At 73.4% G+C, this 113,552-nt stretch carries 97 protein-coding genes, 1 tRNA gene and 4 pseudogenes (2 of these 102 running past the window's edge); 49 read left to right on the top strand and 53 right to left on the bottom strand.

The genetic code is table 11. The annotated features are described in order from the left end of the window. Positions 1-305 carry the 5' end (the start) of a hypothetical protein gene (locus AB0953_RS11275; RefSeq protein WP_366859143.1) on the bottom strand. It extends 1,072 nt beyond the left edge of the window, so 305 of the gene's 1,377 nt are visible here — the first part of the coding sequence; it begins with the start codon at positions 303-305; its stop codon lies beyond the left edge, outside the window. A 12-nt stretch (positions 306-317) separates the two neighbouring features. Next, a complete protein-coding gene (locus tag AB0953_RS11270) occupies positions 318-674 on the bottom strand; it encodes a hypothetical protein (protein WP_366859221.1) in 357 nt (118 codons plus the stop codon). Between the two features lie 267 nt (positions 675-941). Between AB0953_RS11270 and AB0953_RS11265 the strand changes: the two genes are divergently transcribed. Then, positions 942-1,391 carry a hypothetical protein gene (locus tag AB0953_RS11265; RefSeq protein ID WP_366859142.1) on the top strand — a complete coding sequence of 150 codons (450 nt, stop codon included), beginning with the start codon at positions 942-944 and terminating at the stop codon, positions 1,389-1,391. Between the two features lie 39 nt (positions 1,392-1,430). Here the strand turns inward: AB0953_RS11265 and AB0953_RS11260 are convergent, their stop codons facing one another. The 3 genes from AB0953_RS11260 to AB0953_RS11250 are packed head-to-tail and all read right to left on the bottom strand — an operon-like array spanning position 1,431 to position 3,833. Continuing rightward, on the bottom strand, positions 1,431-2,207 hold the full coding sequence (locus AB0953_RS11260) for an enoyl-CoA hydratase/isomerase family protein (protein ID WP_366859141.1): 777 nt from the start codon (positions 2,205-2,207) through the stop codon (positions 1,431-1,433). Then, positions 2,204-2,668, bottom strand: a complete 465-nt coding sequence (locus AB0953_RS11255) for an OB-fold domain-containing protein (protein ID WP_366859140.1) — start codon at positions 2,666-2,668, stop codon at positions 2,204-2,206. The genes AB0953_RS11260 and AB0953_RS11255 overlap by 4 nt, the downstream gene beginning before the upstream one ends. Before the next feature lie 13 nt (positions 2,669-2,681). After that, positions 2,682-3,833, bottom strand: coding sequence for a lipid-transfer protein (locus tag AB0953_RS11250; RefSeq protein ID WP_366859139.1), 1,152 nt, complete (start codon positions 3,831-3,833; stop codon positions 2,682-2,684). A gap of 93 nt (positions 3,834-3,926) precedes the next feature. On the opposite strand from AB0953_RS11250, the gene AB0953_RS11245 reads away from it, so the two are divergent. After that, positions 3,927-5,636, top strand: coding sequence for a fatty acid--CoA ligase family protein (locus tag AB0953_RS11245; RefSeq protein ID WP_366859138.1), 1,710 nt, complete (start codon positions 3,927-3,929; stop codon positions 5,634-5,636). Between the two features lie 83 nt (positions 5,637-5,719). On the opposite strand, the gene AB0953_RS11240 is transcribed toward AB0953_RS11245, so the two are convergent. After that, the gene (locus tag AB0953_RS11240; RefSeq protein WP_366859137.1) at positions 5,720-6,637 is read right to left on the bottom strand and encodes a MerR family transcriptional regulator; all 918 of its coding nucleotides are present in this window, start codon (positions 6,635-6,637) and stop codon (positions 5,720-5,722) included. Positions 6,638-6,866: 229 nt separating this feature from the next. Between AB0953_RS11240 and AB0953_RS11235 the strand changes: the two genes are divergently transcribed. After that, positions 6,867-8,507: a carboxylesterase family protein gene (locus AB0953_RS11235; RefSeq protein ID WP_366859136.1), complete on the top strand. Its 1,641-nt coding sequence runs from the start codon at positions 6,867-6,869 to the stop codon at positions 8,505-8,507. Positions 8,508-8,586: 79 nt separating this feature from the next. On the opposite strand, the pseudogene AB0953_RS11230 reads toward AB0953_RS11235, so the two are convergent. The 4 genes and pseudogenes from AB0953_RS11230 to AB0953_RS11215 all read right to left on the bottom strand — a co-directional run. Next, positions 8,587-8,784: pseudogene (locus AB0953_RS11230) on the bottom strand (hypothetical protein); the annotation flags it as partial. 74 nt (positions 8,785-8,858) lie between these two features. Further along, positions 8,859-9,635 carry a class I SAM-dependent methyltransferase gene (locus AB0953_RS11225; protein WP_366859135.1) on the bottom strand — a complete coding sequence of 259 codons (777 nt, stop codon included), beginning with the start codon at positions 9,633-9,635 and terminating at the stop codon, positions 8,859-8,861. A 332-nt stretch (positions 9,636-9,967) separates the two neighbouring features. After that, positions 9,968-10,192, bottom strand: coding sequence for a hypothetical protein (locus tag AB0953_RS11220; RefSeq protein WP_366859134.1), 225 nt, complete (start codon positions 10,190-10,192; stop codon positions 9,968-9,970). 193 nt (positions 10,193-10,385) lie between these two features. Next, positions 10,386-13,535, bottom strand: coding sequence for a BTAD domain-containing putative transcriptional regulator (locus AB0953_RS11215; RefSeq protein ID WP_366859133.1), 3,150 nt, complete (start codon positions 13,533-13,535; stop codon positions 10,386-10,388). Between the two features lie 132 nt (positions 13,536-13,667). Here AB0953_RS11215 and AB0953_RS11210 point away from each other — a divergent pair, with 132 nt between their 5' ends. Next, positions 13,668-14,888 (top strand): amidohydrolase family protein, encoded by a 1,221-nt coding sequence (locus tag AB0953_RS11210; protein WP_366859220.1) that lies wholly within the window; start codon positions 13,668-13,670, stop codon positions 14,886-14,888. 213 nt (positions 14,889-15,101) lie between these two features. After that, entirely contained in the window at positions 15,102-15,932 is an 831-nt protein-coding gene (locus tag AB0953_RS11205; RefSeq protein WP_366859131.1) for a trypsin-like serine protease, read from the top strand. 34 nt (positions 15,933-15,966) lie between these two features. Here the strand turns inward: AB0953_RS11205 and AB0953_RS11200 are convergent, their stop codons facing one another. The 13 genes from AB0953_RS11200 to AB0953_RS11140 form a co-directional block, all read right to left on the bottom strand. Continuing rightward, a complete protein-coding gene (locus tag AB0953_RS11200; RefSeq protein ID WP_366859130.1) occupies positions 15,967-16,404 on the bottom strand; it encodes an NUDIX domain-containing protein in 438 nt (145 codons plus the stop codon). A gap of 685 nt (positions 16,405-17,089) precedes the next feature. Further along, positions 17,090-18,310, bottom strand: coding sequence for a glycosyltransferase (locus AB0953_RS11195; protein ID WP_366859129.1), 1,221 nt, complete (start codon positions 18,308-18,310; stop codon positions 17,090-17,092). Positions 18,311-18,468: 158 nt separating this feature from the next. Beyond that, complete coding sequence (locus AB0953_RS11190) at positions 18,469-19,257, bottom strand: DUF4239 domain-containing protein (protein WP_366859128.1); 789 nt, start codon at positions 19,255-19,257, stop codon at positions 18,469-18,471. A gap of 75 nt (positions 19,258-19,332) precedes the next feature. Continuing rightward, complete coding sequence (locus AB0953_RS11185; RefSeq protein ID WP_366859127.1) at positions 19,333-19,650, bottom strand: hypothetical protein; 318 nt, start codon at positions 19,648-19,650, stop codon at positions 19,333-19,335. An 87-nt stretch (positions 19,651-19,737) separates the two neighbouring features. Next, positions 19,738-21,306 (bottom strand): APC family permease, encoded by a 1,569-nt coding sequence (locus AB0953_RS11180; RefSeq protein ID WP_366859126.1) that lies wholly within the window; start codon positions 21,304-21,306, stop codon positions 19,738-19,740. 227 nt (positions 21,307-21,533) lie between these two features. After that, complete coding sequence (locus AB0953_RS11175) at positions 21,534-23,033, bottom strand: aldehyde dehydrogenase family protein (RefSeq protein ID WP_366859125.1); 1,500 nt, start codon at positions 23,031-23,033, stop codon at positions 21,534-21,536. Then, positions 23,030-24,769 carry a D-aminoacylase gene (locus tag AB0953_RS11170; RefSeq protein WP_366859124.1) on the bottom strand — a complete coding sequence of 580 codons (1,740 nt, stop codon included), beginning with the start codon at positions 24,767-24,769 and terminating at the stop codon, positions 23,030-23,032. The genes AB0953_RS11175 and AB0953_RS11170 overlap by 4 nt, the downstream gene beginning before the upstream one ends. Positions 24,770-24,979: 210 nt before the next feature. Next, entirely contained in the window at positions 24,980-26,101 is a 1,122-nt protein-coding gene (locus AB0953_RS11165; protein WP_366859123.1) for an LLM class flavin-dependent oxidoreductase, read from the bottom strand. A gap of 122 nt (positions 26,102-26,223) precedes the next feature. Next, positions 26,224-27,009, bottom strand: a complete 786-nt coding sequence (locus AB0953_RS11160) for an SDR family NAD(P)-dependent oxidoreductase (protein ID WP_366859121.1) — start codon at positions 27,007-27,009, stop codon at positions 26,224-26,226. A gap of 128 nt (positions 27,010-27,137) precedes the next feature. After that, entirely contained in the window at positions 27,138-28,100 is a 963-nt protein-coding gene (locus AB0953_RS11155) for an LLM class F420-dependent oxidoreductase (protein WP_366859119.1), read from the bottom strand. A gap of 1,651 nt (positions 28,101-29,751) precedes the next feature. Then, complete coding sequence (locus tag AB0953_RS11150) at positions 29,752-30,015, bottom strand: hypothetical protein (RefSeq protein ID WP_366859118.1); 264 nt, start codon at positions 30,013-30,015, stop codon at positions 29,752-29,754. Between the two features lie 15 nt (positions 30,016-30,030). Continuing rightward, positions 30,031-30,891: an LLM class F420-dependent oxidoreductase gene (locus AB0953_RS11145; RefSeq protein ID WP_366859117.1), complete on the bottom strand. Its 861-nt coding sequence runs from the start codon at positions 30,889-30,891 to the stop codon at positions 30,031-30,033. Between the two features lie 94 nt (positions 30,892-30,985). Beyond that, positions 30,986-32,158, bottom strand: a complete 1,173-nt coding sequence (locus tag AB0953_RS11140) for an ADP-ribosylglycohydrolase family protein (protein ID WP_366859219.1) — start codon at positions 32,156-32,158, stop codon at positions 30,986-30,988. A 545-nt stretch (positions 32,159-32,703) separates the two neighbouring features. On the opposite strand from AB0953_RS11140, the gene AB0953_RS11135 reads away from it, so the two are divergent. Then, on the top strand, positions 32,704-33,801 hold the full coding sequence (locus AB0953_RS11135; RefSeq protein WP_366859116.1) for a tyrosine-protein phosphatase: 1,098 nt from the start codon (positions 32,704-32,706) through the stop codon (positions 33,799-33,801). Between the two features lie 567 nt (positions 33,802-34,368). On the opposite strand, the gene AB0953_RS11130 is transcribed toward AB0953_RS11135, so the two are convergent. After that, entirely contained in the window at positions 34,369-37,023 is a 2,655-nt protein-coding gene (locus AB0953_RS11130) for a bifunctional FO biosynthesis protein CofGH (protein WP_366859115.1), read from the bottom strand. A 49-nt stretch (positions 37,024-37,072) separates the two neighbouring features. Then, entirely contained in the window at positions 37,073-37,870 is a 798-nt protein-coding gene (locus AB0953_RS11125) for an SDR family oxidoreductase (RefSeq protein ID WP_366859114.1), read from the bottom strand. A 499-nt stretch (positions 37,871-38,369) separates the two neighbouring features. Here AB0953_RS11125 and AB0953_RS11120 point away from each other — a divergent pair, with 499 nt between their 5' ends. The 3 genes from AB0953_RS11120 (at position 38,370) to AB0953_RS11110 (ending at position 43,281) form a co-directional block, all read left to right on the top strand. Continuing rightward, positions 38,370-39,782 carry a family 2B encapsulin nanocompartment shell protein gene (locus tag AB0953_RS11120; protein WP_366859113.1) on the top strand — a complete coding sequence of 471 codons (1,413 nt, stop codon included), beginning with the start codon at positions 38,370-38,372 and terminating at the stop codon, positions 39,780-39,782. A gap of 1,328 nt (positions 39,783-41,110) precedes the next feature. Continuing rightward, positions 41,111-42,397: a family 2 encapsulin nanocompartment cargo protein terpene cyclase gene (locus tag AB0953_RS11115; RefSeq protein WP_366859218.1), complete on the top strand. Its 1,287-nt coding sequence runs from the start codon at positions 41,111-41,113 to the stop codon at positions 42,395-42,397. A gap of 2 nt (positions 42,398-42,399) precedes the next feature. After that, positions 42,400-43,281 carry a geranyl diphosphate 2-C-methyltransferase gene (locus tag AB0953_RS11110; protein ID WP_366859112.1) on the top strand — a complete coding sequence of 294 codons (882 nt, stop codon included), beginning with the start codon at positions 42,400-42,402 and terminating at the stop codon, positions 43,279-43,281. A 417-nt stretch (positions 43,282-43,698) separates the two neighbouring features. Here the strand turns inward: AB0953_RS11110 and AB0953_RS11105 are convergent, their stop codons facing one another. Beyond that, positions 43,699-43,893, bottom strand: a complete 195-nt coding sequence (locus tag AB0953_RS11105) for a DUF397 domain-containing protein (RefSeq protein ID WP_366859111.1) — start codon at positions 43,891-43,893, stop codon at positions 43,699-43,701. Continuing rightward, positions 43,890-44,558 (bottom strand): annotated as a pseudogene (locus AB0953_RS11100) (DUF5753 domain-containing protein); the annotation flags it as partial. The pseudogene AB0953_RS11100 and the gene AB0953_RS11105, both read right to left, overlap by 4 nt. Positions 44,559-44,715: 157 nt before the next feature. Between AB0953_RS11100 and AB0953_RS11095 the strand changes: the two are divergent. Continuing rightward, positions 44,716-45,108 (top strand): ATP-binding protein, encoded by a 393-nt coding sequence (locus AB0953_RS11095; protein ID WP_366859110.1) that lies wholly within the window; start codon positions 44,716-44,718, stop codon positions 45,106-45,108. 2 nt (positions 45,109-45,110) lie between these two features. Here AB0953_RS11095 and AB0953_RS11090 read toward each other — a convergent pair whose 3' ends face one another. Together AB0953_RS11090 and AB0953_RS11085 are read right to left on the bottom strand one after the other, a co-directional pair. Next, on the bottom strand, positions 45,111-45,887 hold the full coding sequence (locus AB0953_RS11090) for a maleylpyruvate isomerase family mycothiol-dependent enzyme (RefSeq protein WP_366859109.1): 777 nt from the start codon (positions 45,885-45,887) through the stop codon (positions 45,111-45,113). A gap of 71 nt (positions 45,888-45,958) precedes the next feature. Then, on the bottom strand, positions 45,959-47,146 hold the full coding sequence (locus AB0953_RS11085) for a PLP-dependent aminotransferase family protein (RefSeq protein ID WP_366859108.1): 1,188 nt from the start codon (positions 47,144-47,146) through the stop codon (positions 45,959-45,961). A 129-nt stretch (positions 47,147-47,275) separates the two neighbouring features. On the opposite strand from AB0953_RS11085, the gene AB0953_RS11080 reads away from it, so the two are divergent. Next, entirely contained in the window at positions 47,276-48,115 is an 840-nt protein-coding gene (locus tag AB0953_RS11080; protein ID WP_366859107.1) for a hypothetical protein, read from the top strand. A gap of 132 nt (positions 48,116-48,247) precedes the next feature. On the opposite strand, the gene AB0953_RS11075 is transcribed toward AB0953_RS11080, so the two are convergent. The 3 genes from AB0953_RS11075 to AB0953_RS11065 all read right to left on the bottom strand — a co-directional run bounded on the left by AB0953_RS11075 (position 48,248) and on the right by AB0953_RS11065 (position 50,677). Next, entirely contained in the window at positions 48,248-48,460 is a 213-nt protein-coding gene (locus AB0953_RS11075) for a DUF397 domain-containing protein (protein ID WP_366859106.1), read from the bottom strand. Between the two features lie 214 nt (positions 48,461-48,674). Next, positions 48,675-49,559, bottom strand: coding sequence for a helix-turn-helix transcriptional regulator (locus AB0953_RS11070; protein WP_366859105.1), 885 nt, complete (start codon positions 49,557-49,559; stop codon positions 48,675-48,677). A gap of 380 nt (positions 49,560-49,939) precedes the next feature. After that, positions 49,940-50,677 (bottom strand): GPP34 family phosphoprotein, encoded by a 738-nt coding sequence (locus tag AB0953_RS11065; RefSeq protein ID WP_366859104.1) that lies wholly within the window; start codon positions 50,675-50,677, stop codon positions 49,940-49,942. A 163-nt stretch (positions 50,678-50,840) separates the two neighbouring features. Here AB0953_RS11065 and AB0953_RS11060 point away from each other — a divergent pair, with 163 nt between their 5' ends. The 3 genes from AB0953_RS11060 (at position 50,841) to AB0953_RS11050 (ending at position 56,331) form a co-directional block, all read left to right on the top strand. Further along, the gene (locus AB0953_RS11060; RefSeq protein ID WP_366859103.1) at positions 50,841-54,017 is read left to right on the top strand and encodes a hypothetical protein; all 3,177 of its coding nucleotides are present in this window, start codon (positions 50,841-50,843) and stop codon (positions 54,015-54,017) included. A gap of 128 nt (positions 54,018-54,145) precedes the next feature. Then, a complete protein-coding gene (locus AB0953_RS11055; protein ID WP_366859102.1) occupies positions 54,146-56,038 on the top strand; it encodes an MFS transporter in 1,893 nt (630 codons plus the stop codon). A gap of 104 nt (positions 56,039-56,142) precedes the next feature. Next, positions 56,143-56,331 (top strand): hypothetical protein, encoded by a 189-nt coding sequence (locus tag AB0953_RS11050; protein WP_366859101.1) that lies wholly within the window; start codon positions 56,143-56,145, stop codon positions 56,329-56,331. A 75-nt stretch (positions 56,332-56,406) separates the two neighbouring features. Here AB0953_RS11050 and AB0953_RS11045 read toward each other — a convergent pair. Then, positions 56,407-56,479, bottom strand: a tRNA-Arg gene (locus AB0953_RS11045). Between the two features lie 289 nt (positions 56,480-56,768). Between AB0953_RS11045 and AB0953_RS11040 the strand changes: the two genes are divergently transcribed. Then, complete coding sequence (locus tag AB0953_RS11040) at positions 56,769-57,635, top strand: FAD binding domain-containing protein (RefSeq protein WP_366859217.1); 867 nt, start codon at positions 56,769-56,771, stop codon at positions 57,633-57,635. Here AB0953_RS11040 and AB0953_RS11035 read toward each other — a convergent pair. Next, positions 57,622-58,899, bottom strand: a complete 1,278-nt coding sequence (locus AB0953_RS11035) for a M6 family metalloprotease domain-containing protein (RefSeq protein WP_366859100.1) — start codon at positions 58,897-58,899, stop codon at positions 57,622-57,624. The two genes, AB0953_RS11040 and AB0953_RS11035, sit on opposite strands and share 14 nt — an antisense overlap. Before the next feature lie 239 nt (positions 58,900-59,138). Between AB0953_RS11035 and AB0953_RS11030 the strand changes: the two genes are divergently transcribed. From AB0953_RS11030 to AB0953_RS11015, 4 genes are all read left to right on the top strand, one after another. Further along, a complete protein-coding gene (locus AB0953_RS11030; RefSeq protein WP_366859099.1) occupies positions 59,139-59,831 on the top strand; it encodes a helix-turn-helix domain-containing protein in 693 nt (230 codons plus the stop codon). Between the two features lie 143 nt (positions 59,832-59,974). Next, a complete protein-coding gene (locus tag AB0953_RS11025; RefSeq protein ID WP_366859098.1) occupies positions 59,975-61,519 on the top strand; it encodes an MFS transporter in 1,545 nt (514 codons plus the stop codon). Positions 61,520-61,653: 134 nt separating this feature from the next. Continuing rightward, a complete protein-coding gene (locus AB0953_RS11020; RefSeq protein ID WP_366859216.1) occupies positions 61,654-62,421 on the top strand; it encodes a class III extradiol ring-cleavage dioxygenase in 768 nt (255 codons plus the stop codon). A gap of 305 nt (positions 62,422-62,726) precedes the next feature. Then, positions 62,727-63,704 carry a sigma-70 family RNA polymerase sigma factor gene (locus AB0953_RS11015; RefSeq protein ID WP_366859097.1) on the top strand — a complete coding sequence of 326 codons (978 nt, stop codon included), beginning with the start codon at positions 62,727-62,729 and terminating at the stop codon, positions 63,702-63,704. A 78-nt stretch (positions 63,705-63,782) separates the two neighbouring features. Here AB0953_RS11015 and AB0953_RS11010 read toward each other — a convergent pair whose 3' ends face one another. Next, complete coding sequence (locus AB0953_RS11010; protein ID WP_366859096.1) at positions 63,783-64,745, bottom strand: YafY family protein; 963 nt, start codon at positions 64,743-64,745, stop codon at positions 63,783-63,785. Between the two features lie 63 nt (positions 64,746-64,808). On the opposite strand from AB0953_RS11010, the gene AB0953_RS11005 reads away from it, so the two are divergent. Beyond that, entirely contained in the window at positions 64,809-66,377 is a 1,569-nt protein-coding gene (locus AB0953_RS11005) for an MFS transporter (RefSeq protein WP_366859095.1), read from the top strand. A 108-nt stretch (positions 66,378-66,485) separates the two neighbouring features. Further along, entirely contained in the window at positions 66,486-67,436 is a 951-nt protein-coding gene (pfkB, locus tag AB0953_RS11000; RefSeq protein WP_366859094.1) for a 1-phosphofructokinase, read from the top strand. Between the two features lie 37 nt (positions 67,437-67,473). Here pfkB and AB0953_RS10995 read toward each other — a convergent pair whose 3' ends face one another. Next, positions 67,474-68,256 (bottom strand): DUF6227 family protein, encoded by a 783-nt coding sequence (locus AB0953_RS10995; RefSeq protein WP_366859093.1) that lies wholly within the window; start codon positions 68,254-68,256, stop codon positions 67,474-67,476. Positions 68,257-68,439: 183 nt separating this feature from the next. On the opposite strand from AB0953_RS10995, the gene AB0953_RS10990 reads away from it, so the two are divergent. Then, on the top strand, positions 68,440-69,090 hold the full coding sequence (locus AB0953_RS10990) for a vitamin K epoxide reductase family protein (RefSeq protein WP_366859092.1): 651 nt from the start codon (positions 68,440-68,442) through the stop codon (positions 69,088-69,090). 137 nt (positions 69,091-69,227) lie between these two features. Here the strand turns inward: AB0953_RS10990 and AB0953_RS10985 are convergent, their stop codons facing one another. Continuing rightward, entirely contained in the window at positions 69,228-69,641 is a 414-nt protein-coding gene (locus tag AB0953_RS10985; protein WP_366859091.1) for a rodlin, read from the bottom strand. 280 nt (positions 69,642-69,921) lie between these two features. Between AB0953_RS10985 and AB0953_RS10980 the strand changes: the two genes are divergently transcribed. Continuing rightward, a complete protein-coding gene (locus AB0953_RS10980; RefSeq protein ID WP_366859090.1) occupies positions 69,922-70,359 on the top strand; it encodes a hypothetical protein in 438 nt (145 codons plus the stop codon). A 178-nt stretch (positions 70,360-70,537) separates the two neighbouring features. Continuing rightward, positions 70,538-70,777, top strand: coding sequence for a chaplin (locus AB0953_RS10975; protein WP_366859089.1), 240 nt, complete (start codon positions 70,538-70,540; stop codon positions 70,775-70,777). 81 nt (positions 70,778-70,858) lie between these two features. Here the strand turns inward: AB0953_RS10975 and AB0953_RS10970 are convergent, their stop codons facing one another. The 5 genes from AB0953_RS10970 to AB0953_RS10950 all read right to left on the bottom strand — a co-directional run bounded on the left by AB0953_RS10970 (position 70,859) and on the right by AB0953_RS10950 (position 74,046). Beyond that, a complete protein-coding gene (locus AB0953_RS10970; protein WP_366859088.1) occupies positions 70,859-71,203 on the bottom strand; it encodes a hypothetical protein in 345 nt (114 codons plus the stop codon). Positions 71,204-71,364: 161 nt separating this feature from the next. Beyond that, positions 71,365-72,684 carry a chaplin family protein gene (locus AB0953_RS10965; RefSeq protein WP_366859087.1) on the bottom strand — a complete coding sequence of 440 codons (1,320 nt, stop codon included), beginning with the start codon at positions 72,682-72,684 and terminating at the stop codon, positions 71,365-71,367. Positions 72,685-72,806: 122 nt separating this feature from the next. Beyond that, positions 72,807-73,040, bottom strand: a complete 234-nt coding sequence (locus AB0953_RS10960; protein ID WP_366859086.1) for a chaplin — start codon at positions 73,038-73,040, stop codon at positions 72,807-72,809. A 219-nt stretch (positions 73,041-73,259) separates the two neighbouring features. Beyond that, positions 73,260-73,673, bottom strand: coding sequence for a rodlin (locus AB0953_RS10955; RefSeq protein ID WP_366859085.1), 414 nt, complete (start codon positions 73,671-73,673; stop codon positions 73,260-73,262). A gap of 130 nt (positions 73,674-73,803) precedes the next feature. Next, entirely contained in the window at positions 73,804-74,046 is a 243-nt protein-coding gene (locus AB0953_RS10950; RefSeq protein WP_366859084.1) for a chaplin, read from the bottom strand. 103 nt (positions 74,047-74,149) lie between these two features. Here AB0953_RS10950 and AB0953_RS10945 point away from each other — a divergent pair, with 103 nt between their 5' ends. The 9 genes and pseudogenes from AB0953_RS10945 (at position 74,150) to AB0953_RS10905 (ending at position 85,686) form a co-directional block, all read left to right on the top strand. Next, the gene (locus AB0953_RS10945) at positions 74,150-75,325 is read left to right on the top strand and encodes a DUF3344 domain-containing protein (RefSeq protein ID WP_366859083.1); all 1,176 of its coding nucleotides are present in this window, start codon (positions 74,150-74,152) and stop codon (positions 75,323-75,325) included. Between the two features lie 103 nt (positions 75,326-75,428). After that, positions 75,429-76,559, top strand: coding sequence for a glycosyltransferase (locus AB0953_RS10940; RefSeq protein WP_366859215.1), 1,131 nt, complete (start codon positions 75,429-75,431; stop codon positions 76,557-76,559). A 2-nt stretch (positions 76,560-76,561) separates the two neighbouring features. After that, a complete protein-coding gene (locus AB0953_RS10935) occupies positions 76,562-78,067 on the top strand; it encodes an exopolysaccharide biosynthesis polyprenyl glycosylphosphotransferase (protein WP_366859214.1) in 1,506 nt (501 codons plus the stop codon). 138 nt (positions 78,068-78,205) lie between these two features. Then, positions 78,206-79,513, top strand: a complete 1,308-nt coding sequence (locus AB0953_RS10930) for an O-antigen ligase family protein (RefSeq protein WP_366859213.1) — start codon at positions 78,206-78,208, stop codon at positions 79,511-79,513. After that, entirely contained in the window at positions 79,510-81,390 is a 1,881-nt protein-coding gene (locus tag AB0953_RS10925) for a lipid II flippase MurJ (RefSeq protein ID WP_366859082.1), read from the top strand. The genes AB0953_RS10930 and AB0953_RS10925 overlap by 4 nt, the downstream gene beginning before the upstream one ends. Before the next feature lie 64 nt (positions 81,391-81,454). Continuing rightward, positions 81,455-82,156, top strand: a complete 702-nt coding sequence (locus AB0953_RS10920; protein ID WP_366859212.1) for a polysaccharide deacetylase family protein — start codon at positions 81,455-81,457, stop codon at positions 82,154-82,156. Between the two features lie 53 nt (positions 82,157-82,209). Continuing rightward, positions 82,210-83,331, top strand: a pseudogene (locus AB0953_RS10915) (glycosyltransferase); the annotation flags it as partial. 439 nt (positions 83,332-83,770) lie between these two features. After that, positions 83,771-84,547 carry a lipopolysaccharide biosynthesis protein gene (locus AB0953_RS10910; protein ID WP_366859081.1) on the top strand — a complete coding sequence of 259 codons (777 nt, stop codon included), beginning with the start codon at positions 83,771-83,773 and terminating at the stop codon, positions 84,545-84,547. Beyond that, positions 84,544-85,686 carry a GNAT family N-acetyltransferase gene (locus AB0953_RS10905; RefSeq protein ID WP_366859080.1) on the top strand — a complete coding sequence of 381 codons (1,143 nt, stop codon included), beginning with the start codon at positions 84,544-84,546 and terminating at the stop codon, positions 85,684-85,686. The genes AB0953_RS10910 and AB0953_RS10905 overlap by 4 nt, the downstream gene beginning before the upstream one ends. Positions 85,687-85,691: 5 nt before the next feature. Here the strand turns inward: AB0953_RS10905 and AB0953_RS10900 are convergent, their stop codons facing one another. Beyond that, a complete protein-coding gene (locus tag AB0953_RS10900; RefSeq protein ID WP_366859079.1) occupies positions 85,692-87,242 on the bottom strand; it encodes a glycosyl hydrolase in 1,551 nt (516 codons plus the stop codon). Between the two features lie 151 nt (positions 87,243-87,393). Here AB0953_RS10900 and AB0953_RS10895 point away from each other — a divergent pair, with 151 nt between their 5' ends. The 5 genes from AB0953_RS10895 to AB0953_RS10875 all read left to right on the top strand — a co-directional run bounded on the left by AB0953_RS10895 (position 87,394) and on the right by AB0953_RS10875 (position 93,148). Beyond that, positions 87,394-89,010, top strand: coding sequence for an ATP-grasp domain-containing protein (locus AB0953_RS10895; protein WP_366859078.1), 1,617 nt, complete (start codon positions 87,394-87,396; stop codon positions 89,008-89,010). Positions 89,011-89,178: 168 nt separating this feature from the next. After that, a complete protein-coding gene (locus AB0953_RS10890; protein WP_366859077.1) occupies positions 89,179-90,453 on the top strand; it encodes an NAD(P)-binding domain-containing protein in 1,275 nt (424 codons plus the stop codon). Between the two features lie 17 nt (positions 90,454-90,470). Then, the gene (locus AB0953_RS10885; RefSeq protein ID WP_366859076.1) at positions 90,471-90,734 is read left to right on the top strand and encodes a hypothetical protein; all 264 of its coding nucleotides are present in this window, start codon (positions 90,471-90,473) and stop codon (positions 90,732-90,734) included. A gap of 153 nt (positions 90,735-90,887) precedes the next feature. Next, positions 90,888-92,891: a SpoIIE family protein phosphatase gene (locus tag AB0953_RS10880; protein WP_366859211.1), complete on the top strand. Its 2,004-nt coding sequence runs from the start codon at positions 90,888-90,890 to the stop codon at positions 92,889-92,891. Positions 92,892-92,977: 86 nt separating this feature from the next. Continuing rightward, positions 92,978-93,148 carry a hypothetical protein gene (locus AB0953_RS10875; RefSeq protein WP_366859075.1) on the top strand — a complete coding sequence of 57 codons (171 nt, stop codon included), beginning with the start codon at positions 92,978-92,980 and terminating at the stop codon, positions 93,146-93,148. A gap of 66 nt (positions 93,149-93,214) precedes the next feature. Here the strand turns inward: AB0953_RS10875 and AB0953_RS10870 are convergent, their stop codons facing one another. Next, on the bottom strand, positions 93,215-93,664 hold the full coding sequence (locus AB0953_RS10870; RefSeq protein WP_366859074.1) for a DUF6299 family protein: 450 nt from the start codon (positions 93,662-93,664) through the stop codon (positions 93,215-93,217). A 164-nt stretch (positions 93,665-93,828) separates the two neighbouring features. Between AB0953_RS10870 and AB0953_RS10865 the strand changes: the two genes are divergently transcribed. Continuing rightward, complete coding sequence (locus AB0953_RS10865) at positions 93,829-94,452, top strand: hypothetical protein (RefSeq protein ID WP_366859073.1); 624 nt, start codon at positions 93,829-93,831, stop codon at positions 94,450-94,452. A 57-nt stretch (positions 94,453-94,509) separates the two neighbouring features. Next, positions 94,510-95,001 (top strand): DUF5949 family protein, encoded by a 492-nt coding sequence (locus AB0953_RS10860; protein WP_366859072.1) that lies wholly within the window; start codon positions 94,510-94,512, stop codon positions 94,999-95,001. Between the two features lie 115 nt (positions 95,002-95,116). Here AB0953_RS10860 and AB0953_RS10855 read toward each other — a convergent pair whose 3' ends face one another. Together AB0953_RS10855 and AB0953_RS10850 are read right to left on the bottom strand one after the other, a co-directional pair. Next, positions 95,117-96,385, bottom strand: a complete 1,269-nt coding sequence (locus tag AB0953_RS10855; RefSeq protein WP_366859071.1) for a cytochrome P450 — start codon at positions 96,383-96,385, stop codon at positions 95,117-95,119. Between the two features lie 55 nt (positions 96,386-96,440). After that, positions 96,441-97,595, bottom strand: a complete 1,155-nt coding sequence (locus tag AB0953_RS10850; RefSeq protein WP_366859070.1) for a low temperature requirement protein A — start codon at positions 97,593-97,595, stop codon at positions 96,441-96,443. Positions 97,596-97,762: 167 nt separating this feature from the next. On the opposite strand from AB0953_RS10850, the gene AB0953_RS10845 reads away from it, so the two are divergent. Next, entirely contained in the window at positions 97,763-97,996 is a 234-nt protein-coding gene (locus tag AB0953_RS10845) for a hypothetical protein (protein ID WP_366859069.1), read from the top strand. A 4-nt stretch (positions 97,997-98,000) separates the two neighbouring features. Here AB0953_RS10845 and mscL read toward each other — a convergent pair whose 3' ends face one another. Together mscL and AB0953_RS10835 are read right to left on the bottom strand one after the other, a co-directional pair. Continuing rightward, on the bottom strand, positions 98,001-98,486 hold the full coding sequence (gene mscL, locus AB0953_RS10840; RefSeq protein WP_366859068.1) for a large conductance mechanosensitive channel protein MscL: 486 nt from the start codon (positions 98,484-98,486) through the stop codon (positions 98,001-98,003). Between the two features lie 141 nt (positions 98,487-98,627). Next, the gene (locus AB0953_RS10835) at positions 98,628-99,152 is read right to left on the bottom strand and encodes a hypothetical protein (RefSeq protein ID WP_366859067.1); all 525 of its coding nucleotides are present in this window, start codon (positions 99,150-99,152) and stop codon (positions 98,628-98,630) included. 235 nt (positions 99,153-99,387) lie between these two features. Between AB0953_RS10835 and AB0953_RS10830 the strand changes: the two are divergent. Further along, positions 99,388-100,367: pseudogene (locus tag AB0953_RS10830) on the top strand (zinc-binding dehydrogenase). A gap of 43 nt (positions 100,368-100,410) precedes the next feature. On the opposite strand, the gene AB0953_RS10825 reads toward AB0953_RS10830, so the two are convergent. The 4 genes from AB0953_RS10825 to AB0953_RS10810 all read right to left on the bottom strand — a co-directional run bounded on the left by AB0953_RS10825 (position 100,411) and on the right by AB0953_RS10810 (position 104,956). After that, on the bottom strand, positions 100,411-101,244 hold the full coding sequence (locus AB0953_RS10825) for an S-methyl-5'-thioadenosine phosphorylase (protein ID WP_366859066.1): 834 nt from the start codon (positions 101,242-101,244) through the stop codon (positions 100,411-100,413). An 82-nt stretch (positions 101,245-101,326) separates the two neighbouring features. After that, positions 101,327-101,623: an FmdB family zinc ribbon protein gene (locus AB0953_RS10820; RefSeq protein ID WP_366859065.1), complete on the bottom strand. Its 297-nt coding sequence runs from the start codon at positions 101,621-101,623 to the stop codon at positions 101,327-101,329. A gap of 67 nt (positions 101,624-101,690) precedes the next feature. Then, positions 101,691-102,995 (bottom strand): MFS transporter, encoded by a 1,305-nt coding sequence (locus AB0953_RS10815; protein WP_366859064.1) that lies wholly within the window; start codon positions 102,993-102,995, stop codon positions 101,691-101,693. A gap of 413 nt (positions 102,996-103,408) precedes the next feature. Next, complete coding sequence (locus AB0953_RS10810; protein WP_366859210.1) at positions 103,409-104,956, bottom strand: potassium/proton antiporter; 1,548 nt, start codon at positions 104,954-104,956, stop codon at positions 103,409-103,411. A 215-nt stretch (positions 104,957-105,171) separates the two neighbouring features. Between AB0953_RS10810 and AB0953_RS10805 the strand changes: the two genes are divergently transcribed. Continuing rightward, positions 105,172-108,033, top strand: a complete 2,862-nt coding sequence (locus tag AB0953_RS10805) for a penicillin acylase family protein (protein ID WP_366859063.1) — start codon at positions 105,172-105,174, stop codon at positions 108,031-108,033. Positions 108,034-108,056: 23 nt separating this feature from the next. Here AB0953_RS10805 and AB0953_RS10800 read toward each other — a convergent pair whose 3' ends face one another. Continuing rightward, positions 108,057-108,686: a 5-formyltetrahydrofolate cyclo-ligase gene (locus tag AB0953_RS10800; protein WP_366859062.1), complete on the bottom strand. Its 630-nt coding sequence runs from the start codon at positions 108,684-108,686 to the stop codon at positions 108,057-108,059. A gap of 95 nt (positions 108,687-108,781) precedes the next feature. On the opposite strand from AB0953_RS10800, the gene galU reads away from it, so the two are divergent. The 6 genes from galU to AB0953_RS10770 all read left to right on the top strand — a co-directional run. Next, on the top strand, positions 108,782-109,684 hold the full coding sequence (gene galU / locus AB0953_RS10795) for a UTP--glucose-1-phosphate uridylyltransferase GalU (RefSeq protein WP_366859061.1): 903 nt from the start codon (positions 108,782-108,784) through the stop codon (positions 109,682-109,684). A 4-nt stretch (positions 109,685-109,688) separates the two neighbouring features. Then, positions 109,689-111,026 (top strand): gephyrin-like molybdotransferase Glp, encoded by a 1,338-nt coding sequence (glp, locus tag AB0953_RS10790; RefSeq protein ID WP_366859060.1) that lies wholly within the window; start codon positions 109,689-109,691, stop codon positions 111,024-111,026. A gap of 90 nt (positions 111,027-111,116) precedes the next feature. Beyond that, the gene (moaC, locus tag AB0953_RS10785) at positions 111,117-111,596 is read left to right on the top strand and encodes a cyclic pyranopterin monophosphate synthase MoaC (RefSeq protein ID WP_366859059.1); all 480 of its coding nucleotides are present in this window, start codon (positions 111,117-111,119) and stop codon (positions 111,594-111,596) included. After that, on the top strand, positions 111,593-112,186 hold the full coding sequence (locus tag AB0953_RS10780) for a MogA/MoaB family molybdenum cofactor biosynthesis protein (protein ID WP_366859058.1): 594 nt from the start codon (positions 111,593-111,595) through the stop codon (positions 112,184-112,186). Before moaC ends, AB0953_RS10780 begins: the two co-directional genes overlap by 4 nt. Positions 112,187-112,203: 17 nt before the next feature. Continuing rightward, the gene (locus AB0953_RS10775; protein ID WP_366859057.1) at positions 112,204-112,812 is read left to right on the top strand and encodes a GNAT family protein; all 609 of its coding nucleotides are present in this window, start codon (positions 112,204-112,206) and stop codon (positions 112,810-112,812) included. 160 nt (positions 112,813-112,972) lie between these two features. Then, positions 112,973-113,552: the 5' portion of a hypothetical protein gene (locus AB0953_RS10770; protein WP_366859056.1), read on the top strand. 443 nt of this gene lie beyond the right edge of the window; the window shows 580 of its 1,023 coding nt (coding positions 1-580); its start codon is at positions 112,973-112,975; its stop codon lies off the right edge, out of view.

Below are 113,552 nucleotides of genomic sequence, written 5' to 3'. Positions count from 1 at the left end.
TCGCGGGCGCTCTCGAGCTTCTTCTTCAGGTCGGCGAACTGGGTGTGCGCATCGCGCAGCAGGCTCGCGATCGCCTTGGCCTGGGTCTGCGCGGCGGCGTACTCGTAGCGCGTCGCCTTGAAACCGGCCTCGGCGGTCCCGGCGCTGACGCCGGACCAGGTGTCGCCCATCGTGATCTTCTGGACGGTTTCGCCGTAGCGGGTCTCGACCTTGTTCAACTCGGCGGCCATCGAGTCCCACTTGCCGGCCGCCGTCGTCAGCAGACCGAGGTCCGTGGTCATGACCTCGTGGTAGTTCAGTGCCACAGCTCAGCTCCCCTACAGGCCGTTCAGCTTGGACTTCGAGCCCGGGAACGAGCCGCCGACTCCGTAGTCGTTCTGCACGAACAGCCCCGACGCCCCGCGCAGCGCGCCCTTCTCCGCGGACAGTCGGCCCATCAGCACCTTGACCTGCTTGTCCCAGGTCTCGGCGACCGTCTTCAGGCCGGCGGCCGTCTCCCAGCCCTCGAACCCCTTCTGGGCGGTGCTGGTGGCGTCGTCCGCGTGCTCGGCGGCCTTCTTGGTGTTCGGCTCGAGCTCGGTCTCGATGGTGTTGGCAGCCGACTTCTTCTCGGCGGGCGTGGATGCGAAGTCCGGCTTCCCGCCGCCCGAGCCGCCCGACCCGCCCGGGTCCATCGGCACATGATTGAGCCGCATCTCCACGTGCCGGTCCTGGCCGGATTCAACTGACATGTTGCGTCTCCCCCGTCGGCAGACCCTGATCTTATGCATGACAACCATGCCACTGCGCCGGGCGGCGTCGGCATCGTGTGCGAATGAAGTGAAGGACGGGGGAGGGGTGGTGCACGGTTGCACGACCGGCCTGAAGAATGCGCTGTGACGGGCCTGTCCGCGCCGTTTGGTAGCGTGTCCCGCCGTTGTCCAGGGGGAAGGAATCGCGCCATGGTGGCCGGACGTCGTATCAGATTCAGTGCAGCGCTCGCGGTGGTGGTGCTCTCGCTCACCGGCTTCTCGTCCGGTCACGGCAAGCACGGCAGCGGCGGCCACGGCTGCTCGTCGAGTAAGAGCCACGGCAGCAGCAGCGACAGCAACAGCACCAGCAGCACCAGCGGCAGCAGCAAGAACAAGAAGAGCGACGCCCCCGCCCACGCCACGGTCGTCTCCTGCGCCGCGCCCGGCCGCACCAAGGCCGTGCTCCAGGTCACCTCCGACCTCGACACCCAGCGCACCGTCGACGTGCCGCTCACCTTCGAGGGCAACGCCGGCACCGTCGACCGGACTTCGGTCCGCGTCACCCTCAAGCCGCGCGAGACCCAGACCGTCACCGTCCCGATGGTCAACGCCGGCAAGGTCGGCGACGTGCAGCGCTGCCAGGTCGGCAAGATCACCTGACGGGCCGCGCCCGGCCTCGGCCGGCGCCGGGCCCCGGTGTCAGCGCACCTGGGGCTCCGGCGCCGTCCGCCGGCCGGCGAACAGCTCCGCCTGCCGCTCCGGCGGCAGGTTCCCCAGCGCGATCAGCGCCGGGGCCTGCGCCAGCGCCTGCTGCAGCGCCGCCTGCTTCGCCGACCACAGCGCCCGTACGGTGCCCTGCACCGCCTCCGTCGGGAAGGAGGCCAGCGTCCGCGCCGCCCGCAGGGCCGCCTCCAGCAGCTCCCCGGGCTCGGCCAGCTCCGAGACCAGCCCGATCTCGTACGCCCGCTGCGCCGAGAGCCGCTCCGCCGTCCCCATCAGGGACATCCGGGCCGCCTCCCCGAAGGGCATCCGCTGCGCCATGTACACGGCCTCGTACGCGCTCACCATGCCGTACGAGGTGTGCGGGTCGAAGAACGTCGCGGTCCGCGACGCGATGAGGAACTCCGACTCGCCCAGCAGGTAGAACGCCCCGCCGCAGGCCATCCCGTTGACCGCGGCCACGACCGGCTTCCACAGGTCGGCCGCCTTCGGCCCGATCGCCTGCAGGGGATCGTCCACCGAGTACGGGGACGACGGCTGCGGCACGGAGGCGTCCCGGTCGATGCCCGTGCAGAACGCGGCCCGGCCCGCCCCGGTCAGCACCACCGCCCGTACCGCGTCGTCGTGGCGCAACTCACGCCACACCGCCTTCAGTTCGGCGACCGTCGCGAGGTCGACCGCGTTGTGCCGGCGCTCCCGGTCCAGGGTGACGACCGCGACCCCGCCGGCCCCGTCCCGCTCCACCCGAAGCGTCACGGCCGCTCCAGCACCCAGCGCGGCACGGCGAAGCCGCCGGCCCGCCCGAACACCACCTGCACCCGCGCACCGATCCGCAGCCGGGCCGGATCCACCGAGTTCAGCGGGGCGTCGGCGGCCGTGACCAGGTTCCCGGCCAGCCGGATGTGCGGGGCGTCGGCGAGCTCCACGAGGACCACGTTGTACGGGGCCTGCGCGGCGTACGCGGGCAGCAGCGGCGGGTGCGGCCGCACGTACGACCAGATCCGGCCCCGGCCGCTCATCGGCTGCCACGCGGAGTCGAAGGACTGGCAGTGGGGGCAGCAGGGCCGGGGCGGGAAGCGGAGTCTGCCGCAGGAGGCGCAGGCCTGGATGCGCAGTTCGCCTCGGGCGGCGTACTCCCAGAACGGGGCGCCGTCCTCGTCGGGGACGGGCAGGAGCAGCCCCTCGGCAGCGTCTGCGGCGGTGGTGGTGTTCGTCATGGCTCCTCGCTCCTCACGCGCGCAGCAGGATCGCGGACGTCGGCACGCCCTCGCCCGCGGTCACCAGGCAGGTCGCGGCATCCGGCACCTGGGCGGTGGAGGTGCCCCGCAGCTGCTTGACGCCCTCGTTGATCAGGTTGAAGCCGTGCACGTAGGCCTCCGACAGGCCGCCGCCGCCGGTGTTGATCGGCAGCCGGCCGCCCGTCTCCAGCGCCCCGCCCTCGGTGAAGGCGCCGCCCTCGCCGCGCCCGCAGAAGCCGTAGCCCTCCAGGGAGAGCGGGATCAGCGGGGTGAAGGCGTCGTAGATCTGTGCGACGTCGACGTCCTCGGGCCCGAAGTCGGCCTGCTTCCACAGGTGCCGGGCGGCGGTCCAGGCCGGCCCGGACAGCGGGTCGTCGTTCCAGTAGTTGACCATGCCGTGGTGCTGGGCGGGCAGGCCCTGGGCGGCGGCGTGCACGTACACCGGCTGCTGCCGGCAGTCCCGGGCCCGCTCGGCGGAGACGATGACGCAGGCCAGCGCCCCGTCGGTCTCCAGGCAGTTGTCGAAGAGGCACAGCGGCTCGCTGATCATGCGGGAGGTCATGTACATCTCGCGGGTCAGCGGCCGCTCGTACATGATCGCGGCCGGGTTCTCGTTGGCCCGGTTGCGGCAGGCCATGGCCACGTTGAAGAGGTGCTCGCGGGTGGCTCCGTACTCGTGCATGTAGCGGCGGGCCAGCATCGCGATCTCGTCGGCGGGGCGCAGCAGGCCGAAGGGGCGGGTCCACTGGCCGGGGGTGGGCAGCTGCACCGTGGTGTTCTTCCACGGTCTGGGGCCGGAGCCGCGTTTGCGGGAGCGCCAGGCCACGCCGACGGCGGCCTGGCCGGTGGCGACGGCGGCGGCGAGGTGGCCGACGGTGGCGCAGGAGCCGCCGCCGCCGTAGCCGACCTTGGAGAAGAAGGTGACGTCGCCGGCGCCGATGGCCTTGGCGACCTCGACCTCGTCGGTCTCCTCCATGGTGTACGAGGCGAAGGCGTCGACCTCGGAGGGTGCGATGCCGGCGTCCGCGAGGGCGGCGAGGATCGCCCGGCAGGCCAGTTCCTTCTCGGACTGGGGCAGGTGCCGCGCGAAGGCGGTCTGCCCGATGCCGACTATCGCCGCGGCGTCCTTGAGTGTTGCCGCCATCGCCACCTCCGGGGGCTGCGCCAGTGCTGACAGCCGCGAAGGCTACAGCTAATCTGACGAACAGTCAGCTACTGGTTCGTGGGGAGGCGGACGATGGACGAGGACGCAGGGGCAGCAGCCGGCGCCGCACGCGAGACCACACCGCAGACGCAGGACGCGCGGGGCGATCTGCGCTGGGGCAGCATCGCCGGCCTGGTCCGCGACGCCGCCGCCCGGTACGCCGACCGGGAGGCGGTGGTCGAAGGCCGCACCCGGATCACCTACGCCGACCTCGGCGCCCGGGTCGAACGGGCCGCGGCCGCCGCGATCGCCGCCGGCGTCCAACCGGGCGACCGCGTCGCCGTCTGGGCGCCCAACACCCTCGACTGGATCGTCTGCGCCCTCGGCGCGGTCTCGGCAGGCGCCGTCCTGGTCCCGCTCAACACCCGCTTCAAGGGCACGGAGGCCGCAGACGTCCTGCACCGCAGCCGTGCCCGCCTGCTCTTCGTCACCGGCACCTTCCTCGGCACCTCCTACGTGGCCTCCCTGCGCCGCGCCGCGGGCAGGGCCCCGGCGGGGGAGGGGCCGGCGGCTACCGGCACCGCGGCCGGGACCGCGGCCGGCCGGGGGCCGCTGCCCGGGCTGCCGCACCTGGAGCAGGTCGTCGTCCTGTCCGACGACGCGCCCGCCGACTTCCGGACCTGGAAGGACTTCCTGGCCGGGGGCGACACCGTCCCCGCCGAAGCGGTGCGCCGCCGCCGCGAGGCCATCCGCCCCGAAGCCCCCTCCGACATCATCTACACCTCGGGCACCACCGGCAGCCCGAAGGGCGCCGTCATCACCCACGCCCAGTCCCTGCGCTGCTACGAGGTGTGGAGCGCCCTCGCCGGCCTGCGCGAGGGCGACCGCTACCTGATCGTGAACCCCTTCTTCCACACCTTCGGCTACAAGGCCGGCATCCTCGCCTGCCTCATGCGCGGGGCCACGATGGTCCCCCAGCCCGTCTTCAACGTGGACACCGCCCTCGCCAACATCGCCGCCGAGCGGATCTCCGTGCTCCCCGGCCCGCCCACCCTCCACCAGTCCCTCCTGGACCACCCCCAGCGCGACCACCACGACCTCTCGGCCTTGCGCCTGGTCGTCACCGGCGCCGCCGTCGTCCCGCTCCGGCTCGTCGAGCGGCTGCGCGGCGAACTGCGCATCGCCACCGTCCTCACCGCGTACGGGCTCTCCGAGGCCGGCGGCATCGTCACCATGTGCCGCCGCGGCGACCCGGACGACGTCATCGCCGCCACCTCCGGACGCGCCATCCCCGGCACCCGCATCCGCATCGCCGCCGCCGACGGCACCGCGCTGCCCGCCGGCGAGGCCGGCGAGGTGTGGGTCAGCGGCCACCACGTCATGCAGGGCTACTTCGAGGCGCCGGCCGAGACCGCCGAGGCCATCACCCCGGACGGCTGGCTGCGCACCGGCGACGTCGGCGTCCTCGACGCCGAAGGCAACCTGCGCATCACCGACCGGATCAAGGACATGTTCATCGTCGGCGGCTTCAACGCCTACCCCGCCGAGATCGAGCAGCTCCTCGGCCTGCACCCGGACATCGCCGACGTCGCCGTCGTCGGCATCCCGCACCCCCGCCTCGGCGAGGTCGGCAAGGCCTACGCGGTCCGGCGCCCCGGCTCCACCCTCACCGCGGACGACCTGATCGCCTGGTCGCGGCGCGAGATGGCCAACTACAAGGTGCCGCGCGCCGTGGAATTCGTCCCCGAACTCCCCCGCAACGCGAGCGGCAAGGTCCTCAAACGGGAGCTGCGCACCCGCTGACGGTCACGGCCGGGATGCCGGCCAGGCCGGCGTCCCCACCATGCACGACCTCGCCCTCGCCGGGTGAAACAGCAGGTGACCCTCTAGGCGTTCGGTGCGGCGATCGACATCGACAGGCCGTCGGTGAGCCATCGATGCGCCACGGTCATGTTCAGGACGCGCCCGGCCGTAGCGGTGCCGACCAGGGCCCAGTACCGCTCGAGTCGGGGGTCGAAGCCGGATGACCGTGACACCAGTCCGTGGAGGTGTGCGCGGAAGACGGGGGTGTCCGACTCCCGTCGGGCCCGCGCGTGGGCGGACACGAACGCGTCCACCGCGTCGCCGGCACCGGGCGGCAGACCTTGGGCCAGCGCGGCGGCCGTCAGCGCGGCGGCTTCGTCGATCTCCGCGTAGAAGGCCGGGCCATCCCTCATCTCTTCGTCGTGGTCCTGGGTCCAGCGGGTGAAACCCGGCGTGGAGATGAGCAGGTGCAGCTCGGCGTAGGCCAGGGCCGAGGCGGGGACGGGGTCCTGCGGTGGGGCGGGGGCCAGCATGGCGACCATGATGTCGAGTCGAGGCTTGGGCATGGCCTCGGACAGCTCGCGGTACCAGTGATCAGTGAGCGTACGGTGCGCCTGCGGGAGCCGCTGCACGCGGGAGAGTATCTCCAGGCGCCGAAGCCGTTCCTCGCCCGGGCAGTCGTCCAGTGCCTTGAGCGTGGCCTCGCGCCACCGCAGTTCGGTCAGTCGTTCCTGCACCGCTTCGAGCTCGGTTGCCACCAGTTCGCCGAGTGTGCGCTCCCCCGTGACCACCTGCGTGATCGTTGCGATCGGGGTGTCCAGCGCCCGCAGGCGTCTGATGAGCCCGATGCGCTCCCACGCCTCGGGGCCGTAGCGCCGATGACCGCCGGTGCTGCGAGCGGCCACCGGCAGCAGACCGCTGTCGGAGTAGTAGCGGAGCGTTTTGACGGGAAGGCCCGTTGCGGCCGCGAGTTCACCGATGCTCCACGTGTCTTGTGTCACAGCCCCTTGAACCTCCAGTGCGCGGGAGGTTCTAGCGTATTGATCACCGAAGGATCGGTCCTCGCCGTTCTCGCAGCTCAGATTTCGTGCCGGCCTGCCTGGGCCGGTGTGGCCGCGTGCCACGAAGGTCCCCTGACGTCCCGGTCCCGTCCCGTCCCGACCAAGAACGGTGGTACCCATGCCCCCGACCATGTCAGCACCGCGTCCGTACCGAAAGGCCGGACTCCGCGTGGCGCTCCTCCCCCTGCTGTGCGCGGTGGCGCTGATGGCGGCCACCGCCGCACCCGCGGCCGGCGCAGGCCCCGGGGCCCCTGACTTCCCGAGACAGGACCGTACGGTCGTACGCACGGAGCAGGGCCTGGTACGCGGCGTGTCGCACGGCTCGTACACCACCTTCGACGGCATTCCATACGCCGCGCCGCCGACCGGAGCGCTGCGCTGGCGTGCCCCCGTGCCCGCCGCTGCGTGGCAGGGTGTCCGGGACGCGACGAGGCCGGCTGAACGGTGTGTGCAGATGCCGCCGCCAGGTGCGAGCGGGGTCATCGGCTCGGAGGACTGCCTCTACCTCAACGTCACGGTGCCGGCGGCCGGGCCGGCTGCGAGGAAGCGGCCCGTGATGGTGTGGATGCACGGCGGTGCGTTCCTGGGCGGTTCCGGCAGTGACTACAGCGCCGAACGGCTCGCGGTCCAGGGTGACGCCGTCGTCGTCACAGTCAATTACCGGTTGGGGATCTTCGGCTACTTCGGCCACTCCGGGTTGGGCGCCGCCCCGCCGTTCGGCCTGGCGGACCAGCAGGCCGCCCTGCGCTGGGTGCGGGCGAACGCCGTGCGTTTCGGCGGCGATCCGCGCAGTGTCACGCTGTTCGGTGAGTCCGCGGGCGCCCTCAGCATCTGTGCCCACCTCACCTCGCCGACAGCCGCCGGACTCTTCGAGCGGGCCGTCCTCCAGAGCGGTTCCTGCCTCACGTCCTTCCCGCGCGGCGCGCTCGCCCCCGGAACACCGGCGTACGAGCCGTTTGCGTCCCAGGCCGATGTCCAGACGGCCGGTGCGGAGGCCGCCCGGCAACTGGGCTGCACGGCGGGCGGCGGGGACGAGGTTCTGGCGTGCCTGCGCGGGCAGAGCACGGATCGTCTCGCGACCGCGCAGCTGATGCAGTCCTTCAACCGGCCCGCCTTCGGCAACGGGCTGCTGCCCGTGGCACCCGCCCAGGCGTTGGCGTCGGGACGCTTCCACCGCCTGCCGGTCATCCTGGGCACCAACCACGACGAGATGCGGATGTTCGTCGGCCTGTCGCTCGCCGCAGTCCCGATCCGCACCGAGGACGACTACCGAGCCCGTCTGGCGGAGGCCTTCGGGGCCGCTGCCCCGGCCGTCGAGGCGCGGTATCCGGCAGCACACCATCCCTCACCCGCGCTGGCCTGGGCGACGGTGCTGACCGATCGGTCGTTCACCTGCACCACGCTGGCATCCGGCCGGGCCATCTCGGCGCACGCCCCCGGCCTCCCCCTCTACGGCTACGAGTTCAACGATCCGCACGCTCCCGTCCTCGCCGGCCTGCCGACGAACCCCGGCTTCCCCTACGGCGCGGCGCACGGCTTCGAGATGCCGTTCCTGTTCGCCCCGTTCCCCACCGAACGACCGCTGAACGAAGGCCAGCGCGCCCTGTCGGACCGGATGGTCGGCTACTGGACGAACTTCGCCCGCACCGGAAACCCGAACACCACCGACGCCCCGCTCTGGCCCGCCCTCCGCGCTTCGTCACCTCACGCGCCGTCGGTGCAGTCACTGTCTCCGGAACCGGGCGGGATCCACCCTGTCGACGCGTATGCCGCACACCAATGCTCGTTCTGGGACCGCCTGTCACGGTGAGCCGCCCGCGCGGCGGTCCGTCTCCACATCGATGCTGCTCTGCGCAATATCAATGGGGAGACATCACGAACGGCCCCGGCTACCGGCCGAACCAGCGTCCCAAGAACCCCGTCGACAAGTCACCGACCACCTGGCGATCCGGCTCGGCCACGTTCCACTCCCGAGGCAGGTCCTCGCCGCAGAAGACGCAGACGAAGTCCTCCTCCCGCACGATGTTGAGCTCCCGGCAGGAGCCACAGCGGCGGAAGACCACCTCATGCGTGAAGCCGGACGGGTGGGGATCCCGATCCGGCCCAGGGTCTCGGCCAGATACAGCCGCCCCCGCGTCGTCACGCTCGCCCACCCAGCCCCTCACACGGCCGGGGCGGCAGCGCCCTTGCGGGCCAGCACCAGCCGCCACCGCGGGCTGCCGTCCGGCCGCCGGCCGAACTGCTCCAGCGGGACGGTCTCCACCGTGAACCCGGCCGCCCGCAGGTCCTCCCGCACCCCGCCCAGCGGGAAGGTCCGGTAGTACATGACGAACGGCGGCCGCCACACCGCGTTCCGCACCCGCATCGCCGCGTCGAAGCCGGCCACCGCCCACCACAGCGGCGACGCCGGCGCGAGCGGCGCCCCGATCGGGAAGGCGAACACCCCGCCCGCGCGCAGAGCCCGGTGGACCCCGCGGAACAGGGCGGGCCGCTCGGCCGGCAGGAAGTGGCCGAACGCCCCGAAGCTGACCGCCAGGTCGTACGCGTCGTCCAACACGGCCGGCAGCGCCCGCGCATCGGCCCGTACGAAGTCCACCCGGCCGGCGGCGCCGTCGCCGCGGCCCGCGCCCCCGCCGTCCCCGTGCACCCGCTCGGCCTCGGCCAGCATCCCCGCGCTCAGGTCGACGCCGGTGACCCGCCCCCGGCACAGCCGGCGCAGCATGCCGATGGCCGCACCGGTGCCGCAGCACAGGTCCAGGCCGGAGCCGAAGGTGCCCCCGTACCGGGCGAGGGCCTCCTCCACGGCGTCGAGCATGCGGTCCGGGGTCCGGAACGGCGTGTGGTCGAACTTCGGCGCGAGCAGGTCGTAGCCCCGCTCGACCGAAGAGAGGGCCTGCACGGCGAGCTCGCGCAGGCTCGGACCCTTTGAGGTGAACACACCCCCAGCGTAGAGGCGCACACAGCGCGGCGGCCGCGGTGGCTCCCCCTCCGGGCCACCGCGGCCGCCGTTCCCTGCGTTGTGCTCCCCCGTGGATCTGTTCCCCCGTGCTCCCCCGTGGACGGTTGTCGCTCCCCCGTGTCCCCGTGGGCCGTGCTCCCCCGTACTCCCCCCAGGTCCCCCGTGTCCCCCGTGTCCCCCCGGAGGAGCTCCACCTGATTCCCCCGTGAATCCCCCGTGGTGGAGCTCCCGCGTGCGTCCCCCCGTATCCCCCGTGGGACGTCGTACGGACCTACGGCCTTACCGTCGTCCCGGCTTACGGTCTCCCGGACTTACGGACGCGGACCGGACGCGTGGTTGTCCAGCGACACGATCTCGTCGTCCGCGGTCGGCTGGTCGAGCGGCTTGATCTCGATGCCGGAGGCGTGGTTGTCCATCGGCGTGATGTCGGCGTTCCCCGCGTGGCTGTCGAGCGGCTTGATCTCGATGCCCGAAGCGTGGTTGTCGAGCGGGATGATGTCGGCGTCGGCCGGCAGGGTGTTCTCGTTCGTCGTCATCGGATCTCCTGATGGATGGGTCGGGCCCGTTCGGCGATTCCCCCGCGGACCGCCGAACGGGTGGTCCTCCAGCGGACTCCCGCGCCCCCCGACGCGGTGAGTCGATGCATCCATGGTGGCGTGCGGCGATAAACGAACGATGAATGCCTCGTTCAGCTCACCGTCCGCCCAGGTCAGCGGGTAACCCGGCCCCTCAGGCCGCGATTTCCGACGCCAGCAGCGCCTGCACCTCGGCCAGTTCCGCCGACCCCAGCTGCGCGAAGATCGACTCCGCGTCCCGCCAGCACACCCGCGCCCGGTCCCGCTGACCGAGCCGGCGCAGCGCCTTGCCCAGGACGGTCAGCACCGTGGCCCGCCGCCACTCCCCGCCGATGCCGCGCAGCGCGATGGCCTGCTCCGCGTGCGCGGCGGCCAGCGTGGGGCGGTGCGCCGCCAGGTGGGCCACCGCCAGCCGGAAGTGCGTGACACCCTCCCACAGCGGCTGGCGGTTGTCGTGGAAGAGCGACAGCGCCTCGGTCAGCTGCGCCTGCGCCTCGCCCAGCCGGCCCGCCTCGGTCAGGGCGATGCCGAGGGCGTAGCGGCCGTTGGCGAGCCGCAGCGTCAGGCCCATCCGGTCGTATATGGCGATGCCCTGCTCGGCGAGGTCGATCGCGCTGCCGAGCCGGCCCAGCTCCACGTGGATGCGGGAGAGGTTGCACAGGGCGCTGGCCTCGCCGATGTGGTTGCCGTCGGCGCGGAAGTTCTCGATGGCCTCCAGCAGGTAGCGCTCGCCGTCGGCGTGCCGGCCCTGGTAGAGGGCGATGATCCCGCGGTCGTTGGGCGCCCAGCAGCTCGGCAGCGGGTCGTCGGCCTCCCGGGCGAGGACCATGGCCTGCCGGGCCTCCTCGTCGGCGTCGGCGAAGCGGCCCGCGACCAGGTGGACGTTGGTCAGGGCCGTGCGGGCGCGGCCCTCGGCGCGGGCGTCCTTCGCGGCGTGCGCGGCGTCGCGCAGGGCCCCGGCCGCGGACTCGTACTGCTTGGAGTTGGCCCCGGACTCGGCGAGGTCCTTGGCCGCCCACAGCAGGTCCACGGAGCGGCGCAACACGTCGACCACGCTGTCCCGCCCGGCGGTGCGCACCGAGGACTGCCGTACGCAGGCCAGCAGCGGGTCGGCCTCCGCGTACAGCCAGTCCAGGGCGGAGCGCGGCTCGGTGAAGCGCAGGCCGGGGTAGCGGGTGGGGGCCAGGTGGGCGGGGAGGCGGTCGCCGGGCCGCTCGACCGCGTACACGGCGGAGGCGGTGGCGAGGTAGAAGTCCAGCAGCCGGTCCAGGGCGGCGTCCCGCTCGCTCGGCGGCTGCTCGTCGCGCTCGGCGCACGCACGCGCGTAGAGGCGTACGAGGTCGTGGAAGCGGTAGCGGCCCGGGGCTGCCGACTCGAGGAGCGAGCAGTCGACCAGGGCTTCCAGCAGGTCCTCGGTGTCGTGCTCGGGCCGGTTGAGTACGGCGGCCGCGGCGGCGAGCGAGATGTCGGGCCCGTCGGCGAGGCCGAGGAGGCGGAACGCGCGCTGCTGGGCGGGTTCGAGCTGGCCGTAGCCGAGCTCGAAGGTGGCCTTGACGGCGAGGTCGCCGGCCTGGAGCTCGTCGAGGCGGCGGCGCTCGTCGGCGAGCTTGGCGGCGAGGACGGAGACGGTCCAGGTGCGGCGGGCGGCGAGCCGGGAGGCGGCGATGCGGATCGCGAGCGGCAGGAACCCGCAGGCGCCGACGACGTCGAGGGCCGCCTGCCGCTCGGCGCCGACCCGCTCGGCGCCGACGATCCGGGTGAACAGCTGGAGGGCCTCCTCGGGGCTCATCACGTCCAGGTCGACGAGATGGGCCCCGGCGAGGCCCGCCATGCGGACCCGGCTCGTGACCAGGGCGGCGCAGCCCGCGGTGCCCGGCAGCAGGGGGCGGACCTGGGCGGCGTCGCGGGCGTTGTCGAGCAGGACCAGCACGCGCCGGCCGTCGAGGGTGGAGCGGTAGAGCGCGGCCCGCTCCTCGGCGGTGTCCGGGATCGCCGTGTCGGGGGTGCCCAGCGCCCGCAGGAAGGAGCCGAGGACGGCGACGGGCTCGGCGGGGCGGGGCTCGGTGCCCTGGAGGTCGACGTAGAGCTGGCCGTCGGGGAAGTGCGGCCGGGCGGCGTGCGCGACGTGCACGGCGAGGGTGGTCTTGCCGACGCCGCCGATCCCGGCGAGCGCGGAGACGGCCATGACCTGGCCGTCCGCGGTGGAGAGGATGTCGCCGAGCTCGGAGACGAAGGTGGCCCGGCCGGTGAAGTCCGGCACGGTGGCCGGCAGCTGCGCGGGCCGCAGCAGGACGGGCGCGGCGGCCCGCGCGGGGGCCTCGGCGCAGGCCAGGTCGGCGTCGGCGCGCAGGATGCGCTGCTGCAGCGCGGACAGCTGGGGCCGCGGGTCGACGCCGAGCTCGTCGGCGAGGAGGCGGCGGGTGTCGGCGTACACGGCGAGGGCCTCGGCCTGTCGGCCGCTGCGGTACAGGGCGAGCATGAGCAGCTCGCGCAGCCGCTCGCGCAGCGGATGGGCGGCCGTCAGGGCGGTCAGCTCGGAGACGGCCTCGGCGTGGTGGCCGACCTCCAGGTCCAGGTCCAGGCGGGTCTCGAGGAGCTGCAGGCGCCACTCCGCGAGCCGGGAGCGCTCGGTCTCGGCGGCCGGCCCCGGGACCCCGGCGAGCGGCTCGCCGTCCCACAGGTCCAGGGCGCGGGCGAGCAGCGTACGGGCGAGGGCCCGGTCGCCGGCGGCGCGGGCCTGCTCGGCGTCGGCGGCCAGGGTGCGGGCGACGCCGAGGTCGAGGGTGCCGGTGGGGGTGTGGATGGCGTAGCCGCCGGACTCGGTGACGAGCGTGCCCGGCGCGAGGACCTTGCGCAGGCGGGAGGCGTACGTCCGGATGGTGGCCAGGGCCTGCTGCGGCGGGTCCTCGCCCCAGATGGCGTCGATCAGCTCGGCCGCGGTGGCGGTGCGGCCGTCGCGCAGCAGCAGCGCGGCGAGCAGGGCGCGCTGCTGGGGGGTGCCGGAGGGCAGGGTCTCGCTGCCGCGCCAGGCGCGGATGGGGCCGAGGACGGCGAAGCGGGAGGCGGCGGGGTCGGACGGGGCGGGTGCGGGTGTGGGTGCGGCTGGGGGTGTGGCTGGGGAGCCGGTGGGTGCGGGTGCGGGTGCCGGTGCCGGTGCGGTGGCTTCGGTGGCGGGCATGGCCGCCCCGGCCGGCTCGGGCGCGGGGGAGTGCGCCGCCGGGGCGGGCACGGCCTTCGGCCCCGGGGCGGCCGTGGCGGCCCCGGGGTGGTTCCGCTGGTGCGGGATGGCCGGTATGCCGTCCATCTGTCGTCCCCCCTGCCTTCCGTCGGTGTAAGGGCCAGTCTGCCCTGTCTTGCTCGTACCCGTCAGCCCGTGTCCAACCGATCACTCTCCAAGTAGCTGACGGTACGTCAGATGGACGCTACCGTGGGGTCCATGGAGACCTTCCCGAAGATCATCTCGGTGGACGACCACACGGTTGAGCCCCCCCATGTCTGGCGGGACCGGCTCCCGTCCCGCTACCGCGACACCGGCCCCCGCATCGTCCGCGCCCCCCTCAAGGAAATGACCTTCCTCGGCGGCAAGTTCGCCCCGGTCATGGGTGCCAAGGGCGACGACGGCCCGATCGGCGACTGGTGGGTGTACGAGGACCTCCACCGCCCCCTCACCCGCCTCGACACCGCCGTCGGCTACGACCGCGACGAGATCCGGCTCGAGGTCATCACGTACGAGCAGATGCGCCCGGGCTCCTTCTCCGTGCCCGACCGCCTCGCCGACATGGACGTCAACCACGTGCAGTCCGCGCTCTGCTTCCCCACCTTCCCCCGCTTCTGCGGCCAGACCTTCACCGAGGCCAAGGACCGCGAGCTCGGCCTGCTCGGCGTCCGCGCCTACAACGACTGGATGGTCGAGGAATGGTGCGGCCCCGAGGCCCGCGGCCGGCTCATCCCGCTGACCCTCGTCCCCCTGTGGGACGCCGGACTCGCCGCCGCCGAGGTCCGCCGCAACGCCGCGCGCGGCGTGCGCGCCGTCGCCTTCTCCGAGATACCCCCGCACCTCGGGCTGCCCTCCATCCACACCGACGCCTGGGACCCCTTCCTCGACGCCTGCAACGAGACCGGCACCGTGATCGCCATGCACATCGGCTCGTCCTCGCGCATGCCGTCGACCTCGGCCGACGCCCCGCCCGCCGTCGGCTCCACCATCACCTTCGCCAACTGCTGCTTTTCGATGGTCGATTGGCTGATGAGCGGCAAGTTCGAACGCTTCCCGAACCTGCGGATCATGTACGCCGAGGGCCAGATCGGCTGGATCCCGTACATCCTGGAGCGCGCCAACGTGGTCTGGGAGGAGAACCGCGGCTGGGGCGGCGTCGCCGACAAGGTGCTGCGCCCGCCCGCCGAGCTCTTCGCCGAGCACGTCTTCGGCTGCTTCTTCGACGACGCCTTCGGGCTGCGCAACCTCGACGCCATCGGCGTCGGCAACGTCCTCTACGAGACGGACTACCCCCACTCCGACTCCACCTGGCCGAAATCCCGCGAGGTCGGCGAGAGCCAGATGGGCCACCTCGCGCCGGACGTGGTCGAGCGCATCGTGCGCGGCAACGCCATCGACCTGCTGGGACTGACCCCGGAAGGCCTCTGGGCGGGGGCGTAGCGGGGCGGCGGCGCTGCCGGTGCTGCGGCCGGTGCCGCTCTGGTGCCGCTCTGGTGCTGCGGCCGGTGCCGCGCCGGTGCCGCGCCCGGTGCGGCCCCGGTGCCGCGGCCGACCGGGAGCGGGCGGGGCGACCGCATCTGTCCTGCCCGCCCCTTGCGGCGAACGGAACACCAAGGCATGCTTCGCCAGAGCAAAGCTGAAGGGGCGGCAGTGGTGGACAAGCGGACCTTGGTGACCGGCGTGTTGTGCGCCGCGGCGGCGCTCGGCGCGTCCGCTGCCATGACCTACGTGGTGCCGGACGCCGGCAGCCAGCCGGACACCCGGGTCAAGGCGGCGGCCCCCGTGAAGCCCACAGCCAGCCCGACTTCACGCCCGCAATCGGCGAAGCAGCCCCAGCTGACCACCTCCGGCACCCCGAAGCCGGGCACCTCCGCGGCCTTCACCGGAGCCCTGTTCCAGGGCAGCGTGCAGGGCGACCACTTCTGCACCGCCACCGTCGTGCGCAGCCCGGGCAAGAACCTGATCGTCACCGCCGGGCACTGCCTGCTCGCCGGCAAGGCCGGCGACGGCGGCGCCGTCTTCGCACCCGCGTACGCGAACGGGCAAGCCCCGTACGGCTCCTGGAAGATAGAAGAGGTCTTCGAGGACCCCCGCTGGGCCGACGACACCGACGACGACTACGACCTCGCCTTCGCCCGCCTCGCCCCCGACGACAAGGGCCGCAACATCGAGGACCTGACCGGCGGAGCCCCCCTCGACACCACGGGCCGCACCGGCGAGGAGATCACCGTCACCGGATACCCCGCGGACCGCAAGGTCCCCCGCACCTGCACCGCCCAGGCCGTTCGCGAAACCCCGACCGAGCAGCGCTTCGACTGCGAGGACTTCCCCGGCGGCACCAGCGGCAGCGCCTGGCTCGCCCGCGACGGCCGCATCATCGGCGTCCTGACGGGCGGCGACACCGACGACGTCTCCACGAGCACCATCCTCGGCGACTACGCGGCGGCCCTGTACGCCAAGGCCACGGCGGCCGGCCGCCGCTGAGGGAGCGGGGGCCGGGCGCGACCCGGGCCGCCGCCTACCCCACCAGCCCGAGGTGGACGGGCTGCTGCCCCCGCCCCAGCAGCTCCGCCAGCCGCGGCGGCCACGACGGCTCCCCCAGCGCGGCCAGCGCCTGCGGCGACAGCCACCGCCAGTGCGCATCGGGCGACTCCGGCACGGGATCGCGCCGCGGTCCGGTGGTCACGTAGATGTGCTCGTGCTGGCGCACCGGGACGCCCTCGTGCGTGAAGTCGTGCTCCCAGGTGCACAGCAGCCGCTGCGGCGCGAGATCGGTCCAGCCGGTCTCCTCCCGCAACTCCCGCAGCACGCACTCCTCGGGAGTCTCCCCGGACTCGATCCCCCCGCCGGGCGGCAGCCAGTGGATCCCGACCTCCACGTTGTTCTCCCGGAACAGGAAGACGTCCCCGCCGGGGGAGAGAACAACGATCCGCGCAGCCTGCCTGGGAATCCTCATCATCCCAGCGTACGACGAACCCCGCTGCTGGTCACGGCAGTTGCGGCGCCGAAAAGCGACCCGGGCGGCTGCGGTCAGGCGGAGGCACGGTGCAGTCGGAGCCCGGCTGCCCGACACGGGCCAGCGGGTCGGCAGCCGCGGGGGCCGGGTCGCGGTGGATCGGGGTCGGGGAGTGTCCGGGGGCGTCCCGGCCGCCCATTGTCCTTCCGGTGCGGGCCGGCCTCTCAAGGGCGCTCCTTCGTCGCGTCGCTTCGCGATGGCCTTCGGCCACCCTTGACAGACCGGCCCACCCCGGAATGCCAAAGAGCTGCCGGGAAGCCCCCGAAGGATGGCCAGGGGGTCATGTCCAGCCTCTGCCCTCGTCAGAGACCTCCCTCTCCCGTCCCCGGTGCAGAATCCCTCCTGCGAATGATGATGACCACCGGGGGCGGGGAGCGCCCCCCATCGCTACGCGCTCCTCTTTTCTCGGCGTCCGACGGCCGTCTGTGGCTGGTAGCGCACCAGATCGCTACGTGGCGCGGCACGTCCCGGCGTCCGGCTGCCGTCTGGGGCCGGTGGGCGCAGCCGTATGATCCTCGGCCCCGGTCCAGCCCCGGTCCGGCCCCGGTCCGGCCCCGGTCCGGCCCCGGTCCGGCCCCGGTCCGGCCCCGGTCCACCGTGATGCTGCCTCTTCGAGGCAGCGCCCCTACTTCCCCGTTTCCTCGACCAGCAGCCTTGCCGCCACCGCGGCGCCGTCCGTTCGGAACGCTGCAGAGACCGTGGCGGCGCGGGCGCGGGTTTCCGGGGCCAGGGCCGTCCGCAGTGCGGCCGAGAGGGACTCGGCGGTCGGGGTCGGGCCGTCGTGGGCCGCGCCGATGCCCAGGTAGGCCACGCGGCCCGCGAAGTAGGGCTGGTCGGCGCCCTGGGGCACCACCACCTGGGGAGCGCCGGACCAGGTGGCCGTCGTGGTCGTGCCCGCGCCGCCGTGGTGGATGACGGCGGCCGAGCGGCGGAACAGCGCCTGGTGGTTGACCTCGCCGACGACGAAGCAGTCGTCCTGGTCGTCGATCAGCGCGAGGTCGGCCCAGCCGCGGGAGACGACCACGCGGCGGCCCTGCGCGCGGATCGCTTCGACGGCCACCCGGGCGACGTCCTGCGGGTCCCGCATCGGGATGCTTCCGTACCCCACGTAGACGGGCGGCTCGCCGGCGTCCAGGAACTCCACCAGCTCGGCCGGGAGCGGGCGTTCGTCCGGCAGGACCCATGCGCCGGTCTGCAGGACGTCCAGGTCGGACGGCTGCTGCCACGGGGCGAGGACCGGGTCGGCGGCGAGCCAGGGCCGGTCGGTGAAGACGCGGTCGCGGATGTCGTCCAGCGGTGCGAGGCCGATCGACTCGCGGTAGCTGTTGATCGGCTCGCCGAACACCGCCTGCACGTCCTCGGCGTCCCGCTCCCACAGCGCCTGGTTGTCGGTGACCTCCGGCGGAAGCGGCCGGCCCGGGCGCGGGATCGGCGGGTGGTGCGGCGACGGCAGGCTGACCGGCTGGTAGCTCGCGTACACATACGGAATGCCGAGCTGCTCGGCGGCCGCCTGCACGCCGGCCACGGCGGGTACGAGGCCGGTCGCCACGAGCACGTCGAAGCCCTCGGCCACCGCCGTGACGTTCTGGTGGAAGGCGGCGACGAGCTCGGCGGCGCGCTTGGGCACGCCCCCCGCCGTCGGCGGGACCTTGCCGGTCACCAGGTCGCGCACCGACGTGCCGGTCGGCACCATCTGTACGCCGACCACGGCCAGCCGCTTCTCGAACTCCTCGTCCGGCGGCGCGCACACCAGCACCTGCGCGCCGAGTTCCTGCAGCCGTACGGCGAGCCCCACCAGCGGCTCGACGCCACCGCGCGAGTCATAGGCGGACAACAAAACGCGCATGAAGTGCTCCCGGTGCCGCAGTTTCTGATCGTGATGATCGAGATTCTGCGGGACGGCCCGGGTCTTGCCGCAAGCCCCCCGGTGCGCTATACGTTGAGAGTGGCGGAAGTGGCAACTTCCTTGCACGACGGCCGGATTGAGCCGTTCGTTACCGCCCCCTAGTGCCAGAACTGCGCCAGCGCCGCCTCCTTGTACGGGGCCGGGCTCACGCTCAACTCGCCTGCGAACGGGCGGTCCAGGACCATCACCAGCAGCAGGCTGAAGCCGATCAGCGCCGCCACCGCCGAGACGAACAGCAGTTGCATCCTCAGGCTGCGCAGCCCGAACAGGAACGTGAGCGGGAGGATGACCAGCGCGCCCCCGTACACGAGCACCTGCAGCAGCATCGGCAGGGAGGTGCTGGCCATGTCGATGCGGGCCCGGCGCTGGGCGGCGACGTCGTTGAGGCGGCCCGCGGCCTCGTCGTAGAAGGTCTCGCTGCGGTGACCGGCGGGCTCGTACGCCTGGAGCGCCTTGTACAGGCCGTGCGTCTGCTCGGCGGTGGCGTCGTAGCTGGGGCGGCCCTCGCGCATCAGCGGCCACTGGACCTCGACGACCGAGTGGACGTAGTCGCCGACGGCGCGTTCCACGCGGGCGCGGTCGGCGGGTGGGAAGGCCTCGGCGCTGCGGACGATCAGGGCGAGGTCGGTGGCCTCCGTGGCGACCGTGCTCTGGGTGTTCTCGAGCTGGGTCCAGAGGGTGACCACGACGAACGCGAGGATGATGCCGTAGATCGCGCCGAACATGCCGAGGGCGACGCCGACCATCTCGTTGTGCTCGCCGCCCGCCAGGTGCGGGAAGCGGCGGCGGGCGGCCAGGCTGCCGCCCGCGGCGAGGCCGACGAAGCCGCCCACCAGGAGGACGCCGAGGGTCAGGGTGGAGAAGGTGTTGAGCAACCAGAGGATCATGCGCTGATCAACGACCGACTCCGGCCGAGGGCCCGGTGGAGGGACCGGTCCCGTCCCGGGCCGGGCCCCGGTCCCTCAGCGGACGCCGGGCGCCTGCGGCACGCCCTGGAGGGCCGTGCCCGTGCCGGCGAGCGAGGAGTCGGCGGACTTGGCGGCGGATCCGGCCGCGCCCGCGGTCACGCCCAGGGCCGTGCGGGTGTCCTGCACGGCGTGGCCCGGGTGGTCGACGATGTCGCCGACGCGCTGGGCGAGCGGGGCGATGGACTGGGCGCCCTGGCCGCCGAGGTCGGCGTTGGCACGGGCGTCGGCGTGGGCGGCGCCGGCGGCGAGGGCGAGGGCGCCGGAGGACAGGGCGAGGGCGGCGAGGCTGCGCTTCATGGCGTTGGCGTTCATGCCCTGGTGAACGACCTGCCGGGGGCCGGGGTCACCCCCCGGGTCGGCGTGTCGCGCCCGCCGCCCTCCGTTCGGCCCCGGTTCCGCTCAGTCCTCGACCACCAGTGCCGGCGTCGACTTCGTCAGGACCTCGCCGCGGAAGAAGGCCGGGCTGCGGCGTTCCGTGACGGCCATGACGACCAGGCCGAGGGCCAGCAGGCCCACGCCGATGACGAAGACGCTGCCGACGCCGAGAACGGTGGAGCCGGAGCCGTACGAGGGGTCCCACATGTCGATCAGGGTCTTGAGGAAGACCCCGGCGAGCAGCAGACCGCCCAGGACAGGGAGGACGCCCTTGAGGAACAGGTCGCGGACGCTGCGGCGCAGCTCGCCGCGGAAGTACCAGGCGCAGGCGAAGGCGGTCAGCGAGTAGTAGAAGCAGATCATCAGGCCGAGCGCGAAGATCGTGTCGGTGAGGACGTTCTCGCTGACCAGGGTCATGACGGTGTAGAAGGCGCCGGTGGCGACGCCGGCCGTGACGGTGGCGCGACCGGGGGTCTTGAAGCGCGGGTGGACCTTGGCGTAGGAGGCGGGCAGGGCCTCGTACGTGGACATGGCGAGGACGGTGCGGGCGACCGGGATGAACGTGGTCTGCAGGGAGGCGGCCGCGGAGGCGAGGACGGCGACGAAGAGCAGGATGCCGAGGACGGGGCCCATGACGGGGCCGGCGAGGGCGGCGAAGACGTTGCCGGAGGTCTCCGGGTTGCCGAGGCCGAGGCCCTTGTCGCCGGAGCCGACGGCCATCTGGGCGGCGATGCCGGTGGCCAGGTAGGAGCCGACGAGGACGACCATGGCGATGAGGGAGGCGCGGCCGGGGGTCTTCGCGGAGCCGATGGTCTCCTCGTTCGCGGTGAGGCAGGTGTCCCAGCCCCAGTACATGAAGATCGACAGGGACAGGCCGGCGGTGAAGGCGCCCATGGACGGGACGGCGAAGGGGTTCATCCACTGCCAGGAGAAGTCCGCGCCGGTGTCGAAGACGCCGGCCGCGCCGGCGCCGCCGGACGCCTTGTGGAAGGCCATGGCGACGAAGACGGCGAGGACGGCGAGCTGGAGGCCGACCAGGGTGTACTGCACGCCCTTGGTGGCGGTCATGCCGCGGTAGCTGATGGCGGTGGCGGCGGCGATCAGCGTGAGGCAGGTGGCGATGTGGACGAGCTTGGCGTCGTCCAGGGCGGCGACGGAGGCGTTGCCGGTGATCTCGCCGGCCAGCAGCCAGAAGTAGGAGGTGGCGACGCCCGCCAGGTTGGACAGCACGATGATCGTGGCGATGACCAGGCCCCAGCCGCACATCCAGCCGATGCGGGGGCCGAAGGCCTTCACGGTCCAGGTGAAGGAGGTGCCGCAGTCCGGCACGGCCTTGTTGAGCTCGCGGTAGGCGAAGGCCACGAGCAGCATCGGCAGGAAGCCGGCCAGGAAGACGGCGGGCATCTGGACGCCGACCTCGCCGGCGGTGGAGCCGAGGGTCGAGGTGAGGCAGTAGACGGGGGCGACGGTGGAGATGCCGATGACGGCGCTGCCCACGAGGCCGACGGAGCCCTTGCCGAGGCCCTTGCCGCGTACGTCGGCGGTGCCGCCTGCCGTGTCCTCGGCCGGGGGCCGTACGTCCAGCTGTGTCATGTCAAAGGACGTTAGAGGGTGCGATTTCCACATCCGGAGGGTTTGGATCCGGACCTTGGCTTGCGAAATCGCCTTTGAATAATGAGGCAACAGCTGCTTAATGGTTCGCAATGCCAGGTTACATCGCCGCAATGCCGCCGGTTCGCAGGGCGCGGACATGGCGTTCCGTTATGCGGAAACCGCAGCCATGTCCGTTTCGCCCTGTTCAAAAGTTTCCCGTGTGACTTTCAGCCCGGCCAGACGATCGACTGCACCTCGCTGTACGCGTGCAGCGCGTACGAGCCCACGTCGCGGCCGACCCCCGAGCGCTTGAAGCCGCCGAACGGCGCCTCCATGTTCCGGCCGACCGTGTTCACGCCGACCCCGCCCGCCCGCAGCCGGCGCGCCACCCGGAAGGCGCGCGCCGCGTCCCCGGACCACACGTAGCTCAGCAAGCCGTAGTCGCTGTCGTTGGCCAGCGCGACGGCCTCGTCCTCCCCGCCGTCGAACGGCACGACCACCACCACCGGCCCGAAGATCTCCTCCCGCACCACCCGCATCCCGCTCGTACAGTCCGCCAGCAGCGTCGGCGCCACGTAGAAGCCGCGCCCCCGGCCGGGACCCTCGCCGACCACCGGGCGCTCCCCGCCGTACACCAGGCGCGCCCCCTCCTTCCGCCCGAGCTCGACGTACGACTCCACCCGGTCCCGGTGCGCCGCCGAGATCACCGGGCCGACCACCGTGCCCCGCTCCGCCGGGTCGCCCACCTCCATGTGCGCCAGGTAGCCGGCCAGCTTCTCCAGCAGCTGCCCGTACACCGACCGGTGGACGATCACCCGGGTCGGGGCGGTGCAGATCTGCCCGCTGTAGAAGGAGAAGGTGGTGCCGATGCCGGCGACCGCCGCGTCCAGGTCGGCGTCGTCCAGCACGATCGCCGCGCCCTTGCCGCCGAGCTCCATCAGCTGCCGCTTCATCGTCCGGCCGCAGACCTCGGCGATGCGCTGCCCGACCGCCGTCGACCCGGTGAAGGACACCATGTCCACGTGCGGGGAGGCCACCGCGGCCTCGCCGACCTCCACCGACTGCCCGCCCACCACGTTGACCACGCCCCGCGGGACCCCCGCCTCCGCCAGCGCCTGCGCCATCCGGAACACCGACAGCGGGTCCTGCGGGGCCGGCTTGACCACCACCGTGTTGCCCATGGCCAGCGCCGGGGCCACCTTGCCCGCCGGGTTGGCCCACGGGTTGTTGTACGAGGTGATGCAGGTGACCACGCCGACCGGCTGGCGCACCTCCAGCGCACCCAGGATGCTCGCCCGGCCCATCGGCCCGGCCTCCGTGACCTGCGGCGGCAGTCCCCGCTCCACCGGTTCCAGGGCGCCCTTGGCGTACCGCCGGAACCGGGCCACCCCGACGCCGACCTGCATGCCGCGGGCGGTCGCCGTCGTCGCCCCGGTCTCGGCGCGCGCCAGCTCCGACCACGGCTCGTACTGCCGCTGGATGATGTCCGCGGCGCGGTCCAGGATCGCCGCCCGCTCCTCCGGCCGCGTGCGCGCCCACCCCTCGAAGGCCTCCGCGGCCGCGGCGGCCGCCTCCAGGACCTGGGCGGGGGAGGCCTCGGGGGCCAGACCGACCACCGACTCGTCCGCCGGGTTGACCACCTCGTAGTGGCCGCCGGCCGGCTCCACCCAGTCGCCGCCGATGAAGAGGCGCTGCGGCCCCGCTGCCGCTCCCGTTCCCGTCGTCATCGGGTGCTCACCGTCCGGGTGTCGCGGCCCGAGCGCAGCACGGTGCCCGGGACCGCGCCCGTCACCCGGTCGTCGCGGACCGTCTCCACCCCGTTGACCCGCACCGAAACGATCCCCACGGCCCGCGCGTCCAGCCGCGGGCTGTTGCCCGGCAGGTCGTGCACGAGCGTCGCCGGCCCGGCGTCGATCCGCTCCGGGTCGAACAGCACCAGGTCCGCGTGCCAGCCCTCGGCGATCCGGCCGCGCTCGCGCAGCCCGAACAGCTGCGCCGGGTCGTCGGTGAGCATCCGTACCGCCTGCTCCAGCGGCAGCAGCTTGCGGCCGCGCAGGCAGTCCCCGAGGAAGCGGGTCGTGTACGGGGCCCCGCACATCCGGTCCAGGTGCGCGCCGGCGTCGGAGCCGCCCAACATGACGTCCTCGTGCTGCCAGGTCTCGGCGCGCAGGGCCCAGCTGGCCGGGTCGTTGTCGGTGGGCATGGGCCACAGGACGGTGCGCAGCCCGTCGTTGGCGCATATCTCCACGAGGCACTGGAACGGGTCCTGGTCCCGCTCGGCGGCGATGTCCCGGACCACGCGGCCGCTGAGGCCCTCGTTGTCCTTGCTGTAGGTGTCGCCGATGACGTAGCGCCCGAAGTCGGCCAGGCGGCGGAAGACCCCGGCCTCCTTGCTGTCGGCGCGGCGCAGCATCTCCGCCCGGACGGCGGGGTCGCGCAGCTTCGCGATCCGCTCCGGCACGGGCAGGGCGAGGACCTCGCCCCAGCCGGGGATCAGGTTCAGGGCGCAGAAGCTGCCGAGGGACATGTTCATGGGGGTGAGGATCGGCATCGTCAGCGCGACGATGCGGCCGCCGGCCTTGCGGGCGCGCTCGCTCGGGAGGAGCTGGCGCGGGACGCGTTCGGGGACGGCGGCGTCGATGGTGAGGACGTTCCAGTTGAGGGGGCGGCCGGCGGCGGCGGACATCTCCACGAAGAGGTCGATCTCGGCGTCGGAGAACTGGTCGAGGCAGCCGGCGACGATCGCCTCCAGCTGGGTGCCCTCGTGCTCGCCGACCGCCGCGGCGAGTGCCAGCAGCTCGGCGGGGCCGGCGTGGCGGGAGGCGACGGGGGCGCCGTCGCCGTCGGAGTGGGTGGAGGACTGGGTGGTGGACAGGCCCCAGGCTCCCGCGGCCATGGCCTCGTGGAGCAGGTCGGTCATCTGGCGCAGCTGGTCGGGAGTGGGCCGGCCGCCGACCGCGTCCTCGCCCATCACGTAGCGGCGCAGGGCGCAGTGGCCCACCATGAAGCCGGCGTTGACGGCGATCCGGCCCTCCAGGGCGTCGAGGTACTCGCCGAAGGAGGACCAGGACCAGTCCACGCCCTCCTCGAGGGCGGCCAGCGCCATGCCCTCGACCTTGCTCATCATGCGGCGGGTGTAGTCGGCGTCCTGGGGGCGGGCCGGGTTGAGGGGGGCCAGGGTGAACCCGCAGTTGCCGCCGGCGACGGTGGTCACGCCGTGGTTCATGGAGGGCGTGGCGTACGGGTCCCAGAAGAGCTGGGCGTCGTAGTGGGTGTGCGGGTCGACGAAGCCGGGGCAGAGGACGAGGCCGGTGGCGTCCTCGGTGGTCCGGGCCTCTTCGGTGACGGTGCCGGGGGCGGCGATGACGGCGATGCGGCCGTCGCGCAGGCCGACGTCTGCGGGGCGGGCGGGGGCGCCGGTGCCGTCGACGACGGTCGCGCCCCTGATCAGGTGGTCGAGCATGGCGGTGGCGTCCCTTCGCTTGATGTCCTGTCCCGGCCGCGTGTCCTGCCCCGGCGGCTGATGTCCGGGCCCGGTAGCCGATGTCCGGGCCCGGTGGCCGATGTCCCGCCCCGGCGGCCGCCCGCCGTCGGGTCCGGGTCCGGGGGCCGGGGCCCGCCCGACGCGGGCGGCCCCCTCGGGGCCGGGGGCCCGTTACCCCGCCGGGCGAGGTCAGACCGACTGGCGGAAGCGGGTCGTGCGGTGGACCGGGTCGGTGTCGATCCTCGGGATCACGTGCTCCCCGATCAGCTTGATCGTCGTCATGGTGTCCTCGTACGAGACACCCGTCGGCAGGCCGAACGACAGCTGGTCGGCGCCCGCCTGCTCCCACCGCTTGCACTGGGCCAGGACCTCGGAAGGGTCGCCGCAGATCAGCAGCTCCTCCGCGATCAGCAGCTCGATGATCTCCGCGTTGTACTCCGGCAGGATCTCCGGCCACTGCGGAATCGCCTCGGGCCGCGGGAACGTGTCGTGGTAGCGGAAGACCAGCGACTGGAACCGGTTCATGTGGGCGTTGACGGCGATCTCGACCGCCTTGTCGTGCGTCTCGGCGCATATCGCGGTCGAGGTGACCATGACGTTGTCGTTGACGAAGGCCCCGACCGCCTTCGCCTCCTGGATCGCCGTCTTGTACTGCTCCAGCACCCACTCCATGTCGGAGACCTTCTGCACGCTGAAGCCGAGGACGCCGAGCCCCTTCTTCGCCGCCATCGCGTACGAGGACGGCGACCCGGCGGCGTACCACATGGCCGGGTGGCCCTTGCCGTACGGCTTGGGGAAGATCTTGCGCGGCGGCAGCGACCAGTGCTTGCCCTGGAACCCCTCGTACTCCTCCTGGAGGAACATCTTGGGGAACTCCGCGATGGTCTCCTCCCAGATCTCCTTCGTGTGGTTCATGTCCGTGACGCCGGGCAGGAAGCCGAGGATCTCGTGGCTGCCGGCGCCGCGCCCGGTGCCGAACTCGAACCGGCCCTTGGAGAGGTGGTCGAGCATGGCGACCTTCTCGGCCACCTTCACCGGGTGGTTGACCGGCGCGAGCGGGTTGAAGATGCCCGAGCCGAGGTGGATCCGCTCGGTGGCGTGGGCGAGGTAGGCGAGGAAGACCTCGTTGGCCGACAGGTGGGAGTACTCCTCCAGGAAGTGGTGCTCGGAGGCCCAGGCGTACTTGAAGCCGGACTTGTCGGCCTGGATGACGTATTCGGTCTCCTCGATCAGCGCCTTGTGCTCTGCCTCGGGGTCGACCTTGGACCGCGCCTGGGGGACGTATCCCTGCACGAAGAGCCCGAATTCCAAGGGGGTTCACCGTCCTTTGGTTTCTGACGTCTCGTCAGATTCGATGGGATCGACTGTTCCATCGGGGAGGGCGGAGCGTCAATAGCTGACGCCCCATCAGGAAGGGTTCGGGCTGAGCCCCCTCACAGCACGCTCACACCCGCCATCCAGCCCCCGTCCACCACGAACGGCTGCCCGGTGATGTACGAGGAGTCCTCACTGCTCAGGAACAGCGCCAGCCGCGCGATCTCCTCCGGCCGCCCCGCCCGCCCTATCGGCACGACCCGCCGGTACAGCTCCGCCATCGCGTCCCGCGCCTCGTCGCTCAGGTTCGCCGGGTCCAGCAGCCCCGGATTGGCCATCGGGGTGTCCACCGCGCCCGGGCACATCGCGTTCACCCGGATGTTCCGGCCCGCCAGCTCCAGCGCCGCCACCCGCGTCAGGCCGACGATCGCCGCCTTCGTGGCCGCGTACGCACCCACGTACGCCATGCCCGTCAGGCCCGTGTACGAGGACGTGTTGACGATCGTGCCGCCGCCCGCCGCCGCGATCTCGGGCGCCACCGTCTTGATGCCGAGGAACGCGCCGACCTGGTTGACCTGCACCACCTCCTGGAACTCCGCCAGCGGCGTCGCGGTCAGCTCGTTGAAGCGCAGGATCCCCGCGTTGTTGACCAGCCCGTCGATCGGGCCGAAGGCCTCCTTGGCGGCCGCCGTCGCCGCCGCCCAGTCCTCCTCCCGGCTCACGTCCAGGCGCACGTAGCGCGCCCGGTCCTCGCCTATCTCCTTCGCCACGGCGGCGCCCTGCTCGTCCAGCACGTCGCCGAGGAGCACCCTGGCCCCCTCGGCGGCGAACAGGCGGGCCTCCTGCTCGCCCTGCCCGCGCGCCGCACCGGTGATGATCACGACACGCCCGTCCAACTTGCCCATGTGCCCGCTCCTGCTGCTCGTCTTGGTTTGGCTTGGCTTGGCTTGGCTTGGCTTGGCTTGGCTTGGCTTGGCTCGGGTCGGGTCGGCTCGGGTCGGGTCGTCTTTTCTCGTCTCGACCCTTCTCCTCTTCAGTCGTGGAGGAGGGGGGCCACCTCGGCTCCGAACGCGGTGATCTGGTCGGTCAGCTCGGCGCGGTCGCGGCTGCGGAAGCGGACCTGGATCTGGTCGACGCCGAGCGCCCGGTACGCGCGCAGCGACTCGGCCAGCACCTCCGGCTTGCCGGCCAGGGTCCGGCGGCCGGTGTCCCAGCCGGGCTCGCCGACGTACAGCGCCTCGGTGATCGCGCCGAACTCGAACGGGCCGGTGACCCCCGCCGCCTCGCGCAGCTCCCTGATCCGGGCGATCTGCGCGGGCAGCCGGTCACGCGGGTCGCCCTGCGGGAGCCAGCCGTCACCCCGGACGGCGGCGCGGCGCACCGCCGCGGGGGACGAACCGCCGACCCAGACGGGGATGCGGGCCTGCGCGGGGCGGGGCCGCTGGCCGAGGTCGCTGAACGAGAACCGCTCCCCCTCGAACACCGGGTACTCCTCAGGGCCGAGGGCGGCGCGCAGCGCGTCCACGGCCTCGTCGAGGAGCGCCCCGCGCCCGGCGAAGTCGACTCCGAGGACCTCGAACTCCTCCGCGACGTGTCCCGCCCCGACGCCCAGGATCAGTCGGCCGCCGGAAAGGTGGTCGACGGTGGCGTACTGCTTGGCGGACAGCAGCGGGTGGCGCAGCCCCAGGATCGCGACGTGGCTCAGCAGCCGCACCCGCTCGGTGATCCCGGCCAGGAAGGCCAGTGTGCCCACGGGGTCGTACCAGGTGGTGCCCATGGGGCCGGCGAGGCGTCGCGGGATGGCGACGTGGTCGCAGGTGGCGATGTACCCGAATCCCGCCCGGTCGGCGGCCCGCGCCACCTCGGCCAGGTCGGCGGCGCCGGCCGAAGCCTCCCAGGGCTCGGCGTAGAGGGTGCTCTGCGACTGGATCGGGAGCTGCATCCCGTAGGCCAGCCGGCCCTCGGGAAACGTGCGCGTTGCCGGTATGCCTGCCATGGAACCCCGCCTCGCCTTCGTCGCGCCTGCCGCGTCCCTCGCGTCCGTCGTGCCGGGGCCATGGTGGTAGCTGACGGTTCGTCAGACAAGAGGGGGGTGGGGAGAGGGCGCAGGGAATCCGGAGAGGAAGGCAGCCTGAAGCGGCGGAGGGCGGGGAGGCGGGAGCGGCGGGGGCGGGGTCGACGCGAGCGGCAGGGGACGGTGTCGGCGGGAGTCGGGGGGCCGGGTCACGGTCGACCGGCGTCGGAGGGTGTCCGGGGGCGTCCCGGCCGCCCATTGTCCTTTCGGTTCGCGCCGGCCTATCAAGGGCGCTCCCTGCGGTCGCGTCGCTTCGCGATGGCCTTCGGCCACCCTTGACAGGCCGACACGACCCGAAATGCCAAAGAGCTGCCGGGAAGCCCCCGAAGGATGGCCAGGGGGTCATGTCCAGCCTTCTCCCTCGTCAGAGACCTCCCTCTCCCGCCCCCGGTGCAGAATCCTTCCTTCCCGGATTCCCATCCCTCCCCGGCACCGGGCATGCGGGAAGCTGATCCCCAGACCCGCCAAAGCGGCCATCTGGGGAGCCGAGGGGCTCCAACCCGCACCAGACGTCAATGACAGGACCATCGGGAGCGGGCAGCGCCCTCAGATCGCTACGCGCTCCTCATTTCTCGGCGTCCGACGGCCGTCTGTGGCTGGTAGCGCAACAGATCGCTACGCGCTTCTCTTTTCTCGGCGTCCGACGGCCGTCTGTGGCTGGTAGCGCAACAGATCGCTACGCGCTTCTCTTTTCTCGGCGGCCGACCGCCGTCTGGGGCTGATAGGCGGATCGGCGGATGCGTGGGTGAGGGGGCGGTCGGCCTGCAGAAAGGGTTCTTCGACCGTTTGTGGGGCGCGAATGGCCCTTCGGGTAGCCGAATGACGACCTTTCTGATGCCAGGCTCCGTCTGGCTCCGAGTGGCACCGAATCCGCCTCCATCCCGTCACCAAAGAGGCATGAACGGGGCGCTTGCGCCCTTGTCATCACTCACGACGGCCGCCAGTCGCCGATCCGGCGGCAGCGCGTAGCGGTCTCGGGCGCCCACCCGCCGCAGACGGGCGTCAGCCGCCGAGAAGGATCGGCCACGTAGCGATCTGGTGCGTCATCAGCCCCAGACGGGCGGCGGTCGCCGAGAAAGGAGAAGCGCGTAGCGATCCGTTGCGCTACCAGCCCAGGACGGGCGGCGGTCGCCGGGGAGAGAGGAGCGCGTAGCGATCTGGGGCGTGGGGTGGCGGGGTGGGGATCTGGGCGTTGGCCGGTGGTGTTCTGGTTGCTCGGAGCGGGAGGGGTGGGGCTCCGATGGGGCTTTCCTGTCCTGTCCCCCATGCCGTTCCTTCGGGGGCTTCCCGGCAGTCTTTCGGCGTTCCGGGGCGGGGTGGCCTGTCAAGGGTGGCCGAAGGCCATCGCGAAGCGACGCGACGAAGGAGCGCCCTTGACAGGCCGCCCCGCCCCGGAAGGACGATGGGACTGACGGGCAGCCCCCGACCCCTCTCGTGATGCGGGCGCGCCGGAGCTCCGGCCCCTGTGATCCCCTTGAGGAAGGTGGTCCCGGCTGCGGGCGCCACGGCCGGTTCCGGGCCCGCCTTGAGCTCGGAGGCCCGGCGTGGACGGCTTCTGCGCATGCCGCGTCTTCTATGTCGCCCGGGCCGGTGCGTCCGGGACGTAGATGCTGACCTGGTGGGTCGTCGGGTGGTGCAGGCGGCCGCAGAACATGTCGATGCGGAGCAGACGCGGGTCGGTGACCCTGCCCTCCTCCTGCAGGCGGCGGACGTACGCCCTCAGCTCCGCCTGCTCCTGCGTCGAGAACAGCGGCTCCCAGTGGCCCGGCGGGAGCTCCGCCGGGCGCAGCCCCCGTTCCCTGTCGCGCTTGCGCTTGCGCTTGCGCTGACCCGGCATGTGCGTCGGTTCCCTTCAGAGGTACTGCGCGTAGTCGTCCAAGGTGCGCAGCACCTCGTCCTCCTCCGCGGAGGGGAGTTGGAGGACGACCTCCTCGATGCCCAGTTCGGCGTAGTGCGCCAGCTTGCCCGGGTTGGGGCGGACGGCGTACGGGACCACCTGGAGCGACTTCGGGTCGCGTCCCGCGGCCTCCCAGACGCGGCGCAGCACCGGGAGGGATTCGGTGAGGCCGCCGCCGCCGATGGGGAGCCAGCCGTCGGCCTGGTCGGCGACGGCGGCGAAGAGCTTGGGGCCGGCCGCGCCGCCGAGGAGGGTGCGGGGGCCGTGGAGGGGCTGGCCGGGGCCGAGCTCGCGGGGCGGCTGGGCCGGCTTGGGCCAGGCGGCGCTGGCCTGGACGGAGGCGTACTGGCCGACGTAGGCGGCCGGTTCGGGGGCCCAAAGGGTCCGCATGAGGGCCATGCGGTCGCGGACGAGTTCGCGGCGCGTGCGCCATTCGACGCCGTGGTCGGCGGCCTCCTCGACGTTCCAGCCGTAGCCGACGCCGAGGGTGAAGCGGCCGCCCGACAGGTGGTCGAGGGTGGCGACCTGCTTGGCGAGGACGATGGGGTCGTGCTGGGCGACGAGGGTGATGCCGGTGCCGAGGCCGAGGCGGCTGGTGACGGCGGCGGCCTGGCCGAGGGCGACGAAGGGGTCGAGGGTGCGCCCGTACATCTCGGGCAGCTCGCCGCCCATGGGCGCGGCGGTGTCGCGGGCGACGGGGATGTGGGTGTGCTCGGGCAGGTAGAGCCCGGCGAAGCCGCGTTCCTCGAGGCTGCGGGCGAGGCGGACGGGGGTGACGGAGCGGTCGGTCAGGAAGATGGTCGTGGCGATCCGCATGGGCGAGGCAACCTCCGTGGCGTGGTAGGGCCAAAGCTACGGTGTCCGGGCCGGGAGCGGCAGGGGGCGGCCCCGCGGGCGGCGGGGGTGTCGGTCAGCCGCGCGGGTAGCGGGCCAGCCAGCCCGGGGCGGCGGTGGTCGGGGTGTGGAGGGCGGGGCCCTGGGTCATCTCCAGGGCGAAGTCGTCGGCGAGTTCGAGCAGGGTGGCGCGGCCTTCGAGCTCGGCGAGCCAGGCGGCCGGGAGGGCGGTCTCGCCGTGGAGGGCGCCGAGGAGGGCTCCGCACAGGGCGCCGGTGGCGGTGGAGTTGCCGCCGAGGTTGACGGCGAGGCGCAGGCCGTGCGGGACGTCGTCGGCGGCGAGCGCGCAGTGGACGGCGGCGGCGAGGGTGGCGGCAGCGTCGGGGGCCGCGTCGGGGGCGGGGGCGCAGGCGGCGGTGTCGGGGGCGGCTGCGTCGGGGCCTGCCCCTGCGGGGCCTACGCCCGCTGAGCCCGCGGTGTTGTGGTGCGGGGTTGGGCTGGTGCCTGCGGCGGCGGCTGCGACGGCGTACTGGAGGGCGTCCGTGACGGGCTGGTGGCCGGGGCGGGAGCCGAGGAGGCCGAGGGCGCGCTGGACGGCGGCGTCGGCGGTGTCGCCGCGGGTGAGGCCGTGGACGATGACGGCGAAGGCGCCGGCGGCCAGGTAGGCGGTGGGGTGCCCGTGGCTCTGGGCGGCGCACTCGACGGCGAGTTGCAGGACGAGGGCGGGCTCCCAGCCGATGAGCAGGCCGAACGGGGCGGAGCGGGCGGTGGCTGCGGCGTCTCGGGCGGTGGGGTTCTTGGGGCGGGCGAGGGTGCCGAGGACGGTGTCGGCGAAGCCGGTCAGGGAGTTGCGGTCGGGGTCGCGGCGGGCGTAGAGCCATTCCTCGCGGGCGAGCCAGCCGTTGTCCTTGCGGCGCTCGTCGGGGCCCCAGTCGTGCTGGGTGGCGAACCAGCGCAGGTAGGCGCGGTGGACGTCGGTCGGCGGGTGCCAGGTGCCGGTGTCGCGGCGTACGTGGGCGCGGATGAGGCCGTCGATGGTGAACAGGGTGAGCTGGGTGACGGAGGTGATGGCGCCGCGGCGGCCGTGGGCGGGCGCGGGGCCGGTCAGGCCGTGCGGGCCGTGGGCCTCGCGGATGGCGTCGGGCGTCAGGCCGGCGAGGGGGGCGCCGAGGGCGTCGCCGAGCGCGGCGCCGAGGAGGGTGCCGCGGATCCGGCTGCGGAAGTCCTGCTGCTCGGCGCGGCCCCACAGGCCGGAGGCAAGTGGGGACCGCCCGCCGAGGGTGGCTCCGGGCGGTGCGGCGGCGGTGGTCGCGGGGCGGGGGCGGGGGCCGGGCACGGCCTGCGCCGGCGGGGCGGGGGCGGGCGCCGGCGCGTTCGCCGCCGGGGGAGTCGGGGGAGTCGGGGCCTGCGCGGCCGCTGAGGCGGGGGCTGCACCGGCCGCACGTGCTGCTGCCGTCTCTGCCGTCTGTGCCGTCTCTACCGTCTCTGCCGTCTTTGCCGTCTCTGCTGCGCTCGTCGCCGTGTCCATGGTGCTCCCCCCGACCCCGCTTGCTCTGGCGCGCACTGTAGTGGACATGCCTGATCAAAAGCGGAAGGTGGCGGTCGCGAGCCTCGCGGGGGAAGGGGGAAGGGCCGGATTGTGGCCGGGGTGCCGGAGCCGGGCGGTGGTCCGGACGGCGGTGATCTTCGCAGGTGGAAGCGGAGTGGCACGTTTTGCCACTTGCCTTCGGGGTGGCCGGTTTCGGCCATGTGCTGTTCACGCGGAGTTCCGCGGTCGCCCGGAGCCTGGGCGTCATGAAGAAGGCATTCCTCGCGGCGGCCGTCGTCACCGGCGCGCTCACCGCCTCCCTGGTCGCGGCCCCTGCCGCCACCGCCGCCGCCGCGGCCTCCGCGGGCTGGGACCTGCCCTGGGCCGGGCACCACCACGGCCGCACCGCCATCCCGTTCACGGAGGCCACCGTCACCGCCGGGGCCGACGGGTCGTACGCCCTGCAGTGGAAGGCGCCCGGCGTGCGCCGGGTCGAGGTCAAGGCCGGCGGCAAGGTCGTCGCCGCGGGCGGGGCCGAGGGGCGCGCCGTCGTCACCGGGCTGCCCGCCGCCGACCGCCAGTGGTTCGACTTCACCCCCGCCCGCGGCGGGTCGCTGCACCTCGCCGACCGGCTGATCCGGCTCGAAGGCACCGTCAACTTCCGCGATGCGGGCGGCTATCGGACCGCCGGCGGGCAGTGGGTCAAGATGGGCGAGGTCTACCGCTCCGACGCGCTGGACAAGCTGACCGAGAACGACCTGGCCAAGCTGCGGCGGCTGCGGGTGCGCAATGTCTTCGACCTGCGGATGGAGAGCGAGCGTACGAAGGACCCCGACGAGGTGCCTGCGGGCGCGGCGTACACCGTCGCCGACGTCTTCGCCGGCTCCGGGGCGTTCGCCGCTGCCCCGAGGACGCCCGAGGAGGCGGCCCGGGCCATGGTCGACGCCGAGAAGGCGATGGTCTCCGGGGAGGGCGGGAAGGCCGCGTACGCCGGGGTGTTCCAGGGCATGGAGCGCGACCGCGACCGCGCGGTGCTCTTCCACTGCACGGCGGGCAAGGACCGCACCGGGTGGGGTGCGGCGGCGCTGCTGACGGCGCTGGGGGTGCCGCGGGAGACGGTCATGGCGGACTACCTGGCCAGCAACGACTACCGGCGGGCGGCCAACGAGGCGCTGCTGGCGCGGATGCCGGTGCAGCAGGCGGCCGTGTACAAGCCGATGCTGGATGTGCGGGCGGAGTACCTGGACTCCGGGTACGAGGAGGTGAAGGTGCGGTACGGCACCTTCGACCGCTACCTCAACGACGCTTTGGCGGTCACCCCGCGGGAGTTGACCCAGCTGAAGAAGGACCTCCTGGTGGGCTGACCGTCCGCCCGTCCGCCCGTCCGCCCGGTGCGCGGAGCCGGGGTGGGCGGCCGGGCCGGCGGACCGCCGCTGCGCGGAGCCGTTTCCCCACCCCGCCCCTTCCCGAAACCGGGGCCTGCGGCCCCGGCCCCCGCCGACTGCCCGGGCCCGCTCGGCACGCCCGCCCCGCACCTCGTCCGGTACCCCGCCGGGCTCTGCCGGCGCCCCTGCGCGGGCTCCGCCCGGCATCCGCCCGCTGCCCGGGCCCGCTGGGCACGCCTGCCCCGGACCTCGTCCGGCCTTCCCCCCGGGCTCGACCCGGCGCCCCTGCCCCGGGCTCGACCCGGCGCCCCTGCGCGGGCTCCGCCCGCATCCGCCGGGTGCCGGGCGCCCGGCACCCGTGCCCCGGACTTCGTCCGGCCGGGCTTTGTCCGGTACTACTGCCCGGGCTCGGCTCAGGCGCCGCGCGGGCTGATGCGCCTCCGGCGTTCGAAGCCGAGGGTGCGGTACGTGCAGCCCCGCCGGCGTGTGAGGCGCGGGGTCCGGGGCGGCGCCCCGGGAGCCCGGCGGATCCGCCGCCCGGCGGGTTCAGTCCAGGACGGGGAGGAGCGGCGGGAGGTGGCCGTCCGAGGCGGCCGCGGCGCGCCGGCGCTCCGGCGGGACCTCGCCGTACAGGGTGGTGCGGGGCTTCGCGGGGCGGCCCGCGGCCTCCGCCACCGCCACCAGGTCCCGGACCGACTTGTACGAGCCGTAGCTCGACCCCGCCATGCGGGAGATGGTCTCCTCCATCAGCGTCCCGCCCAGGTCGTTCGCCCCGGAGCGCAGCATCTCCGCCGCGCCCTCCGTGCCCAGCTTCACCCAGCTCGTCTGGATGTTCGTGATGTGCGGGTGCAGGAGCAGCCGGGCCATGGCCGTCACCGCCCGGTTGTCCCGGACCGTCGGCCCGGGCCGGGCGATCCCCGCCAGGTACACCGGCGCGTTCGTGTGGATGAACGGCAGCGTCACGAACTCGGTGAAGCCGCCCGTCCGTTCCTGGATGCGGGCCAGCGTCCGCAGGTGGCCGAGCCAGTGCCGCGGCTGGTCCACGTGCCCGTACATCATCGTCGAGGAGGACCGGATGCCGAGTTCGTGCGCGGTGGTGATCACGTCGATCCAGTCCGCCGTCGGCAGCTTGCCCTTGGTCAGGATCCAGCGGACCTCGTCGTCGAGGATCTCCGCGGCCGTGCCGGGGATGGAGTCCAGCCCGGCCTCCTTGGCGGCGGTCAGCCAGTCCCGTACGGACATGCCCGTCCGCGTCGCGCCGTTGACGACCTCCATCGGGGAGAAGGCGTGCACGTGCATGCCCGGCACCCGCCGCTTCACGGCCCGAGCGATGTCGAAGTACGCCGTCCCCGGCAGGTCCGGGTGGATGCCGCCCTGCATGCACACCTCGACCGCGCCCACCTCCCAGGCCTGCGCGGCCCGCTCGGCGACCTGCTCCAGCGACAGCGTGTACGCGTCGGCGTCGGTGCGCCGCTGCGCGAACGCGCAGAACCGGCAGCCGGTGTAGCAGACGTTGGTGAAGTTGATGTTCCGCGTGACGATGTACGTGACGTCCTCGCCCACCACCGACCGCCGCAGCTCGTCCGCGATCCGGCACAACGCGTCCAGCGCCGGTCCGTCCGCGTGCAGCAGCGCGAGCGCCTGCGCGTCGGTCAGCCGGGTCGGGTCGTCGGCGGCTTGGGCGAGCGCGGCCCGTACGTCGGTGTCGATGCGCTCGGGCCGCATCCCGGGGGCGGCGGCCTCGCGCAGGGCGTCCCAGTCGCCGTAGACGTGGTCGAAGTCCTGGCGCCGGTCGCCGGTGCGGCCCTCGGTGTCGATGGCGGTGTGCAGGTCGGTGCGCCCGGCGGCGGTGAAGACCTCCTCGGGCTCCTGCCACGGGTGCCCCTCGACGGTGGCGTCCGGACGGGCCAGACCGGTGTCCGGATCGGCCAGCGCCCGTACGTGCGGCAGCAGCCGCGGGTCGAGCCACGGCTCGCCGCGCCGAACGAACTCGGGGTACACGCACAGCCGCTCGCGCAGCTCGAACCCGGCCGCGGCGGACTGCTCGGCGAGCAGGTCGATCTGCGGCCAGGGCCGTTCGGGGTTGACGTGGTCGGGGGTGAGCGGGGAGACGCCGCCCCAGTCGTCGATGCCGGCGCCGATGAGGCGGGCGTACTCGCCGTCGACCAGGTTGGGCGGAGCCTGCAGGCAAGCCGAGGGCCCCATGATGTGCCGGGCGACGGCGACGGTCGCGACCAGGTCGTCCAGCTCCGCATCCGGCATGCCGCGCATCGCGGTGTCCGGCTTGGCGCGGAAGTTCTGGATGATCAGCTCCTGGATGCCGTGGTACGCGCGGGCCGTGCGGCGCAGCGCGAACAGCGACTCGGCGCGCTCCTCGTACGTCTCGCCGATGCCGATGAGCAGGCCGGAGGTGAAGGGCACGGAGGAGCGGCCGGCGTCCTCCAGGACGCGCAGCCGTACGGCGGGCTCCTTGTCGGGGGAGCCGAAGTGCGGGCCGCCGGGCTCGGACCACAGGCGGGTGGCGGTGGTCTCCAGCATCATGCCCATGGAGGGGGCGACGGGCTTGAGCCGCTGGAAGTCGGCCCAGGACATCACGCCCGGGTTGAGGTGGGGGAGGAGGCCGGTCTCCTCCAGGATGCGGATGGAGATGGCGCGGACGTAGGAGATGGTGTCGTCGTAGCCGTGCGCCTCCAGCCAGGCGCGGGCCTCGGGCCAGCGGTCCTCGGGCTTGTCGCCGAGGGTGATGAGGGCTTCCTTGCAGCCGAGGGCGGCGCCGCGGCGGGCGATGTCCAGGACCTCGTCCGGGGACATGTACATGTTGTGGCCGGCGCGGCGGAGCTTGCCGGGGACGGTGGCGAAGGTGCAGTAGTGGCACTTGTCGCGGCAGAGGCGGGTGAGCGGGATGAACACGCTCTTCGAGTACGTGATCACGCCGGGGCGGCCGGCGGCGGCCAGGCCGGCGTCGCGGACCCGGGCGGCGGATGCGGTGAGGTCGTCGAGGTCCGCGCCGCGCGCCTGGAGCAGCACGGCCGCCTCGGCGGCGTCGAGCGCCACGCCGTCGCGGGCGCGGCGGAGCGCGCGGCGCATCGCGTTCTCGGTCGGCCCGGGGGGCGGGGCGGCCGGGCCCGGCGCGGGGGCCGGGGCGGCGGCTTCCGGGTCCGGTTCCGGGTCCGGGCTCGGGGCGTCACTCGAAGGGGTCATGCCGTGAGCATACGATCCGGGCTCGCGCCGACAGGGTGCGTCCCGGCCCTCACCGCATCAGCTCCCCGGCGTTGACCAGCAGGGACTGGCCGGTTATCGCCCGGGCCCGGTCGGAGGCGAAGAACACCGCGGCGTCGGCGACGTCCCCGTCGGTGGCCAGGTCGGGCAGCGCCATCCGCCGGGTGAGGCGGCCCCGCACCTCGGCTTCGGGGATGCCCTCGGCGTGCGCGGTGAAGGTGACGAAGGCCTGGACCGGCGGCCCCCACATCCAGCCCGGCAGCACGGTGTTGACCCGGATGCGGTGGGGGCCGAGCTCGCGGGCCATGGAGTACATGGCCGAGGTCAGCGCCCCCTTGGAGGCGGCGTACGCGGCCTGCTGGACCTCGCTCGGCGCGGCCACGGCGGACTGGGTGCCGATGATGACGACGGAGCCGCCGCCGGGGCCGGCGGTTCCGGCCTTGAGGGCGGGGAGGCAGGCCCGCGTCATGCGGAGGGTGCCGAGCAGGTTGACGTCGAGGACCTGCTGCCAGGTGTCGAAGTCGGCGTCCTGGATGCCGCCGAAGCAGGAGTCCAGGGCAGCGACGTGCACGACGGCGTCGATGCCGCCGAACCGCTCGACGGCGAGGGCGGCGAGGGCCGCGCACTGCGCCTCGTCGCAGATGTCGGTGGCGCGGTGGGCGGTGTGGGTGCCGTCCGGGTCGATCTCGGCGGCGGATTTGACGAGATTCGCCTCGGTGCGCGCGCCGAGCACGGCGTTCCCGCCCTCGCGTACGACGGCGGCCGCGACTTGGTGCCCGAGGCCGGCCCCGACGCCGGAGACGACGACCGTCTTCCCTTGCAGCAGCATGTGCGATCGCCTCCCGGAGCGCCGCGGGCGGCGCTGATGCTGTCGCGGTACGAGTGAATTTGACGCGGCGTCAGGTTAGGTGGGGGGCGCCAAGGAGGGAAGGGGTCGGGGCGGGAGTCGCGTGCATGGCTCGTGCGCCGGCGGTTCCGTCTTCTTCTTGGCCGGTGTCGGCGTCGGTGTCGGTGTCGGTGTCGGTGTCGGTATCGGCTTCGGCTTCGGCTTCGGCTTCGGCTTCGGCTTCGGCTTCGGCGCGTTCGATCTGGCTTGAATGTCGCCGATCGCCCGCATAAACGCATCCGGCTTCAAGATCACCGCTTCGAGGTAAACCGGCGCTCTTTCAGGGGGCGGACGGGTGCACCGACGTTACTGTTCCCCGGGATCTGGACGTACATCCAGAATCCCGGGCATTCATCCTCTTTACTCCTCATCCCTCTTTTTCACCCCACCGGTGGCGCGCAGGTGCGCCGGTCGCCGCCCTTGCGAAGGAGAGCTCGCCCGCATGACCGTCGAGACCAGTCCCGAGGCCCGGCCGGAGCTGCCCCCGCAGTCCAGCCTGAGCACAGCGGCTGCGCGCAACCTTGCCAGCACGACCAAGTCCGCCCCGCAGATGCAGGAGATCACCTCCCGCTGGCTGCTGCGGATGCTCCCCTGGGTCGAGACCAAGGGCGGCACCTACCGGGTGAACCGCCGCCTCACCTACACCGTCGGCGACGGACGCATCGAGTTCGTCCAGGACGGCGCGAACGTCCGCGTGATCCCGCGCGAGCTCGGCGAACTCGCCCTGCTGCGCGGCTACGACGACGAGGAGGTGCTGAACGCCCTGGCAGGCCGGTGCGTGCAGCGCGACTTCCGCGCCGGCGAGGTACTGGTCGAGCGCGGCACCCCTGCTGAACGGATTCACCTGATCGCACACGGCCGGATCAGCAAGACCTCGGTGGGCAAGTACGGCGAGGACGTCGCCGTCGCCGTCCTCGCCGACGGCGACCGCTTCGGCGAGCACGCGCTCCTCGACGGCGACGGCACGTGGGACTACACCGCCACCGCCGAGACGCCCGGCACGCTGCTGACCCTGACGCGGTCCGACTTCCACGCCATCCTGGGCACCGCGCCGACCCTCCAGGCGCACATCACGCAGTTCAGCGCGCTGCCGCACCAGCGGCAGAACCGCCACGGCGAGGCCGAGATCGCGCTGTCGGCCGGCCACACGGGCGAGCCGGAGCTGCCGGGCACGTTCGTGGACTACGAGGTCAACCCGCGCGAGTACGAGCTCTCCATCGCGCAGACCGTGCTGCGGGTCCACACGAGGGTCGCGGACCTGTACAACGGACCGCACAACCAGACCGAGGAACAGCTGCGGCTGACCATCGAAGCGCTGCGCGAGCGGCAGGAGCACGAGCTCGTCAACAACCGCGACTTCGGCCTGCTCCACAACGCGGACTTCAAGCAGCGCATCCAGACCCACTCCGGCCCGCCGACCCCCGACGACCTCGACGAGCTGCTGTGCCGGCGGCGCGGCACGAAGCTCTTCCTCGCCCACCCGCGGACCATCGCGGCGATCGGGCGGGAGCTCAACGCCCGCGGGCTGTACCCGGACCACGTCGACGTCGGCGGGCAGTCGGTCCCGGCGTGGCGCGGAGTGCCGATCCTGCCGTGCAACAAGATCCCGATCAGCAAGGAGAACACCAGCTCGGTGATCGCCATGCGTACGGGTGAGGACAACCAGGGCGTCATCGGCCTGCGCCAGACCGGCCTGCCGGAGGAGTACGAGCCGGGGCTGTCGGTGCGGTTCATGGGCATCGACGAGCGGTCGATCATCTCGTACCTGGTCACGACGTACTTCTCGGCCGCGATCCTGGTGCCGGATGCGCTGGGCGTGCTGGAGAACGTGCAGATCGCCCGACGGCACGACTAGGGGGCGGGGGCCGGGCCGGGCGGGCCGGGCGGTGGGGGCGGTCTGACGGGGGCTGGTCGGTGGTCGCTGGTCGGTGGTCGCTGGTCGGTGGTCTCTGCCGGCCGGGCCGGGTGGCCGGGGCAGCCGCGTTGGTCTGGGCGCTCTGCTTGTGTGGCTGTTGTGGTCGCTCCGATTGCTTCGGCTGCCTGGGTGGCTTCGGCTGCTTCGGTCGCTCTGGCCGTGTCGGTCGCTCTGGCTGTGCCGGTCGATGCGGCCGATGGGTCGATGCACTGGTCCGACGGCCAGGCCGGTCGCTACGGCGGGCATGGCCCGACGGGGGTGCCGGGCTGACGGAGCGGCAGCCGAGTGGGCCCCGGGCCTGAGGCCCCGGCGCCCGAGGGGCCGGACCCGGACGGTCTGCAGAGCAGGAAGGGCTCAGGCCGGACGGCTGTAGGGCTTGGCGGCTACCGGTCTCTTGGACCTGGCTTCGGTCCGGTGGACCTGATGGTCCGGGGCCTGGCGGCCTCGTGTCTGGCGGTCCGAGGCATGCCGGTTGCAAGCCCGGCAGGGGTTCGGTGCTGGCGGTCACGGGCCCGGGCCCCGCCTGGTGCCCGAGGGCCTGACGGCCTCGGGGCCGAGGCCCCGTGGCCCGATGGGCCGGGTGTCGCCTCGGTCCGGAGCCTGCGGCTCCGGAGTCCGGCCCGGCCCGACGGCCGCGGGGCCTGGCGGCTCCGGTGGCCCGCAGGTTCCGGGGCGACGGTGCCTGCGCTTGTCGGCCGGAGCCTGACGGTCCTGCGCCCTGGCGGGCGGGGCCCGAGGGTTCGGCGGGCGGCCCCGAGGGTCCCCTCCCGGCCGTCGGCCCACCCGTACGGACTCTTGGTCGCCGCCACGGCGGCTGCGGTAGCCCGGGCAGTCCCGGGTCGGACGAGCGTGCCCGGGATCCGGGTCAGCCCAACCACCTCATCAAGGAGCTACGGATGCCCGTTCCCGGGCCTTCCCCGCTGCAGTCGAGCCTGCCCGGAGCTGCGGCTCGATTCGGGGCCCACGTCCTCGCGGCCGCGGTGCAGTCCGCCGCCGGCGCCGAAGCCGCCGTCGGAGGGCGGCCCAGTCTGCCGGGGCCGCCTTCGCCGGCGGTGCCGAACACCGGGGCCGTTCCGGCCGTACCCGCGGCTGTCGCCGCGGCCCCGGCGGCCCCGTCGACCCCGGCGGCCGTCCCCGCCGGCGTCGTGGCCCAGCCCGGTGCCGCGGCCGGCGCCGAAGCCCCCGGCGGCGGGCGCCCCGGCCTGCCGGGCCCGCCTTCGGTGACGGCACTCGGCTCCGGGGTGCGGGCTGCCGCGGGGGATGCCGCCGTGTCGGCCGTGCCCGTCGGGTGGCCCGGGCCCCCCGCGGGGAGCCCGACCCCGCCCGCCTCGGTCGCGTCCGCCGCGGCCCCTGCCTCGGTCGCGTCCGCCCCCGCCTCGGCGGCGTCCGCCGCCCCCGTGCAGGGGGCCCGGCCCGCCGTGCGCGCGCCCCGCGCCGCGCTGGAGCGGCTCCTGCGGGGGCCCAGCGGGCTCGGCACCGGCGGGCTCTCCCTGGCCCGGCGGGGCGCCGCCCCGCCCTCGGCCGCGGGACCGGGGCTGCCCGCGCCCCCGCCGGAGGCCCCGTCACCCGAACCCGCCGGCCGGCCCATCCCCGGCCTCTACTACCACCCGGTCCCCGAGCCCGACCCCGCCCGCGTGGCCGAGGTCAGCCGCCGGATCAAGGCCTGGGCGGTGGAGGAGGTCCAGCTGTATCCCCCGGAGTGGGAGGACCAGTTCGACGGGTTCTCCGTGGCCCGTTACATGGTCGCCTGCCACCCCGACGCCCCCACCATCGAGCACCTCATGGCCGCCACCCGCCTGATGGTCGCCGAGAACGTGGTGGACGACTGCTACTGCGAGGACCACGGCGGCTCCCCCGTCGGCCTGGGCGGCCGCCTCCTCATGGCGCACACCGCCCTCGATCCCCTCCACACCACCACCGAGTACGCCCCCGGCTGGGCCGAGTCGCTGCACTGCGACGCCCCGCGCCGGGCCTACCGCTCCGCCATGGCGTACTTCGCCGAGCTGGCCACCGCCTCCCAGGCGGACCGTTTCCGTCACGACATGGCCCGCCTGCACATGGGCTACCTCGCCGAGGCCGCCTGGGCCGAGACCGACTACATGCCCGAGGTGTGGGAGTACCTGGCGATGCGCCAGTTCAACAACTTCCGCCCCTGCCCCACGCTCACCGACAGCATCGGCGGGTACGAACTGCCGGCGGACCTGCACGCCCAGCCCGCCATGCAGCGGGTCATCGCGCTCGCCGGCAACGCCACCACCATCTCCAACGACCTGTACTCGTACACCAAGGAACTGGCCAGCCCCGGCAAGCACCTGAACCTGCCCGTGGTGATCTCCGAACGCGAGGGCCTTTCGGATCGGGACGGCTACCTGAAGGCGGTCGAGGTCCACAACGAGCTCATGCACGAGTTCGAGGCCGCGTCCGCCGAACTGGCCGCCGCCTGCCCCGCCCCGAGCGTGCTGCGCTTCCTGCGCGGCGTGGCCGTCTGGGTCGACGGCAACCACTACTGGCACAGCACGAACACCTATCGATACAGCCTGCCCGACTTTTGGTAAGGATGGATTTATCCGTGACCAGCACCGTCAGCACCACCACCTTCATCCCCGCCCCCGCCACGCCCTACCAGGGGGACATCGCCCGTTACTGGAACGCCGAGGCCCGGCCGGTGAACCTGCGCCTTGGTGACGTGGACGGCCTCTACCACCACCACTACGGCATCGGCGACGTCGACCACGCCGCGCTGGGAGACCCCGCGGACGGCGAGTACGAGAAGAAGCTGATCGCCGAGCTGCACAGGCTGGAGTCGGCCCAGACGGATGTCCTCCTGGACCACCTCGGCTCCATCGGCCGCGAGGACACCCTGGTCGACGCCGGCTGCGGCCGCGGCGGGTCGATGGTCATGGCGCACCAGCGGTTCGGCTGCACGGTGGAAGGGGTCACGCTCTCCTCCAAGCAGGCCGATTTCGCCAACGGCCGCGCCCGCGAGCTCGGCATCGAGGAGTCGGTGCGGGCCCGCGTCTGCAACATGCTCGACATGCCGTTCGAGACGGGGCAGGCAGCGGGCTCGTGGAACAACGAGTCCAGCATGTACGTCGACCTGCACGACCTGATGTCGGAGCACAGCCGCATCCTGAAGGTGGGCGGCCGGTACGTGACCATCACCGGGTGCTGGAACCCGCGGTACGGCCAGCCGTCGAAGTGGGTCTCGCAGATCAACGCCCACTTCGAGTGCAACATCCACTCCCGGAGGGAGTACCTGCGCGCCATGGCCGACAACCGGCTTGTGCCGCAGGCCGTGATCGACCTGACGCCGGCGACGCTGCCGTACTGGGAGCTGCGGGCCACGTCCTCGCTGGTCACCGGGATCGAGGAGGCGTTCATCAACTCGTACCGGGACGGGTCGTTCCAGTACGTGCTGATTGCGGCTGACCGGGTCTGACCCGGCTCGGCTGTTGTACGGAGGTGAGGGCCCTGCCCGCGGGGGACTGCGGGTGGGGCCCTTGCTGTGCGAAGGGCTGGGGTGAGGGGTGCGGGGTGAGGGGTGCGGGGTGAGGGGTGGAGGGGGCGGGCGGGTCGGGGGCGGGCGGGGTCGGAGGGGTGCCCGGGGGCTGCCCGCCAGTCCCAGTGTCCTTCCGGGGCGGCCGCCGGCCTCAAGGGCGCTCCTTCGTCGCGTCGCTACGCGATGGCCTGCGGCCACCCTTGACCCCGACGACCGCCCCGGAACGACAAGGACTGTCGGGCGGCCCCCGGGGGAGGGGGAGGGACGGCCCGGGGGGACCTACGGCCGCGCGAGCCGCGTCGGTTGGTGCCCGGCGGCTTTGGGGTGCGCATCAGATCGCTACGCGCTCCTGCCGTCTCAGCGGCTGCTGCGCCTCTTCGCTACGAAGTCGGCCCAAGCGGTGGGGGAGAAGGTGAGGTGGGGGCGGGCGATGTCCTTGGAGTCCCGGACGTGGACGCGCTTGGCGGTGCGGGCGACCTCGACGCAGGAGTCTCCCTCGCTGCCATCGCTGTAGCTGCTCTTGAACCACGCCAGCTCAGGGTTGTGGGTCATGTCTCTCCCAGGACGTGCTCGATGAAGGCCACTGACTCCCTCGGGGTGAGAGCCTGGGCCCGGATCATGCCATAGCGCAGTTCCAAGATCCGGAGCTGCCGCGGGTCGGAAACAGGCCGCCCGCCGAAGGCTCCCTCGGACCGCCCGACTGCCGAGCCGTCGCCAAACTTGAGCACTTCGATCCCGCCGTCCATACCGGCGTGAACTTCGACATCAAGCGGCATCACCTGGAATGCGATGTTGCGCAACTGAACCACCTCCAGCAGATGTTCGAGTTGCCGCCGCCTGACCATTGTGCCCCCGATACGACGCCGTAGGGTCGCCTCTTCCTGGACGAAGCTGAGCGACGGAGCAGGGTCACGCTCAAAGATCGACCTGCGTGCGGAGCGTGCGGCCACGAACCGGTCCACCTCGGACGGTGAGTAGGCAGGCTGCCGCATCTCGAACAGCGCTCGGGCGTACTCCTCGGTCTGCAACAGGCCATGTATGCCGTGGATCCGGTAGGCGCCGATTTCGACCGCACGCGACTCCATTTTGGCCAGATCGCGGACCCGCTTCGGGTAACGGGCCTGCTCCACGTCCCGTTTCATGGCCGCTACGCGGCCCCCGGCGGCGAGTGCCTCGTCGGCCTTGTCCAGGTACTCCGGGCGCGGGATGCGTTTGCCGGCGCACCCACTCCCGACGTGCCCGACATCCTCAACGCCCCGTACCCACACCGTCGCTGCGGACAGGCAGGACAAGGCCGGACAAGCGCCGGACAGTCTCGGTACACAGTGGCGTCGTCGCTGTTCAGGGTAGGCACGACCGGCCACGCTGAGTGACATGAATCTCGAAAGTCGTGAGCTCCTTCGGTTTGGTGTGCAGCTCTCCTCCACGCCGCGTGGAGCGCGTCTCGCCCGTCTGCTGACCGTCGAGCAACTCCGGGGGTGGGGGCTGCCCTTGGAGGCGGGGGCGCAGGTGGTGGCCGAGCTGGCGGTGAACGCCGTTGCCCACGGGCGGGTTGCCGGGCGGGACTTCCGGCTGGAGCTGGCCGTCCGGGGGGACACGCTGCGCGTCGAGGTGGCCGATACGCGGGTGGACCGGTTGCCCGTGGAGGGTGGGGAGGGGCGGGGGCTGCGGATCGTGGCCGCCTACGCGGACCGGTGGGGCGTCACGCTGGGGCCGCCCCCGCGGAAGACGGTGTGGGCAGAACTGTCGGTGTGGGGTCGGTGTTGAGGCTACTCGTCCGGGTCCCAGGCGCTGAGCTGGGCGAAGACGCCTCGGTCGCCGTCGGTCGCCAGGGAGTCGACCGGGATGCGGTCGTACAGGCTGAGGACCAGTTCGTTGGCCGTGCCCCGAAGGGAGAAGAAGACGGTCCCGTCCGGGGCCGGTGCGGTGCCGGGGAGGCGGACCGTTCGTGCGCCGGCCGCGGAGAGCGAGAGGCGCCAGGAGCGGCCCTCGGTGGCGTGGAAGTCGATGACGGCGGGCTTGTGCGGCCAGGCACTTGTCGTGGCGACGCAGGTGGACAGGAACTCGTCGACACCGTCGAGGGCCACCTCGTCCGGCAGCGGCAGCGGGGCGCCTACGGTGATCTCGGCGTCGTACGTGTGCACCGCCATCTGCTGGAGCTGGTGCCGGGCCACGGCACCAGCGGTGTGGGGCGACTGCAGCGTCTCCCACCACGCCCAGCAACCGCGGTCCGGGCCGGCCTCCCGCAAGGCGTCCAGGAGTTGGTCCGTGGACTCCGCCAGCCAGGCCAGCAGGGCCTCGCGCTCCCGGGGGGCGGCCGGGGCGCCCTCCGCTGCGGACTTGGCCGGAGCAGGCCCCGCGGCGACGGTGGCGGCCCAGTCGCGGCGGCCCTCGCCGATGTGCTGCGCCAGGTCGAACAGCGTCCACTCGGGGCAGGTCGGCACCTGTACGTCGAGACTGGGCGCGGAGGCGATCGCGGCGCGGAAGGCGGTCGACCGTTCGTCGATCAGGCGCAGCAGAGCGGGGAACTCGAGTGTCATGGTCACGCTGGATCTCTATCACTGTCTGCCGGTCGCCGGACAGCGGTTTTCGTCGGCGTCGTCTCGTGGGCGGTCCCTCACCACCTCGAAGAACCCGAGGAGGCGGTGGCAAGGCGGTCCAGGCCCGTGGTGATGTCGGGCGGGGTGTGGGTGGTGAAGGAGAGGCGGAGGGTGCGGGGGTCCGGGGTGCCCGTGTGGAAGGGGGCGCCGGGGACGAAGGCCACATCGTGGTGGATGGCTGCCTTGAGCAGGGCCGTGGCGTCGTGGCCTTCCGGGAGGCGGGCCCAGACGAACATGCCCCCCTCGGGGCGGTTCCAGGTCGAGTGCGGTGGGAGGGCCTCGGCCAGGCCCGCGAGCAGGGCGTCGCGGCGGGTGCGGTAGGCCGTGCGGACGCGGGCGATGTGGGCGTCCAGGTCGGCCGTGGCGAGGTAGTGGGCCGCGGCCAGCTGGTCCACCGTGGAGGTGTGGAGGTCGGCCGCCTGTTTGGCGACGGCCGCTGCGCGGCGGAGGGCCGCGGGCGCGCGGAGCCAGCCCAGCCGGAGGCCAGGGGCCAGGATCTTGGAGAAGCTGCCCAGGAGGGCCGTGCGGTCCTCCGCGCCGGGGTGCGCGGCGAGCCAGGGGATGTCCCGTCCTTCGAAGCGGAGGTCGCCGTACGGGTCGTCCTCCACCAGCCAGAGGCCGCGGCGGGCGGCTATGCCCGCCACCTCGCCGCGGCGGGCGCCGGGCAGGGTGCGGCCGGTGGGGTTCTGGAAGGTGGGGATGGTGTAGAGGAGTTTGGGGCGCTCCCGGGCCACGAGCTGCTCCAGGGCGTTGGGGAGGATGCCCTCGTCGTCGCAGGGGACGGGTACGACCCGGGCCCCGGCCATGCCGAAGCTCTGGAGCGCCGCCAGGTAGGTGGGGTTCTCGACCAGGACCGTGTCGCCCGGGTCGACGAGTGCGGAGGTGATCAGGGCGAGGGCCTGCTGGGAGCCGGTGGTGACCAGCAGGTCGTCGGGTGCGGTGGGCAGGCCGCGGGCGGTTGTGCGGGCCGCCACCGCTGCGCGGAGTTCGGGGGCGCCCTCGGTGGTGGAGTACTGCAGGGCCCTGGTGGGCGAGGCGGTGAACGCGGCGTCGTACGCGGCCCGGAGGCCCTCGGTGTCGAAGAGCTCCGGGGCCGGCAGGCCGCCGGCGAAGGAGATGACGCCGGGGCGGGCGGTGAGGGCCAGGATCTCGCGGATCGGGGAGCCGGCGACGGCGGTGGCGCGGGCGGCGAGCGGCGGCAGCATGGCGGCTCCTTCGTGGGTGGCGTGGCGGCATGCTAGTCCGGGAAGGATGTAGGTGGCATCTATGTATCGAGGGGTGGAATCGTGTGATGCCTCTCGCCATCTGAGGGTGTGTCGGCTAGATAGCCGTGCATGACGACAGAGGACACACGGGTCGAGGACTATGCGGTGCTGGCCGGCGTCGGGCCGTACGGGGTCCGGCCCGGCCATGCGCTGATCACGATGGTCGAGCCGCACCCGGGCCACGAGTACGCGTACAACCGCTGGTACGAGGACGACCACTACTACGCCGGGGCCATGGCCATGCCCTGGATGTACGCGGGACGCCGCTGGGTGGCGACGAGGGAGTTGCAGGAGCTGCGCTACCCGGAGAAGTCGGCGGTGGCCCAGCCGGTCACCGCCGGGTGCTACATCTCGACGTACTGGGTCACCGAGGGCCGCTACGACGAGCACATGAGGTGGACCGTCGGCATCAACAAGCGGCTCAACCGCGATGCCCGCGTGTACCGCGAGCGGACCCACGTCTTCACCGCGTTCCACGACCACGAGGCGACCGTGTACCGGGACGGGGCCGCCGGGCCGCGGGACTTCCACGCCCTGGACCATCCGTACGAGGGGCTCGTGGTGCAGGTCGTGGACGCGGAGGGGCCGGAGCAGCGGGAGGAGTTGCTGGAGTGGCTGCGGAGCCGGGCGCTGCCGGCGCGGCTGGCGGGTTCGCCGGCGGCGATGGTGGTGGTGTTCCGGCCGACGCCGCTGCCCGGTGACCGGATGACGTACGTGAAGCAGGTCGAGGGGGTCGACACCCGGCTGACGCTGCTGTGGTTCCTGGAGGCCGACCCGCGCAGCTGCTGGGAGCGGTTCCGGGGGCTGGACGGGGAGGTGGCGCAGGCGGGGCTCGGGCGGGTGGAGCTGGTGGCGCCGTTCGTTCCGACCGTGCCGGGGACCGACCGGTACGTCGATCAGCTGAGGTAGGGCGCTTGTCCGTGCGGGCATGACAGAGCCCCCTCGGCCAGGACGGCGGACCAGTCGAGAGGGCTGCGGTCAATGCTGCATGCGGTGCGGACGGTGGTGCGGGAGGGGCGGATGGGACGTTCCCCGTGGCCTTCAGGCGAGGCGCCCCAGCCCGCCCTCGGTGACGCCGGCGACGAATGAGGTCCAGGAGCCCGGCGCGAAGGTGAGGGACGGACCGTCCTGCGCCTTCGAGTCGCGGACGGCAATGGCCTCCATGACGGGGGACTTGACCTCGACGCAGGCGCCGTTTCCGCCGGAGTAGGAGGACTTGGTCCAGTTTTCCGTCGCGCCCTGACGAATAGCCATGTTTTTCTCCGGTTCTACGAGTGGTGCCAGGAGGGGGTGTCGCTCCGGCCATTCGTTTCTTCCGGGCGACGTGATCGACGCTACCGGCACCGTCCGAGGGGTGAAGAGGTCATTCACCCGACCGGGTGGCATATTCCAGTCAGGAGTTCCGTGGCCGGGGAGTGACGGTGTACCGTACCGGCCCCCCTCGCCACCTGGCCCGTTTCCTCCCCGTTTACTTGTCCTTGCCTGAATACTGGTCGATGACCTCGGCGATGAACTGCCGCGTCTGTTCCACATTGAGTGCCTGGGCGCGCAGGTGCTCGTACATCACGCTGTACTTCTGAACGTCATTGGCCTTCTCCAGGTACAAATCGCTCGTGACGCCCTCGATGTAGACGACCGTCGAGTCGGAGGCGTCCGGGAATTCCAGGATGGCGTACTGGCCGTTCACCCCCGGATGCGCGCCCATCGAGAAGGGCATCACCTGCACCGTGATGTACGGCTGCTCCGACTGCTCTATCAAGTACTCGAGCTGGCGCACCATGACCTGGGCGTCGCCCACGTGCCGGCGCAGCACCGCCTCGTCGATGACCGCCCAGAGTCGCAGGGGCCCGACGTCCGGGTTGTTGTTGTCGGTTTCGGAAAGGCGTTTCTGCCGGTGCATGCGCACCTGGACGCGCTTCTCCACATCGGCCGGCGCGGTCTCGGGTAGCGCGCCGCGGATGAGGGCATGGGCGTACTCCGGGGTCTGGAGCAGGCCCGGGACCATCTGGGGTTCGTACGTGCGCAGGCTGGCCGCATCGGTCTCGAGCCCGATGTAGACGCTGTACGGGATGTCCCCGAAGGCGTGCCACCAGCCCTGCTGCCGGGAGTCCTTGGCCATCTGCATCAGGGAGTCGACGAGCCGGCGGTCCTCGACCTCGTACACGTCGCACAGGTCGCGGACGTCGCGCTGGCTGATGGACCGGCGGCCGTTCTCCAGCCTGCTGATCTTCGACTGGGACACGAGCAGGCGCTCGGCGACCTGTTCGGCCGTCATGCCCTTGTCCTCGCGGAGCTTGCGCAACTCCATGCCCAGTCGGCGGCGTCGGACGGTGGGATTGACATTGGACGCCACGTGAACGGCACCTCCGCCTTCTTCTGGATCTGTCTCTCTGCGTGTCTGATGGTGAGCAGATTGCCACCGAAGGGCGGGGCGGCGCCGGAGAACGGCCCGGAAATGCGTGCGCGCGGGGCGGCGAGACCGGCGGACCGGTCTCGCCACCCCGCGCGCTGGCGGCTCCCGAACCGGGTCTGGAAGGACTCCGGTTGCGGCGATGGCGTTTCGGTGGGGCTGTGGATCTGCGCGTGGTTCTCGGTGGTGCCGCGGTGCGTCGTGCGAGGTGCGGTGTGGTGCGGTGTGGTGCCGGGTGCTGCTGCGTGGTGCCGGTGTGGCTGGTGGCGCCTGCTGGTGCCGGTGTGGCTGCGGTACGGCGCCGCGTGCTCGTGCCGCCGGGATCAGTGCGCGGCGGCGCGCGCCATCGCACCCGTGCGGCGTGCCTGCATCGGAACCCCGTTCGCCGTGGCACGCGCGGCGGCCGGTGTTGCTGCGCGCTCCCGGCGCGGCTGTGCGGCCACGCCGTTCTGGACGTCCATCACGGCGTGCGCCACGAGGCCGCCCATCGGGTCGTGCCGGATCAGGTCCCGCAGCCGGGACCTGGACGACCGCCCCTCGTTGCCCGGGTACAGGTGCTTGCCGAGCCCGACCGCATGGGCCAGCGCGGCGAGCGCCGCGGTCCGCGGGTCCGGCGGCACGCCGGTGCGGATCGCGCTGTCGAGCCGGGCGCGGATCTCCCGGCTGATCGCCGTGTCCGTCGCCTGGTAGCGCGTCGTCGGCAGCACTCCGCACATCTGACCCGCGACGGCATGGACCATGCCGCAGCGCTCCAGGTGCGCGAGGTACACCTGGCGGAGCCCCAGCCGGGGTCCGCCGATCCAGTGGACGGCCCGTACCGGGCTGCCGCGCCTGCGCAGCAGTTCCAGTGCGGAGTCCAGAGTCGGATCTCCTGTCGGCCGTGGCATCACCACGGCGATACGATCCCCGTCAGGGGCTATCCGTCCTGCCAGAGCCAGCTCCACTAGCTGTGCCCCGGCCAGGCCGAGGTCGAGCGACTGCGGCTGCGCCGTGGTACCCGTGGCCGGGTCCAAAGCGAGCAGCAGAAGCTCCTCCGGAATTGTTCTGCGGCTCCTGCCCATCCATGCCTCCCCGCGTGGATGAGTGACAGGGTGACGCCTCTCACATTCATCTGTCGAGAGTGCCTGTTCGCTTTGTGGGGGAACCGGCAACTATGTCGTTCTCGTCTAGCACGAGGGCGATGCCCCCGAGACGGGACACTGTTAGACATTCGGACAGCCGGACGTGGTGGCGATCGAGGAGGAACTGGTGGCGGGCGAGTCCCCCGACAAGTCGGTTGATGAAGGAGTGCCGGGGGCGGCGAAGTCCGCTGCGGAGCGCGACCCGCGGTTGTCGGTGTTCCGGCCGCGGGACGCCCAGTCCGCGGGTGCGTCTGCTGCGTCTGCTGCCTCGGACGGGGAGGGCGACCGGGGTGCGGCCGGGCCGGCCTCGTCGTCGGCGCGGACCGCCACCGCGGATGCGGACACGGGGGATGACGCCGAGACCGGCTCCGCCGGTTCCGCCGGTTCCTCCGTGGATCCGAAGACTTCCCCGTCCTCCGGACGAGTGGACTCCGGAGCGGGTTCGGCCCCCGCGCCGGCGGCCGTCTTCCGCGAGCCGAAGTTCGACTCCGAGTCGGGGGACGACCGGGGCGACAGGGGCGCGGCGGGCGCCGACCCCGCCGAGAGCGAGCGGACCGCCGTCTTCCGCGCGCCGAAGTTCGACTCTGCTTCCGCCGCTGCCCCCAAGCCGGGCCCGGATCCCGAGCGCACCGCGGTCTTCCGCGCCCCGCGCCTCGACTCCGCCCCGGCCCGCCCCGCGGCCACGGAGCGGTCCTCCGCCTCGGACCGCGCCTCCGCTTCCGACAGCGACGGCCCTTCCGCTTCGGCGGACGAGGCCGCGCGGCCGGATGACGTCCAGTCGGCCGGCAGCGGACGTACGTCCGCGCCCCGCCCCGCCGAGGCCTCCGCTTCCGCTTCGTCAGGCAAGGCCGCCGCGCGGTCGGACGAGGCCGAGCCCGGCACCCGCGGTTCCGCCTCTCCCTCCCGCCCCGGCGAGGGCGCCGACAAGCCGTCCCTCTTCCAGCCGAAGAAGGCCGCGGCTTCCGCCGACAGTGAGCGCACCGCGGTCTTCCGTACCGTGAAGCCGGCCGCCGGACGGTCGGACGACGTCGAGTCCGCCGGCAGCGGCCGCACGTCCGCGTCCCGCCCTGCCGAGGCCTCCGCTTCCGCTTCTGCTGGCAAGGCCGCGGAGCGGTCGGGTGACGTCGAGTCCGGTGACAGCGGGCGCGGCTCCCTGTTCCAGCCGAAGAAGGCCGCGGCTTCTGCCGACAGTGAGCGCACCGCGGTCTTCCGTACCGTGAAGCCGGCCGCCGGACGGTCGGACGACGTCGAGTCCGCCGGCAGCGGCCGCACGTCCGCGTCCCGCCCTGCCGAGGCCTCCGCTTCCGCTTCTGCTGGCAAGGCCGCGGAGCGGTCGGGTGACGTCGAGTCCGGTGACAGAGGGCGCGGCTCCCTGTTCCAGCCGAAGAAGGCCGCGGCTCCGGCCAAGCCGGCCGACGACGAGCGCACCGCGGCCTTCCGCCCCGTGAAGCCGGGCGCCGCGGGCGCGGACAAGCCGTCGGCTTCCGCTTCGGCCCCGGGCCGGCCCGCGGGCGGCGCCCCCGCGCCGTCCGGCGACGTCGAGTCCGCCGACAGCGGTCGTGCTTCGGCCTCCCGGCCCGGCCCGGGCCGTCCCGGTGGCGCCGGCTCGGCGGCCGCCGGCTCCGGGTCGAAGGCGGCAGCCGCGGACGAGGCCGACGGCGACAGCGAGCGCACCGCCGTCTTCCGCGCCCCGAAGCCGGGGGCGGGAGCCGCGGACAAGGCCGCCGCCGGACCGGCCGGCGAGGGCAAGGCCGGCGAGGGCAAGGCCGGCGAGGCAAAGGGCGGGAGGCCGGCGGGCGCGGACAAGCCCGTCGCGTCCCGGCCCGTGCCCCCGAAGTCGGTCGGCGGCGAGAAGGCCAGCACCTTCGTGCCGCTGCGCGCGGACGGCGGGCCGGCGAAGCCCGCCGCGGGAGCCGCGCGCCCCGCGGCCGCGTCCGCCCCGGCCCCCTCGGCCGGTCTGGACCCCTCCGAGCGGACCACGCAGCAGCCGCTGCCGCCGAAGCCGCCGCTCGACATGCTGGCGGACCTCACCAACAACCCGCCCCCGCCGCCGACCCCGATGCGGACCGTCGTCCGCCGGTTCAAGATCTACACCCCGCTGGTCGTCCTCCTGCTGATCATCCTGGCCGTCGTGCAGATGGTGCGCCCGCTGCCCGAGCCCGTGCTGAAGATGACCGCGAAGAGCACGTACACCTTCGACGGCGCCGCCCCGAGCCTGCCGTGGCCCAAGGAGGGCCAGGCGTACATGGCGGCGTCCGGCCTCGGCACCGTCGGCACGTTCGGCGAGCAGAAGCCGATCGCGATCGGCAGCGTCGCCAAGACCATGACGGCCTACGTGATCCTGAAGAACCACCCCCTGAAGAAGGGGGAGAAGGGCCCGATGATCGACGTCGACAAGGCGGCGGTCGAGGACGGCAAGAAGGACTCCGAGGGCGAGTCGACGGTCAACACGCTGAAGGAGGGCGACAAGATCACCGAGTACGACGCCCTCGCCGCGATCATGATCCCGTCGGCCAACAACGTCGCGCGACTGCTCGCCCGCTGGGACACCGGCGGCGACCAGGAGGCGTTCGTCAAGAAGATGAACGACACCGCCAAGGAACTCGGCATGACCAACACCACGTACACCGACCCCTCGGGTCTGGACGCGACGACGGTCAGCACCGCCGAGGACCAGGTCAAGCTGGGCCTGAAGGTCGTGGAGATGCCCGAGCTGATCGCGATCACCAAGCTGGTGAGCTGGGTCGACCCCTACGGCAAGTCCTGGCCGAACTGGAACCACCTCATTCCCGGCAACGGCGCCCTCGGCATCAAGACGGGCTCCACCACCAAGGCGGGCGGCAACCTGCTCTTCGCCGCGGAGAAGAAGGTCGGCAAGACCAACCAGCTGATCGTGGGCGCGGTCCTCGGCCAGCACGGCGTGCCGATCCTCGACACCGCCATCGCGGCCAGCAAGTCGCTGATGCTGGCCACGCAGAAGTCGCTGGTCAACGCGACCGTGGTGAAGAAGGGCGACACCGTCGGGTACGTGGACGACGGCCTCGGCGGCCACACCCCGGTCGTGGCCACCGCCGACGTGGAGGCGGTCGGCTGGCCGTCGCTCAGCGTCGCGCTCAAGCTCGGCACCGGCGACGCCAAGCTCCCGCAGACCGCCAAGGCGGGCACCGAGGTCGGCGTGCTGACCGTCGGTGAGGGGGCCAGCCAGGTGAAGGTGCCGGTGGCGCTGAAGAGCGACCTTGCCGCGCCGGGCCTCGGCGCCAAACTGACCCGTGTCGGCTGACGGCCGACACCGGTGACCGTGACCGCGTGATACCGGCGCCCCGGGCAACCCCGGGGCGCCGACGCGCGTCTAGGACCCGGAACGGGACGCAGGTGTTCGAAACGGGGTGGGGAGTAGGGCAGTGAGCAGTGACCACCGCTGAGCAGCAGCAGAGCCGGGGGGCTTCGGCCGCCGCAGGGGGGTCCGCCGTGTCCGGGGGAGCCGCCGGGACCGGGGAAGCCGCCGGGACCGGGCCCGCATCCGGGGTCCTGGGGTGGGCCGGGCGGCATCCGGTGGCGGTCGCCACCGCCGTCGCCGCCGTGCTGCACGTCGTCTGGTTCTTCACCTTCGCCAACAGCGGCGGCGACCTGGCCGCGCAGGACGCCTGGGCCGAGTTCGTCGGCCGGCATCCGGACTCGGCGTACAACCTCGCCTGGTACGGGGGCATGCACCCCGTCTCGTACAGCGTGGTCTCGCCGTACGTGATGTACATGATCGGCGTCCGGACGACCATGATGGCCGCCGGCACCGTCTCGGCGGGCCTGCTCGCCCTGATCCTGACCCGCTGCCGCGGCGCCGTCCGCACACCGCTGTGGCCCGCCCTGGCCGGGGTGTACGGGCTCTTCTGCAACGCGATGTCCGGCCGGGTCACCTTCGGGCTCGGCGCGATGCTCGCCCTCGGCGCGGTCGCCGCCGTCTTCTGCTGGCCCCGCAGGTGGGCGGAGCGCCGCTGGGCCAAGGCCGCCGTGGCGGCCCCGCTCGCCGGGCTCGCCACCGCCGCCAGCCCCGTCGCCGGGCTGTTCCTCGGGGTGGTCGCGGCCGCGCTGTTCCTGAGCCGGCGGCGGCCGGGGGCGTACGCGCTGGGGCTGGCCCCGGTGGCGGTGGTCGGGCTCTCGGCCTGGCTGTTCCCGTTCTCCGGGACGCAGCCGATGAAGCTGGGGTCGGCCTGGCTGCCGTTCGTGTTCGGGCTGGCCATCGCCCTGCTCGTGCCCAAGCGGTGGAAGACGGTCCGGATCGCCGCCGCCGTCTACGTCCTCGGCGTGTTCCTGACGTGGGCCATCGACTCCCAGGTCGGCTCGAACGTCACCCGGCTGGTCATGCTGTTCGGCGGGGCGGTGCTGCTGGCGGCCGTGCCGTACTCGGCGGCGGGCTCCCGGCACCGCCGCGCGGTGATCGCCGCCTTCGTCGGGCTGACCGTGTGGATCACCACCAACAGCATCACCGACATCGTCCGCACCACCCCGGTGGCCGCCTGGAACCGTGAGCTGGCCCCCCTGGTGGACCAGCTGCGCAGGGCGGGCGCCGAGCGGGGCCGCGTCGAGGTGGTCCCCGCCAGCAGCCACCGCGAATCCTCGGCCTTCCCCGCGTACGTGAACCTCGCGCGCGGCTGGAACCGGCAGGCCGACCTGGAGCGCAACCCCCTCTTCTACGACGACACCCTCGACGCCGAGAGCTACCGGGCGTGGCTCGAGCGCTGGGCCGTGCACTACGTGGTGCTGCCCGCCGACAAACCCGACTCGGGAGGGGAGGCCGAGGCGAAGCTGGTGCGCGCGGGGCTCCCGTACCTGCAGCCGGTGTGGGGCGACGAGAACTGGCAGCTGTTCAAGGTCGACCGGCCCACCGACCTGGTGGCCGGCCCGGCCACCGTGGTCCGGGCCGGTGCGGACCAGCTGGTCGTCGACGTGCAGGCGGCCGGGCGGGTGCTGGTGCGGATCCCGCACTCGCCGTGGCTGGGGCTGTTGGACACCGCGGGCAGGGCGGTGCCGCCGCCGCAGGAGACCTTCGCCTCGCGGGCCCGCGGCGGCGGGGGCTCCGGCACGGGCGCGGGCGCGCAGCCGAAGGAGTACGCGAACACGGCCGGCTGCCTGTTCAAGGCGGCCCCCGACGACGCCGGGGACGTGTGGACGGAGCTGCTGGCCCCGGCCCCCGGGGAGTACCGGGTCGCGGCGAAGTACCAGCTCCCGCGGGGCACGCCCTGCCCAGAGGACCTGATCCACGCGGTCCTGGGCCCGGCCCCGCGCCAGGCGGTCCCGCGCCCGTGACGGGCGGACGCCCCGCGGCCCGGGTGCGCCCCTCCCCATCTCTGCATAGGATCCCAAATAGTCCACTAGTCCGATTGGGTGCTTCCCGAGGAGTTGACGACGGGATGAGCAAAGAGCAGAAGGTCGATCTCCGCACGCCCGAGCCGGGCCACGCCCCGCAGCCGAAGGGGCACGGCTTCGACGGCCCGGTGCGGAGCAAGGTCAAGGGCGGGCTGCACACCAAGGCGGCCCTCAAGCGGACCGGCGTCCCGGTGGGCGACCGCATCGGCGAACGCACCAAGGGCCTGAGCTGACCCGTCCGACCCGATCCCCTGAGCCGCACGCAGAAAGCCCCGGACCACGAAGGTCCGAGGCTTTCGACACTGCGGTGCCCCCGGCAGGATTCGAACCTGCGACACCCGCTTTAGGAGAGCGGTGCTCTATCCCCTGAGCTACGAAGGCGTACCGGCGGCCGGGAAGCCCGACCACCGCCGCCAGTGTAGCGGGTGGCGTGCGCAGCGTACGGGGGATATGCGCTCCCCGGGATCTTGCACCGGTCCGCCGGTGGGTGCCCGGTGGTCTGACGGTGCGTGAGCGCGTTTTCCGGGCGGCGCGTTGACGGGCGCAGGGTCCCGGGGCGGCGGGGTTCGTGGGACGGTGGGCAGGGGGCGGAATCCTCCGCCCCCGGTTGCCCTCCCGGTCCTCGGCGGGCAGCCCTGCCCCCGCCCAGATCGAGGAAGGCGAGCACCCCATGGACTTCCTGCGCCCGGCCGCCTGGGAAGAGGCGCTCGCCGCCAAGGCCGAGCACCCCTCCGCCGTCCCCATCGCGGGCGGCACCGACGTGATGGTCGAGATCAACTTCGACCACCGCCGCCCCGAGTACCTCATGGACCTCACCCGCATCGGCCTGCTGCGCGAGTGGGAGGTCGGCGGGGAGACGGTCCGCCTGGGGGCGGGCGTCCCGTACACGGAGATCGTCGAGCGGCTGGCCGTCCCGCTGCCCGGTCTGGCCCTCGCCTCGCACACGGTCGCCTCCCCGCAGATCCGCAACCGCGGCAGCGTCGGCGGCAACCTCGGCACCGCCTCCCCGGCCGGGGACGCCCACCCGGCGCTGCTCGCCGCGGGCGCCGAAGTCGAGGTGGAGTCCGTACGGGGCGCGCGGCGGATCCCGATCGACGGCTTCTTCACCGGGGTCAAGCGCAACGCGCTCGCGCCCGACGAGCTGATCAAGGCGGTCCACATCGCCGTCGCGGACGGCCCCCAGCAGTTCTCCAAGGTCGGCACCCGCAACGCCATGGTCATCGCCGTCTGCGCGTTCGCCCTCGCCCTGCACCCGGCGACCCGCACCGTCCGTACGGGCATCGGCTCGGCCGCCCCGACCCCGATCCGGGCGACGGTCGCCGAGGAGTTCCTCGCGGCCGCGCTCGACGAGGGCGGTTTCTGGGAGTCCCGCTCGCTCCTGACTCCCTCGATCGTGAAGCAGTTCGGCGACCTCGCGGCGGCCTCCTGCAACCCGATCGACGACGTCCGCGGCACGGCCGCCTACCGGCGCCACGCCGTCGGCGTCCTCGCCCGCCGCCAGCTGCTGTGGAGTTGGGAGGAGTTCAGGGCCGGGTGATCCTCACCTGGAAGCTCCCGTCCCGCAGCTCGCCCACCACCGAGATGCTGATGCCCGACTTCGGGTCGGTGAACGTCTCGCCCGGCCGGTACGGCGCGTCCGACAGCTCGCCGTGCACATTGGGCCGCCGGGTGCAGCCGCCGCTGCCGGCCGCGCTGTCCGCGACGGTGACCGGCCCGCGGCCCGTGTCGACCTCGGAGTCCACCTTGTAGATCAGTACGCCGGGTTTGCAGACGGCCTCGTCGTTGCCGGCCCGCGTCCGCACCTCCACCGCGTACCCGGAGCTCGCCGACAGCGGGACGAACGCCAGCTTGGTGCCGCCTTCCAGCGCCAGCGGCGTCAGGACGTGGTCGGTGACGCCCGACGCCGAGGCGCAGCTGATCTGCGAGCCGTCCAGCCAGCCCAGCTTCCACTTGTGCCAGCCCAGCAGGTCGTTGTTGGCGCCCCAGTCCTCGCTCATGATGTCCCAGTGCCCGACCGCGCCGCCGCCGTCGGCGGTGTACAGGTCCGGCAGGCCGAAGACGTGCCCGTTCTCGTGCGGCAGGACCCGGTAGCCGGTCTCCCGGTAGGAGCCCGAGCCGTCGTCCTGGCGGCTGTAGACGAACGAGGTGTTCGCGAGCGGCACGCCGTCGGCCACGGGCGCCTCGCCGTTGCCGGAGAAGGTTACCGACAGCACCGTGTCCAGGGCGGAGGGACCCGCGTTCGGCGTGACGAGGATGTTGACCAGGTCGTACTTGCTGAAGTCCACCTCCCCGTCGGCGGCCTTCACGATGTGCTCGACGAGCTGGCGGTAGCCCGGCTCGTAGGGGGAGCCGCGCTCGATCCCGTACGCGGCGAACGGCATCGGCATCCGCAGCCAGGCCTTGATCGGGGCGTCGGCCCGGTAGGTCAGCCGGCCGTAGGAGCTGGTGCGGAACCAGTCGGCGGTCTGCGGGAAGAACTCCGCCAGCCGGTCCAGCGCCGTGCCCTCGCCCTTGGCGTCGGGGAAATCGATCATCAGGTTCAGGGCCCGGACCTCGCCCGTGGAGCGGGAGTACCCGGGAGGCGTCGGCAGGCCCTCCGACATCTGTACCCCCATCGCGCCGGATATCCGGCAGGGCGCGAGCGCCGCCTCGGCGGTCGTGGCCACGGGGCCGGACGCCGAATGGCCGCGGCCGGACAGACCGGTGCTGGCGGTCGCCGTGACGCCGAGGGCCAGCGCGGTCAGGCCGATGTAGGCCCCGGCGCGGCGGGGCTTGCGTATCCGGTGGCGGGTCTGCGTCATGGAGCTCGCCTTCGGGTCCGCGGCAGCCGGATTCGGGCCCGTGCTGCACTCCGTGCGATCACCCTCCGGCGGCGGCGGCGCGCCCGCGCGCGGGGTGCGGCCGAACGGGAACGCTGCGTGACCCAGCTCACACGAAGGGGTGAAATAACCGGGGACTGGATCCCCGTTTGAACCTGTGTCCCCCGAAGCGGGGACCGGATCCCCGGTTAGGGGGTCCGTGAACCGCCGGGAGGCACCCGATGAAGCGCTCCACCACCGCCGCGGCCACGCGGGTCCCGCGTCCGCGCGCGGACGCCGTGCGCAACCGGGAGCGGATCCTGGCGGCGGCGCGCGAGGTGTTCGTCGAGTTCGGCTCGGGCGCCCCGTTCGACGAGGTCGCCCGCCGGGCCGGCATCGGCAACGCCACGCTCTACCGGCACTTCCCCGACCGCGCCGCCCTCGTCCACCACGTCGTGCTCTTCGTCATGGACCGGGTCACCGCCGAGGCGCGGGAGTCCCTCGCCGCCGCACCGGACGCGTTCGTCGCGCTCTGCCGGTTCACGCACGCCGCGGCGGACGAGCGGATCGGCGCCCTGTGCCCCATGCTGGACGGCGGATTCGACCGCGAGCACCCCGAACTCCTCGCAGCCCGCGAGGACTTGGCCGCCGCGGTCGAGGCCCTGCTGGCGGCCGGGCAGGAAGCCGGCCTGGTCCGCACCGACATCGGCGCGGGCGACCTGATGGTCGCCCTGTCCCAGCTCAGCCGTCCGCTGCCCGGCGTGACCTGCATGGACGTGGACACCTTCGCCCACCGCCATCTCCAGCTGTTCCTCGACGGGTTGAGGGCCCCGGCCCGCTCCGAGCTCCCGGGCTCGGCGGCCACGCTCGAGGACATGCGGCGGCAGGCGCAGCAGGCCCAGCAGGCGCAGCAGGCCGCGAAGAAAACCACGTGACGCGGCCGGGGGCGCCCGATAGCGTCACAAAGCACCGCGCACCATCTTCAAATCTCACCAAGCCGTACTAAGTCTTACCAAGCATCATCAAGCCGAACCGACCCGGCTTTTCCGTCATTCCGCACACCGAAGTGGGTACCCCCATGCCGAAAACCGCCGCGACAGCCGCAGCCCCGGCGGCCGCCGATGCCAACCGCTGGAAGGCGCTGGTCTTCATAGCCCTCGCGCAGCTCATGGTCGTCCTCGACGCGACGATCGTGAACATCGCGCTCCCCTCCGCCCAGACCGACCTCGGCATCTCCGACGGCAACCGCCAGTGGGTCATCACCGCGTACGCGCTCGCCTTCGGCGGACTGCTCCTCTTCGGCGGCCGCATCGCCGACAAGTGGGGCCGCAAGAACGCCTTCACCGTCGGCCTCATCGGCTTCGCCCTGGCCTCGGCGCTGGGCGGCGCCGCCAACGGCCAGGCCATGATGCTGGGGGCCCGCGCCCTCCAGGGCGCGTTCGGCGCGCTGCTCGCCCCGGCCGCCCTGTCCCTGCTGGCCGTCATGTTCACCGACGCCAAGGAGCGGGCCAAGGCCTTCGGCATCTACGGTGCCATCGCGGGCGGCGGCGGCGCCGTCGGCCTGATCCTCGGCGGCTTCCTCACCGAGTACCTCAACTGGCGCTGGACGTTCTTCGTGAACATCCCCTTCGCCGTCGTCGCCGCCGCGGGCGCCTGGCTGGTCATCCGCGAGCCCGCCGGCGGCCGCAACCGCGCCCCGCTGGACGTCCCCGGCGTGATCCTGTCCACGCTCGGCCTGGTCGCGCTCGTGTACGGCTTCACCCGCGCCGAGTCGGCCGGCTGGTCGGACGCGGTGACCGTGGCCATGTTCATCGCCTCGGCCGCCCTGCTGGCGGCGTTCGTGTTCGTCGAGTCCCGGGTGAAGTCGCCGCTGCTGCCGCTGCGCGTCCTGCTGGAGCGCAACCGGGGCGGTGTCTACCTCTCCCTGGGACTGGCCGTCATCGCGATGTTCGGCCTGTTCCTCTTCCTCACCTATTACCTCCAGGTGGTCAAGGGCTTCTCGCCGGTCAAGACCGGCTTCGCCTTCCTGCCGATGATCGCCGGCATGATCACGGGCTCGACGCAGATCGGTGCCCGCCTGATGACCCGGGTCGCGCCGCGGCTGCTGATGGGGCCGGGCTTCCTGGTCGCGGCCACCGGCATGCTGCTGCTGACGCAGCTGGAGGTCGGGTCCTCGTACCCGGCGCTGATCCTGCCGGCGCAGCTGCTGCTCGGCCTCGGCATGGGCACGGCCTTCATGCCCGCCATGTCGATGGCGACGCACGGGGTGGACCCGGCCGACGCCGGTGTCGCCTCCGCCATGGTCAACACCTCCCAGCAGGTCGGCGGCGCGATCGGCACCGCCCTGCTGAACACGATCGCCGCGTCGGCGACCACCGCGTACCTGACCGACCACGCGGCCGGGCTCGCGGCCGGCGGCCCGGCGGCCAAGCTGGTCCAGGCCCAGGCGATGGTGGAGGGCTACTCCACCGCGATCTGGTGGGCGGTCGGCATCCTCGTCGCCAGCGCCGCCGTGGCCCTGACGCTGATCACCACGGGCCGTCCCGGCTCCGCCGGCGCCGTCGCCTCCGGCGGGGGCGAGGCGGCGGAGGCCGAGGTGATGGTCCCGGTGATCGCCCACTGACGGGCGGCGGCGTACCGCGGGAATGACAGCCGACCCCGCGTCGTTCAAATTTGAACGACGCGGGGTCGGTCCTGTTCTCCGGCCCCCTCGCCCCGAACGAGGAGCCTCCCGTGACCCAGCAGCACCCCGCCCGCATGCCGGCGCTCTACCTCAGCCACGGCGCGCCCCCGCTGGCCGACGACCCGGTCTGGCCCGGCGAGCTCTCCGCCTGGTCCGCGGCCCTGCCCCGCCCCCGCGCGATCCTCATGGTCTCCGCCCACTGGGAGGAGGCCCCGCTCGCCCTCGGCGCCACCGGGCCCGCCCCGCTCGTGTACGACTTCTGGGGCTTCCCCGAGCACTACTACCGCGTCCGCTACGAGGCCCCCGGGGCCCCCGGCCTGGCCGCCTCCGTGCGGGCGCTGCTCCAGGCCCCCGGCACCCCGGTCCAGGACATCCCCGACCGCGGCCTCGACCACGGCGCCTACGTCCCGCTGGTGGAGATGTACCCGGACGCCGACATCCCGGTCCTGCAGATCTCCCTGCCGACGCTGGACCCGCGCCGCCTGATGGACCTCGGCCGCAAGCTGGCGCCCCTGCGGGACGAGGGCGTCCTGATCGTCGGCAGCGGCTTCTTCACCCACAACCTCGCCGCCCTGCGCCACACCGGGCCCGGCGTGCCGTCCTGGTCGGCGGAGTTCGACGCCTGGGGGCGCGAGGCCCTGGAGGCCTCCGACGTCGACGGCCTGCTGGACTTCGAGGCCAAGTCGCCGGCCGGCCGCCTCGCCCATCCGCGCACCGAGCACTTCGCCCCGCTGTTCGTCACCCTCGGCGCGGCCGACGCGGCCGGCGACCTCGGCCGCCGCACCGACGCGGTGGTCGGCTTCTGGATGGGCCTGTCGAAGCGCTCCGTCCAGTTCGGGTAGGGCCAGGGGCAACCGCAGAGCGCCGCAGCACGTCTCCAAGGGCAGGAGCGCAGCCGGCGCAGGAGTGGCCGCCGCGACCCCCCTGACCTGCTCCTCTTCGCGTTCGGTAACGGTTCGGAACCCGCCTGAGGGGGTCGGCGGTGCAGGATACTGCAAGATCGCGAAAAAAGTGGACCAACGTGGGAATTCTGCCCCGATTCCAGTCGTTGTCTCCATCGGAAGCGGGCACTCGGGAGAGTGTCCAGGGACGCAGAGCCGCGTTCCAGCAGCCGCACCGCGACCTCACACTTTGCAAGGGAGCACGCATGGCAACCCGCGCCGTCGCCCGCCGTCAGTCCACGGGCAGCGCCCGCGCTGTGGGCGGGGAGATCGCCGACCGCGACCTGGTCGGCATGTACCTGGACGAGATCGCGCGCACCCCGTTGCTCGACGCGGCCAAGGAAGTGGAGCTCTCCCAGATCATCGAGGCGGGCGTGTACGCCAGGGAGATCCTCGACGGCGCGATAGAGCGCGAGGGCGAGGCCCCGGCCCGCGAGGAGCTGGAGGCCCTGGCCGCGGAGGGGGAGCGCGCCAAGGAGGTCTTCATCCGCTCCAACCTGCGCCTGGTCGTGGCCGTCGCCCGGAGGTACCCGCGCAGCGGCCTGCCCCTGCTCGACCTGATCCAGGAGGGCAACGCGGGCCTGGTCCGCGCGGTGGAGAAGTTCGACTACACCAAGGGCTTCAAGTTCTCCACGTACGCCACCTGGTGGATCCGCCAGGCCATCACCCGCTCCATCGCCGACCAGTCGCGCACCATCCGCCTGCCCGTCCACCTCGTCGAGGAGCTCGGCCGGATCCGCCGGATCCAGCGCGAGTTCAACCGGGAGAACGGCCGCGACCCGGAGCACGCGGAGATCGCCGCCGAGCTGGATTCGACCGAGCAGCGCGTCAGCGACGTCCTGGACTGGGCGCGCGACCCGGTCAGCCTGAACATGTCGGTCGACGACGAGGGCGAGACCCAGTTCGGCGACCTCCTCGAGGACACCTCCGCGATCTCCCCCGAGCAGTCCGTCCTCTCCCTGCTGCGCAGCGAGGAGCTGGAGGACCTCCTGGGCAAGCTCGACCAGCGCACCGCGTCGATCATCAAGATGCGGTACGGGATCGAAGACGGCCGGGAGCGGACCCTGACGGAGGTCGGCAAGCAGCACGGCCTGACCCGCGAGCGGATCCGCCAGATCGAGAAGCACGCGCTGCTGGAGCTGAAGCGCATGGCGCGCGACACGGGCTTCGACGCCGTGGCCTGACCGGCCAGGACCCCCGAAGGCCTGACCGGCCAAGACCCCCGAACCGCCCCCGGCACCATCCCCCCCAGGTGCCGGGGGCTACGCCTGCCCGGCTCCGGCCGCGGCCGCGGCGGCCGACAGCCGGGCCGCCAGCTCGCGCGCGGCGGCCGCGAGGAACTCCGGCGCGTGCACGGTGAACGGCAGTCCCGTCAGCGCCAGCCGGGCGGCCTGCCAGTCGGGGGAGTCCCCGCTCTCGAACCGCACCCGGCAGCCGCCGCCCGCCGCCACGGCCCGCTCGCGCAGCCAGCCCGGCAGGGCCTCGGCCGGCGCGTCGAAGGAGACGTCCACCGGGTACGTCTGCCGGCCGGTCAGCCCCCGCCGTACGAACTCCACCGCGTCCATCGGCAGCGCGCGCGGGGCGAAGCGGGCACCGGTGGCGAAGGGCTCCGCCACCCGGTCCACGCGGAAGGTCCGCCAGTCCTCCCGCTCCAGGTCGTAGGCCACCAGGTACCAGCGGCTGCCCGTGCTCACCAGCCGGTACGGCTCCACCAGCCGCCGGGTGCGCACCCCGTCGCGCGCCTCGTACGCGAAGCGCAGCCGCTCCGGCCCGGCCACCGCCGCCGCCATCGTGGTCAGCGTGTGCGGATCCACGGTGGCCCCGTCGCCGCGGACCACCGCGGTCGTGGCCGACTGCAGGGCGCTCACCCGGTGGCGAAGCCGCCCCGGAAGGACCTGCTCCAGCTTGGCCAGCGCCCGTACGGAGGCCTCCTCCACGCCCTCGACGGCATGCCCGGCCCCTGCCCTGAGCCCCACCGCGATCGCGACGGCCTCCTCGTCGTCCAGCAGCAGCGGCGGCATCGCCGCCCCCGCCACCAGCCGGTACCCGCCCTCGGCGCCGAGGGTGGCCTCCACCGGATAGCCCAGCTCGCGCAGCCGGTCGATGTCGCGGCGGATCGTGCGCGTGCTGACCCGGAGCCGTTCGGCCAGCTCGCTCCCGGGCCACTCGCGCGGGGTCTGCAGCAGTGAGAGCAGAGTCAGCAGCCGTGCAGGGGTGTCTGTCATGAAATACAGGCTGCCAGCGAAATAGGACGCAACCTGACCTACATCCCGTCTACGTTTCTCTTCATGAGCAGCGAGACGTCCATGACATCGCCCGAGCGGCAGAGCGGGCCCGCACCGGCAGAGCGCACCACCACCCCCGACGCACCAGCACCCGTCTCACCCGAGGCCGACCGCCGTCGCTGGCTGGCCCTGGCCATCGTGATGGCCGCGTCCTTCATGGACCTGGTCGACGTCACGATCGTCAACATCGCGATACCCCGGATGCGGGGCGACTTCGGCGCGTCCACCAGCGCCATCCAGTGGATCACCGCCGGGTACGCGCTCGCGTTCGCCGCCGGCCTGATCACCGGCGGCCGCCTGGGCGACATCTACGGCCGCAAGCGGCTCTTCCTCATCGGCATCTCCGGCTTCACCGCCGCCTCGCTCCTCTGCGGCATCGCCCCCAACCCCGACGTGCTCGTCGCCTCGCGCCTCCTCCAGGGCGGCATGGCCGCCATGATGGTCCCGCAGGTGCTGGCGATCATCCACGCCACCTTCCCGCCGCACGAGCGCGGCAAGGTCTTCGGCATGTTCGGCGCGATCGTCGGCCTCGGGGCGGTCTCCGGCCCCATGCTCGGTGCGCTGCTCACCGAGTGGAACATCCTGGGCCTCGAGTGGCGCCCGATCTTCCTGATCAACCTGCCCGTCGGCATCCTCGGCATCATCCTGGGCCGCCGGTTCATCAGCGAGTCCAAGGCCCCCAAGGCGCTGAAGCTGGACCTCGTCGGCGTCGTGCTGGCCACCCTCGGCCTCGTCATGCTGATCTTCCCGCTGACCCACGGCCGGGAGAACGGCTGGCCGCTGTGGGGCTTCGTCTCGATGGCCGCGGTGCCGTTCGTGTTCGCCGGCTTCATCGCGTACGAGAAGCACAAGATCCGCAAGGACGGCTCCCCGCTGGTCGAGCTGTCCCTGTTCAAGGTCAAGAGCTTCGCGGGCGGCATTGCCGTGCAGCTCACGTTCGGCGTGGCGACCGGCATGTTCTTCCTGGTCTGGACGCTGTACATGCAGGTGGGCCTGGGCTGGAGCGCCCTGCGCGCCGGCCTCACGGGCATCCCGTTCTCCCTCGCCGTCTCCGTCGCGGCGGGCATGTCGGTGCAGAAGCTCGTCCCGCGCTTCGGCCGCAAGGTGCTCCAGGCGGGCGCGCTCACCATGGCCGCCGGCGTCCTGCTCTACATCTGGGAGTCGCAGCACTACGGGATGGGCATCGCCTCCTGGCAGATGGCCGCCCCGCTGATCGTCATGGGCATCGGCATGGGCCTGATCGTCGCCCCGCTGACCGACACCGTGCTGTCCGAGGTGCCGCGCGAGCACGCCGGATCCGCTTCGGGCCTGATCAACACCACGGGCCAGATGGGCAACGCGCTCGGTCTCGCCCTCACCTCGGTCTCCTTCTTCGGCCTGATCGACGACGACGCCGCCTTCGGCGCGCCGTACGTCGATGGCTTCCGCGGGGCGATGTGGTGGGTCGTCGCCGTCCTGCTCGTGATCTTCGCGGTGATGTTCATGCTGCCGCGCAAGACGCTCCCGGTGGAGCAGCGCGAGGGCGCCCCGGGCGCCGGCGCACCCTCCCCCGAGGCGGTCCCGGCCGGCTAGTCGGCCCGGTGTCCGGCCGGTTGGACGGGCATGTCCGCCTCCCCGGGGGCGGACATGCCCGTTTCGGCTTTTGAACCACGACAAAACGGGCGTACCGTAAGGCCGCATATGATCCTCACCGTCACCCCGAACCCCTCCCTCGACCGGACCTACGAGGTCCCGGCGCTGGAGCGCGGCGCGGTGCTGCGCGCCGCCGCCGACCGGATGGACCCCGGCGGCAAGGGCGTCAACGTCTCCCGCGCCGTCGCCGCCGCGGGCGCCGCGACGACGGCCGTCCTCCCGCTCGGCGGCGCCTGCGGCACCCTCGTCGCCGAACTCCTGGGCCGTCAGGGCGTGGACGTCACCGCGGTCTCGATCGCCGGGCAGACCCGCTCCAACGTCACCCTGGTCGAACCCGACGGCACCCTCACCAAGATCAACGCACCGGGCCCCGAGCTCACCCCGGCCGAATCCGAACTGCTGCTGGACACCGTCCGCGGCTGCGCGGACCGCCCCGACTGGATCGCCGCCTGCGGCAGCCTCGCACCCGGCCTGCCCGACGACTGGTACGCCGGCCTCGTCGCTCGCGGCCACGGGGCCGGGGCCAAGGTCGCCCTCGACACCTCCGGCCCGGCCCTGCGCGCCGCACTGTCGGCCCGCCCGGACCTCCTCAAGCCCAACGCGGCGGAGCTCGCCCGGGCCGTGGGCCGCCCGCTGCACACCCTGGGCGACGCCGCCAAGGCCGCCGAGGAGCTCCGCTCCCTGGGCGCGGCCGCGGTCCTGGCCTCGCTCGGCGCCGACGGCCAACTGCTGGCCTGCGCCGAGGGGATCTTCCACGGCACCGCCCCGGCGGCCGCGGTCCGCAGCAACGTCGGCGCGGGCGACGCCGCCCTGGCCGGCTTCCTCCTCGCCGGCGGCACCGGCCCCGAGGCGCTCGCCGCGGCCCTGGCGTACGGCGCGGCCGCCGTCCAGCTCCCGGGCAGCGCCGTACCGGCCCCCGCCGACCTCCGGCCCGGCGCCGTCCGCGTCACCGCCCGGCCGCCGCTGGACCTGCCGCTCACCGAGCCCGCCGCGCCCTGACGGCGCCGGCCTTCGCCGCTGCCGCCACCTTCAACCGTCACCGCACGCGGGCGCGGACCTCCATCGCGCCGCGGGCGGCCGCCTCCGTCTCGTACACCTCGCACATGTGGCGCCCGTCGGGCGTGGCCGTGTGCTCGACCTCCCACAGGCTGATCTCGCTCCCGTCCAGCAGGACGAACGCGTGCTCGTACAGGCTGAACCCGGCGTCCCGGCCGTCCGCGAGGCACTGCCGGGTGCCGAACGCCTGCGTGATCTGGTGCGCGTAGGCCGATCTCAGCAGCCGGGCCGTCTGCTCGCCCGGCCGGTCCGGGTTCTCCGCGCGCCGCAGCACCCGCCGGGCGTGGTCGGCGGACTGGTCCACCGCGTACTCCCGGTGCCGCCGGTCCGCCGCCGACGCCGCGAACAGGGCGCTCAGCGCGGCCACGTCCTCATCGGGCCCGTCCTCCGCCGCGGCGAGCGCCCGGTCCAGCGCCGGCTCGAACCCCGACTCGCCCGGGCTCTCGCCGAACAGCCGGGAGACGGCGAGGCGGATCTCCGCCCGGCTCGCGAAGACCTCGTGCCGGATCGTCCGGTCCGCCTCGTGCCGGTAGACCAGCTCCCACAGCGACGCGGACGTGCCGTCGGCCAGCAGGTACGTGTGCCGGTGGGTCTCCCGCCACAGCCGCGCCGCCGGACTGTGGCGGGTGGTGTGGAGCGAAGAGCTGTGGGCGAGCGCCGTCCCGAGGCGCTCGACCAACCGGTCCGGCAGGTCGAAGGAGTTGAGGGCGCGGCCCAGGAGTCGCTCGAGGTGCGCCTCGGTTGTCTCGTACGGATCGCTCAAGGTGGGTCTCCAGGCCGTCGCAGCATGTGACTTCGCGGAAGCTCAACGTAGCCCCTGGCTCTGACATCACGTCCGGGGTTCGGTAAAACGTCCGGGAAGCAACGGGGGTTCCCGCCACCCCTTCAGGTCAACTTGCGCCGGGATCCTCATGGTTCGACCCGGTCTGTGCCAGGGCGCGGGACCATGGTCCGCATGGCAACGAAAACAGTGGAAGTCCCCCGCCAGCAGGGACGGCCCCGTACGCGGAACGAGGCCGAACCGGCCGACGCCCCCCGGACTTTGGCCTGGCTGCTCCTGCTCACCGGGGCCGCCGGGGTGCTGGCCTCCTGGGTGATCACCCTCGACAAGTTCCTGCTGCTGGAGGACCCGGACTTCAAGCCCGCCTGCAGCCTGAACCCGGTGGTCTCCTGCGGCAGCGTCATGAAGAGCGAGCAGGCCGCGGCCTTCGGCTTCCCCAACCCCATGCTGGGACTGGTCGCGTTCGGCGTCGTGGTGTGCGTCGGGGCGGGCCTGCTGGCCGGCGCCCGCTACCGCGGCTGGTTCTGGCTGGGACTCAACGCCGGCACCGCCTTCGGCGTGGGCTTCTGCACCTGGCTGATGGTCCAGTCGCTCTACGAGATCAACGCCCTGTGCCTGTGGTGCTGTCTGACCTGGGTGGCCACGCTGGTGATGTTCTGGGCCGTCACCGCGCACACGGTCCGCACGGGCGCCCTGCCGGCTCCCGGCCCGGTGCGCGGCTTCCTCGCCGAGTTCGCCTGGGCGCCGCCGGCCCTGCACACCGGTGTGATCGGGATGCTGATCCTCACGCGGTGGTGGGAGTTCTGGACCGGCTGAGCGGTCGGGCGGTCCCCCTGCGGCGGGCCGCCGGGCATGCGGGGGCCCCGGCAGCCGGATGCTGCCGGGGCCTCGTCGCATCGCTCCACGGGCGCGGGGCCCGCACCGCAGAAAGCAGGGAGGGGGAGGAGCGGAGGTCAGCTGCCGGCGGAGAGGTTGCCGGAGAGGACCGGGATGTTGTCCAGGATGTGCGAGAGGGACTCGTCGCCCTTGGCCTGGGTGGAGTTCTCGGTGCACTGCTGGTTCATCGGGTTGGACAGGATCGGGACGTCCTGGAGGACACCGACCGCGACGACGCCGACCAGGCCCTGCAGGTTGGCCTTGACGGGCAGCGCGATGCAGGGCTTGTTGAGGGTGCCCTGGACCAGGCCGAGCTGCGGGCTCAGGTCTCCGGCGGTCTTCTGGTTGCCGTAGATCTGCTGGGATCCGTTGCCGTTGATGGTGGTGATCCCGTTGTCGTTGCCGATGGCCATGGCCGGGGCGGCAACAGCAGCGCCCGCGCCGACGGCGGCAGCGGTGACCGCGGTGGCAGTCATGATCTTCTTGAGCATCATTGGTCCTTTTGTCGCACGAGTGCCCGCTAGTGGAGCGCCCTGGTCAACTGCCCCGTCGGGGTTTGGTTCCGCGGCTTCACTCAATCGGCCTGCCCCGGCGCGGCTTTTCCCCGCCGCGGGTGAGTCCGCTCCGGACGCGTGCGCGAAGCCCGTACGCAGCCAGCAGCCCGGGTGCGGCCGGCGGGGCTCCGGTTGCGCTCCGTAGAAGGTGTTCGCACGGTGGGCAATGAAGCGGATCACCCGGGTCCGCGTCTGTGCGACCACCGAAGGAACCCCCATGCACCGCTCGAAGCCGTCCCGCCTGCGCGTCCTCGTCCCGTCGACCCTCGCGGCCGTCATACTCGCCGGCGCGGCAGCCCCTGCGGGCGCCGCGGACGGTGACACGGCCGCCGCCCTGCGGAAACGAGTGGAGGCCGTCAAGCAGGACGTCGACCACCGGCAGGCCGCAGCCCCGGCCGGTGCGCTCGACGACCTCCTCGCCTCCGTCTCCGCGACCCTGGACGGCCTCGTCAAGAGCCTCCAGACGCTGCTGCCCGGGGTGAAGCTGCCGCCGATCCAGCTGCCGAAGCTCCCCGACCTGCCGGAGATCCCGGGGCTGCCGATCGAGATCCCCGAGCTGCCGGTCACCCTTCCGCCGGTGGGGGACGTGCCGGAGATTCCCGAGGTCCCCGAGGTGCCGGAGATCCCCGAGATCCCCGAGATCCCGCTGCCGTAGCGGGCGGCGCGGTCCCGTGGGCCGGCCGAACACCCCGTGCGGTGAAGGGGACTTGGGCCGAAAAATTGGGCTGAACAGGTTTGATCCGCCTCAGGCCGTGTCCGTAAGGCAGGTTGGACCGTTCTGTTCGGTGTGAGCCCCGGTCGGGGCAGAACGTCGAACAGAAGGTGCACTTCCCATGAACACTGCCAAGAAGGCAGCCCTGGTCCTGGCCTCTGCCGGTCTCGCCGCGGCGGGTGCCGCCGGTTCCGCCATGGCCGACGCGAGCGCCGACGGTGTGGCCGCCGGCTCCCCCGGTGTCATCTCCGGCAACCTGATCCAGGTCCCGGTCCACGTGCCGATCAACGTCTGCGGCAACACCGTCAACATCATCGCGCTGCTGAACCCGGCGTTCGGCAACGTCTGCGTCAACGACTGACGCAGCGGCACCACGCCCGTGGGCGCCGCCGGCCTCGGCCGGCGGCGCCCACGTCGTATGTCAGGAGCCGTGCGGAAAGGCTCAGTGGCCGCCCCCGTTGAGGCTCACGCCGTGGAGCGGGCCGGAGTTCTGGGTGACGCCGTTCGCCACGCCGAGGACCGCCCCCGGCACGTCGTTGCGGACCTTGTTGACCTGCTGGGCGGTGCCCACGACCTTCCCCACCGTCTCGCCCTGCTCGGCGATGCCGTTGCCCAGGGTCTGCGGGGCGTGCTCGGTGACGGGCGCCAGCGCGTCGAAGGCCTCGGTGGCCCCGCTCGTCAGGCTCATGGGGGGCAGCGCGGCGTTCTCGGCCGCGAAGGCGGAAGCGGAGGCGCCGAGGGCGGCGACGGAGCCGGCGATGACCGCGGCGACCTTCGTGAGCTTCATTGTCGAAATCCTTTTCCAGCGGTGACCGTCGCACCGCTTTCGCCCTGCGTAACGATTCCCTCCCGTCGCGGAAACGCGTGCGGGGCGCGCGCACGGCAGCGGCCGGAGAATCCGACAGGGGATTCTCCGGCCGATATTTCTTCCGATTACCGGTATTGCCCTCAGGCGATACGGGACCTGCGGTACAGGATCGCGCCGCCCAGGACCAGGGCCGAGGCGAGGATCGCCGCGGCGCCCGCCTGGCCGGCACCGGTCTCGGCGAGCACCGGCGCGGCCGCCGGAGCGGGTGCCGGAGCGGCGGGAGCGCCGGGTGCGGGGGCAGGAGCCGCGGCCGGCGGGAGGTGGACGGGGACGTCACCGGCCGGGGCGGAGGGCGGCTGGTCGGCGGGACGGACGACATCCGGCGCGGGAGCCGGAGCCGGGTGCGTCACCGGCATGCTGCCGCGCGGCGGCCGGGGACCGGGGACCTCCCCGACGGGCGCCGGGGCGGGGAGGGTGTGCGGTGCCTCTTCGACCGGGGCGGGGGCCGGGAGGGTGTGCGGTGCCTCTTCGACCGGTGCCGGTGCCGGGAGGGTGTGGGGAGCCTCCTCGACGGGTGCCGGGGCGGGGAGGGTGTGGGGAGCCTCCTCGACGGGTGCCGGGGCGGGGAGGGTGTGGGGTGCCTCGTCGACCGGGGCCGGTGCGGGCTGTGGCGGTGCGGGGACCTCCGCGGGCGGGGCGGGCTGCTGCGCCGGCCTCGGGGCCGGCGCGGGGAGGGGCTGCGGAGCGGGGTGCTCCGCCGCGGGCGGCCCCGGGTGCGGCTGCGGCTGCGGATGCGGCTGGGGGGCCGGGGGCGCGTGGTGGACCGGCGCCGGGGCCGGGAGGGTCTGCGCGTGGTCCTCGCAGTCCTCGTCCCCGGATCCGCCGCGCCCGCCGTAACCGCCCTCGTCGCCGGACTCCTCGTGGCGGGGCACCTCGTGACGGGGGGCCTCGGGCCGGGGGGCCTCGGGCCGGGGGGCGGCGTGGCGCGGCGCCCGCTCCCGGGGCGCCTCCCCGCGGGACTCCCCGTACCCGGAGGCCTCCTCGCGGCGCTGCTCCGGCAGGGCGTGCCGCCCGCGGTGCTCCTGGTGTTCCTCCAGGTAGCGCTCGATGGCAGCCGCCTGCTCGGGGCTCAGGTAGCGGTCGTGGCCGCCGCCGTCGTCTCCGTCCTGCCGGGCATGCCCGGTGTAGGGGGTGCCCGAACCGGTGTCGTTGACGCAGGTGTTGCCGAAGGCGGGGTTGAGCCCCGCTCCGCCGTCCACGCTGTTGCCGCACACGTTCGGCGAGAGGGTGACCGGTACCGAGACGCTGTTGCCGGCCAGCACACCCGGAGAGTGCGAGGCCTCGGACACCGCCCCGTGGTGCGCGTACGCCGCGCCGGTCGCGATCGAAAGCAGGCTCGAGGCGGCCGCGGCCGTGAGTACTCCCCTGCCCAGTACCTGTCGGCTCAGTACCTGTCGCATGGGTCCTTCCCTGTCTACCGGCTCGGGGGCCGGTGCTGAATCGAAGGTGGCCTCGGAGTGCACCGCCGTGCACTCCGAGGCCACCCCGAGGAGGTCTGCCCTTGCGGGCGGGAGACGTTGCGTCAGTCGTTGACGCAGACGTTGCCGAAGGCGGGGTTCAACAGCGCGATGATGTTGACGGTGTTGCCGCAGAGGTTGATCGGCACGTGGACCGGGACCTGCAGGAGGTTGCCGGACAGGACGCCGGGGGAGCCGATGGCCTTGCCGTCGGCGGCCGCGTCGGCCATGGCGGGGGAGGCGGCACCGGCGGCCATCAGAACGCCGGCGGTCAGTACGAGTGCCTTCTTGTACGTCATGTGATTTCGATCCTTCCCGCAGGGCTTGTCCACTGCAGAAATGACAACGATTGGGCCAGGGAAAAGAAACCGCCAATTCCCCGGTCCCGGGCCCGCTGCGGTAATTCTTTCCGCGTTCGGCCGTCGCCCGGAATTGTGGCCGGATTTACGAGCGGTGTCGTTACGCGGCGAGGCCGCCGCGACCCGAAGGTGCGACGGCCTCGGTGGTGCGGGGTGCGATCAGCTGCCGTGGGAGACGTTGCCGGACAGGATCGGGATGTTGTCCAGGATGTGCGAGAGCGGCTCGTCGCCCTTGGCCTGGGTGGAGTTCTCGGTGCACTGCTGGTTCATCGGGTTGGACAGGATCGGGACGTCCTGGAGGACGCCGACCGTGACGAGGCCGACGAGGGACTGGAGGTTGGCCTTGGCGGGCAGGGCGATGCAGGGCTTGTTGAAGGAGCCCTGGATCAGCGCCATCTGCGGGCTCATGTTGCCGTAGGTGGCCTGGTTGCCGTAGATCTGCGCCGCGTTGTTGCCGTTGACGGTGTTGATGCCGTTGTCGTTGCCGATGGCCATCGCCTGCGGCGCCATACCGGCACCGATGCCTGCGACCGAGGCCGCAAAGGCCGCGGCAGCCGTCACCTTCTTGATCATGTTCATCCCTTTTTTGCAGGATTGCCCGGTACCGGAGCACCCGGACCAACGGCCCGGCCGCGGCTCGGGTTGCGTCACTTCACCCGGATGCCGCCGTTTCGGACGGCGCGGTTGACGCTCGGGTGTGCGGTCAGCGGTTGATGCAGACGTTGCCGAACGCCGGGTTCAGGACCCCGACGATGTTCACGGAGTTGCCGCAGATGTTGATCGGGATCGAGATCGGCACCTGGACCGCGTTGCCGGAGATCACGCCGGGGGACCCCACGGCGGCGCCCGACGCGGTGGCGTCGGCGGAGGCCAGGCCCGCGCCGCCCAGCAGGATCGCGGCGCCCGCGGCAGCCGTGGTGGTGGTGCGCATCAGCTTCGTGTTCATCTGCGTATTTCCTTTCGGTTCGAACCGGTGGCGCATCGCATAACGACCCGCCGCCCACGGGGGTGCGTGTTATCGCCCAAAAGGCCGTACGCGCGAGTCCGGCGTGATTTCCCGCCCGATTTCTGACAAGGTTCACTCCTGTTTTGTCCCCTTGATCGAAAATGGAGACGGGGTCATGGGTTCGTCCCGCAGAATCCTCGGCACGCTCGGCCTGCTGTCCTGCCTCGTGCTTTCGGCCCACGTCCCCGCAGCGGGCGCCGAGGCCCCGCCGGGCCCCGGGCAGGCCCCTCGCATTCCGTTCACCCAGCGTTACCAAGCCGTGCAGCACGGCGGGCTGGTCCGCGCCTCGAACTCCTCCATCGGCTGCCGCAAGGAGCTGGCCCCCGGGGCCGAGCCGTGCGCCGAGGTCGACAAGGGGGCGGCGGGGGTCAACGGCGACTTCGAGATGTTCTACAGCGAGGTCGACAAGGATCCCGACACCTACAACTCCACCCGGGCCGAGCTGAAGGTGCCGCAGGGGGCGAAGGTCTCGTACGCCCGGCTGTACTGGGGCGGGAACCTGCGGGTCGGCGAGCAGAAGCCGCCGGAGGACAACGGCAGGGTGCTGGTCGCCGAGCCGGGCGGCTCGTACAAGGAAGTGCTCGCCGACACCGTGATCGGGCACCGGACGGACGAGGGGAGCGACGCCTACCAGGCCTCCGCGGACGTGACCCCGCTGGTGCGCAAGGGCGGCGCCGGGATGTGGACGGTCGCCCAGATCAACATCGCCATGGGCCACTCGCCGGTGGGTGCCTGGGGCGGCTGGACGCTGGTCGTGGCGTACGAGCAGCCGCAGGAGCCCCTGCGTCGGATCTCGGTGTGGGACGGCTTCGAGTCGCTCGCCGCCGGCGCGGGCGAGGAGGCGGGCGAGACGGTCGAGATCGCGGGCGTCAACGCCCCCGCCGGCGCCGCCGGGAAGGCGGGCGTGGTCGCGTACGACGGCGACCGGGGCACCCTCGGGGACTCACTCACGGTGACCTCGGACGGCGGGCGCCGGATGAGCGTCAACGATGCAGAAAATCCTTTTAATGATGTGATGAATTCCACGATCACGGAATTCGGACGTCCCTCGTTCGTGCGACAGCCCGAACACATGAACAATCTCGGATATGACGCGGACGTCTTCGACCTGAGTCCCGCCCTGTCCGGTGGCGCCCGCACCCTGAACTTCAGGTTCTCGGGCGAAAGCCAGGGTCAATTCCTCGGCGTGCTCTTCGTTCAGACAGACGCGCGCCGCTGAACGTAGGAGACCGCTCCGCGTGCCGACACAGCCTCCACCCCATTCACCTTCTTCCTCTCGTTCCCCAGCGGCCCCGCTGACCGTCCTCCACCTCGTGCAACCGGTGGACGGCGGCGTGGCCCGGGTCGTGACCGACCTCGTCCGCGCCCAGTCGGCCGCCGGCCTGCGGCCCGTCGTCGGCTGCCCGCGCGGCGGCCGGCTCGCCGCCGAGGCCCGCGCCGCGGGGGCCGAGGTGCTCCCGTGGCGCGCCGCGCGGGCCCCCGGACCCGACCTGGCCGCCGAGGTGCTCGGCGCCCGGCGGGTCATCCGCCGGGCCCGGCCCGACGTCCTGCACGCGCACAGCGCCAAGGCCGGACTCGCCGGGCGGCTCGCCGCCCGCGGCCGCGTCCCCACCGTCTTCCAGCCGCACGCCTGGTCCTTCGACGCCGTCGGCGGGGCCACCGCCGCGCTGGCCCTGCGCTGGGAGCGCTTCGGGGTCCGTTGGGCCGACCGGGTGCTCTGCGTCAGCGAGGCCGAACGCCGGGTCGGCGAGGCCGAGGGGATCGCCGCCCACTGGTCGGTGATCCGCAACGGGGTCGACCTGGACCACTACCGGCCCGGCGGGCCCGACCGCGCCGCGGACCGGGCCGCGGCGCGCACCGAACTGCCGCTGCCCGCCGCCTTCCTGGGTGACGGCCCGCTGGCCGTCTGCGTGGGCCGGCTGTGCCAGCAGAAGGGCCAGGACATCCTGCTGCGCGCCTGGCGGGAGGTGCTCGGCAACCTGCCCGAGGCCCGCCTCGCCCTCGTCGGGGACGGCCCCGACAGCGAGCGGCTGCGCCGCTCCGCGCCGCCCGGTGTGCTCTTCGCGGGCGGGACCGCCGACATCCGACCGTGGCTTCGGGCCGCCGATCTCGTTGTACTGCCGTCGCGGTGGGAAGGCATGGCGCTCGCCCCGCTGGAAGCCATGGCCTGCGGTCGACCGGTCCTGGTCTCCGACGTCAGCGGTGCCCGGGAGAGCCTGCCGCCCGGCCAGGGACGGCTCTGCCTGGTGCCGCCGGAGGATCCGACGGCCCTGGCCAAGGCCCTGGGACGGCTGCTCGCCGAGCCGCGGCTGCTCGCCGAACTCGGCGAGCAGGCCCAGCAGCACGCCCGGACCGAGTTCGACGTGCGGCGGACCACGGACGCGGTCACCGGTCTGTACCACGAACTGCTGGGCAGGCCCCGGCCCTTGAACCAGGAGCGCATCAGCCGATGACGATGGACAGCGCACCCGCCCGGCACACCGGGCAGGGCGGCACGGGGCGCGCGGGCGGCAGCGCCGGAACCACCGCCGTCCGCCGGGCCGTGACCGCCATCCACCCCCCGCGCCGGCCAGGGGCCGACCAGACCCGCCCCCTGGTACGGCCCGGGCGGGTCCGGCGCCGTGACGGGGCCGTCCCGCTGCTGGCCGCCGATGCGCTGGCCGCCGTACTCACCACGGCGGCCGTGCCCGGGCTGGAGCTCCCGCCCGCGGCGGCCGGGCCGCTCGCCGTGCTGACCTCCCTGCTGCACGCGCAGGCCGGGCTGTACCGGCCGCGGCTCGCGCCGTCCGCCCTCCTCGAACTGCCCGCGCTGGCCGGACGGGTGGCCGCACTGTGGTGCGGGGCCGCGGCCGTCGTGGCCGCCGTGGACCCGCGCCAGGCCCTGGGCTGGTCCGTGCTGCTGGCCGCGGTCTGCCTGCAGACCGCCCTGACCTGCGCGGGCCGCGGGCTGGCCAACCAGCTCCGGCGGCGCGCCGCCCGGCGCCGGCCCGCCTCCGCGCTCGTCGTCGGCCCCGGTGCCGGGGCGAGCGCCGTGGCCGCCGCGCTGCACGGCCGCCCGGAGTACGGGCTGCGGCCCGTCGGCCTCGCCGACACCGGCGCCGGGGCAGAAGGCGGGGACGGGGTGCCGGTGCTCGCCACCCACGAGGACATCCGGCGCGCCGTCATCCAGAACTCCGTGCGCCACGCGGTCTTCACGCGCCCGCCCGAGGCCGACGAGCGCACCGCCGCCCTCGTCCGGCTCTTCCACGACCACGGCTGCCGCCTCTGGCTCGCCGACCCGGCCGGCACCGCCAAGGTCACGGGCATGCGGGTCGCCCAGCCCGCCGACCATCTGTGGGGGTACGCCGTCCAGCCGCTGCTGCCGCGCCCGGCCCGGCGGCCGGAGCGCTGGGTCAAGCGGGCCGTCGACGGTGTGCTCGCCGCGCTCGCGCTGCTCGCCGCCGCTCCGGTCATCGGCCTGTGCGCGCTGGCCGTACGGATCTCCGACGGGCCCGGGGTGATCTTCCGGCAGGAGCGGGTCGGCCTGTACGGGCGCCCCTTCACCCTGCTGAAGTTCCGCACCCTGCGCGCCGACGAGCACGAGTCCGCGACCCGCTGGACGGTCGCCGGCGACAACCGGATGAGCCCCGTCGGCTCCTTCCTGCGCAAGTCCTCCCTGGACGAGCTGCCGCAGCTGTGGAACGTGGTCCGCGGCGACATGAGCCTCGTCGGCCCCCGCCCCGAACGGCCCTTCTTCGTCGCGAAGTTCAGCACCGTCCACCCCGGCTACGAGGCCCGCCACCGGATGCCCGTCGGCATCACCGGGCTCGCGCAGATCAACGGCCTGCGCGGGGACACCTCCATCGAGGACCGGGCCCGCTTCGACAACCACTACATCGACACCTGGTCGCTGTGGCAGGACCTGTGGATCCTCGCCCGCACCGCGGCCTCCTTCTTCCGCTTCCGGCTGGGAGGCAGCTGACCCATGAGTCTCGCCGTAACCCTGGGCGGCCGCGGCCGCCGCAGCGGCCCGGGCAGCAGCAGCCGCGGCCCCGGCCCGGGCCTGCCCCGACTGCTGCGCCGGCACTGGCCGCTGCTGCCGCTCGCCGCGACGGTCCTGATGCTGCTGGTCCCCGTCCCCGCGGGCGACGCCAGCACCTCCGGCAAGGTCGGCCCGGCCGACGCCGCCTCGCTGCTGCTGGTCCTGGTGTGCGGGGTGCAGGCGCTGCGGGGCCGGGTGCAGCGCCCGAGCCCGCTCGCCGTGCTCGTGCTCGGCGTGCCCGCCGTGGGGCTGGCGGTCGCCACCGCGACCGCCGGGGACCCGTATGCGGCGCTGCCCGGCTTCGTGCGCTACCTCCAGGTCTTCGTGCTGGTCCCGGTGGCGGTCGTGCTGCTGGTGCGCGACGGCGGGGAGTTCCGGATCGCCGCCGGGTGCTTCGTCGTGCTGGCGCTGGTGCAGGGCGCCGTCGGCGTGGTGCAGTACGCCACCCACACGGGGGCCTCGTACCAGGGCGAGGACATCCGGGCCGTCGGCACCTTCGGGCCCGGCGACGTCATGGGCATGGCCACGGTGGTGGCGTACGGGCTGGTGGTCGCGACCGCCGCGGCGCTGGCGCCCGGCCTGCCCCGTCGCGTACGCCGCACGGCCGGTGCCAGCGCGGTGCTGCTGGTGCTGCCGCTGGTGCTCTCCTTCAGCCGCGGTTCCTGGATCGCCACGGCCGGGGCCGCCGTGCTCGTCATGGGGCTGGCCGGGATCCGGCGGGCCGTGCAGGTCCTCCTCGCGCTCGCCGCGGCCGGCGTGGTCCTGGTCGGCGGGCTCGGCGTCGGGTCGGAGATGGTCGCCGAGCGGCTCACCTCCATCACCCAGGTCTCCAGCGCCCCCGACCAGTCCGTGACCGACCGCTACACGATGTGGGCCGCCGCCGGGGCGATGTGGCGGGAGCGGCCCGCCGCCGGGGTCGGCCTCAAGGGCTTCCCCGCGAACCGCGACAGCCACGCCACGCTCGGGCTGTCCTCCGGCAGCGACACCGCCGGCGCCGGTCAGGGATACGTCCGCCAGCCGCTGCTCTCCCCGCACAACATGTACCTGCTGGTGCTCAGCGAGCAGGGCCTGATCGGGCTGACCGCGCTGGCCGGCGGGTGGGCGGTGCTGCTCGTCGCCGGGATCCGCCGGTACCTCGCGGGCGGCGGGGCGCTGCGCGACTGCGGCCTGGTCGCGATCGGCCTGCTGGTGTGGCAGCTGACCGACTTCCTCTACGCGGACATCGGCGGGCCCTCCACCGTCCTGACCGGCGTGATCATCGGACTGGCCGCCTGGTGGGCGCTCCCGTCCGGTGCCGGTGCCGGTGCCGCTTCCGGGTCCGGTGCGGGCGGGGGTACCGGCCGTACGACCGGCCCGCTCGCCTGTTCGGGTGCGGCCGGCCGGTGACGGACACCACGCCCTGGCGGCGGCCCGCGGCCGCGGCGACCGACGTCGCCGCGGCTGCGGGCCGTCCGCACCGTCCGAACCGGCCGGGTCGGGGCCGGTCCCCCGAACCCGCCGCCCTGCGGGCCGCCGCGGTCTCCGGGGCGGGCGGTCCGTCGGCCGCGGGAGGGGCGGCAGGGGCTGCCGGGTCTGCTGGGTCCGCTGGGTCCGCTGGGGCTGCCGGGTCCGATGGGTCCGCTGGGGCTGCCGGGTCCGCCGGTCCGGCCCAGGGGGCGGCGCCGCTCGGCCGGTTCCTGGCCAAGGCCGCCGCCGTCACGGCCGGGCTGACCGCCGCCGGCGCCGTCTGCGGGCTCGTACGGGACCAGACCATCGCGCACCTCTTCGGCGCCGGGCACGACAGCGACGCCTTCCTCATCTCCTGGACCGTTCCGGAGATGGCCTCGACGCTGCTGATCGAGGACGCCATGGCCCTGCTGATGGTGCCCGCCTTCAGCCACGCCCTCGCCCGCCGCTCGGCCGCCCGGGCCGGGCTCAGCCGCCAGGAGGCCCGCGCCCAGGACCCCGTGCGGCTGCTGGTGGGGGCGACCCTGCCGCGGCTCGCGGTGTTCCTGGCCGCCGTCGCCTCCCTGCTGGTCGTCGCCGCGCCGCTCGTCGTCGCCGTGCTCGCGCCCGGCCTGCCGGATCCCGCACTCGCCGTCGAGTGCACCCGGATGACCGCGCTGACCGTGCTGTCCTTCGGGCTCGCCGGATACTTCAGCGCCGCCCTGCGCGCCCACCGCTCCTTCGTGCCGCCGGCCGCGATCTACGTCTCGTACAACGTCGGGATCATCGGCACGATGGTGGCCCTGCACGCCGTGTGGGGCGTGCGGGCCGCGGCCGCCGGCGTCGCCGTCGGCGGACTGCTGATGGCCCTCGTCCAACTGCCCGCGTTCATCCGGAACGTGGGCTTCGGCCCGCCCCGGCCCAAGGCCGCACCACGCAGCCAGCGCGACCGCGACCGGCCCACCCTGATCGCCGTCGGGATGATCGCCCCGGTGATCTGCTTCGCCGTCTTCCGGCAGTCGCAGGTCCTCGTCGAGCGGTTCCTGGCCGCGTCCCTGCCGCCCGGCGCCATCTCGCACCTGAACTACGCGCAGAAGGTCGCGCAGATGCCGATGGTGCTCTCCCTGATGATCTGCACCGTCACCTTCCCGGTCGTGGCCCAGGCCATGGCCGGCGGTGAGCGCGAGAAGGCCCGGCGGCGCGTCGAACAGGACCTGGCGCTCGCCTCCCTCGCCGTCCTCATGGGCACCGCCCTGGTCATCGGCTACGCGCCGCAGATCATCCAGGTGCTGTTCGAGCGCGGCGCCTTCACCCACCGGGACACCCTGGCCACCGCCGCCGTCATGCGGGTCTACGCCCTCGGACTGCTCGGGCACTGCCTCGTCGGAGCGCTCAGCCGGCCCTTCTTCTCGACCGCCCGGCCCACCTGGTTCCCGGCGCTCGCGATGGGCGCCGGACTGTTCGTCAACACCGTCGCCGGGGCCCTCGCCGTCCGGTGGGGCACGTACGGCATCGCCGGCGCCAATGCCGCCGGCATCACCACCACCGCCGTGCTGCTGCTCACCGGCATCCGCTCGCGGATCATGGCGATCCAGGTCCGCCGGGTCGCCCTCAGCATCGCCCGGCTCGCCGTCGCCTCCGTCGCCGCCTGCGGCACCGGCTGGATCGCGGGGCCGATGATCCCGGACCCGCTGCTCAGCGCCGGCCTCGGCTGCCTGCTGGTCCCCGCCATGTTCGGAGCGTCCGGCATGGCCATACGGGCGCTCGAAGTCACCGCCCTGTCCGCCCAGATCGCCCAGACGAGCCAGAGGTTCCGCCATGTCCGCAACGTCCGCTGACCCCGACACGGCGCCGGCCGCCACGGCCGCCGCCCGCCGCCTGACCGGCTCGCCGTGGGTCCTGATGTACCACTCGGTCACCGAGTTCACCGACCCCGCCGAGGACCCGTACGGCATCACCGTCACCCCGCGCGCCCTGGAGGCGCAGCTGCTGTGGCTGCGCTCGCGCGGGCTGCGCGGGGTGTCCGTCGGCGAACTGCTGCGGGCGCGTGCCGCCGGTCGCGGCGCGGGGCTGGTCGGGCTCACCTTCGACGACGGCTACACCGACTACCTGACCGGGGCGCTGCCGCTGCTGCGCCGCCATGACTGCACCTCCACCCTGTTCGTGCTGCCCGGGCGGCTCGGCGTGGACAACGCGTGGGACCCGCTGGGGCCGCGCAAGTCCCTGCTCACCGCCGAGGGGATCCGCGAGGTCGCGGCCGCGGGGCAGGAGATCGGCTCCCACGGGCTGCTCCACCAGGACCTGACCGCTGCCTCCGACGAGGTGCTGCAGCAGGAGCTGCGGGGCAGCCGGGAGCTGCTGCGCGAGCTGACCGGGACGCTGCCGCAGGGGTTCTGCTACCCGTACGGCTACCTCGACGCGCGGGTCGTCGCCGCGACGCGGGAGGCCGGGTACGGGTACGCGTGCGCCATCGACCCCGGGCGGCTGGCCGGCCCGTACGCCCTGCCGCGCACGCACGTCAGCCAGGCCGACGGGCCCGGGCGGCTGCAGATCAAGCAGCTGCGGCACCGGGTACGGGGGCTGCGGCGGGCGGTGTCCCGATGACGGAGGCGACGCGGGGGACGCAGGCGCTGCCGGACGGGCGGGACCTGCGCGAGCTGCGCGTGCTGCACGTCATCACCGGGCTCGGCGTCGGCGGGGCCGAGCAGCAGCTGCGGCTCCTGCTGCGGCACCTGCCGATGCGCTGCGACGTGCTGACCCTGACCAACCCGGGCCCGGTCGCCGAGGGGCTGCGGGCCGACGGGGTGCGCGTGGTGCACCTGGGCATGCGGGGCAACCGGGACCTCGGCGCGCTGCCGCGGCTGCTGCGGTTCGTCCGCGACGGCCGCTACGACCTGGTCCACACCCACCTGTACCGGGCCTGCCTGTACGGGCGGCTCGCGGCCCGCCTCGCCGGGGTGCGGGCGGTCGTGGCCACCGAGCACTCGCTCGGCGAGGGAGAGATCGAGGGCCGGCCGCTGTCGCGCGGGGTGCGGGCCCTGTACCTGGCCGGCGAGCGGATGGGCGCGGCCACCGTGGCCGTCTCCGACACCGTCGCCGACCGGCTGCGCGGGTGGGGCGTGCCGGGGGAGCGGGTGCACGTCGTCCCCAACGGCATCGAGGCCGCCCGGTTCCGCTTCGACGCGGGGGCGCGCCGGGCCGTGCGGGCCCGGACCGGGCTGCCCGAGCGGGCCTTCGTCGTCGGCGGGGTCGGGCGGCTGGTGCCGGGCAAGCGGTTCGACGCGCTGGTCCGGGCGGTCGCGGCCCTGCCGGGCGCCCACCTGCTGCTGGCCGGGGAGGGGCCGGAGCGGGGCGCGCTGCGCCGACTGGCCGCCGAGCTGGACGCGCAGCACCGGATCCACCTGCTGGGCGAGCGGGACCCGCTGGGCGACAGCGCGGACGGCCGCACGTTCGGGATCCCCGCGCTGCTGTCCGCCATGGACGTCTTCGTGTCGCCGTCGCGGGAGGAGGCGTTCGGGCTGGCGGTGGTCGAGGCGCTGGCGGCCGGGCTGCCGGTGCTGCACGTCACCTGCCCCGCGATCGACGACCTGCCCGCCGCCGAGGCGCCCGGTGCGCGGCGGATCGGCACCGGCGACGAGGAGCTCCTCGCAGCCCTGCGCGGGCACATGGAGGCGGGGGCCCGCCGCCTCCCGCCACCGCCGGTGGCCCGCCACTACGACATCGCGCGCACCGCCGCGAGCCTCCTGACGGTCTACCGCCAGGCCCTGGACACCACGCCCGCCGCAACGCCCCCGGCACCTGCCGCGGCTGCCGAGGCGACGTCCGCGTCCGGCTCCGGCGGGACGCCCGGCCGCGACGGGATCGCCGCCACGCCCGCAGCCGTGGCGGGTGGGCCCGGTACCGCGGGTCCGGGCCCGGTGCCGGCTACCGCGGGTCCGGTGCCGGCGGCCGGCGCCGGCACCGACCGTACGGCCGGGGCCGCCGCGGTCCCCGGCCCGGGCCGGGCACCGGCCGGGGCGCCCGCGCCGGCGCCCGGGCGGCGCAGCGCCGGGCCCGCCGCGGACGCCGGGACGTGGCGGGGGCTGCCGCCCGCTGCCGCCGGGCCGCCGGCGGGGCGCCCGTACGCCGCGCCCGGCGACAACGGCTGATCCGACCCTCCTGACGCGGCCCGCAACGGGCCCGCGGGAAACCCTCTTCACCCAGGAAGCGAGCACGCACATGGCCGACACCGCCGACCAGAAGAAGTCCGACCGCCGTCGCCGCCGGGTACGGCTGCTGCCGCCGCCCGCGTGGTGGCCGCTGCCCGCCGCCGCCCTGCTGGGGCTGGCCGCGGGCGGCGCGTACGGAGTCCTCAAGGCGCCCGAGTACGCCGCCACCAGCTACGTCGTGGCCGTCCCCGACGACACCACCGAGCCGGCCACCGCCCTCGGCTTCGCGCAGGCGTACGCCCGTATCGCCACCAGCAGCTCCACCCTCGCGTACGCCCAGCCCCGCGCCGGGATCGACGCCCGCCGGCTGCGGACGCAGGTGCGGGCCGAGACCTCCCCCGAATCCCCGATGATCGCCGTCACCGGCACCTCCCGCAGCGCCGCCGAGGCCGCCGACATCGCCAACGCGGTCGCCGACGCCCTCTCGCTGAGCAGCAACCAGGCCGCCAAGAACACCGGCGTCCAGCTGATCCTGTTCAGCCAGGCCGTCGCCCCGACCGAGCCGGCCTCGCCCTCCGCGCCCATCAGCGGTGCGGTCGGCCTGTGCGCCGGCGGGCTGCTCGGCGGGCTGTGGCTGCTCGCCCGGCCCGGCCGGGCGCGGCGCCCGCAACACGCCGCGGTCGGCCTGCCGGACACCGTGGAGGCCGGGGCGGCCGAGGACGCCGTGCAGGTCAAGGACGTCAAGGAGGTCAAGGACGTCAAGGAGGTCGAGGAGTACGCCACCCTGCCCGCCCAGGGCGAGCACGGCGGGCACACCGAGGCCAAGGAGAAGGAGTCCGTGCGATGACCACGGGCTCCACCGGGGCCCTGTCGGTGACGCTGTGCCGCGACCCCCGGCAGTTCGCCGCCCTGGAAGAGCCCTGGAACCGGCTCTTCCGCTCCTGCCCCACCGCCACCCCGTTCCAGAGCCACGCCTGGCTGCACTCGTGGTGGCTGTCGTACGGCCGGGACGGGCGGCTGCGCCTGGTGCTCGTGCGCCGTGACGGGGAACTCGTCGGCGCGGCCGCGCTGATGCTCGTCCACCGGCCGCTGCCGCTGCTCGTCCCGCTCGGCGGCGGCATCACCGACTACTTCGACGTCCTCGTGGCCGCCGACCACGCCGAGCAGGTCGTCCCGGCGCTCGCCCGCGGCCTGCACCGGGCCGCCCGCGGCGCGGTCGTCGACCTGCGCGAGGTCCGGCCCGGGGCGGCCGCCGAGGCGCTCTACGACCAGTGGCCCGGTGCGCGCAGCAAGCTCGCCGACTCCACCTGCATGGAGCTGCCCGCGCTGCCGTTCGACGAGTTGGTCAAGCGGATGCCTGCCTCGGGGGCCCAGCGGGTGCGGGCCAAGCTCCGCAAGACCGACGCGGCCGGGATCGAGGAGCACGAGGTCACCGAGCACGAGGTGCCCCACGCCGTACGGACGCTGCTGCGGCTGCACGAGAAGCAGTGGCGCGGCCGCGGCGTCACCCCCGAGCACCTCAGGCCGCGCTTCGCCGAGCACCTGACCCGGGCCACCCGGCGGATGGTCCGGGCCGGACAGGGACGGCTCACGGAGTTCCGGCTGGACGGGAAGGTGGTCGCCGCCAACGTCACCCTGCTGTCGGGGGCGCTCAGCGGCGGGTACCTGTACGGCGCCGACCCGGACCTGCGGGCCCGGAAGGTGGACGTGGCGACGCTGCTGCTGCGCTACGAGGCGGGCCGCGCCCTGGCGGAGGGCCGCTCCGTGGTCAGCTTCCTGCGCGGCAGCGAGCCGTACAAGAACCACTGGCGGCCCGACACGGTCGTCAACCAGCGGTTCCTGATGGCCCGTTCCGCCCTCGCGCCCCTGCTGCGGCTGCACGAGTCGCAGGTCTCGGGGCGCGAACGGGCGGTGGACGCGCTGCGCGAGGCGCTGCCCGCCGCCCGCGACTGGCGGGCCCGGCTCAACGAACTGCGGGTCCGATGACGGCTCTACCAGGGCCAGAAGCCGGAGTCCGAGCCCCAGTCGAGCGTGATGCAGACCGACTGCTTGCCGACCAGCTTGGAGAGCCACTCGCCGACGTTGATCGGCACGCACCACTGCGTGCTGTTGACCGGCGAGGGGCGCTGCGGGCGCGGCGGCTGGGAGGGCTGCGGCTGCGGCTGCGGCACGACCGGGCTCGGGACCGGGCTCGGCTTGACCGGGGCCTGGCTGGGCCGGGCCGGTACGGGCGTGGGCTTGACCGGGACCGGGCTCGGCTCGACCGGGACCGGGCTCGGCTCGACCGGGGCCCGGCTGGGCTCCGCTGGGAGGGGCGTGGGCTCGACCGGGACCGGGGTCGGCTCCACCGGCACGGGGGAGACCGGGGCGGGCACCAAGGGCGAGGGCACGGCTTGCGAGGGCTTCGGCACGGGGATCTCGGGCAGCGGCACCTGCGGGGTGGGCACGACCGGCGTCGGCACGACGGGCGTGGGCACCACCGGGGTGGGCACCACGGGCGTCGGGACGACCGGCGTGGGCACGACCGGCGTCGGGACCACGGGCGTCGGGACCACCGGCCCGGGCACCTCGGGCGTCAGCGCCTTGCGGAACGCCCGCGCCGACTTCGGGTTCTGCTTGCACTGCCACACGCCGTGCGGGCAGTAGTCGGTGATGGTGTGGTAGACCGGCTTCTGCTCGTCGATCCACTGGAGCATGCGCCGCACGTACTCCGGGTTGTCCCCGTGCCGGAACAGCCCCCACTCCGGGTACGACACGCGCTTGCCGTGTGCCTTCGCGAAGTCGACCTGGTGCTGGAGCCCGTACGGCTGGGTGACCATGTCGTCGAAGGTGCGGCCCGGGCCCTGGTCGTACGAATCCATGCCGATGATGTCGACCACGTCGTCGCCCGGGTAGCAGCGGGTCCAGCCGATGGCGTCCTGGCCGCGGTTGGGGGCGAAATCGAACGTGAACTCCTGCCCGGGGACCGAGCGCATCGTGTTGACGATGCGCCGCCAGTACGCCTTCCAGCGCTCCGGGTCCGGCGCGCAGCGGTGGGTGTAGGTGACCCCGTTCATCTCCCAGCCGAGCACGATCACCGTGTCCGGCACGCCCAGCTCCACCAGCCGCTCGGCGAGCCGCTTGAAGTGGTGGTCGTACGCGCCGTCCGCGCCCTCCCGGATCAGCCGGGCCACCTGGTCGTCGGGGACCCGGCCCTCGTTGCGCTCCTGCATGGGCACGTTGAGGACGAACATCCGGTCCGGCTTCCCCTGGCGCCATTCGGCCCAGTCCTCGAGGAAGCCCACGCCGCCCTCGATGGCGGCCCACCGGTCGCCCGGCAGATACGTGTGGCCGACCCGGATCTCCCGGCCGCCGAGCCAGCTCGACAGGAACGGGATGCGGGCGACCCCGCGCGGCCCGTAGTCGAGGTAGGCGCCCATGGCGGTGTCCGATGCCTTCGGCTGGTCCTCCTCGGGGGCCGCGAGGGCGGCACCGGTGGCGAGCAGCCCGGCCGTGACCGTACCGATGCAGGTGCTCGCCAGGCGGCTTCGTGGTCTGGGCATGGCATCTCCCGGGCTGTCCCGAATCGGTGTGCTTGTCACAGACGTTAGGCATCACATCCGACGAATGGCCTGTCCGGTGACAGCCTGCGTAGGCCATTCGCAGCTGCGCACCCTCCCCACTTGGTCCGACTAGGTGAAAGACACCGCTTCCATGTACGAGTTCGCCGGCCACGTGCCCGCTGTTGTGCTCAGACTCGACCGGAATCCGTTCCACCACGGAACCCTCGGCGCCGTCAGATCCCTCGGGCGCAAGGGCGTGGAGGTCCATGCCGTCGTCGAGGCCGGGGGAGGTCCCATGGGGCGCTCGCGGTACCTGCACGCCGTACATCCCGGTCCGCCGGGCGGGTTGGACGCCGAGGCGCCGGAGGCGCTGCTGGAATGCCTCGTCGGGGTGTCCGAGCGGATCGGCCGGCCGGCGGTGCTCGTCGCGATGGACGACCTGAGCGCCATCGCCGTCGCGCGGATCGCGCCGATGCTCGACGGGCGGTTCCGGATCCCCCATCAGCCCGACGGGCTCCCGGCGCGCGTGGCCGACAAGGCGGAGCTGTCGCGGCTGTGCGCGCGCTGGGACATCCCCCACCCGGAGACCGTGGTCCCGGCCAGCGGGGCCGAGGCCGCCGAGGCCGCCTGGCGCCTCGGCCTGCCCGCAGTGGCCAAGTGGAGCCGGCCCTGGCTGCTGCCCGCGGGCGCCGGCCTGCGCAGCACCACCCTGGTGCACACACCCGCCGACGCGCGCCGGCTGTACGAGCGCACCGCGGAGGCCGGGAGCCGGCTGCTGCTCCAGCGGTTCCTGCCGGCGGGCACCGACACCGACTGGTTCTTCCACGGGGCCTTCGCCCGGGGCGGGCGCCCGCTGCTCGCCGGGTCGGGCCGCAAGGAGCTGTCGTGGCCGGTGCGCACCGGCCTGACGGCGGTGGGGCGCTGGCTGCCCGACCCGGCGGTGGAGGAGGCCGGGCTGCGGATCGCCGAGCGCCTGGGCTACCAGGGGATCCTGGACCTGGACTTCCGCCGGGACGAGGACGGCTGCTTCCGGCTGGTGGACTTCAACCCCCGGCCGGGGGCGCAGTTCCGGCTGTTCACCGACGAGGGCGGGCTGGACGTCGTACAGGCCGTGTACCTGGACTTGACGGGGCAGCAGGTGCCGCAGCCGTCCGGTGGGCCCGGGCGGGTGTTCGTGGCGGAGAACTACGCGCTGCTGGCGGCGGTGCGCGGGCGGCAGTGGCCGCTGCGGCCGGTGCGCGGGAGGGCGGCGGTGCCGGTCGTACCGGCCGGGCGCCGGCCGGACGACGGGCCCGAGCGCGGTGCGGCGCGGGCGGCGGAACGCGGGCCGGAGCGCGGTGCGGTGCGCGGGCCGGAGCACGGATCCGTGCGCGGACCCGGGCCGCTGCGGGTGGTGCCGCGGGTGGAGCGGGGGCGGGTCGAGGCCGCCTGGTTCGCCGCCGACGACCTGCTGCCGTTCCTGGCGATGCTCGCCGCGTTCCTCGGCCGCGGCGCGGGCAAGGGGGCCCGGGTGCTGCGCACGGTCCCCGCCCACGGCCGGCGCACGGCGCGCGCGGTGGTGCGCGCCCCCCGCCAGCGGGTCCGCGAGGCGCCGGCCGCCCCGCAGGCCGCCCCCGGGCCGTCGGCGTCCGCGGCGCCGGCGCCGCCCGTACCGCCCGTACCGCCGCCGGCGCCGACCGTACCGCCGCCGGCGCCGGCCGCGCCCCCGCCGCAGGGCCCGCCGGGCGGCGCGGCGGCCGCCGAACCGGACGAGCTGGTGACCCGGTGAGGGACCGGGGGCCGCAGCGGTGCCCCCTGCGGGCGACACCGGGCCCGCCGGCGTTTGGCGCGCAGGGCCGAGGGAAACCCGAGGTGACGGCAGAGACGGCCCCCGGCCCCGTACCGCCGCTGAGACCGGCGGAGGACCCATGAGACTGGAGGGACAGCGGTGACGCGGATGGACGATCTCGTCGTGGTCGGCGCCGGGCCGTACGGGCTGTCGATCGCCGCGCACGCGAGGGTGGCCGGGATCGGCGTGCGCGTGCTCGGCCGGCCCATGGCCTCGTGGCGCGACCACATGCCCGAGGGCATGTACCTCAAGTCCGAGCCCTGGTCCTCCAACCTGTCCGCGCCCGGCGGCCGGCACACCCTCGCCGAGTACTGCGCCGGCCGCGGGCTGGCCGCCGAGCACGGCCGGCCGCTGCCCATCGACACCTTCAGCGCGTACGGCCTGTGGTTCGCCCGGCGCGCCGCCCCCGAGGTGGAGGAGGTGACCGTCACCGAGGTCACCCCGCAGGGCGACGGCTTCCGCATCCGCACCGCCGAGGGGCCGCCGCTGCTGGCCCGCACCGTCGCGCTCGCCGTCGGGGTGATGCCCTTCGTCCGCCACCCGGAGGCGCTGCGCGGGCTGCCGCCCGGCCACTACTCGCACAGCAGCGGCCACCGCGACCTCGCCCGCTTCGCCGGGCAGGAGGTCGCCGTCGTCGGGGCCGGGCAGGCCGCCCTGGAGACCGCCGCCCTGCTCGCCGAGAACGGGGCCCGGCCGGTCCTCGTCGCCCGGCGGTCCCGGATCGACTGGAACACCGTCCCCCAGCCGCTGGAGCGGCCGGCCCTGCGCGCCCTGCGCAGTCCGCACAGCGGGCTGGGCACCGGCTGGCGCAGCTGGGTGTGGTCCGAGCTGCCGTGGGCGGTGCGCCGGCTGCCCGCGCCGACCCGGGAGCGGATCGCCGCGACCGCGCTCGGGCCCGCCGGGGCCTGGTGGCTGCGCGACCGCTTCGAGCAGCGGGTGCCCGTGCTGCTCGGGCACCGCCTGCACCGGGCGGTCCCGGTGGGCGACCGGACCCGGCTGGGCCTGACCACCACGGCCGGCGAGTCCGTCGTCCTGGACGTCGCCCACGTCATCGCGGCCACCGGCTTCCACCCCGACCTGGCGCGGCTGGGAATGCTGGACGCCCGGCTGCGGGCCGCCCTGGAGACCGTCGGGGACGGCGGCACGCCGGAGCTCGGCGCGGATTTCGAGTCGTCCTGGCCGGGGTTGTTCTTCGCGGGGCTGTTGACGGCTCCCTCATTCGGCCCTTCCATGCGATTCGTGCACGGTGCGGGGTTCACGGCGGGGAGACTGGTCGCAGGAGTCCGAAGGCGCCTCGGCGCCCGGGGCCGGCCGGCCGGCCCGCTCGGGACCGCACGGCCCGCCCGGGCCGGCGCGGGACATCCGAAGACGTCTGCGCGGTGAGCTGAGAGGGGTCCGCGATGAGTGCGGAGCAGCGAGCACAGGGCCGCGGCTGGGTGCGCATCCCGGCCAGCCGGACGGAGCAGCCGGCCCCCGCGCGGGCCGCACCCCACGCCTCCCCGTACGGGGGACCGTCCGGCCCCGGCGCGCACGCGGCGCCCGACCAGACGACGATCTACCTGTCCCTCGTCAAGCGCTGGCGGGAGGCCGGACGCACCCTCCCGGGGCATCCTGACGAGGAGTGGGAGCGGCTGATCTCCCAGCCGTGCTGGCCCGGCCGTTAGGTGGTGTGACTGGTGGCAGCGGCGGAGCGCGACAGACCCGGTGGGCACGGACCGGGCCGCAGTGCGGGGCAGGGGCACGCCCACGGGCCGGCGCCGGGGCGGGGCCGCCAGGAGCCCGTGACCGGTCCCGGGCAGCGGCTCGCCCTGAACGGCATGGGCAGCTTCGAGTGGGACCTCCACGCCGGGACCCTGTCGCTGGACGCGGCGGCGTACGAGGTCTTCGACCTGGAGCCGGAGGAGTTCGACAACACCCCGGACGGGCTGAACCTGCGCATCCCCGCCGACGACGGCGCGCGGCTGGCCGACTCCGTGCGCGCCGCGCTGGACGGGGGCGCCGAGACCTACGGCTCGTACTTCACGGTGCAGCGGCGCGACGGCGCCGACCAGTGGACCCACGCGCAGGGCAGGATCCTGCGCGACAGCGGCGGGCAGCCGCGGCGCATCGTCGGGATCGTGCGGGACGCCACCGCGGAGCTCGCCCACATGACCGTGCTGCGCAAGCTGGAGTCGGCGCGGGCCAAGCAGGCGACCATCGTGCAGCGCACCACCGAGGCGCTGTCCCGGGCGGTGACCGTCGACGACGTCACGGCGGCGCTGACCGGCGCGGGCGCCCTGGAGCGGCTGGGTGCGGACGGGCTGGCCCTGGGGCTGGTGGAGAACGGCGCCATCAAGATCATCGCGCTCAGCGGGGAGTCGCTGGAGATCCTCAGCGAGCGCAGGTTCACCCGGCTCGACGGCTCCCTGCCGCTGTCCCAGGCGGTGATCACCCGCAAGGCCCGGTTCGTCACCTCGCTCACGGCGCTCGCCGAGGAGTTCCCGCTGCTCGCGGACTACCTGAACCGGATCCGCTTCGACGCGGCCGCCTACCTGCCGCTGATCGCCCAGGCCAAGGCGATCGGCGGGCTGGTGCTGTTCTACCGGCGGCGCACCGAGTTCAGCCCCGAGGAGCGCAACCTCTGCCTCGGCCTGGCCGGCATCGTGGCGCAGTCCCTGCAGCGGGCCCTGCTGTTCGACCAGGAGCGCGAGTTCGCCACGGGACTGCAGGCCTCGATGCTGCCGCGCCGGATCCCCGAGATCACCGGCGGGGAGATCGCCGTGCGCTACCACTCCGCGTGGAGCGGCCGGGAGGTCGGCGGGGACTGGTACGACGTGATCGCCCTGCCCCGCGACCGGGTCGGCCTCGTCGTCGGCGACGTCCAGGGGCACGACACGCACGCGGCGGCCATCATGGGCCAGCTCCGGATCGCGCTGCGGGCGTACGCGGGCGAGGGCCACCCGCCGTCGACCGTGCTGGCGCGGGCCTCCCGCTTCCTGGCCGAACTGGACACCGAGCGCTTCGCCACCTGCATGTACGCCCAGGTGGACCTGGAGACCGGCGGCGTACGGGCGGTCCGGGCGGGCCACCTCGGGCCGCTGATCCGGCACACCGACGGGCGCACCGGCTGGCCCAACGTGCGCGGCGGGCTGCCGCTCGGGCTGGCGTCGGCCTTCGAGCAGGAGGACTACCCCGAGACCCGGCTCGACCTGGTCCCCGGGGAGACGCTGGTGCTCTGCACGGACGGCCTGGTGGAGGAGCCCGGCACCGCCATCACCCAGGGCATGGAGGCCCTCGCCCACGCCGTCCGCACCGGCCCCCAGGGGGCGGGGGCGCTCGCCGACCACCTCTCGGACCGGCTCTGGGAGCGCTGGGGCTCCGGCGACGACGTGGCGCTGCTGGTGCTGCGCCGGGCCCCGGACCCCGGCACCCACCGGGCCCCGCGGATCCACCAGTACATCCACCAGGCCGACCCGGAGGGCCTGTCGGAGGCCCGGTACGCGCTGCGGCAGGCCCTCCGGGACTGGGGCGTGCCCGAGCTCGCCGACGACGTGGAGCTCGCGGCCGGGGAACTGCTGGTCAACGCGCTGCTGCACACGGACGGCGGAGCGGTGCTGACCATGGAGGTGCTGCCCGAGCCGACCCGCCGGATCCGGCTGTGGGTCAAGGACCGCTCCAGTGTCTGGCCGCGCCGCCGCACCCCGGGGGAGGCGGCCACCACGGGGCGCGGGCTGCTCCTGGTGGACGCCGTGGCCACGCACTGGGGGGTGGAGTCCCGCGGCGACGGCAAGGCGGTGTGGTGCGAGTTCGACACCGCGGGCAGCCGCCGGAGCACCGGGTGACCGGGCGCTCACGCCGAGTTGTGGCGGACCCGGGGCGGGGCCATGATGCGGTCCATGAGACCGACCTGCGTGGAACGGATCCTCCCGTGCGCCGCCGCCTGAGCGGGCGCACCGCCCCCGCCGTGGTGGCGCTGCTGCTGCTGGCCGCCGGAGTGCCGACCGCCGTCGACTGGGCGAAGGGCCGCCCGCACACGGAGCCCGGCTGCCACACGGTCGCCTTCATGTCGATGACCGGCGTGGCGCCCGCCTGCCGGTAGCGGCGGCTACCGGCCGGCTCCGCGCACGGCACCCGGCACGGCATGCGCGGCGGACGGGGCCGGCTCTCAGCCCGTGATCTCCCCGTCCCGGACGTCCTCGGCGTGGACGGCGACCGACTTCGGCATCAGCCCGGAGAAGCGCACCTCCTGCAGCCGGGCCTCGAACCGGGCCGGCCCCGGGTGGACCTCGCCCGGCAGGCCGAGGCTCTGCGGGAGCGTGCCGGTGCTCTGCCACTCGTGCTCGGCGCCGTCGCAGACGGCCTCGCCGGCGCCGGAGGTCAGGTGCGTCTCGCCCTGCACCACGGTCGCGGAGATCTGCGTCGCCCCCATGGGTGATCCCGCGTCGCAGCGGTAGGTCCCGGAAAGGGTGATCGTGCCGTCCTCGCCGATGTGGGCGTACGGCTGTACGGAAACATCGGAATTGCGGGGCGAGGCGGTGGCCGGGGCCGCGAATGCGGCAGCGGCGGTCAGAGCGGAAAGAGCGGCCAGGGCCATTCGGCGGCCGGTCGTACCCATCGTTCCTCCAGGTGGATTCGGGCGGCGGAAATCCGTCGGAACGCATTGTGCTGGCAGTGGGGCGCCAACTGGCCGCGCACACCCGTGTCGGTGTGTGCAATTCCCCGCTCGGGCGCGTGAGACTGGCCGGAATACGTCCCCGAAGGTCCCCGAAGGGATCGCGCATGCGCCAGTCCGCCTCACGCCCCGCCCTCGCCGCCGCCGCTCTCCTGCCCCTGCTGCTGTTCGGCTCCACGGCCTGTTCCGGATCCTCCGACGGCGCCGCGCTCGCCCCGGCCGCGGCGCCCGCCGTCCCCGTGGACGACGGCGTGCCCGGCGCCGAGGAGGAACCCGCACCCGCGCCGACCGGGGCGGCCCAGGGCCAGGGCGCCGTGAAGGAGGCCCACGTCGGCGATGCGGTGAAGTTCCACGGGCGCCAGGTGGGCCGACACCTCCAGGCCGTGCTCAACGCGTACGTGGACCCCGCGATCAGCACCGAGAAGGACTTCGCCCCGCCCGTCGGCAAGCGCTGGGTGGCCGCCTCCATGTCGTTCGTCAACGTCGGCGGCGCCTCGTACGGGGCGCTCGGGCGCATGTGGGCCTACGACAGCGCGGGACAGCGCCACGGTGTGGTGCGCACCGGTGAGCTGACCACCGGCAAACCCCTCGTCTTCGATTCCCTCGCGGTCGGTGAGCGGGCCGAGGGGTGGGTCGTGTTCGAAATTCCGGAAAGCGCGCGCATCGTACGCCTGCAATATCAGGACGCGAACGTCCAATCGAATTCCGGAGAGGGATTCTGGGGGGTCTAGCCCGCTCGGGTGAAAGGCCGGAAGGGGCCCGCCGGAAGGGCGACTAGGGTGCGGCGCATGACTTCAACACAAGCCGAAATCGACCGGTCCCAGCTCGGCACCCTTTCGGTGCTCGCCTGGATCGGCGACCCCTCCGAAGGCCACGACATCCCGTACCTCCTCGCCTACACGCTGGGCGACGGCCCGCAGGGCAGGGAGGCCGGCGAGGCCGCCGCCCGCGGGCTGCTGGAGGAGATCGGCCTGCCCATCGGCGACGTCGTCATGGACGGCACCCGCAACCCGAGCGCCTTCCCGGTCCAGCTCGTGCTGGCGGGCAACCAGCTCGCCCTCACCATGCCCGGGCTGAACGCCACCTGCACCGCCCCGGACGAATGGGTGTCCGCGGCGAACGAGAGCGGCCAGGCCTACTTCCTGTTCGCCACGCGCGCCTGGCCTGAGGCCGTGCCCGGCCGGCCGGTCGAGGCACGGACCCTCCAGGCCTTCGCCGGTGACGAGGAGGTGCTCACGGGCAGCGCCCACTGCGTCCTGTCGGTGCGCCGCATCCAGTAGCGGGCGGGCCCGGCCGTCGGCCCCGCCCACCGCCCCGGCCGCGGGGCTCCCGGCCTGCCCGGCGGCCGGCCCTCCCGCTGCCGGGGCTCTTTTGCCGCCGGCTGCCGCGCGTGGGCTACGGCCGGTCGAACGCGAACCGCAGGGAGCGGACGCGGTTGTCGAAGTTCGACCCGGCGAGGTCCGGCAGTCCGACCGCGCGCAGTCCGACCGGCCGCGTCAGCAGCTCGCGGAACAGCGCCTTCATCTCCACCCGGGCCAGGTGTGCGCCCAGGCAGAAGTGCGGTCCGCCGCCGCCGAAGCCCAGGTGGGGGTTGGGGGAGCGGGTGATGTCGAAGGCGTCGGGGTCGGGGAACACCGCCTCGTCGCGGTTGGCGGAGGCGTAGTACAGCACCACCTTGTCGCCCGGGTGGAACAGGTGCCCGCCCAGGGTGTGTTCGGCGGCCACGGTCCGGCGGAACTGGATGATCGGCGTCGAGTGCCGGATCATCTCGTCCACCGCCCCGTCCGCGTGCGCCTCGAAGTCCTCCAGCAGCAGGTCCCGCTGGTCGGGGTGGTCGGTCAGCAGGGTCAGCCCGTGGGTGATCGCGTTGCGCGTGGTCTCCACCCCGGCGACCATCAGCAGCGAGAAGAACGCCCCCAGTTGGCGGGCGCCCAGCGCCTGCCCGTCCACGTTGGCGCAGACCAGTGCCGAGATCAGGTCGTCGGTGGGGTTCCTGCGCCGCTCGCGGCCGATGCCGGCGACCATCCGCTGCATCCGGGCCAGGGCCCGCAGCCCCCGGCCGGGCATCCGCAGCCGTGAGGCCAGGCCCCGCTCGACGCCGATGTTCTCGGAGGCGTGGTTGACGCGGTCGGCGATCTCGGGCCGGTGGCGCTCCGGGATGCCCATCATGTTGCAGATGACCTCCAGCGGCAGCCGGGACGCCACCGCCGAGACGAACTCGTCGGGACGCTCGGCCAGGACGTCGTCCACGATCCGGGCCGCCACGGCGTGGATGTCGGCCTCGGCGGCCGCCAGCAGGCGGGGCGTGAACGCCCGCTGCACGATCTTGCGCAGCTGGGCGTGGTCGGCGCCGTCCAGGTTGACCATCGAGTCCCCGAACAGGGCCCGCACCCACCGGGCCGGCTCGGGCGTGGTCACCCCGGGGGCGCTCGCGAACACCTTCGGCAGCCGGCTCGCCTCCTGCACGTCCGCATGGCGTACGAGCGCCCAGTGCCCGCGGCCCTTGCCCTCCGGCACGTAGACGGGCGAGTCCAGGGCCCGCAGCCGGGCGAACGCCGCGAGCCGGGCGGCCGGGGGCTGCTGCCAGAACGCCGGGTCGGCGAGCTCCCCGTACTCCGCCACCGTCGAACCGTCCTTCGCGTACCGCTGTACCGGGACCTTCATCGTTTCTTCTTCCTGTCGCCGGCGCGGCTGCCGCGGCCGACGCCGCCCGCGCTCCTCACGCACCAGAACGCTCCCGGTGGGTCAAGGTCACGCCCGCCGCGACGGCGGCCGCGGCGGCCAGCCCCGCCCACAGCACCGCGTGCGTCCCGGTCCAGGCGCAGGCCAGGATCGCCACCGCGGTCACCGGCAGTGTCAGCTGCTGGGCCGCGCCCCGCTTGAAGTGCCGGGAGTGCAGCAGCCAGACGAAGGCCAGGAACAGCGCCGCCGGCACGCAGACCGCGAGGTTGGCGGCGAGCTGCGAGACGGGGGCCTTGCCCACCGCGTGCTCGATCGCCACCTCGATCCCGGCGCCGATCGCCGCGGCCGCCGCGAAGATCACGTAGTGCCCGTACCCCCACGGGATGGCCTCGCGATTGGTCCGCAGCCGGTCGTGCGCCGGAACGGCGAAGTAGATCCACCAGGCCGCGAAGACCAGCAGCAGCCCGCCCGCCGCGATCGGCAGCAACTCGCCCAGCGCGTCGTGCTCGTCGATCGCCGACTGGACCGCGACCGTGCTGGCCGCGATCGTCTCGCCGAGGACGATGATGGTGAACAGCCCGTACCGCTCGGCGATGTGGTGCGGGTGCCACTGCGTCTGGTACCCGTGCTCGGCCACCACCGGCACCAGCAGCTGCGCCGCCACGCACACCAGGAACAGCCACCGCCGGCTCTGCGGGGGCGCGACGAGCAGGCCGACCCAGGCCGCCTGGCAGAGCACCAGCCCGATCGCGTAGGTCAGGGCGCAGCGGCGGGCCGCGCCCCGCTCCCCGGCCGCCGCCCGCAGCCACTGCACCGTCAGCGCCAGGCGCATCACCACGTAGCCGATGACGGCGGTGGTCCAGTCGTTGTCGTTGAAGGCGCGCGGGATGCCCGCCGAGTAGACGAGCACGCCGGCGATCTGCACGAGGGTCGCCACCCGGTACGGCACGTCGTCCACGTCGTAGGCGGAGGCGAACCAGGTGAAGTTCATCCACGCCCACCAGACGCCGAAGAACACGAAGAGGAAGCCGCTCACGCCGGCGGCGACATGGCCCTCGGCGAGCGCGTGCACCAGCTGCCGGCCGGCCTGCGCCACCGCCACGACGAAGCACAGGTCGAAGAACAGCTCCAGCGGGGTGGCGGTCCGGTGGCTTTCCTCCCGGTCGCGGGCGGTCATCGGTACGTACGTCATACCGCCCAGCACACCAGCCGCGGACCCGGCCCGGCAGGCGGGGCGCGCACGGGCTCCCGGTGATCCGGCGGCCCTCACCCGCACGGCCCACCGGTACCTGCCGCACAGCGGCCCCGGCGGGGCGGGCGGGGGCGGGCAGCGAAGGGGCCCCGCCGTACCCTGGAGGCATGAGCAGCACCCCCGCCTCCGACCCCCAGCCCGCGCCCGCACCGGCGGGGAGCGGATCCCGGCCCGAGTCCGCCGCCCCGCCCAAGCCCCGGCCGCGGCTCGTCTTCGACGACCCGCTGGACCAGCAGTCCGCGGACGACACCGACCGCGGGTGGGGGGAGCGGCCTGCGGCGGCCGGGAGCGCGGCCGACCTGGCCCGCTTCCTCGACGAGAAGCCGCCGCACCACCTGTGACGGGCTAGTAACGGGAGCCGGGCGCCCCGGGCTCGCCGCTGCGGCGCTGGGCGACCAGCTCGTCGCGGATCTCCTTGAGGACCTCCAGCTCGGTGACCACCATGGTCTCCTGGACGCCCTCGCGGACCTTGCGCCGCTGCTCCAGCCTGGCCAGGTACTTCGCCATCGGCAGCACCATGAGGAAGTAGACGACCGCGGCGGTGATCAGGAACGTCAGCGCGGCGTTCAGCACCGAGCCCCACAGGATGTTGACGCCGATCGCCTCCCCCTTGGCGTCGATGCCGCACGGGCCCTTCAGACAGGAGGAGTAGACGTCCAGGCTCCTCGTGCCGACCGCGCCGACCAGCGGGCTGATGATCCCCTTGACCACCGAGTTCACGATGTTCGTGAACGCGGCGCCGATGACCACGGCGACCGCCAGGTCGACGACGTTGCCACGCATCAGGAAGGCCTTGAAGCCCGCCAGGACGCTCTCCTTCTTCTCGCTCACCACTGAGCCTCTCTTCGAATCCGCCCGACATGGAGCCAACGGTTCCGAAAACTACGGCAGTCGGGGCCCGGCGTGTCCAGTCGGTCGCCGATCCGCGGTGACGTGACTGCACGGCTGTCCTATTCGCCATCCCTGTCCGCTTCAGCACAGCGCCACCGCCAGCCGTGCCACCGCACCGGCCCCGACGAGCTCCCGTGCGGTCTCCCGCGGTACCGCCAGGACCACGAGCGCCCCGCCGTCCCCCACGCCCTGCTCCGGTGCGGGCACCTCGGAGACCCGGGCCCCGGCCGCCACCACCCGGGGCGCCCCGGTGCGCTCGGCCGCGACCACGTCCACCCGGTCCCCGGGCCGCAGCAGCCGCACCGTCGCCGCATCGGCGATCCGAACCGGCGCCGACACCATCCGCACCGGCGCGGGCGGCGGCTTCACCACCGGTGGCGCTGCCCCGCGCGATGCCGTGGCGGCCTGGGCGCCGCCCGCCACGGCCAGCGCGGCCGCGGCGACGGCCAGGGCCGCCGAGGCACCCCTGCGCCGGCGCCGCAGGGCGCGGCGCAGCCGGTCCCCGCCCCGGCCCACCCGCAGCGGCGCGAACGCGGGCACCGGCCGGGCGGGAGGACAGGGCGAGACGGAAGCAGGGGCACAGCGGCCCTGCGGAGAACGGGACATGACGACCACCACCGAGCTTGGGTAGGTACCGACGCCGCACCCGGCGTCCGGACACCCCTCACGATCCGCCGACCCGCCCGCCCCCGCTCGAACCTGTGGACGATCCCCAGCCTGTGGACAATCCCGTCACCCTCCCGGGTGGCCCCCCTTGCGGAAAGTTCGATGGGGATCGTACATTCACGTCCACGCAATGTTCGCTGTTCATCGAACAGTCTGGCCGTCGGGGGATACAGCCGTGCAAGCGATCGAGTTCCAGCAGTTCGGCGGGCCCGAGGTGCTCCGGGTCACCGAGGCGCCCGTACCGGAGCCCGGGCGGGGCGAGGTGGCCATCGACGTCGCCTACGCCGGGGTCAACTTCGCCGACCTCAAGGCCCGCTCCGAGGGCTACCGCGTCCCGGCCCTGCCCTTCCGCCCCGGCCTGGAGGTCTCCGGCCGCGTCCGGGCCGTCGGCCCCGGCGTCGAGGGCCTGAGCCCCGGCCTGGAGGTCGCCGCGCTCACCGCGCACAGCGGCTACGCCGAGGTCGCGCTCGCCTCCGCCGCAACCGTCTTCGCCCTCCCCGAGGGGTCCCCCTGCGCACCGGCGCCACCCTGCCGACCGTCCTGCCCACGGTCCAGGCCCTCATCCACGAGGTGGGCCGGCTGCGCACCGGCGAGAGCGTCCTGGTCCACGGCGCGGCCGGCGGCGTCGGCACCGTGGCCGGCCAGGTCGCCCGGCTCGCCGGCGCCGGTGCCGTCTACGGGGTCGTCTCCCGCCCCGAGAAGGCCGCGGACGCCCTCGCCTCCGGCTACGACGAGGTGTTCGTCGGCGACGGCTTCCCCGAGGAGGTGCGCCGGGCCACCGGCGGCCGCGGCGTTGACCTCGTTCTCGACCCGGGCGGCGGCGAGACCCTGCGCCGCAGCCTCGGGGCCCTCGCCCGCTTCGGCCGGCTCGTCTCGTACGGGAACGCCGGCGGGGCCGCGCCCTGGCAGGCCGGGCCCGCCGAGCTGTACCCCCTCGGCCTCTCGGTGGCCGGCTTCTCCGTCCTCGCCCTCGCCCAGGACGACCCGGAGGCCCTGCGCGCCCTCGCCGCCGCGTCCTTCCGGCTCGTCGCCGGCGGCGCGGTGGAGCTGCCGGTCACCGCCGAGTTCCCGCTCTCCGCGGCCGCCGAGGCGCACCGCCTGATGGACGGCCGCACCACCACGGGCAAGCTGCTGCTGCGCGTCGCGGGGGAGTGACTCCCGGGCCCCGCCCCGCTCTCCGGGGTCCGGCGCCCCGCGCCTACGGCAGCTCGATGCCCAGGTCCCAGCCGTCGTGCGCGTGCGTGCACAGGCAGTCGCGGGAGTCGGTCGGGGGCAGCGCCGCCACCGCGTCGAAGAGCACCTCGCGCAGTCGCCCGACGTTCTCGCCGAACACGCGCAGCACCTCGGTGTGGGAGACGCCCTCGCCCGTCTCCGCGCCCGCGTCCAGGTCCGTCACCAGCGCCATCGACGTGTAGCACAGGCCCAGCTCGCGCGCGAGGACCGCCTCGGGGTGGCCGGTCATGCCGACGACCGACCAGCCCATGGCCGCGTGCCACTGCGATTCGGCCCGGGTGGAGAAGCGGGGGCCCTCCACGACGACCATGGTCCCGCCGTCCACCGGCTCCCAGGCCCGGCCCCGCGCCGCGGCCAGCGCCACCGACCGGCCGACCGGGCAGTACGGGTCGGCGAAGGTGGTGTGCACGACGTTCGGGACGGTCCCGTCGGGCAGCGGCTCCCCGTCGAAGAACGTCTGGGTACGGGACTTCGTACGGTCGACCAGCTGGTCGGGGACGAGCAGCGTGCCCGGACCGTACTCGGCGCGCAGCCCGCCGACCGCGCACGGGCCGAGCACCTGGCGCACCCCCATGGAGCGCAGGGCCCACAGGTTGGCGCGGTAGTTGATCCGATGCGGCGGGACCTTGTGGCCGCGGCCGTGGCGGGGCAGGAAGGCGACCTGCCGCCCGGCCAGCTCGCCGAGGAAGAGGGAGTCGCTCGGTGGCCCGTACGGGGTGTCCACCCGGATCTCGGAGACGTCCTCCAGGAAGGAGTAGAACCCCGAGCCGCCGATGACACCGATCTCTGCGTTAGCCATGCCGCCACCCTAACGGGGCATGCGCGAAGGCCCCGCTGCCCGAGGGGCGGCGGGGCCTTCGCGTGGAAAGGGGCGGACCGGCTCAGGCGGCCGAGGTGGAGCCGGAGCTGCTGCCCGACGACGAGGCCGCCGGTGCGGCGGAGGCCGTCGAGGTGGTGGACGACGCCGGCTTCGAGGAGGCAGGGGTGCTGCTGGACGAGGCACCGCGGCTGTCGTTCCGGTAGAAACCGGATCCCTTGAAGACGATGCCGACCGCGGAGAACACCTTCTTCAGGCGTCCGCTGCAGCTGGGGCACTCGGTCAGTGCCTCGTCGGTGAACTTCTGCACGGCCTCGAGGCCCTCACCGCACTCGGTGCACTGGTACTGGTAGGTCGGCACGAATTTCCTCCTGGCACTCTGACTCGATGAGTGCTAACGATGCTCCATGGTGACGTATTCCGGTCGATCAGTCCACCGTCACCGGCGTGCGGTGACCGACACCACGCTCCGGGGCCGTCGGCGCCCCCGGGGAGGAGCTGATGATCCGGCTCGGGGCCTTCGGGGCCAGCTTCGCCCGCAGCGCCACCAAGGTGGCCAGCGCCAGCGCGGTGCCCGCCATCGGGACGAGGAAGCCGTACGAGGACCCGTGCGCGTCCGTCAGGCGGCCGGCCAGGGTCACGGCCGTGGCCTGGCCGAAGGCGACGGCGCCGGTCAGCCAGGTGAAGGCCTCGGTCCGGGCGTTCGCCGGGACCAGCGCCTCGATCATGGTGTAGCCGGTGATCAGGGCCGGGGCGATGCACAGGCCGACGAGCAGGCCGAGCGCGCCGAGCAGGACCGCCGAGTGCGCGGTCCACAGGACCGAGGCGGTCAGCGTCAGGCCGGCGTAGCCGAGCAGCAGCCGGCGGCGGGGGCCGATCTTCCAGGCGACGGCGCCGCAGGCGATGCCCGCGACCATGTTGCCGGCCGCGAAGATGCCGTACAGCAGGCCGTTCGCGCCGGGGTTGCCGATCTCGTTGGAGAAGGCGGCCAGCGAGACCTGCATGCCGCCGAAGACGGCGCCGATGCCCAGGAAGGCCGCGATCAGGACGCGCAGACCGGCGTGGGACAGGGCGGAGGCGTGCTTCTCGCCGGCGGCCGCAGGGGCGTGGACCGTGGGCTGGCTGGCCCGCTGGGCGGCGAAGACGAGGCCGCCGGCCAGGGTCAGCGCGGCCTCCGTGACCAGGCCGGCCGCCGGGTGGACCCCGGTGCACAGCGCGGTGGCGAGCACGGGGCCGACGACGAAGGTGAACTCGTCGGTGACGGACTCGAAGGCCGCGGCCGTCGGCAGGAGCGGCGAGCCCTCCAGCTTGGCGGCCCAGCGGGCCCGCACCATCGGGCCGACCTGCGGCACCGAGGCGCCGGCCGGGACGGCGGCCAGCGCCAGGGCCCACACCGGGGCGCCCAGCAGGGCGAGCGCCACCAGGGAGCTGACGGCGGCGGCGTGGAGGAGGACGACCGGGACCAGGACGGCGCTCTGGCCGCGGCGGTCGGTGAACTTGCCCATCACCGGGGCGGACAGGGCCATGGAGACGCCGGTGACGGCGGAGACGATGCCTGCGCTGCCGTAGGAGCCGGTGGTGTGCTGGATCAGCAGCAGGATGCTGATGGTCAGCATGCCGAAGGGGAGCCGGGCGGCGAATCCCGGGAGGACGAAGCCGAGGGCGCCGGGCGTGCGCAGGAGCTGCCCGTAGCCGGGCCGGGCGGACGTGTCGGTCGTGACCGCGGATGTCACGGCCTTGCCTTTCCGCTGCCTGGTAGAGCGTCCCCGTCTGCGGACGGTGTTTCGCTTGTAAGCGACCGCACCCGTACATGGGAGCCCCGAGAGCTGTCCTCTTGCGCAGAACCGAGTGATACCTGGGCGCCCCACTGCGGGAGGGAGCCACGGCCGCTTTGCGGTCGCGCCAGCTCTGCGTCAGGCAGAGTTGGTTCGATCTGGTGTGCCTTTATCGTACAGGCACGTCCGCCATCACACCCTGTGATTCCGACGACAAGGCGTGTCTTCGCCTGGGATTAGCCGGAAGTTCGCATTCCACGGGGCGGTGATTGCGGGCAAACCCCTGCGCAATCCATCGAAACTCCGCCGGAATGGTGGAATGAGAGTGCCGTTCAAACGCGGAAGGCGCCGGAACCTCTGATTCCGAAAGGTCAGCGCCCGGCTCGGCCCGCCCCCGGCCTGCCGTTCCCGTTGCCGATCCCCAGCCAGCCGGCCAGCTTGCCGCCCCGGGCCACCGCCCGCAGCCGGGCCTCAGCCGCGTCCCGGACCGGGTCCGTGGCCACCACCAGCAGCTCGTCCCCGTGCCGCAGCACCGTCGACGGCAGCGGTACGAAGCTGGCGCCGTCCCGGACCACCAGCGTCACCGAGGCCCCCGGGGGCAGCCGCAGCTCGCTCACCTCGACGCCGTGCATGCGCGAGGCCGGCGGGATCGCGAAGGACAGCAGGTGTCCGCGCAGCTTCTCCAGCGGGGCCGACTCGATCCCGAGGTCGGAGGCGGTCTCGGCGCCGGTGCCGAGGTTGAGCGTGCGGGCCAGCCAGGGCAGGGTCGGTCCCTGGACGAGGGTGTAGACGACGACCAGCACGAAGACGATGTTGAAGACGCGGTCGCTGCCCTCGATGCCGGTCACCATCGGGATCGTCGCCAGGATGATGGGGACGGCGCCGCGCAGCCCGGCCCACGACATCAGGACCTGCTCCGGCCAGGGCATCCGGAACGGCACCAGGCTGACCAGGACCCCGAGCGGCCGCGCCACCATCGTCAGCACCAGGCCGATGACCACGGCGGGCCAGAAGTCGCCGGCCAGCTCGTGCGGGGTGACCAGCAGGCCGAGCAGGACGAACATGCCGATCTGGGCGATCCAGCCGAGCCCGTCGGCGAACCCCCTGGTCGCCGGCCAGTGCGGGAGCTTCGCGTTCCCGAGCACCATGGCCGCGAGGTAGACCGCGAGGAAGCCGGAGCCGTGCGCCAGGGCGCCGGCGGCGTACGCGGCCACGGCGATCGCCATCACGGCGATCGGGTAGAGGCCGGAGGCGGGCAGGGCCACGTGCCGCAGGCCGTAGGCGCCGAGGAAGCCGACGGCCAGGCCGACGGCGGCGCCGATGGCGAGCTCCAGGGCGATCTTGCCGATGAGCACGTACCAGGCGTCCACGGGCCCCACGGTCGCGAAGGCGACGACGAGGATGACGACCGGGGCGTCGTTGAAGCCGGACTCGGCCTCCAGCACGCCGGTGACCCGGGAGGGCAGGGGGACCTTGCGCAGGACGGAGAAGACCGCTGCGGCGTCGGTCGAGGAGACGACGGCGCCGATCAGCAGGGATTGCCGCCAGTCCAGGCCGACCAGGTAGTACGCGCCCGCCGCCGTCACGCCCACGCTGACCGCCACGCCGACCAGCGACAGCATGATCGCCGCGGGCAGGGCCGGTCTGATCTGTTTCCACTTCGTGCCCAGACCGCCCTCGGCGAGGATCACGACGAGCGCCGCGTAGCCGATGACCTGGGTCAGCTCGGCGTTGTCGAAGACGACGTTGCCTATGCCGTCCTGGCCTATGGCGATGCCTATGCCGAGGTAGATGAGCAGGCTGGGCAGGCCGCTGCGGGACGACAGGCGCACGGCCGCGACGGCGGTCAGCAGGACCAGCGAACAGACGAGCAGAAGTGCATTGAGCGTGTGGACGGTCAGTGGGCGGCCCTCCTCAATGCGCCCGGCGGATCGTTCCTCCCGGCGACAAGATCGGCAAGTACTTCGTTACCTTACCTAATAGTTGACGCTCCCTTTACGTGATAACCACATTGTGAAACGCCCGTCGGGCCCTGTCCTCATCACCTCGACCCCTGGCGGATCAACGGGACCGGTCCTGCGCCTATGGTTGCTCTCAGCACTCCCAGGACCACCCTGCCCCTCTAAGGACAGCGATGCCCGCCAACGAAACCGCCCCTTCCGCCAAGAAGAAGGGACGACGCGCCCGTCTGATCGTGCTCGTACTGGTCCTGGCGCTCCTCGTGGGCTTCGGGTACGGGACCTACTGGGGCCTGGACACCGTCCGGGCCTCGTTCCCGCAGACCAGCGGCACCCTCAAGGTGCCCGGGCTGACCGGCACCGTGGAGGTGAAACGCGACTCCCACGGGATCCCGCAGCTCTACGCCGACAACGAGGACGACCTCTTCCGCGCGCAGGGCTTCGTCCACGCGCAGGACCGCTTCTGGGAGATGGACGTCCGCCGGCACATGACCTCCGGGCGCCTCTCCGAGATGTTCGGCGCCGGCCAGGTCGAGACCGACGCCTTCCTGCGGACCCTCGGCTGGCGCCAGGTCGCGCAGGAGGAGTACGACAAGAAGCTCTCGGGCGAGACGAAGAAGTACCTCCAGGCCTACGCCGACGGGGTCAACGCGTACCTGAAGGGGAAGTCCGGCAAGGACCTCTCCGTCGAGCACGCCGCGCTGAAGCTGAGCGACGACTACCGGCCCGAGGCCTGGACCCCGGTGGACTCGGTGGCCTGGCTGAAGGCGATGGCCTGGGACCTGCGCGGCAACATGCAGGACGAGATCGACCGCGCCCTGATGGCGAACCGGCTCACGCCGGCGCAGATCGAGGAGCTGTACCCGCCGTACCCGTTCGACCGGAACAAGCCGATCGTCGAGGGCGGCAAGGTCGACGGCGGCAAGTACACCCCGCAGGGCGCCTCCGCCGCCGGCGCCTCGGCCGGCAGCAGCAGTGCCAACAGCGCCGCCGGCTCCAACGGCAGCGGCAACACCACCGGCGGCGGCAGCGGCACCAGCGGCTCCCAGGCCTCCACCGCCTCGCCCACCGGCCTCGCCGACAACGCCGGCGCCCAGGGGGCGAGCGTGGGCCTGCGCACCTCGCTGACCTCGCTGGCCAAGACCCTGGACCAGGTCCCCGCGATCCTCGGCCCCAACGGCAGCGGCATCGGCTCGAACTCCTGGGTCGTCTCGGGCAAGTACACGACGACGGGCAAGCCGCTCCTCGCCAACGACCCGCACCTGTCCCCGCAGCTGCCCTCGGTCTGGTACCAGATGGGCCTGCACTGCCGCACCGCCTCGGCCCAGTGCCGCTTCGACGTGGCCGGATACACCTTCTCGGGCATGCCCGGCGTGGTCATCGGCCACAACAACGACATCGCCTGGGGCATGACCAACCTGGGCGCCGACGTCACCGACCTCTACCTGGAGCAGGTCAAGCCCGAGGGCTACGTCTACGACAACAAGGTGGTCCCCTTCACGACCCGCGTGGAGGAGATCAAGGTCGCCGGCGGCGCCTCGAAGAAGATCACGATCCGCGGCACCAACAACGGCCCGCTGATCTCCGACCGCAGCGACGAGCTGGAGACGGTCGGCACCCGCGCCCCGGTGAACGGCTCCGCCCCCGACCGCGGCAACGGCTACGGCATCGCCCTGCGCTGGACCGCCCTGGACCCGGGCAAGTCGATGGACGCGGTCTTCAAGCTGGACCGGGCCAAGGACTTCGCCTCCTTCCGCGAGGCCGCCCGCGACTTCGAGGTGCCCTCGCAGAACCTGATCTACGCCGACACCAAGGGCAACATCGGCTACCAGGCCCCGGGCCGCATCCCGCTGCGCGGGGCCGGGGACGGCCGCATGCCCGCGCCCGGCTGGGAGTCCAAGTACGCCTGGAAGGGCGGCCGCGACGGCACCACGGGCTACATCCCGCAGGACGAGATGCCGTACGACTACAACCCGGCCCGCGGCTACATCGTCACCGCCAACCAGGCGGTCGTCGAGAACGGCACCGGCGCCGGCAAGTACCCGCACGTGCTGACCACCGACTGGGGCTACGGCGCCCGCAGCCAGCGGATCAACGACCTCATCGAGGCGAAGATCAAGGACAGCGGCAAGATCTCCATGGACGACATGCGGGCCATGCAGATGGACAACAGCAGCGAGATCGCCGCGCTGCTGACCCCGATGCTCGCCAAGATCGAGGTCGCCGACCCGGACGTGCGCGCCGCGCAGAAGCTGCTGGAGGGCTGGAACTACACCCAGGAGCCCGACTCGGCGGCGGCCGCGTACTTCAACGCGGTCTGGCGCAACATCCTCCAGCTGGCCTTCGGCGACAAGATGCCCAAGGAGCTGCGCATCGAGGGCAGCTGCATGAACGTCCGCGAGGAGACCAGCGGCCCGGCCGACGACCTGGCCAAGACGGTCCGCGAGTGCGGCACCCGCGACGCCGACTCGGCGCAGCCGGACGGCGGCGACCGGTGGTTCGAGGTGGTCCGCCGCCTGGTCAAGGACGAGAAGTCGGCCTGGTGGCAGTCGCCGGCCGTGCGCAACCAGCCGGCGACCACCACCCGCGACCAGCTCTTCGCCCGCGCCATGCGCGACGCCCGCTGGGAGCTGACCGCCAAGCTCGGCAAGGACCAGTCCACCTGGAGCTGGGGCCGCCTGCACCAGCTGACGCTGAAGAACCAGACGATCGGCAAGGAGGGCCCGGGCTTCCTGCAGTCCCTCCTCAACCGCGGCCCGTGGAACCTGGGCGGCGGCGAGGCCACCGTCAACGCGACCGGCTGGAACGCCTCCGGCGGGTACGGGGTCACCTGGGTGCCGTCCATGCGGATGGTCGTGAACCTCAACGACCTGGACAAGTCCCGCTGGATCAACCTGACCGGCGCCTCGGGGCACGCGTACCACGACAACTACACGGACCAGACCGACCTGTGGGCCAAGGGCGACCTGCTGGACTGGCCCTTCGGCAAGGAGGCCGTGGAGAAGGCGACGGCCGAGACGCTCACGCTGAAGCCGTGACGCCCGGGCCGAAGCCCTGAGGCTCACGCCGAAGACGTGAAGCGCACCACCCCCGACGGGGTGGCGACCGCCTGGACGGGGTGGTCGTGCGGTTCCTCCGGGACCCGCGCGACCACCTCGTCGTCGTAGAGGAGCACGACCAGCGCCGGATGCGCCCCGGCGCGCTCCAGGCGCGCGAGCACCCGGTCGTACGAGCCCCCGCCGCGCCCCAGGCGCATCCCACGCCCGTCGACGGCCAGCCCGGGCAGCAGCACGGCGTCGGCGCCGACGACCGCGTCCGGCCCGAGCCGGGGGCCGGTGGGCTCCAGCAGCGCGATCTTGCCCGGGTGGGTGGTCTCGGCGAGGGAGTCCGGGCCCTCGTACGCGGCCCAGTCGAGGTCGTTGTCGGGCAGCAGGACCGGCAGCAGGACGCGCTTGCCGGCGGCGTGCAGCGCGTCCAGCAGGTCGCGGGTGCCGGGTTCGGAGCCGACGGAGACGTACGCGGCGACGGTCTGCGCGCCCGCCAGTTCGGGCAGGGCCCGGGCGGACCGGGCGAGCGCGCGGGCCGCATCGCGCAGGGCGGCGGGCGCCAAGGCGCGACGGGCGGCCAGGAGTTCGCGGCGGAGCAGCGCCTTCTCGGACGGGTGCGGGGGGTTCTGTGCGTTCCTTACCACAGCTGACTCAGATTTCCTTTCGAAGCGGGCCAAAAGCGGATCTAATTACCGGAATCAAACCTGGGGCCACGGCATCACCCACTATGGTTCTGCCCATGACTCAGTTGCACCCCGTGATCAAAAAGGCAGTCATCCCTGCCGCGGGCCTCGGCACCCGCTTCCTTCCGGCGACGAAGGCGACGCCCAAGGAAATGCTCCCGGTCGTGGACAAGCCGGCCATCCAGTACGTCGTCGAGGAGGCCGTCTCGGCCGGGCTGGACGACGTCCTCATGATCACAGGGCGTAACAAGCGGGCCCTGGAAGACCACTTCGACCGCAACTACGAGCTGGAGTCCGCGCTCACCGCCAAGGGTGACGACGACCGGCTGAAGAAGGTCCAGGAATCCAGCGACCTGGCCACCATGCACTACGTCCGCCAGGGCGACCCGCGCGGCCTCGGCCACGCCGTCCTGTGCGCCGAGCCGCACGTCGGCAACGAGCCCTTCGCCGTCCTCCTCGGCGACGACCTCATCGACCCGCGCGACCCCCTGCTGCGCCAGATGGCCGACGTCCAGCAGCGCACCGGCGGCTCCGTGATCGCCCTCATGGAGGTCCCGCAGGAGAGCATCCACCTCTACGGCTGCGCCGCGGTCGAGGCCACCGGCGAGGACGGCGTCGTCCGCATCACCGGTCTCGTCGAGAAGCCGAGCGCCGCCGAGGCGCCCAGCAACTACGCCGTCATCGGACGCTATGTCCTCAACCCCGCGATCTTCGACATACTGCGGGAGACCGAGCCGGGCCGCGGCGGGGAGATCCAGCTCACCGACGGCCTGCAGAAGCTTGCCGCCGACGAGACCGTGGGCGGCCCGGTGCACGGCGTGGTCTTCCGGGGCCGCCGCTACGACACGGGGGACCGCGGCGACTACCTGCGGGCCATCGTCCGCCTCGCGTGCGAGCGTGAGGACCTGGGCCCGGAGTTCCGCACCTGGCTTCACCGTTACGTCACGGAGGAGATGTAGGACCTTGAGCAGCCCTGACGCATCGCAGGACGCCGGCCGCAGCCGCCTGTGGTCGGTGGACGAGCACCTCGCGGACGTCCTCGCCGCCGTCCGGCCGCTGGAGCCCATCGAGCTCCAGCTGCTCGATGCCCAGGGCTGTGTCCTGGTGGAGGACGTCACCGTGCCCGTCGCCCTCCCGCCCTTCGACAACAGCTCGATGGACGGGTACGCCGTCCGCACGGCCGATGTGCAGGGCGCCAGCGAGGAGTTCCCCGCGGTGCTCACGGTCGTCGGGGACGTGGCGGCGGGCAGCGGCGAGCTGCCCGTCGTCGGCCCCGGCCAGGCCGCCCGGATCATGACCGGGGCGCCGCTCCCGCCCGGCGCGGAGGCCGTCGTCCCGGTCGAGTGGACCGACGGCGGCACCGGAGGCGGCGCGGCCGCCGGGATGGCCCCCGCCAGCGCGGCCCCGGAGGGCGCGGCCGGCGAGGTGCGGGTGCACCGGCCGGCCGAGGCGCGGGCCCACGTCCGCGCCCGCGGCAGCGACGTCCAGGCGGGGGACCTCGCCCTGGCCGCGGGCACGGTCCTCGGCCCGCCGCAGATCGCCCTGCTCGCCGCCATCGGGCGCGGCACCGTACGGGTGCGGCCGCGGCCGCGCGTGGTGGTGCTGTCCACCGGCAGCGAGCTGGTCCAGCCCGGCGAGGCGCTGGCCGCGGGGACGATCTACGACTCCAACAGCTTCGCCCTGGCCGCCGCGGCCCGCGACGCCGGGGCGATCGCGTACCGGGTCGGGGCCGTCGCCGACGACGCCGAGACCCTGCGGGCGACCATCGAGGACCAGCTGATCCGGGCCGACCTGCTGGTCACCACCGGGGGCGTCAGCGTCGGCGCGTACGACGTGGTCAAGGAGGCCCTCTCCGCGGCCGGCGGCTCCGAGGACGAGCCGGGCGCCGGGCGCATGGAGTTCCGCAAGCTCGCGATGCAGCCGGGCAAGCCGCAGGGCTTCGGCACCATCGGCCCCGACCACACCCCGCTGCTGGCCCTGCCGGGCAACCCGGTGTCCTCGTACGTCTCCTTCGAACTGTTCGTGCGGCCCGCCATCCGGGCGCTCATGGGCCTGCCCGACGTCAGCCGGCCGAGCGTGCGCGCCGAGCTGAAGGCGGACGAGGCCATCGGCTCCCCGGCCGGCCGCCGCCAGTTCCTGCGCGGCGCGTACGACCCGGAGAGCGGCACGGTCAGCCCGGTCGGCGGATCCGGCTCGCACCTGATCGCCGCACTGGCCCACGCCAACGCCCTGATCGTCGTGCCGGAGGACGTCACCTCGGCCGAGCCGGGGGCCGATCTGGAAGTGGTCCTGCTCGGCTGATGGTCCTGCTCGGCTGAACCGCCGCGGGTGCGGGTAGCGTGTTGCACCACACAGGCCCCTCGGGGCCCGGAGCGGGAGCGGCACGTACCCATGAACACGCAGAACAGGCTGACGCACATCGACGAGGCCGGTGCGGCCCGGATGGTGGACGTCTCGGAGAAGGACGTCACGACGCGGACGGCGCGCGCCAGCGGGCGCGTGCTCGTCTCCCCGCACGTGATCGAGCTGCTGCGCGGCGAGGGCGTCCCCAAGGGCGACGCCCTCGCCACCGCGCGGATCGCCGGGATCATGGGCGCCAAGAAGACCCCCGACCTGATCCCGCTCTGCCACCCGCTGGCCGTCTCCGGCGTCAAGGTCGACCTGTCGGTCGCGGACGACGCCGTGGAGATCCTCGCCACCGTCAAGACCGCCGACCGCACCGGCGTGGAGATGGAGGCGCTGACCGCCGTCGCCGTCGCCGGGCTGACCGTGGTCGACATGGTCAAGGCCGTCGACAAGGGCGCGGTCATCACGGACGTCCGGGTCGAGGAGAAGACCGGCGGCAAGTCCGGCGACTGGACGCGCGCATGAACGCCCCGCGCGCCGGCGACGCCTTCAGCCACAGCCACGACGCGGGGGCCGCGGCCGGGCAGCCCGCCGGGGCCGTGCCGGAGGCGGACCGTCCCGCCCCGCGCGGGCTCGTGGTCACCGCGTCCAACCGCGCCTCGGCCGGCGTGTATGCCGACAAGGGCGGCCCGCTGCTCGCCGAGGGCCTGCTCGCGCTGGGCTTCACGGTCGACGGCCCGCGCGTCGTCCCCGACGGGGACCCCGTCGAGCAGGCGCTGCGCGAGGGCGTGGCCGCCGGGTACGACGTCATCCTCACCACGGGCGGCACGGGCATCTCGCCCACCGACCGCACCCCGGACGCCACCGCGCGGGTGCTGGACTACGAGGTCCCCGGCATCCCGGAGGCGATCCGCGCCGAGGGCCTGGCCAAGGTGCCGACCGCGGCCCTCTCGCGGGGCCTGGCGGGCGTGGCCGGCCGCACCCTGATCGTCAACCTGCCCGGCTCCACGGGCGGCGTCCGCGACGGCCTCGCCGTCCTCGCTCGGCTCCTGCCGCACGCGGTGGACCAGCTCCGCGGCGGTGACCACCCCAGACCGTCCGGGAGCCCGAGCTGAACGCACCCTCCTGGCCGGTGGTACTGACCGACGGCGACGTCACGCTGCGGCCGATAAAACTGCGCGACCAGAGCGCCTGGCGCGAGGTCAACCGGCGCAACCGCGAGTGGCTGCGGCCGTGGGAGGCCACGATCCCGCCGCCCGCGCCGTGGGGGCCGGTGGTCCAGCGGCCCACGTACCGGCAGATGGTCCGCCACCTGCGGGCGGAGGCCCACGCGGGGCGGATGCTGCCCTTCGTGATCGAGTACCGGGGCCGGCTGGTCGGCCAGCTCACCGTCGCCGGGATCACCTGGGGCTCGATGTGCGCGGGCCACGTCGGCTACTGGGTGGACCGCGAGGTCGCCGGCCGCGGTGTGATGCCGACCGCCGTGGCGCTGGCCGTGGACCACTGCTTCGGCCAGGTCGGCCTGCACCGCATCGAGGTGTGCATCCGCCCGGAGAACGCGCCGAGCCGGCGCGTGGTGGAGAAGCTCGGTTTCCGCGAGGAGGGCCTGCGGCCGCGCTACCTCCACATCGACGGCGCCTGGCGCGACCACCTCGTGTACGCCCTCACGGCGGAGGAGGTCCCGGAGGGCCTGCTGCGCCGCTGGCACCGCCGCCGCGCCCAGGGGACGACTCCCCCATAAGAAATATCGAATCTCTGTTCGAATTCCAATGGTCCGGCAACCATGGGGCCATAACGTGATCCGAAGAATCACAAAAAAAGTCGGTGATATCAGCCGGTTCGTGCGACACACCGGTCCAATTGGCGGATCCTCCCGGCCGCGCCCCTCTACGGTGTGAGGTGTGAGCAGCAGCGGCCTCATCTACGCAGTCATTGTGGGGGCCTGGGCCGCCTACTTGGTGCCCATGTGGCTCCGGAGGCAGGACGAGCTGAACGAGGCCCGTCCGACGGAACGCTTCTCCACTGCCATTCGGCTGCTTTCCGGCCGGGCGGGAATGGAGCGCCGTTACGCCAAGGGGCTGCGTGAGCGCGCCGACCAAGAGGCGGAGCCCAAGTACCACGCTGATCCGGACGCCGCGACGGAAACGGTGAATTCCGTGGACGCCGACGCCCGGCCCGTCGTCGTACCCCCGACCAGGGCGGAGCCGCGCTCGGCCCAGGTGGAGCGGCAGCGCCGCGAGCAGCGGCTGCAGGTGCTCGCCCGCCGCCGCCGCACCACCGCGCTCCTCTTCCTGGCCTTCACGCTGGGCGCCGTCGTCGCCGCCGTCGGCGGCATCGCCTACCTGTGGGCCCCGGCCGTTCCCGCCGTGATGCTGAGCGCGTACATCGCGTACCTGCGCGCCCAGGAGCGGCGGCGCTACGAGTTCACCATGGACCGGCGGCGCGCCGAGGCGGCCGCCCGCCGCCTGCGCGAGAGCCGGC

Origin of the sequence: Streptomyces sp. NPDC046866 (assembly GCF_040704625.1) — a bacterium.
Lineage (GTDB): Bacteria > Actinomycetota > Actinomycetes > Streptomycetales > Streptomycetaceae > Streptomyces.
The sequence above is the reverse complement of the archived record's forward strand: the minus strand, read 5'-3'. Positions and strand labels throughout refer to the sequence as shown.

Excerpts from the sequence above, each read along its gene's own strand:
- AB0953_RS11270 (WP_366859221.1), bottom strand. The coding sequence starts at position 674 with ATGGACCCGGGCGGGTCGGGCGGCTCGGGCGGCGGGAAGCCGGACTTC.
- AB0953_RS11265 (WP_366859142.1), top strand. The coding sequence starts at position 942 with ATGGTGGCCGGACGTCGTATCAGATTCAGTGCAGCGCTCGCGGTGGTG.
- AB0953_RS11255 (WP_366859140.1), bottom strand. The coding sequence starts at position 2,668 with ATGACGAACACCACCACCGCCGCAGACGCTGCCGAGGGGCTGCTCCTG.
- AB0953_RS11250 (WP_366859139.1), bottom strand. The coding sequence starts at position 3,833 with ATGGCGGCAACACTCAAGGACGCCGCGGCGATAGTCGGCATCGGGCAG.
- AB0953_RS11245 (WP_366859138.1), top strand. The coding sequence starts at position 3,927 with ATGGACGAGGACGCAGGGGCAGCAGCCGGCGCCGCACGCGAGACCACA.
- AB0953_RS11220 (WP_366859134.1), bottom strand. The coding sequence starts at position 10,192 with ATGACGACGAACGAGAACACCCTGCCGGCCGACGCCGACATCATCCCG.
- AB0953_RS11215 (WP_366859133.1), bottom strand. The coding sequence starts at position 13,535 with ATGGACGGCATACCGGCCATCCCGCACCAGCGGAACCACCCCGGGGCC.
- AB0953_RS11210 (WP_366859220.1), top strand. The coding sequence starts at position 13,668 with ATGGAGACCTTCCCGAAGATCATCTCGGTGGACGACCACACGGTTGAG.
- AB0953_RS11200 (WP_366859130.1), bottom strand. The coding sequence starts at position 16,404 with ATGAGGATTCCCAGGCAGGCTGCGCGGATCGTTGTTCTCTCCCCCGGC.
- AB0953_RS11195 (WP_366859129.1), bottom strand. The coding sequence starts at position 18,310 with ATGCGCGTTTTGTTGTCCGCCTATGACTCGCGCGGTGGCGTCGAGCCG.
- AB0953_RS11190 (WP_366859128.1), bottom strand. The coding sequence starts at position 19,257 with ATGATCCTCTGGTTGCTCAACACCTTCTCCACCCTGACCCTCGGCGTC.
- AB0953_RS11185 (WP_366859127.1), bottom strand. The coding sequence starts at position 19,650 with ATGAACGCCAACGCCATGAAGCGCAGCCTCGCCGCCCTCGCCCTGTCC.
- AB0953_RS11180 (WP_366859126.1), bottom strand. The coding sequence starts at position 21,306 with ATGACACAGCTGGACGTACGGCCCCCGGCCGAGGACACGGCAGGCGGC.
- AB0953_RS11175 (WP_366859125.1), bottom strand. The coding sequence starts at position 23,033 with ATGACGACGGGAACGGGAGCGGCAGCGGGGCCGCAGCGCCTCTTCATC.
- AB0953_RS11170 (WP_366859124.1), bottom strand. The coding sequence starts at position 24,769 with ATGCTCGACCACCTGATCAGGGGCGCGACCGTCGTCGACGGCACCGGC.
- AB0953_RS11160 (WP_366859121.1), bottom strand. The coding sequence starts at position 27,009 with ATGGGCAAGTTGGACGGGCGTGTCGTGATCATCACCGGTGCGGCGCGC.
- AB0953_RS11155 (WP_366859119.1), bottom strand. The coding sequence starts at position 28,100 with ATGGCAGGCATACCGGCAACGCGCACGTTTCCCGAGGGCCGGCTGGCC.
- AB0953_RS11150 (WP_366859118.1), bottom strand. The coding sequence starts at position 30,015 with ATGCCGGGTCAGCGCAAGCGCAAGCGCAAGCGCGACAGGGAACGGGGG.
- AB0953_RS11145 (WP_366859117.1), bottom strand. The coding sequence starts at position 30,891 with ATGCGGATCGCCACGACCATCTTCCTGACCGACCGCTCCGTCACCCCC.
- AB0953_RS11135 (WP_366859116.1), top strand. The coding sequence starts at position 32,704 with ATGAAGAAGGCATTCCTCGCGGCGGCCGTCGTCACCGGCGCGCTCACC.
- AB0953_RS11130 (WP_366859115.1), bottom strand. The coding sequence starts at position 37,023 with ATGACCCCTTCGAGTGACGCCCCGAGCCCGGACCCGGAACCGGACCCG.
- AB0953_RS11125 (WP_366859114.1), bottom strand. The coding sequence starts at position 37,870 with ATGCTGCTGCAAGGGAAGACGGTCGTCGTCTCCGGCGTCGGGGCCGGC.
- AB0953_RS11120 (WP_366859113.1), top strand. The coding sequence starts at position 38,370 with ATGACCGTCGAGACCAGTCCCGAGGCCCGGCCGGAGCTGCCCCCGCAG.
- AB0953_RS11110 (WP_366859112.1), top strand. The coding sequence starts at position 42,400 with ATGGATTTATCCGTGACCAGCACCGTCAGCACCACCACCTTCATCCCC.
- AB0953_RS11105 (WP_366859111.1), bottom strand. The coding sequence starts at position 43,893 with ATGACCCACAACCCTGAGCTGGCGTGGTTCAAGAGCAGCTACAGCGAT.
- AB0953_RS11095 (WP_366859110.1), top strand. The coding sequence starts at position 44,716 with ATGAATCTCGAAAGTCGTGAGCTCCTTCGGTTTGGTGTGCAGCTCTCC.
- AB0953_RS11085 (WP_366859108.1), bottom strand. The coding sequence starts at position 47,146 with ATGCTGCCGCCGCTCGCCGCCCGCGCCACCGCCGTCGCCGGCTCCCCG.
- AB0953_RS11080 (WP_366859107.1), top strand. The coding sequence starts at position 47,276 with ATGACGACAGAGGACACACGGGTCGAGGACTATGCGGTGCTGGCCGGC.
- AB0953_RS11075 (WP_366859106.1), bottom strand. The coding sequence starts at position 48,460 with ATGGCTATTCGTCAGGGCGCGACGGAAAACTGGACCAAGTCCTCCTAC.
- AB0953_RS11065 (WP_366859104.1), bottom strand. The coding sequence starts at position 50,677 with ATGGGCAGGAGCCGCAGAACAATTCCGGAGGAGCTTCTGCTGCTCGCT.
- AB0953_RS11050 (WP_366859101.1), top strand. The coding sequence starts at position 56,143 with ATGAGCAAAGAGCAGAAGGTCGATCTCCGCACGCCCGAGCCGGGCCAC.
- AB0953_RS11040 (WP_366859217.1), top strand. The coding sequence starts at position 56,769 with ATGGACTTCCTGCGCCCGGCCGCCTGGGAAGAGGCGCTCGCCGCCAAG.
- AB0953_RS11035 (WP_366859100.1), bottom strand. The coding sequence starts at position 58,899 with ATGACGCAGACCCGCCACCGGATACGCAAGCCCCGCCGCGCCGGGGCC.
- AB0953_RS11030 (WP_366859099.1), top strand. The coding sequence starts at position 59,139 with ATGAAGCGCTCCACCACCGCCGCGGCCACGCGGGTCCCGCGTCCGCGC.
- AB0953_RS11025 (WP_366859098.1), top strand. The coding sequence starts at position 59,975 with ATGCCGAAAACCGCCGCGACAGCCGCAGCCCCGGCGGCCGCCGATGCC.
- AB0953_RS11020 (WP_366859216.1), top strand. The coding sequence starts at position 61,654 with ATGCCGGCGCTCTACCTCAGCCACGGCGCGCCCCCGCTGGCCGACGAC.
- AB0953_RS11015 (WP_366859097.1), top strand. The coding sequence starts at position 62,727 with ATGGCAACCCGCGCCGTCGCCCGCCGTCAGTCCACGGGCAGCGCCCGC.
- AB0953_RS11010 (WP_366859096.1), bottom strand. The coding sequence starts at position 64,745 with ATGACAGACACCCCTGCACGGCTGCTGACTCTGCTCTCACTGCTGCAG.
- AB0953_RS11005 (WP_366859095.1), top strand. The coding sequence starts at position 64,809 with ATGAGCAGCGAGACGTCCATGACATCGCCCGAGCGGCAGAGCGGGCCC.
- pfkB (WP_366859094.1), top strand. The coding sequence starts at position 66,486 with ATGATCCTCACCGTCACCCCGAACCCCTCCCTCGACCGGACCTACGAG.
- AB0953_RS10990 (WP_366859092.1), top strand. The coding sequence starts at position 68,440 with ATGGTCCGCATGGCAACGAAAACAGTGGAAGTCCCCCGCCAGCAGGGA.
- AB0953_RS10985 (WP_366859091.1), bottom strand. The coding sequence starts at position 69,641 with ATGCTCAAGAAGATCATGACTGCCACCGCGGTCACCGCTGCCGCCGTC.
- AB0953_RS10980 (WP_366859090.1), top strand. The coding sequence starts at position 69,922 with ATGCACCGCTCGAAGCCGTCCCGCCTGCGCGTCCTCGTCCCGTCGACC.
- AB0953_RS10975 (WP_366859089.1), top strand. The coding sequence starts at position 70,538 with ATGAACACTGCCAAGAAGGCAGCCCTGGTCCTGGCCTCTGCCGGTCTC.
- AB0953_RS10970 (WP_366859088.1), bottom strand. The coding sequence starts at position 71,203 with ATGAAGCTCACGAAGGTCGCCGCGGTCATCGCCGGCTCCGTCGCCGCC.
- AB0953_RS10965 (WP_366859087.1), bottom strand. The coding sequence starts at position 72,684 with ATGCGACAGGTACTGAGCCGACAGGTACTGGGCAGGGGAGTACTCACG.
- AB0953_RS10960 (WP_366859086.1), bottom strand. The coding sequence starts at position 73,040 with ATGACGTACAAGAAGGCACTCGTACTGACCGCCGGCGTTCTGATGGCC.
- AB0953_RS10955 (WP_366859085.1), bottom strand. The coding sequence starts at position 73,673 with ATGATCAAGAAGGTGACGGCTGCCGCGGCCTTTGCGGCCTCGGTCGCA.
- AB0953_RS10950 (WP_366859084.1), bottom strand. The coding sequence starts at position 74,046 with ATGAACACGAAGCTGATGCGCACCACCACCACGGCTGCCGCGGGCGCC.
- AB0953_RS10935 (WP_366859214.1), top strand. The coding sequence starts at position 76,562 with ATGGACAGCGCACCCGCCCGGCACACCGGGCAGGGCGGCACGGGGCGC.
- AB0953_RS10930 (WP_366859213.1), top strand. The coding sequence starts at position 78,206 with ATGCTGCTGGTCCCCGTCCCCGCGGGCGACGCCAGCACCTCCGGCAAG.
- AB0953_RS10920 (WP_366859212.1), top strand. The coding sequence starts at position 81,455 with ATGTACCACTCGGTCACCGAGTTCACCGACCCCGCCGAGGACCCGTAC.
- AB0953_RS10910 (WP_366859081.1), top strand. The coding sequence starts at position 83,771 with ATGGCCGACACCGCCGACCAGAAGAAGTCCGACCGCCGTCGCCGCCGG.
- AB0953_RS10905 (WP_366859080.1), top strand. The coding sequence starts at position 84,544 with ATGACCACGGGCTCCACCGGGGCCCTGTCGGTGACGCTGTGCCGCGAC.
- AB0953_RS10900 (WP_366859079.1), bottom strand. The coding sequence starts at position 87,242 with ATGCCCAGACCACGAAGCCGCCTGGCGAGCACCTGCATCGGTACGGTC.
- AB0953_RS10895 (WP_366859078.1), top strand. The coding sequence starts at position 87,394 with ATGTACGAGTTCGCCGGCCACGTGCCCGCTGTTGTGCTCAGACTCGAC.
- AB0953_RS10890 (WP_366859077.1), top strand. The coding sequence starts at position 89,179 with ATGGACGATCTCGTCGTGGTCGGCGCCGGGCCGTACGGGCTGTCGATC.
- AB0953_RS10885 (WP_366859076.1), top strand. The coding sequence starts at position 90,471 with ATGAGTGCGGAGCAGCGAGCACAGGGCCGCGGCTGGGTGCGCATCCCG.
- AB0953_RS10880 (WP_366859211.1), top strand. The coding sequence starts at position 90,888 with ATGGGCAGCTTCGAGTGGGACCTCCACGCCGGGACCCTGTCGCTGGAC.
- AB0953_RS10870 (WP_366859074.1), bottom strand. The coding sequence starts at position 93,664 with ATGGGTACGACCGGCCGCCGAATGGCCCTGGCCGCTCTTTCCGCTCTG.
- AB0953_RS10865 (WP_366859073.1), top strand. The coding sequence starts at position 93,829 with ATGCGCCAGTCCGCCTCACGCCCCGCCCTCGCCGCCGCCGCTCTCCTG.
- AB0953_RS10860 (WP_366859072.1), top strand. The coding sequence starts at position 94,510 with ATGACTTCAACACAAGCCGAAATCGACCGGTCCCAGCTCGGCACCCTT.
- AB0953_RS10855 (WP_366859071.1), bottom strand. The coding sequence starts at position 96,385 with ATGAAGGTCCCGGTACAGCGGTACGCGAAGGACGGTTCGACGGTGGCG.
- AB0953_RS10850 (WP_366859070.1), bottom strand. The coding sequence starts at position 97,595 with ATGACGTACGTACCGATGACCGCCCGCGACCGGGAGGAAAGCCACCGG.
- AB0953_RS10845 (WP_366859069.1), top strand. The coding sequence starts at position 97,763 with ATGAGCAGCACCCCCGCCTCCGACCCCCAGCCCGCGCCCGCACCGGCG.
- AB0953_RS10835 (WP_366859067.1), bottom strand. The coding sequence starts at position 99,152 with ATGTCCCGTTCTCCGCAGGGCCGCTGTGCCCCTGCTTCCGTCTCGCCC.
- AB0953_RS10825 (WP_366859066.1), bottom strand. The coding sequence starts at position 101,244 with ATGGCTAACGCAGAGATCGGTGTCATCGGCGGCTCGGGGTTCTACTCC.
- AB0953_RS10805 (WP_366859063.1), top strand. The coding sequence starts at position 105,172 with ATGCCCGCCAACGAAACCGCCCCTTCCGCCAAGAAGAAGGGACGACGC.
- galU (WP_366859061.1), top strand. The coding sequence starts at position 108,782 with ATGACTCAGTTGCACCCCGTGATCAAAAAGGCAGTCATCCCTGCCGCG.
- moaC (WP_366859059.1), top strand. The coding sequence starts at position 111,117 with ATGAACACGCAGAACAGGCTGACGCACATCGACGAGGCCGGTGCGGCC.
- AB0953_RS10780 (WP_366859058.1), top strand. The coding sequence starts at position 111,593 with ATGAACGCCCCGCGCGCCGGCGACGCCTTCAGCCACAGCCACGACGCG.